Genomic DNA, 114030 nt, shown 5'->3' with positions numbered 1-114030 from the left:
CGATATCGAGCAGGCGCAGCGCGTCGCAGAACACCGACCCGGCAGCGACGCGGTCCCGGCGGGCGCCCGCGGCGTGATGACCTCGCGGGCGGCGGGACTGGTCGGCATCGGCGTTCGGTGGGGTGGGTTGTGGCCGTAGGGTCGTTTGCATGAGCGTCGAGGTTGAGGTGTTGCGGGACGTCACCGACGAGGTCGTCAAGGCGTTTGGGCGGTTGTTGCCGCAGCTCTCGCGGTCGGCACCGGCTCTGGACGCGGAGGCGCTGCGGAGGCTGGTCTCGCGGGAGGGGAATCGGGTGCTGGTCGCCCGGGTCGACGGGGAGATCGTGGGGACGCTCACGCTCGTGGCGATGCTGATTCCGACCGGGGTACGGATGTGGATCGAGGACGTGGTGGTCGACTCGGCGGCTCGGGGGCAGGGGGTTGGTGCGGAGCTGACCAACGAGGCGGTTCGGCTGGCGCGGGCCGACGGGGCTCGGACCATCGACCTGACGTCGCGGCCGTCGCGGGTGGCGGCCAACCGGCTCTATGAGCGGCTCGGTTTTCAGGTGCGCGACTCGAAGGTGTTTCGGCTGGCCACTCAGGAGGAGTGGAACAGCTGACGGTAGAAGTCCGATCCGCGGAACGGGCCGCCGTGGTGGGGGCCGCGCCAGGCCACACTGCCGTCGACGGCCAGCTCGTAGTCGGGGTGGATGCCGTCGTCGCTGGTGGTGCGGGCCAGCGTGATCGTGACGTGTTCGCCGGCGGTGACCGCGAGCGGCGAGGGCAGCGGAACGTAGACCGGCGCCCAGGCCCGGGTGTCGCCGTGCAGGGTGTCCACCTCTCGGCCGCCGCGCTGGGAGACCGCGACGCGGGCCCACAACAGCACGCCCGTCATGGTCGTGTCCGCCGCGATGCGCAACTCGGCCTCGCTCCGCCCGTCGGCCGGCGGGCCCGCGGGCCTCGGCTCGGCGTCGACCGGCGCCGGAGCGGGCGCTTGGTCCGGGTCGAAGAAGGCCGGAGCGGGCGCTTGGTCCGGGTCGAAGAAGGCCGGAGCGGGGGTTTCGAAGGTCACGGACTCCACCGCGGTGCAGGAGGAGATCAGGACCTCCTCGGCCGGGCCGGCCAGGCACAGCCGTGGGTCGAAGGGGCCGCCCGCCGAGTCGAAGATCGCGTGGAGGTAGCGGACGGCGGAGTCGGCCAGGGCCAGGTCGGCGTGGCCGGAGAGGTCGACCGCGGCGGCCCAGGTCTGCATGCGGAACGGGATCCAGATGCAGTCGGGGGTGCACAGCCGTAGACGGGCGTCGTTGAGGATCGGGATCGCGCCCTCGGCCGTGGCGATGTTGCCGACAATTTCCGAGACGCAGATTTCCGCCCGTACGGGAATGGTCAGCTCGCAAGAGTGACCAGGCAGGACCGTGACTCGGTCGGTCAGGCCGGCCGCGGCCACCGCCTCGTCGGCTCGCCCGGCCGTCGCGTCGTCGGACTCGATCGCGTAGACGTGCCGGGCGCCGGCGTGCGCGGCCTCGATCGCCCAGAGCGCGTCGCGGCCGGTGCCGATGTCGACGACGACGCGGCCGTGCGCGACGGCGCGGATCGCATCACGGTACGCGCGATGCCGGTCGTCGGCCGCGTCGAAGGCGTCGTAGACATGGTCGTCGTAGACCTGGTACTCGCCCATCGAGGGGAAGAGCGCGAATCGGGCCTCGGCCGCTTCCGCGGTCCGCACCGTCCATGCTGTCACCCCGCCATGATTTCGCCCGGGGCCCGCCGGGGGTTACTCCGACTCGCGCTCGCGGCGGCGGAGCTCTTCCTCGCGGCGGCGGAGGTCGGCCTCCCACTTGTTCATCATCGACTCGTCCTCGCGGAGGGACGTGGCGAGGTTGCGCAGGAACTCGGGGTCGTCATCGGGCGCCGTCGGTCCGCCTCGCCGCCCGGGGCGCTCGTTTTCCGGGAAGCCGTTGCCGGGCCGCCAGACCGTGCCGTTGCTCAGCCGGACCGGGGACGCGGGGCGGCCGGCCACGAACCAGGCGATCGCGCCGACCGGGGAGAACAGCAGGATGATGAACACCCACGCCACCCGCGGCAGGGCCCGGATCGCGAACTCCTCGGCGGAGAGGCAGTCGATCAGCGCGACCACCAGCAGCGCCAGGTCGAGGAGGACGAACAGCGAGTAGAGGCGAACCATGGGCGTAGATACTGCCAAAACTGGGAAGATCCTGTGGTCCCGGAAAAGGTGCAAATCGGTAGTGTTGGCCCGGCATTTGCGCGAGGGAAGGGGCCGGGCCAACACCGCTACCCGACGGCGCCGGAGAAGGCGGGCAGATACCCGTTCGTGTAACCGGACTTGTTCGGGTGGAAGGAGTTCTGCGGCGGGCTCAGCGTGAGGCCGTTGAGGTACGGCGTGGACGCGCAGATCCCGTGGCCGGTGAACTCGTCGCGTACGTCGGAGAAGGTGAACCCGGCGGTCTGCGCGCGCTGCTTGATCAGGTCGTCGAGCACCTGGGCGCCGCCGTTGAGCGACCGTCGCTTGGCCAGGCTCATGCCGGTCAGGCCGCAGGAGGACGACGACGTGTCGAACAGCAGCGGGTAGCCGAGGACGACGACCTGGGCCGACGGCGCCTTCGCCTTGATCGCCGCGTACGTGTTGTCGAGCTTGGCGCCCAGCGTGGAGCCGATGTCGGCCTCGGCGTCGGCGACCGTCCGGGCGCAGGCCGCGTCGCTGGAGACCTGGCAGCTCAGGACCGTCGACGCGAAGCCGGCGTCGTTGCCGCCGATGGTGATGCTGATCAGGTCGGTGCCGGCCGGGATGAGCGGGGCCTGGCCGGAGAGCACATCGCCGGTGACGGCGCCGCTGCAGGTGAGGTTGGTGAACGACTTCGGGGCGTTGCGGCCGGCCCACTGGGCGGGGTAGCCGTTCGGGCTCCGCAGGCAGAGTCCGGTCTGCCCGGGCGCGCCGACGCCCGAGGAGTACGAGTCGCCCAGCGCGACGTAGTCGACGCTGGAAGCCGCCTGCGCCGCGGTGGGCGCCGCGACGCCGACGACAAAAGCGGTGCCGACAAAAGCGGTGACGAGACAGCCGAGGACGAGGTGGGGTCTGCTCATCGGGTGGCCTCCGGTCCGTGGGGGAGGGAAGCCGAAGCGCTCCGGTTACCGGACGGTATGTCAAGGGTCCGGGAAAAGAAACGTCGTGTTTTTCCTGTTACGAAGTAGTAACATCCATCGATGTGACCTGCGTCTATGCCACGCGGTGATGTTTCGCGTACCGCCCGTGGTGATCTTTCATGATCAACACAGGCGGCACTCAGCGTGCACACAGTTGATCGCACTACCGTCTTCACATGGAAGAAGAACGGGCACGTCGGGTCGTCGACACGCTTCGGGCACGCAACGTCTTCGCCCATGTCAAGCTGCCGCAGGCCGGCATCACGCAGTACGGCATCCGCGTGGTGCTGCCGGACGGGCGCGAGGCGATCTGGGACAACGACGGCACCGCGGGCCTCGAGGCGCAGATCATGCTCAACGGGGTTCTGGTCGGCTTCGTCGCCTCGATCCCCGACTCGGAAAACTACGGCGACGGCCAGATCGTCGAGGCCATCGCCACCGCCGACTACGACCGCCCGGTCGGCCGCTCCCGCCCGGCGAAACCGCGCACCGCCCCCGTGGCCCCGCGCCCCCCGGCCTCACTGGCCCAACGCCTGCGCGGCGGCTTCCGGAGCTGACAGGCCTCAGGCCTCGGGGTTGATCAGCTGCTCGAGCCGGTTCATCGCGACCGGCCACAGCTCGGGCGTCAGCGTGCCCAGCAGCGTCTCGGCCAGCGACTGCACCACCATGTTGATGGTCTCCTGCGTGGCCGCGTCCAGCTCGACCTCCACGGGCGGCGCCGGCTCGGCCGAGACCTCCTCCACCAGCTCCCGGAAGACCGGCGGAGGCTGCTCGATCGGCAGGTCCTCCGGCGCCCCGATCAGGTGCAGATGGCTGGTCGAGCGGGTCAGCGCGATGTACAACAGCCGATGCCCGCGCGGGTCGTCGTCGAGGATGTGCCCCGGCTCGACCACCACGGCCGCGTCGAATTCCAGGCCCTTCGCCTCGTGCGGGGCGAGCAGCGCTATCCCCGGCCCCTCGCCGGCCGTGTGCCAGGTGAGCCCCTCCGCGTCCAGGCCAGCGATGATCTCGTCGCGGCAGCGGGCGGGGCAGATCACGGCCACCGTGCGGCCCTGCTCGGCGTGCCCGGCCGCCGCGGCGGCGACCAGCGAGCCCCGGTCGGCGGGCTCGGCCGGCACGATCACCGGGTCGGCGCTGCTGTCGCGTACGGTCGTGGGCGCCGGCACGCTCGGCGCGGCCATCGGCAGCAGCTCAGCGGCCAGGTCGAAGATCTGCCGAGGGATGCGGTATCCGAAGCGCAGCTCGCGATGCTCGTGCGGCTGCGCCGAGGGCAGCTGCGCCACCAGGTCGTTCCAGTCGTCGCGGGCCCACGGGCCGGTCGACTGCGCGATGTCGCCGATCACCGTCATCGAGCCGGTCGCCGAGCGCCGGCAGATCGCCCGCAACTGCATCGGCGAGAGGTCCTGCGCCTCGTCGAGGACCACGTGGCCGAAGCCCTTCGGGTCGCCGTCGATCAGGTGCGCGGCCTCGTCGAGCAGCGGCCGGTCGGCCTCGTCCCAGCCGTGGTCGTCGGCGGGCCGGTACAGCGACTCGATCTCGCGGTCGGTGAACTCGCCGCCCGCGGCCGACGCCAGCAGCTCCCGGGAGGCGAACAGCTCGCGCAGGAAGCCCTGAGGATCGAGCGACGGCCACAGCCGCTCGGCGAGCCGGTCGGCCGCCTCCAGCACCAGGCGCGGGTCGCGACTGCCGGCGGCGAGCGTCGCGCGCAGCAGGATCCGCCGGTCGCCGGGGGACGCCTCGCTGGCCCGGGCCGTGTCGATCACCCGCTTGAGCGCGACCGGGTCGAGGTTGACCGTGCGGCCGCCGATGTCGATCGAGGAGGACAGCTCGCCGGACGGCAGGCCGGGCCGCTCCTCGAACGCGCGCGCCAGCAGCCGGGCCATCCGCGCCTCGCCCTTGAGCCGGGTGACGTGCGGCGGCTGCTCGACCACCGTCGCCACCCGCGGCAGCAGCGCCGTGACCGGCCGGTGCTCGACCCGGTCGTAACCCCACCCGGTCAGGATGTCGTCGGTGTACCGGGCGAACGCCACCGACGGGCCCACCACCAGCGTCTCGGCGTCGTCGAGCAGGCCCTCGTCGAGCAGCCACGCCACCCGGCGCAGCGCGGTCATCGTCTTACCGGTCCCCGGGCCGCCCTGGATGATCAGCAGGCGGTCGAGCGGGGCACGGACCAGATCGTCCTGCGCGGCCCGGATCGTCGCGGCCTGCTCCCGGCCGAGGTCGGCCAGCAGGTCGTCGTCGGCGGGAGCACCCGGGTCGGCTTGGCGAAACACGGGCGGCCGGCCGGTTCAGACGCCCGCGAGGGGCAATTCGAGGCGGACCGCGCCGCGCAGGTCAAGATAGACGCGGTCGGGCCCGTGCACGAGGCGCATCACCACGTCCTCGCAGTGCGGGCAGCGGGCCACGTGGCCCATCTCCTGCCCCCACAGCATCAGCTGGGCGATCGCCCCGCCGTCACCGCAGCCCGCGCACGTGTAGCGCGCCACGGTCACGTCGAACGCGAAGATCTCGCGCAGGTCGCCCGCCATCGCATTGCCGTCCAGCTCTCTCACGAGGTGCCTCCGAAGCGTTCCGTCCGGATGCGCTTGGGGTCGTGGCCGAGCGCGACCAAGATGTCGGCGGCGGTCTCGACAAAAGTCGTCGGGCCGCAGACGTAGCAGTCGGGCGTGAAGTCCGGCGGCCACCCATGCGTGTTGATGGTAGGTACGTCGATGCGCTTCGGAGGGTTCGGCGAACCCTCGGGCGCCTTGCGCGTGAAGTTCAAAAACAGATCAAAACCGAGATCATCCCGTACGTGCCGGGGCAGCTCTTCCCGGTACAGGACATCCTCGGGCGTACGTGCCGAGTAGATCATGCGGAACGGCTGCTTGGCGCGGGCGATGCCGCGGGCGCGAACCATCGCCATCAGCGGCACCACGCCCGACCCGCCGGCGAGGAGCAGCACGGGGTGCTGTTGCGCCTCCCGCCAGACGAACCAGCCGCCGACCGGGCCGCGCAACTCGATCTGATCGCCCACCTCGAGCACGTCGGTAAGGTACGGCGAGACCTCGCCGTCGTCGAGTCTTTGAATCGTCAACTCGACCTTTCCGCCCTCTTGCCAGGCGGAGGCGATCGAGTAGCTGCGCTGGGCGCGGTACCCGTCAGGCGCGGTCAGGCGCACGTCGACGTGCTGGCCGGGAAGGTGGCCCGGCCAGTCGGGCACGTCGAGCACCAGGGTGCGCGCCGTCGGCGTCTCCGGACGGGCCTCGACCAGGGTGCCTGCCCGCCAGGTCAGTCGCCCTGATAACGCTGCTCGAGCCATGGGTCTCCGTATATGTGGTAGCCGGCCGCCTCCCAGAAGCCGGGCTCGTCCTCGTTGATCATCTCGAGGCCGTTGACCCACTTAGCCGACTTCCAGAAGTACAGGTGGGGGACGAGCATACGGGCCGGACCTCCGTGTTCCGGCTCAAGATCCTCGCCGTCGAACTTGTAAGCGATCCACGCCTTCCCGTCCAGAAGATCCTCGAGCGGTACGTTCGTCGTGTACCCGCCGAAGCTGTGCACCATCGTGTAGTCGGCAGCAGTCTCGACGTCCGCGAGCAGCGTGTCCAGAGAGACGCCGCGCCAGGTCGTGCCGAGCTTCGACCATTTCGTGACACAGTGGATGTCCACGGTCACGTCATCGTGCGGCAGGGCGGTGAACTCGCTCCAGTTCCAGCTTTTCTTCCCGCCCGTCTCGGTGGTGATCGTGAAGCTCCACCGGTCGAGCGGGATGCGCGGCGTCGGTCCGGCCGAGAGCACCGGGAAGTCGTGGGTCAGGTATTGACCGGGTGGCAGGCCGGGGACCGACTCACGTCGCCGACCGCCGAACCCTCGCGAAATGATGCCCATGAAACACGAGTAAACCGCATGATCAATAGAGTTGGTACAGGTTGCGGGCGGTTTTCGGGTGCCAGCCCTCACAACCCCTCACAGCCGGAGGGGCCCTTTGACCGCGCCGGCGTACCGCGTACCGGCGGGGACGACCACCCGGTAGGTGGCGCCGGGCGTCAGGCCGGAGAGTCGGGCGACCCGGGTGGCCGGGTAGGTCAGCACCGATGTCCAGCCCGACTCGGTCTGCTGCTGCAGCTCGACGGTCTGCCCGTCGACGCCGTCCAGGGCGATCAGCAGCCGGCCGGGACCGGTGCGAACGGCCCTGATACCGACGATCCGGTCGGGCGTGGGATCTACCGACGGCGTCGGCTCGGTGGTGGGTTCCCGCGACGGCGTGGCCTCGGTGGTGGGTTCCCGCGCCGGTACGGGCTCGGTGGTGGGTTCCCGCGTCGGTACGGGCTCGGTGGTCGGCTGCTCGGACGGCGTCGGCTCGGCGGACGGGGTCGGCTCGGCGGACGGGGTCGGCTCGTCGGCGGGCGGCGTGGGAGCCGCGGTCGTCGGAGCGACGGTCGTGGGCTCGGTGGTCGTCGGCTCGGTGGCGGGGGGAGCGGTCGTGGAGGCCGGGGCGAGGGACGCCAGGGCCGCGGTCGCGTCGACGTGGCCGTGGCCGTAGTCGTCGTCGCGGCCCGGGGCGCCCAGGTCGACGGCCGAGGACTCGATCGCCTGCTCGACCCGGTCGGGCGTCAGGGCGTGGTCGGCGGCGCGGATCAGGGCGGCCAGGGCGGCGACGTGCGGGGACGCCATGGACGTGCCGCTCATCGCGCGATATCCGGTCGGGTACGTGCTGAGGATCGCGCTGCCGGGAGCGGCCACGTCGACGTAGCCGCCCGCGTTCGAGTAGGAGGCGATCGCGTCGGAGCCGTCGGTGGCGGCCACCGCGATCACGCCCGGGTCGGCCGCCGGGTAGGAGACCGGGCTCCCGGAACCGCGCATGTTCCCGGCGGCGGCCACGACCACGACGCCCTTGCCGCGGGCGTACGAGATCGCGTTGGTCACCGCCGCCTCCTCGCCGGTCGAGCTCAGCGACAGGTTGATCACGTCGGCGCCGTGGTCGGCGGCGTAGACGATGCCGTTGGCGGTGTCGGAGAGGTAACCGCTGCCGTTCGCGCCGAGCACCCGTACCGGCAGGATCCGGGCGTCGGGCGCGAAGCCGGCGATGCCCTGGCCGTTACCGGTCGCGGCGGCGATGATGCCGGCCACGTGGGTGCCGTGGCCGTTCGGGTCGGTGGACGGGCCCTCGGTGCCCGCGATGAAGTCGGCGCCGGGCAGGATCTGACCGGCCAGGTCGGGGTGGTCGGCGGCGACCCCGGTGTCGATCACGGCGACCGTGACCCCGGCGCCGGTCGAGACCGGCCAGGCGCCGGGGACCCGTGCGGCGTCCAGGTCCCACTGCTGGTCGCGGTAGGTGTCGCCGGCCGCCGTCACGACGTGGTCCAGCTCGACGGCGACCGCGCGGCGGGCGCTCTGGCCGTCCCGGACCAGCCGCGTGGCGGACTCGCGGTCGGTGGCGGTGCGGGCGACGGTGACGGGCCGGCCCGTGTCGTCGAGGGCCGTGCTCACCACTCGTACGGGATGGGAATCGGAAATGGTCGTCGGCAGCAACGCGCCCGGGGCCTGATGGAGGCCGGTCGTGACCGGAGGGAAGGGTGTTTCGTGGTGCGCGACCGCCGCGCCGGACGCGCCCGTCACGGCGCCGATCAGAGCCGCACCGAGCAGCAACTTGTTCCTCATCGAGACCTCCCCTGGTCGTGGACGGTCTGACGATTCGGCCGCCGTACGCGTGGGCGAAGTGCGAAATGGGTGCTTTGCGGTTTTCGAGCGGTATGTGGGGCTGGATGCGATCATCGAGGCGTGGCCCACGACGACGGGATCTATGTCTCGGCGCGGCAGCGTCGCCGGCGGCGGCGAAAGATCGGAACGGTCGTGGCCGGCCTGGCGGTGCTGCTGGGCGTGGGGGCGTACGCGGGGACCAGCTGGTATCTCGGGCGTGATTCGACCGTGTCGGGAATCGCGCCGATCGTCACGCCGTCGGTGACTCCCTCCGCCGTCACGCCGTGGGTGGTGCCGCAGAGCGCGCCCACCGCGGGTCCGCCGCCGGGGACGATCTCGGCGGCCCGGCGGTCGTGGCTGCCGTCGCCGGTGCCGTCACCGAGTGGGCTCACCGACGACGACATGGCGGCGGCGCAGGTCAGCCGTTTGCTGCAGCCGCGGCCGGGCGGGGTGGCCGCGGCCGACACCGGCGCCATGGTGCGCAACGAGATCACGCCGGACGGGGCGCAGGTGCGGATCGTGTCGGCCCATTACGACCTCACCGAGCGCTGGAAGCTGCTGGGCGCGGCCGATGCGGGCGAGCCGGTCGGCGCGGCCCGGTGCACGCAGAACTTCAAAGTCGACGGGATGCCGCTGCCGCAGAACCGGCCGGGGCTGCTGCTGTGCTGGCGGACCTCGCCCGGCAAAAGCATCATCTTGGTCGCCACCCGGGCCGGGGGATCGCCGTCACCGGCGGTGGGGGCGACGGTCATCGCGCGGGAGTGGGAGCGACTGGGCTGAAAGCGGAAAGACCCCGGAACCGTCCTGGTTCCGGGGTCTTTCGCCCGATCAGAGGACCTTGACGGCCGGGCTGGTGGCGCCGGTGACGGTCGTGGTGTTGGGGACGATCACGCGGTACTGGGTGCCCGAGGTCAGGCTGGAGTAGTTCTGCTCGGGGTTCGCGGCGGTGTAGGTCTTCGCGGTGATCCAGCGACCCTTCTCGAGGCGCTGCACCTGGACCGACTGGCCGGTCGCGCCGGTGAGCACGATCTTGAGGGTGCCCTTGGCCGGGGAGGTCACGGCGAGCTGCGACTTGACCGTGAAGCTGGAGACCGTGGAGGTCGCCTCGAGGGTGGCGTCGGAGGCGGGGACCAGGAGCTTCACCTGGAGGGGCTTGGTGACCTTCTGGGTGAAGGTCACGACGCCGGAGGAACTGGTCGTCGCGTCGGTGAAGGTGAAGGCGCCCTTCGGCTCGGCGGTGCCGATCCGCACGGTCTTGCCGGCGTAGGCCTTGCCCGAGGCCGTGACCGTGTAGGTGACGGTGACATTGCTGCCGTAGACGACCGCTGCGCTGGGGGCGGCCACCTTGATGGCCGGGCGGACCTTGGGCGTGGTCTTGGTCGGAGTCGGCGTGGGGGTGGTGGTCTTGGAGGGGGTCGGGGTCGGCGCCTTGGTGGTGGGTGCCGTCGTCGGCGCGGTCGTCGGAGCCGTCGTGGGGGCGGTGGTGACCGGCGCCGAGGTCGGGGCGCTCGTGACCGGGGTGACGGCGTTCAGGGCGGCGACGGCGTCGATCCGGCCGTACCCGAAGTCGGTGTCCTTGCCGGCCGTGCCCAGGTCGACGGCCGAGCTCTCCAGCGCCGACTCGATCGCGTCCGGGGTGAGCGACGGCCGGTAGGCCTTCAGCAGCGCGGCGACCGCGGCCACGTGCGGCGTCGCCATCGACGTGCCGTTGTAGCTGGCGTAGCTGCCGTTGGCGACCGGAACCGTGCTCCAGATGTTGCTGCCGGGAGCGGCCACGTCGACGTAACTGCCCTGGTTGGAGTAGCCGGCGACCTTGTCGGCCGAGTCGGTCGCGGCCACCGCGATCACGCCGGTGTCGGCGGCCGGGTAGCTGACCGGGCTGCCGGCCTGGCGCTCGTTGCCGGCCGCCGCGATGACCGTGACGCCCTTGCCGCGGGCGTACGCGATCGCGTTGCTCATCGCCGTGTCCTTGCCCGAGCCGCCGAGCGACATGTTGATGATGTTCGCGCCGTGGTCGGCCGCGTAGACGATGCCGCTCGCGATGTCCGAGGTCCAGCCCGATCCGTTGGCGCCGAGCACGCGTACGGGAAGAATCTTGGCACCGGGCGCGACGGCCGACACGCCGGTGGCGTTCCCGGTGAGCGCGGCGATCGTGCCGGCGACGTGGGTGCCGTGGCCGTTCGGGTCGGTGCTGGTGCCCTCGGTGCCGGCCACGAAGTCCTTGCCCGGCAGCACCTGCCCGGCCAGGTCGGGGTGGCTCGCGTCCACGCCGGTGTCGACCACCGCGACGGTGACGCCGGAGCCGGTCGACTTCGCCCAGGCGTCGGCCACGTGGATCTTGGAGAAGTCCCACTGCTGGGCGCGGTAGGGGTCGGTGCCGGTCGGCGCGTCCAGCGCGTGCACCTGCGAGTCCAGGCTCACGCTGACCGCGCCCGTGGCGCTCTGCCCCGCCCGGACCAGCGCGGCCGCGGTCGTCCTGTCGGTCGCCGTCCTCGCGGTGACCACCGGCCGGCCCTTGCTGTCCACGGTCGTGGTGACCACCCGCACCGGGTGCGTCGTGGAGACGTTCGCCGGAAGCAGCTGCGCCGGGCTCACGGTCAGGCCGTACGTGGTGGGCTGCCAGGTGGGCGCGGCGATCGGCGCGGCCGCCGAGGCGGCACCGGCTCCCGCTCCCGCGAAGCCGAGGGCGGACGCCCCGGCCACAGCTCCGACGGCCAGCGCGCCGATCGCGTAACGACGCAGGTGGTTCCTCATGTGTGCTACCTCCGGTTGGGGACGAGCTCAACAGTCGGCCGGATTGAGGGCCACTTGGTGATCGGCCGGGTGCGGACGCGTTGCGGCGGCCATGCTCTCGGGAAACTCACAGCGACGGCTTGCTGGTTTCAGCCCGTTTTGTCCCACCCGTTGCGACCATGAAGGTTCGGGGGCGATCCGCAATCGCGACCAAGGGAATGGGGACATGACTGATCACGACGGCGACCGGCACGAGGGTGTCCAGCCGGCGGGAAAGCGGCCGGCCGGACGGCGCCGGGCCATCGTGGTCGGGGGCGTCGCCGGGCTGGCCGCGGTCCTCGGCGGAGGCGCCTATCTGGTCACCTCCGTGCTGCCCGGCCCGGACGCGACCGTGGCGCAGGACATCCGCCCGATCGTCCCGGCCGAGCAGTCGGTGTCGGCGCAGCCCACGGCCGGCGCATCAGAGTCGGCAACCGCATCCGGATCCGCCGCTGCCGCCTCGCCGAGCTCGGCGACGACCGCGCGGAGCGGCAAGCCCTCGACCAGCCCGTCGCCCACGGCCGAGGACGAGGCGGCGGTCCGGAAGAAGGTCATGGCGGCGCGGGAGGCCGCGGCCGAGGACGGCGTCCCCCTGCAACGGCCGCTGACGCCGTCGCCGGGGACGATGCGTGCTCTCGCCGACGTCAAGGAGACGAGCAGGTCGCTCCCGGGCGGCGGCATCATGCGGGTGATTTCGACGAAGGGTGACCTCAGTGGGCAGCGCGAGATGCTCTGGGCCGCCGACGACGGCCGGCCGGTCGACGGCGCCCGCTGTACCCAGAGATTCCACTTCAGCCCGAACGGACCGGCGGTGGTACGGCCCACGATGCTCCTGTGCTGGCGTATCTCCGCGGGCCGGAGCGTGGTGGTTCTCACGATCGACCGGCAGAACCGGCCGTCGTCGGCGGAGAGCACCGCCGAGATCGACCGGCAGTGGCAGAAGCTCGGGTAGGGCGACCGTCCCCCGGGGCGAGCCCCCGGGGGACGAGCCGGCGTCACGCCAGGACGGCCGGGCTGGTCATGCCCACCACGTCCGCCGTGTCGGGTACGACGACCCGGTAACGGCTGCCGGCCGTCAGCCTGGACACCGTGTGGTCCGCCTCGGCTCGGTACGCGGTGGCCAGCACCCAGCCCTTCTTGTCGAACCGCTGGATCTGCACGGCCTGACCGGGCACCCCGGCGAGCACGACGTGGAGCGTGCCGGCCGCCGTGCGCGTAACGGTGACCTTTGAGCCCACCGTGTACGACACGACCGGCGAGGCTGCCGCCTCCGAGGCGTCCGTCGCGATGACATTCAGCAGGACCTGGAAGGAGCCGGTGGCGGGCCGGGTGACGACGATCGTGCCGAGGCCCGTCGTGGTCGCGTCCGTGCAGTCGAACGCCGTGGCGGCCGAGGCGATACACACCTGCACCGGCCTCGAGGCCCAGGCCCGGCCGCTGACGGTCACCGAGAAGACCGTGGTGGTGGTCGTGCCGTAGACCGCGGAGCGGGAGGCGACGGCCGAGATGGACGGCCTGGGCTTGGCGACCGTGCGGATGGCGCTCGGGCTGGCCGTGGCCGGCGCCGCCGTGCCGGCGATCAGATCGGCTCCGGCCAGCGCGGCGGCCGCGTCGACCCGGCCGTTCCCGAAGTCCCGGTCCCGGCCCCGGGGTCCCAGGTCGACGGCGTATCCCGCGATCGCCGCGTCCACCTCGTCCGGGGTGAGGCCGGGCTGGTGGCTGATGACCAGCGCGGCGATCCCGGCGACGTGGGCGGCGGCCATCGACGTGCCGAACATGGTGGCATAGCCGGTTCCGCCCGGGTACGTGCTGACGATGTCACTGCCGGGCGCGGCCACGTCGATGTAACTGCCCATGCTCGAGTAGCCGGCGATCTTGTCGGACGAGTCGGTGGCGGCGACGGCGATGACGCCCGGGTCGGCGGCCGGATAGGTGACCGGACTGCCCTTGGCGCGGCCGTTGCCGGCGGCCGCGACGACCACCACGCCCTGGTCGCGTGCGTAGTCGATGGCGGCGCTGAGCGTGCCGGACCTCGTGGCGGAGCCGAACGACAGGTTGATGACGTCGGCGCCGTGGTCGGCGGCGTAGACGACGCCGGCCGCGGCGTCGGACGCGTAGCCGTTGCCGGCGGCGTCCAGGACCCGGATCGGCAGGATCTTGGCGTCCGGCGCGACCCCGGCGACGCCGAGGCTGTTGTCTGTCAGGGCGGCGATGATGCCGGCCACGTGGGTGCCGTGCCCGTTGGGGTCGGTGCTGACGCCCTGGGTGTCGGTGACGAAGTCGATGCCCGGCAGTACCTGCCCCGCGAGGTCAGGGTGGCCGGCGTCCACTCCCGTGTCGATCACCGCGACCGTGACGCCGGCGCCGGTCGACTGCGGCCAGGCGTCCGTGGTGCGGGTTATCGGGAGAGCCCACTGCTGGTCGGCGTAGGTGTCCGCGCCGAGCGCGGACAGTGGCGTATCCACCTCGACGCCGACCGCGTTCTTCGCTCGCTGGGCGCTCGCGACGTACGTTCCGGCGGTTGCCTTGTCGGTGGCGGTGCGGACGCTCACCTGAGGCCGGCCGCTCGGGTCGACCGTGGTGCTCACGACGCGTACCGGGCGGGCGGCCGAGACGGTCGCGGGAAGCAGCTGCTCCGGCGTCTGGGACAGGCCGTACGGCGCCGGGTGCCAGCTCACGGTCCGGGCCGGCAACGCGACGGCGGTCCCGCCGGCGATGAGGCCGGCCGCCATGGCAACTATGGCGTAGCGGCGCAGGTGTCGCCTCATTCGTTGTCCTACCTTTGCTCGGGGAGTCGGGGACAACAGTCGGCAGGACGGCACGCCGGTTGGTGAGGCGCAGGGTGCAGGTTCGTTGCACCGCCTGTGGGTTGGCTGGGGGATCGTGGGTATTTACCCGTTTTGTCGGAGCTCGATGGGAGCATCAGGGTTCCGGGGCCGGCCCCGCGCGGGCCGGCCATCAGCCGAAACTCGCAAAGGACAGACCACATGACCAACGCTGAACAGGGAGACGGCGGCCTCCCATCGGTGATCGGAAGTCGCGTCCGCCGGAACAAGCGTGCGGCGATTGGAGCGGCCGGGCTCGCGGCCGTCCTGAGCGTGGGCGCGCTCCTGCTCATCGACCAGGCGACGGAGAAGTCCGGCACGACGGCCCGGCTCGCGGACGATACCGGCCCGGCCGCCCGGACGTCGGCGCCGCCGAGCCACTCGGCCGTCGCCGGCAAGGCCACCGCGGCGCCGATCGGCCCGGTGGCCCCGGCCGCACCGGGCGCCAAGACCGTCGGCGAGCGACTGAGCGAGGCCCGGTCCGCGAACAAACGTCTCGGCACGGAAGTACGCCGCCCGGCGCCGCGCACGGCGTCGACCGTGGACGCCTCGAAGGTCAAGGTCGTGCAGACCGGCACCAACCAGTCCGGCCACATGATCCGGGTGTCGTCGGCGCCCTTGGACCTGACCGGTTACCGGGAGCTCGCCTGGGTCCGCGGCGGCGTGCGATACGGCGACGCCACCTGCACGCAGAAGATAACGGTGAGCGAGAACGTGCCACCGAAGGAACGCTCGACGCTGCTGATCTGCTGGCGCACGACCGCCAAGAAGAGCGCCTACACCGTTGCGGTCGACTTCAAGAAGCGGCCGTCCATGGCGGACAGTGTCGCGGCGCTCGACGAGGCGTGGGCGGCGATGCGCTGAGGACTTACCGCCCGCGACAAGCAACAGCGGCTCGAAAGCATGCTTTCGAGCCGCTGTCGTCTTGCCGTGTTGGATCAGTCGGGTGTTGCCACCTGGATCACGCGATCAGTACTGCGCGACGGTGAACGTCGATCCACTGGAGACGATCGACTGGGAGTACGCGGTGCCGGCAGTGACGTGCGTGTCCAGGGCGTCGATGGCTCCGTCACTGACCACGCTCACGGTGTAGGTGCCGTCGGAGACCGATACGGACGGGGTCAGGACCAGGTCCGCGGCCGCGCCGGCCGTGCCCGCGTCGCTCACGGTCACGGTCGTCCCGCTCACGCCGACGACCGTGGTGTTCGCGGGGAACGCCGCGGTGGTGCTGGAGATGGCGCGGCCGATGTCGGCCGAGGTGAAACCGGTCGTGCCGGTGATGGTCTTCCCGTCGGCGGCGACCGTGCCGGCGCCCCACGCGGTCAGGCCGGCCGCGTTGCGCAGGCCACCGACAGTGACGTCGGCGAGCGATCCGTCAGCGGCGGCCGCCACCGACAAGGTCGCGCTGGTCGAGCTGGCGACCGCAGCGATCGTAGCCCCGGCCGGGATGACCGTGGTGCCGGCTGTGGAAACGATCGGCAGTCCGACGTCATTCTGCGTGAAGGCCGCGTCGGAGCTGGTGATGACGGTCGAACCGCTCGTCGCGACGGCATGCAGTGCCCCTGCTCCTCGGGCCGCCGATGCGGAGAGGGCAGGAGCGGCCGCGTTGCTGAAGGTGTGGTTGAGCGGAAGGCTGCACAGAAGCTCCGTGTCGGCGATGACCAGCACGTTGACGCACTCGGTGAGCTCCGGGACCGCCTTGGTGGTGGTTCCCTCCTCGTCGTACCCGCCGGAGCTGAGGTAGACGTGGGCGTTCGCCGAGTTGGGCGTCGAGCCGGTGGTCGCGACGAAGGAGAGGTTCGCGAAGCCGACGCCGAGGACGTCGAGGTCCACCGCGCCGTTGTTGCCGGCGGCCGTGTTCGGCGAGACGACGATGCCGTTCGAGTAGCTGAACAGATTCGCCTTGTTGGTGGTGGTCCCGAGCGTGTTCGCGGTGCCGCCCGGGGTCGTCACGCTCAGCAGGTACGGGCCGCCGGCGACGTGCGGCGGCGTGGTGGCGCTGAAGCTGGTGCCGCCTCCGTTGACGACGATGTTGGTCAGCGGTTCGCCGTCCAGCGTCGCGGTCGTGTTGTTCGGGGCGGCCGTGGTGTTGGCCACGAAGCCAGTGCCCGTCACGGTGACCGTGGTGCCGCCGAGCGCCGGGCCGCTGACCGGGGCGATGCTGCTGACCGCGGCGATCCGCGGCGCCGTGCCGACCGTGTACTGGGCGCTGGCGATCAGGCTGGCGCCGGAGGTGTTGCTCGCGAAGGCGCACATCGCGTACTTGAAGATGCTGCTCGACACGGCGACGCCGGTCGGCACGAGCACGGCGATCTTGTTGGGCGCCAGGAGCTTCACGTTGGGGTAGCCCGTGGCGACCACCGTGGCCGAGGGAGCGGTCGTGGGGTAGGCGGTCGGGCAGGCCGGCGTGGCCGTCGCCGACGTGGCGACGACGAAGTACACCGCGGTCGAGGACGTGAACGCCGTCGGGTTCGGTGACGTGGGCGCCGTCGCCATGGTCGCCACGACCGTATTGCCGCCGCCGGTGGGGCCGCCCGTGGCGCTCAGCGACATCGTGCCGGCCGTCGCGTAGGCGGGCGCGGCGGTCATCCCGGTGAGGAGCGCGGCCGCTGCGCCCGTCGCGAGCCCAGCGCGGCCGAGCCGTCGCCGGGTGGTACTGGACTTGGTCTTGCTCATGCGAGGTCCTCCTACGGTCGTGAATAGGACCGCTGGTCGGGTGTGGTTGGGCCCGCGCATGAATTCTGTTCACGGGCCATCTCGCCGGAAGCGTAACCAAACGTAGTGGCACAGTTGCCTAGAGTGATGAAGATGATTGGACAGCTGCGAGCGGAACCGGTCTGACCTCCATGCGCTCCGGCCGGTTCCGTCACTCTGCGATGCGCGCGCCTACGCGGAGCTACGCTGCCCGGTGGCTCGGGCGGCACCTTCCGCGGGTCGTCCATTCCGACGCTCCACGCCTGCCGCCGCCGGCTCGCCACGGCGAGCATCCAGCAATTGTCACGCCTTTGCGGTATTAAGCGGTGGCGCATTTCGGGGAGGCGTTGCCCAAATTCACCATCCATTCATGGCGTCCTATGGCCGAAGCGGATACCGGCCGGTCGCCGGAGGCGAACATGCGGCACGAAAGATCAGACAATGCGGCTCGATCGCGGAATGGTTTTGCGGCGCGGTGTTGTCGGCGAATCGCTTCACGATCATGGTTCTCATGCAAGACTCGTCCCGGACCCAGGCGAATCTCGGTTTTCTGATCGGGCCGAGGCGCGGGGTCGTCGGAGACGTGCACGGCTTCGGGCTCTCCTGGAAACCAACGGCCAACCTGGCGGGCCGGCCAGTTCGGCTATCGGCGGCGCGCTCCAGCACGCCTGTATTGACATCGACGGATCAATTCCCGATGCGGGGCCATTGCCCTGCCGGCAATGTGGAGGGTATTTGATGTTTGCGAAACCTGGTGCTCTGGCGCGGCATGCCGCCAGCGCATTGACGGCGTCGGTCGTAATTGCCGGCGGAGCGTTGTTCGCCGCGCCCGCTCAGGCGGTGTTGCCGTTGCCCACGATCACCAGCGTCTACGTTGCTGGATCCACCACGAACAAGGTGGTGACCACCGGAAGTACCGTTGTCATTACTGGCACCGGCTTTTCCGGCATGATCGACAACGCCGCCGCCAGCGCGTGCACCTCCAACACACCGGTGGCTTATCCGACGACGAACTCCGGATGCTCGCAGGTCCGATTCCTCGGAGTCGGTGCGACCAGCACCCAGTACTTCACGCTCGCCACCCGTTACAACGTCGTGTCCGACACCACGATCTACGCCACGGTGCCGACGATCAGCGCCGCCGACGGGGCCAACGGCGGCCCCGTCGCGGGCACGGGCTCCATCAAGGTGCAGGTCCTCAATACGGTGGGAGGCGGAACGTCGAGCCTGCTCAGCGCGTCGACGGCCAGTGAGCTCTTCTACCGCAAGCCGCTGACCGCCGTGATCGCCACGACGAGCGCGAACCCGACCGGGGGAGGGGTGGTGACCGTTGCGGTCACCGGTGGCATCGCGAACCTGACCACCACCACCTTCCCGCAGGAGAAGCTCAGCGCCTACGTGTACAGCACGGTGGGGACCGGATCGAACGCGGCACCGCAGGTCGCCTCGGCCGCGGTCGCCTTCAAGGACACCACGAACGTCTCCGTGACGCTGCCGCCCGGAAGCCCGGACGGGAGCCCGGTCGGCTTGATGCTGGTCCACGACGGAATCCCGGGCACCGCCGACGCCACCCACCTGACGTACCCGGCCGTGATCAACAGCATCAACACCTGCACCGTGGACCTCACGGCCACGGCCACGCTTCCGTCGACGCTTCCCGCCTGCACGGGACCGGCGAACGCGGCGGCGAGCGGCACCGTCGGCGTCAAGTTGACCGGAAAGGGCTTCAACGGCGTCACCGTGTGGGACTGGGACGGCGGCCTCACCACCAGCAGCTCGGTCGGCGTGGAGTACGCGTGCACGGTCGTCTCCGACAGCGTGGCGTACTGCGTCCTGACGATCCACACCCTTCCGAGCCCGCCCGTCGTCTCGGTCTCGTTCACGACGGTCGATCCGGATGGCGGTGGCTCACCTCTGACCGCGCCGACTCTGGCTCCCACGGCCGGCGGGATCATCCTCTTCAGCCCGCTCGTGTAGCTCAACAATCGCCGAGTGCCCGGGTCCGGTCGGACCCGGGCATTCGCGTCACCGGTCCGAGCCGACCGGCCGCGCGGTCCGCGCGGCCGGCCGGGTATTGAGCGGCGACGAATTTAGGGGTGCCTCGCCTAATTTAAATTAATCGTGGCGTCGTTCTGCGCGGTCCGATATTGGTTTATCGTCGAGACCTATACGAGCTCGAAACCAGGAGGCCGACATGACGCAGATGCTGGAAATGCCGCGGGTGCAGACCTGCACGGTGAGTGAGTGTGGCTACAACCACGACGGCTGTACGGCGTTCGCGATCACCATCGGGACCAGGCTGTCCGCCGAGTGCGACACGTACGTCGACTCGGCCGACAAGGGTGGCATGGGCAAGGCGTTGGCGCAGGTGGGGGCCTGCAAGCGGGCCGACTGCACGCACAACACCGACCTCGAGTGCCACGCACCGGCGATCGTCGTCGGTCAGTCGGGGGACAAGGCCGACTGCCTCACGTACGAGAAGCGATAAGACACTTCACCTTTTCACCGCGCCCGTCGTCTCCGGCCGAGACGGCGGGCGTTCGCGTATTTAGGCAAGGCATGCCTTCGCCATTCCCGGGCGCGTCCGGATACGCGAGACAAATGGACGGCGCATCCTCCGTACGGAATGAAAAACGCCGGGTCTTGGGTCGGACTTATTCGGCGAAGCCGATGAAGTGTTTGCTTCCGGCAAATCACCCCAAGACGGTCGGCTACGCTCCGCCGTGACGGCCCGGCGCGACCGAATGTCGACGCGGGCACCTCATACCTCGCCCTAGCGGTTTCGAACCGTAGGAGGACCTCGCATGCCCAGATCCAGAGTTCGGATGATCATGACAGTGGGTGCGGTCGGCGCCGCCCTGCTCGTCGCGCCCCAGGCCGCCTACGCGGTCCCGACCACGGTCGGGCCGCTGATCGTCGTGCCCGGCGGCACCGTGACCCTGAACGATCCCACCGCGAACTTCAACACGACCACGACCTCGGTGCTGCTCACCCAGCCGACCGCGGCGCTGCCGGGGTGCCCGGGCACGTTCGCCCTCGCCGGCGGCAACGGCCTGTGGAACGGCACGGTCAACACCCGCACCGCCGGCTCGATCAACTTCACCGTGCCCTCGGTCAACGGGCCGGCGGCCGGGACGAACGGCACGGTCAAGGCGTACAACGTCTGCGTCTTCGACGGCACCACGCAGAACGCCAGCCCGCTGAAGGCCAGCACCACGATCTACGTCGGTTACCCCGCCGCGGTGAATCCCACCAGCGGCGTCACCGGTGGCGGCAACCAGCTCACGGTCACCGCTCCGACCAGCGCGCCGCTGTTCACCGGCCTCACCGCGGTGGCCGGGGTCTTCTCGACCGGATCCTGCGCCGCGGCGCTCGGCTCGACGAACCCGGCGAACATGGTCGCGACCAACGTCGTGCGGCAGCCCAACAACACCACCGTCACGCTCGCCGTGCCCCCCGGCGTCACGTCGGGCACGGGCGGTTCGCCGATGACCTACAACCTTTGCCTGTACGACGGGTCCAGCGCGACGGGTGGCCTGCTGACGTTCCTGCAGTACACGGCGACGAGCGCGACGGTCAACCCGGCCAGCGGGTCCTACCTGTCCGGCGCGGGTGTCACGCTGACCTCGCCGACCGCGTTCCTCTCCGGTGTCACGGCGCCGGGCGCGCTGCTCGTCGGCCCCGGCGGCGGCTGCCCCGGCACCTACTCGACGGCGCCGATGGGCACGGTGACCCCGATCGCGATCACCAGCGCCGGTGGCGTGCGGCGGCTCAGCAACAACCGGGCCGTGGTCAACATCCCGCCGCTGCCGCTGATGAACAACCAGCCGACCACGTACCAGGTCTGCATCTACACGGGGGCCGCGGCCGGCGCCACGCTGGTCGGCTCGGGCGCCTACACGGCCTCGGTCGTCGCCAACCCGACCGCGATCATGCCCGCCGCCGGCCCGGCCAGCGGCGGCAACATGGTCACGGTGGTCGGCACCGACTTCCCGACCGACCCGGGCCGCATCACCGCCACGCTCGGCGGTGCGCCGCTTACCAACATCCAGCCGATAAGCGACAAGGCGTTCACGGCCACGGTGCCGGCGCACGCCGTCGAGGAGAACGTCCCGCTCGTGGTGAGCACGATCGCGGGCACGAAGGCGCTCCCGGGCGCCTACTCCTACCGCAACCCGATCAAGGTCAGCCCGAACACCGCACCCAGCACGTCCCCGAGCGTGGACGTCTCGGTCGTCGGCCAGGGCTTCATGTCGATCAACTTCGGCGCCACCGGTACGGCCGGGCGGGTGTTCCTGGTCAACGGCGTCTACAACGGCGCCGACGCGGGCGGCGGCGTGCGGGCGAACGGCCCGGTCGCCGAGTGCATGAACGTGCTGCCGATCAGCGACGAGGAGCTGATCTGCACGCTCCAGCTCAACCGGCGCCTCAACGCCCTCGGCACCGCGCCCTTCGACAGCGTCACCTACTCGAACTCACTCAACGACGTCTCCACGACCGCGGGCAGCCGGACCATCGTCACCACGAGCGGGAAGTTCGGCCCCGGCGACGTCGGCCAGCCGATCGTCCAGGGCTCGGCCGCGGCCATCCCGGCCGGCACCATCATCACCTCGGTGCTGAGCACGCAGAGGGCGACGATCTCGGTGCCGGCGCTGACGACCTCCGGCGGGATCACGGCCATGGTCGGCGCCATGCCGGTGCACAACCTGAACGGCCTGACCACCACGACCGGCAGCACCACGGTCGGCCTCATGTCGGGCGCGTTCACCCGGGACGACGTGGGCCGGGTGCTCATGGGCGCCGGCACCGTTCCCGGCGGTGTCACGATCACCGCGGTCGCGCCGGGCGGAGCCAGCGCCACGATCTCGGCGCCGGCCACCGGGAGCACGTCGGGCACCCTCGCCAACGTCACGATCGCCGACAACAGCACCATTCTGAACGGGTCGTCGCTCGCGACCACCGACCTCGGCGCCATCATCGGCCCCAACTCGATCGGCATCCCGCCCGGCACGACGATCACCTCGGTGGCAGCGGGCACGAGCGCGACCCTCTCCGCACCGGCACCCGGCGGCGGCACGGCGGCCAGCCTGCCGGTCGTCCGCCCGATCACCGGCAACCTCTTCGCGGCGGCTCCGGTTCCGGACGGCTCGTACAACCTGGTCGTCGTCAGTGACGGGGCGCCGGACGCTCCGCTGACCGATCCGGACTACTTCCAGACCGACGTCACCAGCAGTTCGGCGTTCACGGTCGCTTCCTTCTGACCCGTTCGTTCCTTCGGTGGCCCGGCGCTCCTCGCGCCGGGCCACTGCTCTGTGCCGTGCGCGTGCTCCGGGCGTACGCGCGCAAGGTTTTTGTCTGGTCTTGCTTTTGGTGAGGCGAAAGTAAGTACTTACTTGCGCTCTCGAGGTCTCGCGCCTAGCGTCGTAAGTAGTTACTTACTCGACCGATCACGAGCGCGGGAGTACGAGATGAGCAAGCTGAAGGAGCTGGGGAAAGAGCGCTACCTGCTGCTGGAGACGCGCAAGCGCGACGGCACGTGGGTCGGCACCCCGGTCAACCTGGTGATCGACAACGGGCGCGGGTTCTTCAAGTCCTACGACGCGTCCGGCAAGGCCAAGCGGCTGCGCAACTTCCCCGAGGTCCGGGTGACTCCGTGCAACTACCGCGGGAGGGTCAAGGGGGAGGCGGTGGCGGGACGGGCTACCTTGCTTGGCGGGGAGAGTGCCGAGGCTCGACGCGCCGAGGCGCTGCTGGCGCGCAAGCACCCGCTGCTGCAGGGGCGGCTGGTGCCGGCCTTCCACAAGCGCAAGGGATTCACGACCCTGTTCTACGAGCTGACGCTGGAGCAGAGCTGACCACCAAGGACCAGATCGTGACGGCCGCCATGGATCTGTTCGGGCGGCAGGGCTACCACGCCACGACGATCGCGCAGATCGAGGCGGCGGCCGGGCTGTCGGCCGGGGCCGGTGGGCTCTATCGGCACTTCAGGAGCAAGCGGGCGGTGCTCGAGGAGGGTCTCGACCGGCAGGCGACCGCGGGCCGGCAGCTGCTGAGCTATCTCGCGGTCGAGCCAGCGCCGGCCGGGCGTCGCGAGCGCTTCCTGGCGGTGGCCCGGGCCGGGCTGGCCCGCCTGGAGGAAGAGCGAGACGTCAACCGGCTGCTGCTGCGCGATCTGGCCTCCTTCCCCGACCTGCTCGACCTGGTCCGCGAGCGGGAGCTGCGCCGCGTGCACCTGGCGGTGACCGAGTTCCTGCGCGCCGAGCTGCCGGGGGAGGAGGACCCGGAGGCGCTGGCGGCGGTGGTGATGGCCGCGGTCAGCCACTACTGGATCATGGCAGACGTGTTTGGGGGCAAGCACCCGCACGAGGTGGATACCGAGCGGTTCCTTCGGGCCCTCGTGCGGGTGGTCGTGCCCGAGGACCTATTCGCCGATGACGTCGTCGATGGTGGTGGCGTTGACGGCGCGACCTAGCCACGTTTCGAGCTGGCCGTTGTCGGTGCACGCCGTGACGCGGTCGCGGAAATCATCGGGCGCCGCCATGCCGCGTTTCTCGAGAGCGACCAGGATCGCGTGTGCCAAGGCCGTGGCTTGAAGGTTGCGCATGAATTCGCTCTGGTACTCGTATCTGGTCACGGTTTTCATGAATTCCTCCCAGCGGGTGCGGGTCGCCATGGGCAACCCGGCCAGCACAACGTCATAGTGCAAGGCCGCCTGCTCCGGGCTGAGCGACCGCAGGGCCGCCATCAGCGCTGGAAAGGCGGTTTCCGCCTCGGCGAGATCGCCGTGGCAGATGGCCGAGAACACGGCCAGCGCCGGGTTGGTCGTCGCGATGTCTTGGTCCACGACCAGGGGCACATCGTCCGGCGTGAAGATCAGCGGTCGTAGGGACAGGCACAACCCGTTCGCCTCGAACATGGTGTGGTAGCGGCGCGAGACGACCCGATCCGGGCAGTAGACCAGCAGGGCTGTATCGATCTCCGCGCTAGGCATGGGGCTAGGCTAGTCGTGTGACGGATCGATGTCGATAGGTTCCGACGTTGGAATGTCCTCAGATGGTGGATACTGAGCGTTTCCTGAGGGCCCTCGTGCGCCTTGTCGTACCGGAGGAGCAGGATGTGCCTACGGAAACGTAGGCCACTGGAGGGGGAGTGTCGTGCGCGCTGTGTATCGGGTTCTCGCCATGTTGATCGCGATCGGGGTCGTGGTGCAGGCGGCGGCGATCGCGTACGCCTTGTTCGACATCCTGCACAAGACCGACGACGGCCAGGTCTTCACCAAGGACTCCGACAACGCCGGCATCGCCGTGCACGCCGTGGTCGGTGAGATGATCGTTCCGCTGATCTGCCTGGCGCTGCTGATCGTGTCGTTCTTCGCGGGCATCCCGGGCGGGGTGAAGTGGGCGGCGATCACGTTCGGCGTGCTGGTGCTGCAGATCGTGCTGGCCTTCGTGGGCTTCCCGGTTCCGATCCTCGGCACGCTGCACGCGATCAACGCGTTCGCCCTGGCCGCCGTCGCCTCGATCGCGATGCGCCAGGCCCGCGTCGCCGGCACGCCACAATCGAGCGCGCCCGTCGCGGCCTGACCGGTGCGTAAGTCCTTCAAGATCGCCATCGCCTCGGGGGTGACGGTGGCGATCCTCGGACCCCTGGTCTTCTTCTGGCAGCAGAGCCTCGTCCCGTCGACGTACACGATGACCTCGATGGGCTATCCCGACTACGGCGGCGGCCAGCAGGCTGGCCATGCGCACGGCACGGGCGGCCTCAGCGTCGCCTCGCTGACCGGCCCCACCACCGGCGACCCCGACGTCGTCGTCACCCTGACCGCCCACGAGCAGAACGGGCGCTACACGCTCAACGGCGTCACGCCCGGCCCCGAGATCCGCGCCAAGAAGGGCCAGCTGGTCCAGGTGACGCTGGTCAACGACAACGTCCGGGACGGCGTCACCCTGCACTGGCACGGCGTCGACGTGCCGAACGCCGAGGACGGCGTCGCCGGCGTCACGCAGGACGCCGTGCTGCCCGGCCGCAGCTTCGTCTACCGCTTCGTCGCCCAGGACGCCGGCACCTACTGGTACCACTCCCACCAGCTGTCGCACGAGCAGGTGAAGGGCGGCCTGTTCGGCGCGTTCGTGGTCACCGAGCCGGTCTTCTCCGAGGGAATCGACCAGGTCGTCCAGGTACACACCTACGACGGCCGCATCACCATCAACGGCACCCCCGGCGAGTCACCCCTCACCGCCCGGCCGGGCCAGCTGGTGCGGGCGCGGGTGATCAACACGGACGCCCAGCCGCTGAAGGCCTGGGTCTCCGGCGTCCCCTACCGCGTGATGGCGATCGACGGCCGCGACGTGCACGGCCCCACCGACATCTCCGATAAGTCGGTCACGGTCACCGCGGGCGGCCGGATCGATCTCGCCTTCACGATGCCGGCGTCGGGCGCGGCCCGAGTCGACGTCGGCGCCGGCGTGGCGCTGGTCGCCGGCGGCGCGCCCGCGACCGCCGAGCCGTCGTCCACGGTCGACCTGCTCACCTACGGCACCCGGGCCGATCTAGGCTTCGACCCCGCCAAGGCGACCCGGAACTTCGACTACCGCATCGGCCGCCGCGTCGGCTTCCTGGACGGCAAGCCCGGCTTCTGGTGGTCGATCAACGGCCACCTCTACCCCGACGTCCCGATGTTCATGGTCTCCACCGGCGACATAGTCCGCATGACCATCGCCAACACCAGCGGCGAGGTCCACCCCATGCACCTGCACGGCCACCACGCCGTAGTCCTGAGCCGCAACGGCGTCCCCGCCTCCGGCAGCCCCTGGTGGTTCGACTCTCTGGACGTGGCCGACGGCGACACCTACGAGATCGCCTTCGTGGCCGACAACCCCGGCATCTGGGTAGACCACTGCCACAACCTCAAACACGCCGCCGACGGCCTCCTGGCCCACCTCGCTTACACGAACGTCACCACCCCCTACGAGGTAGGCGGCGTAGCCGGCAACAACCCCGAGTGACCCGCAACCGCCCACCGGCTCGTCGGCGCGCGGATCGCGACCCGCACAGCCACGAGCGAAGTGTCCTGTCTCGACACTCCCGGCGGTCCCGTGGGTCTGGCGGCGGTCCGCCGGAAGCGCGACGAGCACCGGCCAGCCGGGTGCCTTGACGGCGGGCGGCTCGCGCAGATATCGGGGTAAGACCGATTTTGTCGGTTGTCGTAATCGTCTCGACGCGCCCGCGAGCGGCGACTTTAACGGCACGTGTTTGCCGCCGAATTAAAGCCCGTAGAGCCTGGTGAATGTGATCGATGTGCCTGTTTCGATAATGGCGTCGCCTGCAGGCTGAGCAGCCATTATGCAAGATTCTGGGGGCCTGGTGGACGTCATTCGAGAGCACCGCCTGCGCATATTCCGGTTTGCGCTGGTGGGTGCGTTCTGTTTTGCGGTGCAGTACGCCATCATGATGGCGCTCGCCCAGCTCGGGGTTGATCTGTCCCTGGCGAACGCCGCCGGTTTTGTCCTCTCCGCACAGGTCAACTTCGCGCTGAGCACGGCATTCACCTGGGGCGGCAGCGGGCTGTCCTGGCTGCGCTGGGCGTCCTACAACTCGACCGCCCTGCTCGGCCTGGCCGTGAACACGGCGGTGTTCAGCCTCGTCCACCCCGTGCTCGGCGTGCCGCTGGGCACCGCCGCCGGGACCGGGGCCGGCGCCGTCTTCACGTACCTGGTCTGCAATTTCCTGATATTCCGGCAAGCGCGCCGCGTGTCCACAGTGGAAGTGGAGATCTCGGCATGACGGCGACGGCCGTTCCGGTCCGGCTGGCGGTGCGCACCTACACCGACGGCGTCGCGGTGGTGATGCCGGCGTACTTGGAACAAGAGAACCTCGCCGCCACCGTGACCGACTTCCTGGGCACTCTGGACGAGGCCGGGCTTCCGCACGCCGTGGTCGTGGTCGACGACGGCAGCTCGGACCGGACCGGCGACGTGCTCGACGGGCTCGCCGCCGCATACCCGGACCGGGTCGTCGCGGTCCACCACGAAGTCAACCAGGGATACGGCGCCGCCGTGCGCACCGGCATCGCGGCCGCGCTGGAGCGGACCGACCTGCGCTGGGTGCTGCTCACCGACTCGGACGGCCAGTTCCGCGGCGCCGATCTGGTCGACTTTCTCGACGTGCGCCGCCGGGAGCGGGCCGACGCCGTGATCGGCTACCGCGAGCACCGGGCGGATCCGTGGCGGCGCCGGCTGAACGCGCGGATCTGGACCGGCCTGTGCCGGCTCGTGCTGCGGGTGCCCAGCCGGGACGTGGACTGCGCGTTCAAGCTGATCGACCGGCGGCTGCTGGACGGCGTCCGGCTGACCGGGGAGGCGGCGGCGATCTCCCCCGAGCTGCTGGCCAAGATCACCGTACGGAACGTGCGGCTGGTCCAGCACCCGGTGAGCCATCATCCCCGCCTGCACGGGGAGCAGACCGGCGCGAAGCTGTCGGTCATCGCCCGGTCGCTGGCGAGCCTCGCCAGCGTCTACGGGCAACTGGTGTGGGCCTCGGACAAGCAGCCCTGGGTGCGGCGGCTGCTGCGCCCGAAGGACCCGGTGCTCGCCCTGGTGACCGTGGCCGCCATCCTGCTGTCGGTCGGCGGGTACCTCTATTTCCGGCACCAGGGCGCGGTGCTCGCGTACAAGGATGCGAACTCGCACCTCCTGATCGCGCGCCGCGTGCTGGAGAGCCCCACGGCCGGCGCCGCTCAGCTCGGCGGGGTGTGGTTACCCCTGCCGCACCTGCTGGCGCTGCCTCTGGTGTGGAACGACAAGCTTTACCAGACCGGGCTGGCCGGGGCGGTCGTCTCGATGGTCGCCTTCGTCGTCACCGTGCGCTACCTGTACCTGCTGGGCGCCTCGCTGGCGCGCAGCCGGTTCGCCGGGATCGCCACCGCGCTGTTGTTCGCGGTCAACGCCAACGCCCTCTACCTGCAGTCCACGGCGATGACCGAGAGCCTGCTGTTCGCCTGCATCGTGGCGACCATCCACTACCTGCACGAGTGGTGCCGCTTCGGCCGTTACAAGGATCTCATCGCCACCTCGGTCGCGATCCTGCTGGCCACGCTGACCCGGTACGAGGGCTGGGTGCTGTGCCTGGCGGCGCTGGCCGTGGTGACGTACACCGAGCTGCGCCGGCACCGCAGCTACATCCGGTTCGAGGCGTCGTTCATCTTCTTCGGGTTCATCGCCTTCGCCGGCATCGCGGGCTGGCTGGTGTGGAACACCGCCATCTTCCACAACCCGCTGTACTGGAAGTTCGGCGAGTACGCCGACTCGTCGCTCTGGGTCAAGCAGGGCGAGGCGGCCGTCGGTCACCTGGGTGTCGCCACGCGCACGTACTGGCTGGCCGCCGAGCACAACATCGGCCTGGCCACGCTGGTGCTGGGCGGGCTCGGTGTCATCGCGTACGTGGCCCGCAACCGGCTGCGGCAGGAGGCGGTCGCGGTCTATCCGCTGCTGTTCTTCGGTGTCTTCTTCGTCTACGCGCTCTACGCCGGCGAGCGTCCGCTGCACGTCAAGGAGGTCAACGGCGAGCTGTACAACGTCCGGTTCGGACTGATCATGCTGATCCCGGCGTCGATCTTCGCCGGATACCTGATCAGCCTGGTGCCGTCGGTCGTGGAGCGGCTCGGCCGGCCCGGCCTGGCCCGGCTGGCGAAGGGCGCCGCCGCGGCCGGGGTGCTGGCCACCGCGCTCGCCGTGCCCGGCGTGGTGACGCTGGACGAGGCACGCGAGTTCCGGGCCAGCCAGTGGGAGTCGGCGAACGCCGCCGCCTCGGCCTGGCTGCGCGTGCACCACGACGGCGGCCTCACGCTGATGATGTCGTACGAGAACGAGTCGGTGACCTTCGATTCGAAGATCCCGACCCAGCGGATCGTCTACGAGGGCAGCTACCAGATGTGGGAGCCCGCGCTGCGGGACCCGGCGGCGCACCACATCGAGTGGATCTACATGCGCGGGCTGCCCGGCCAGGAGGACCTGGTCTTCGACCGACTGAACGGAACTCCCCAGCTCACCCGGGCGTACGACCTGGTCTACAGCGCGGGTGACCGGATGATCTACCACCGGAAGGAGCAACCGCGGTGACCGTCACTCGTGCCGAGACCCCCGTGACGCTGAGCCCCGAGCTGAGCGCGAGCAAGCTGCTCAGCCGTGGCCAGGCGATCGGCGGAGCGGCGGTCGTCCTGGCCGTCGCGGTGCTGCTGACCCTGTCGGCCACCGTCGGGTTCGGACCGTCCCCGCTGTGGTGGGGCCAGTTCGCGGTGGCCGCGGTCACCGTGGTGTACGTCGCGGTCATCGCCTTCAAGCTGGCCATGGTGTTCCGGGCCGGGGGCGCGCCGGTGCTGCGGTTCGAGCCCGACGACCTGCGCGCGATCCCGGACACGGACCTGGCCACGTACACCATCCTGGTTCCCCTCTACCGCGAGGCCTCGGTCCTGCCGTACCTGGTGGGGCGGCTGTCCGCCCTGGACTATCCGCCGGACAAGGTGCAGATCCTGCTGCTCATCGAGGAGGACGACACCGAGACCCGCTCCGCGCTCGAGGCGATGGAGCTGGCCGCGCAGTTCGAGGTGGTGCTGATCCCGGACTCGGCGCCCAAGACCAAGCCGAAGGCCTGCAACGTGGGGCTGACCCGGGCCGTCGGCGAGTTCTGCGTCATCTACGACGCCGAGGACCGGCCCGAGCCCGACCAGTTGCGCAAGGCGGCGCTCGCCTTCCGGCTGCTGCCCGAACGGGTGGTCTGCGTCCAGGCCGAGCTGCACTACTGGAACCCGTGGACGAACTGGCTCACCCGCTGCTTCGCCGCCGAGTACGCCACCAACTTCAGCCTCTCCCTGCGCGGGCTGGACCGGCACCGGCTGGCCATCCCGCTGGGCGGCACCTCCAACCACTTCCGCGTGGACGCGCTGCGGGAGCTGGGCGGCTGGGATCCGTACAACGTCACCGAGGACGCCGATCTCGGCATCCGGATCGCCCGTCGGGGCTGGGACGTGCGGATGATGGTCTCGGTGACCGAGGAGGAGGCCAACAGCCGCCTCGGCAACTGGGTCCGCCAGCGCAGCCGATGGATCAAGGGGTACATCCAGACCTGGCTCGTCCACTCCCGGCATCCGCTGCGGGTCTGGCGGGAACTGGGCACCAAGCGCGCCGTGGCGATGCACCTGACGCTGGGGTTCTCCACGTTCACCACGCTGGTCAACCCGTTCTTCTGGGCGCTGTTCGTCAGCTACCTGATCACCGGGCCGCGGTACCTGGAGCCGTTCTTCCCCCGCCTGAGCCTGTACGCCGGCCTGGCCACGATGATCCTGGGCAACGTCCTGATGTGCTACTGCCTGATGAACGGCTGCATGGAGCGGGGCCTGCACCGCGCGGTCCGGGCGATGCTGACCGTCCCGCTCTACTGGGGACTGATGAGCGTGGCCGCGTACAAGGCGGTCTTCCAGCTCCTGCGGCCGAGCAAGCGGCACTTCTGGGAGCTGACCGAGCACGGTCTGGTCTCCCATGAGAGCTAAGGCGGTCCTCGCCGCGCTGCTGCTGGCGCTGTCCGTCGCGGTCGCGCCGCGGGCCGCGTACGCGGGACCACCGTCCGACTTCGACAAGACCCTGCTCGCCGACGGGCTGGACGCGCCGACCGCGTTCCGGTTCGCGCCGGACGGGCGCGTCTTCATCGCCGAGAAGAACGGCGCGGTGCGGCTGATCAAGAACGGCGTGCTCCAGGCCGCCCCGATGATCACGCTGTCGACCGCGAACGCCGACGAGCGCGGGCTGCTCGGCCTCGAGCTCGACCCGGACTTCGCGACCAACCATCACGTCTACCTGGCGTACACCCATGCGGAGAACTTGGACCGGCTCAGCCGCTTCACCGTCACCGGCGACACCATCGACCCCGCCTCCGAGCTCGTGCTGCTCAAGTCGAACCAGCAGGCCAACGTCTTCCACCACGGCGGCGAGGTGCGGTTCGGGCCGGACGGCAAGCTGTACTGGTCGCTGGGCATCAACGTCTACCACCCGAACGCCCCCAACCTGGGCACGATCCACGGCAAGGTCCTGCGGATCAACCCCGACGGCACCATCCCGCCGGACAACCCGTTCGTCGGCGTCCCGGGGGCGGAGCCGGCGATCTGGGCGTACGGGCTGCGCAACACGTTCCGCTTCGACATGATCCCCAACGGGCCGAACGCCGGTAAGCCGCTCGGCGGTGACGTGGGCGGCTCGCAGTTCGAGGAGCTCAACCTCATCGAGAAGGGAGCCAACTACGGCTGGCCGTACGCGGAGGGGGTCTGCTCCGGCTGCGGCTTCGCGCAACCGGTCTACACCTACCCGCACACCGCGCCGCCGGCCAGCGCCGGCTCGATCACCTCGGTGGCCGTCTACACGGGGAACACGTTCCCGGGCGAGTACACCAACGCGGTCTTCATCGCCGACTACACGCTCGGTTTCATCAAGTACCTGACGATGGACGAGACCTACACCAGCGTCGTGGCCGTGCACGACTTCGACCTGGACGCCGGGACACCCGTGCAGTTGTCGGTCGGCCCGGACGGCAACCTCTACCAGCTCGACATCTATCCCGGCGCCTTCTACCGGATCGCGCCCTCGGGCGGCAACCGCGCGCCGGTCGCCAGGGCCGCCGCCTCGCCGGACAACGGACTCGGCCCGCTCGACGTCACGTTCTCCTCGGCCGGATCGGCCGATCCCGACGGCACCGCGTTGTCCTACGCCTGGAGCTTCGGCGACGGCGCCACTTCAACCCAACCCAACCCCACGCACACGTACGCCGGCAACGGCGCTTACCGTCCGACGCTGACCGTGAGCGACGGCGACAAGACCAGCACGGCGACCGTCGAGGTTCAGGTCGGCAACCGAAGACCGACCGCGACCATTACCGCACCGGTCACCGAGTCGCACTACGACGCGGGCGACACGATCAGCTACGCCGGAACGGCCACCGACCCGGACGAGGGTGCGCTGCCCGCCGGGGCGTACTCCTGGTCGGTGGTCTTCCATCACGCCGATCATGTGCATCCGTTCCTGGGCCCGATCACCGGGGTCACCGGCGGCACGTTCACGATCCCGCGGATCTCCGACAACGTCGCCACCACCTGGTACGAGATCAGGCTCACCGTGACCGACAATGGCGGCCTGACGCACACCTCCTCCGTCGCGATCAAGCCGAACCTGGTGCGGCTCACCTTCAAGGCCAACATCGAGGGCCTGCAGTACGCGGTGGACGGCATCCCGGCCACCGCGACCACCACGGAGAGCGCGGTCGTCGGCGTGCAGCGGACGCTCAGCGCGGCCTCACCGCAATTCCTGGGCGGCCGACAGTACCTCTACCACGGCTGGTCGGACGGCCAGGCGCAGACGCACACCATCACCACGCCCGCGACCGACGCCACGTACACGGTGAACTTCGACCAGATCAACCCGCCGCCGGCGCCGTGGTCCAGCGACGACATCGGCATCCGGACCATCGCCGGGCTTTCCTCGTACGACGACGGCGTGTACACGGTCAAGGGCGGCGGCAACGACATCTGGGACGCCACCGACGAGTTCCGGTACGTGCACCAGCCGCTCATCGGCGACGGCGAGATCGTGGCCCGGGTGACCGCGCAGAGCGACACGTACGAATGGGCGAAGGCCGGGATCATGATCAAGGAGTCGGCCACGGCCGGCGCCCCGTACGCGCTGATCGGGGTGACGCCCGGGCACGGGATGCACTTCCAGGCCAAGTTCGGCGAGGATGGCGGCGAGTTCCCGTACGCGTTCCCGGACGCCTGGATGAAGCTGACCCGGGTGGGCGACACCGTCACCGCGTACCGGTCGGCCGACGGCGCCACCTGGTCGGCGATCGGGTCGACGACGCTGGCGATGTCCAGCACCGCCACGATCGGGCTGTTCGCCACCTCGCACGACAACAACGTGCTGTCCACGGCGGTCTTCGACAATGTCAGCGTCGTCGGCGACGTGGACCCGGCGCTGCCGGCGCCCTGGGTCCACCAGGACGTGGGCGGGCCGACGGTGGCCGGCAACGCCACGGAGATCGCCGGCACCTTCGCGGTGACCGGTGCGGGCGGCGACATCTGGGGCGGCGCGGACCAGTTCCACTTCGTCCACCAGCCGCTCACCGGCGACGGCACGGTCGTCGCCCAGGTCGCGTCCCAGTCGGGCGCCGAGGAATGGGCCAAGGCCGGCATCATGCTCAAGGCGTCGGCCACGGCCGGTTCCCCGTACGCGGCGATGATGGTCACCCCCGGGCACGGCACGAGGCTGCAGGCCAACTTCGCCACCGACCTGGCCGGCGGAGCGGGCACCGCACCGCGCTGGCTCAAGCTGACCCGCGCCGGCGACGTCGTCACCGGGTACGAGTCGGCCGACGGCGCCGGCTGGACCCTGGTCGGCACGGTCGGCCTCGGCGCCCTGCCCGCGACCGTCGAGGTGGGGCTGTTCGTCACCTCGCACGACGCCGGCACGGCGGCCACGGCCACGTTCGACCATGTCAGCGTGGGCGCCGCGGCGCCGGGCCTGCCCACCGGCTGGAACCAGGCCGACGTCGGGGCGCCGGCCCTGCTCGGCTCGGCGTCGGTCAGCGGCAGCACCTGGACCGTGGCCGGCGGCGGCAACGACATCTGGAACGACACCGACCAGTTCCACTACGCCTACCGGGAGCTGGCCGGCGACGGCACCATCGTGGCCCGCCCGCTGACCCAGGGCGGGACCAGCGACTGGGCCAAGTCCGGCATCATGATCAAACAGGCGGCGTCGCCGCTGACGCCGTACGTGGCGCTGTTCCTCAGCCCGGGGCACGGCATCCACCTGCAGACCGGATTCAACACCGACCTCGACGGCGGAGCGGGCAGCGTGCGCACCTGGCTGAAACTGACCAGGGTGGGCGACGCGGTCACCGCCTACCGCTCGGCCGACGGCGTGAACTGGACGACCATCGGCACGGCCACGCTGGCCGGCGCGGCGACGATCGGCCTGTTCGTCACCGCGCACAGCGGTGGCGCGCTGAACACCAGCACCTTCGACCAGGTGACCGTGTCGTGACCCGGATCTTTCGTGAACCGGATCTTTCGTGAACCGGATCTTTCGTGACCCGGATCTTTCGTGAACCGGATCAGAGGTACATGCCCGTGGCGGGAGCGGTCGTCGGGACCGTCACGGGCTGCGCGCCGGTCTTCTGGGCGTACAGCTCGGCCAGAGTGGCGCCGTCGGGGCCGACGCCGCGCGCCGTGCCCAGCCACGCGGTCGCCTCGGCGTACGGGAGCCGGCCGACCTCGATGCTGGCCAGGCAGCGCCCGGGCCGGATCACGGCGGGGTGCAGCGTGGCGAGGTCCTCGTTGGTCGTGATCGCGATGAGTGCGTTCCGCCCCTGCCCCAGCAGGCCGTCGGTCAGGTTGAGCAGCCGCGACAGAGACTGGCCGGCGCTCGCCTTGGCCTCCCCGCTGATCAGCTCGTCGCAGTCCTCGAGCATGAGCAGCCGCCACCGCGGCTCCTCCTCGTCGCCGCTGCCCAGGGCCACACTCATCAGATAGGCCGGGTCGCTGAAGAGCCGTTCCGGGTCGAGCACGCAATCCACCTGGCACCACGAGCGCCACTGCTGCGCCAGCGCCCGCAGGGCCGTGGTCTTCCCGGTGCCGGGTTCGCCGTGCAGCAGCAGGAGCCGGCCGTTGACCACGGTCCCGTCCAGCTCCATCAGGCGCTCGAGGGTCTGCGCGACCGGACGCGCGTAGTTCTCGCGGATCTTTTCCCAGGGGGCCGCGTCGATCTCTCGCTGCACCCGTCGCGGTCCGTGCGGACCAAAATGCCAGAAGCCGATGGGTACGGAGTCGTCAGCCGGCGCCGGTTCCTCGACGGCGTTGGCCGTGGCCGTCTCGAGGATCTGCTCGGCGAGCTCGGCCGTCACTGCGGTCACCGTGACCCGCGCGCGGCGGCTCTGCTTCCAGCGGGTGACGTGCAGCGTCCAGCCCTCACCGACGGCCAGGCGGCCCTGGCCGTCGTCCTCGACCGCGTCGCGGACCAGGCGGGCGCCGTCGGTGGTGAGCGGCGCGTCGGCGCGTACGTTCTCCAGGTATTTGCTTCGCCCGAAGGGCTCCCGCCCGGTGACGAACGCGTCGAGCGCGAGGAGGTCGACCACGTCCACCAGCCGGTCGGCGTCGTCGACGGACCCGGACAGCGGCAGCGCGGCAGAGACCGGCGAGCTGACCGCCGTTTCCGCGGCGCGCCCGGCATGCCGGTCGACGGACTGGTGGGGTGTACGCATGATGCCATGATCGACCATCGATGCCCCTGGGGCAGCCGATTTTCCCGAGGTTGGCCCGATCGGTCTTACTGGTCGCCGCTCCGCGTAAGCACAAAGACCGGGATCAGCCGGCTGGTCTTCCGCTGGTAGTTCGCGTAGTCGGGGTACGCCTCGACGGCGCGCTTCCACCACAGGTCGCGCTCCTCGCCGGCCGTCTCGCGGGCGAGGTAGTCGTGCTTCTCGGGCCCGTCCTGCAGTTCGACGCGGGGCTCCTTGCGGACGTTGTACACCCAGACCGGGTGGTTGGGGGCGCCGCCCAGCGAGCCCACCACCGCATACTGGCCGTCGTGCTCGACCCGCATGAGCGCCGTCTTGCGCAGCTTGCCGGTCTTGGCCCCGACGGACGTCAGCACGATCACCGGCATCCCGCGTATGAGGGTGCCTTCCGCGCCCCCGGTCGACTCGATCTTCTCGGCCTGCCTGCGCGCCCACCCGGTCGTGCTGGGCGCATATTCACCGCTCAATGGCATGGCCCCAGCCTATTGCTTGCGTGTGCATGGACCGCCGTGTCGCTGGTCATGCCTCAGCGGGCCGCCTGCGCTTCCGGGCGGCCTGCGCTTCCGGGCGGCCCGTGCCTCGGCCTCGGCCGGCTCAGTCGAGGCGGAGGCCGGCCACCGCAGCGTCCGTGCCGCCGCGCCACACCACGCCCGCCTCCGCGAAGCCGGCCGCCCGCAGCGCGTCGACGTGCCAGACCGCGGGCGGCGTCCACTCCTGGTTGTGTTCCGCCGAGGGGTAGATGCGTTCCCGCTCGACCACCTTCGGCCCCAGGAACGGGTCGGCCGCCGCCCGCTGCCACCAGTCGCCCCACGAGGTGGACGCGCCCGTCGCGTACCGGGCGTCGCGCAGTTCCCGGGCCCGATCCCGCAGCCGCTCGGAGAGCGTGGGCAGCGACTCCTCGGGCATGTGGTCGGCGTTCACGAAGACGCCGCCCGGCCGCAGCACCTCGCGGATCTCGCCGTAGAGCGCGGCGACCCGCTCGGCCGGCAGCCAGTGCAGCGCGGTGGCCGTGAGCACCGCGTCGAAGCCGTCGCCGGGCAGTTTCGCCCGCCACGACGGGTCGCCCAGGTCGGCGTCGACGATCGTGGCCCGCCCGGCCAGGGTCGCGCCGGCGATCGCTAGCAGTACCGGGTCCTGGTCGAGGACCGTGACCTCGGCCGCCGGGAACCGGGCCAGCGTGCGCAGCGCGATCGTGCCGGTGCCGCCGGCCAGGTCGAGCAGCCGCGGCGGCCGGCCGCCGGTGACGGCGTCGACCGCGGTGAGCATGGCCGCGAAGCGCTCCTCGCGGTCGGGCATGAACGTCTGCTGTTGCCGGTCCCAGCTCTCCTGCCAGGTCGAGGGGCTCTCCAGGTAAGCAGTCATACCTCCTACGCTAGTTACCTTTCGGCGCGGTCTCAAGGCGCTCGGCGAACGCCCGGAGGTCGCGCCGCTCGATCGCGGCGGCCATCAGGTCGGGGAACGCGTCGGGCGTGCAGGCGAAGGCGGGCACCCCGAGCGCGGCCAGCGCCGCCGCGTTCTCGTGGTCGTAGGCGGGCGCTCCCTCGTCGGAGAGCGCGAGCAGCACCACCACCTGCACCCCGGCCGCGGTCATCTCGGCGACCCGGCGCAGCATCTGTTCCCGCACCCCGCCCTCGTACAGGTCGCTGATCAGCACGAAGATGCTGTCCCGGGGCCGGGTGATCAGCTGCTGGCTGTAGGCGATCGCCCGGTTGATGTCGGTGCCCCCGCCCAGCTGCGTGCCGAACAGCACCTCCACCGGATCGCTGAGCTGGTCGGTCAGGTCGACCACGGCCGTGTCGAAGACGACCAGCGACGTGCGCAGCGACCGCATCGAGGCGAGGACCGCCGCGAACACTCCCGAGAACACCACCGACGCCGCCATCGAGCCGGACTGGTCGACGCAGAGCACGACGTCCCGCTGGACGGCCGTGGAGCGCCGGCCGTAACCGATCAGCCGCTCGGGGATCACCGTCCGCAGGTCGGCCTGGTAGTGCTTGAGGTTGGCCCGGATCGTCCGGTTCCAGTCGATGTCGGCGTGCCTCGGCCGGTTGATCCGCGAGGCCCGATTGAGCGCGCCGCTGACCGCCGCCCGCGTCTTCTGCGCGATCCGCTTCTCGAGCTGGTCGACCACCGTCCGCACGACCGTCCGCGCGGCCTCCTTGGTCTGGGCCGGCATGACCCGGTTGAGCGAGAGCAGGGTCCCGACCAGGTGGACGTCGGGCTCCACCGCCGCGAGCATCTCGGGCTCGAGCAACAGGCGGGTCAGGTCGAGCCGCTCGATCGCGTCGGACTGCATGACCTGCACGACCGTGCTCGGGAAGTACTCCCGGATGTCGCCGAGCCAGCGCGCCACCTTGGGCGCCGAGCCGCCGAGACCGGCCGAGCGCTTGGTGCCCGTGCTCTCGCCTTCGCCGGCCGACCCGGAGTCGTAGAGCGCGGCCATCGCGGCGTCCATCTGCCCGTCGCGGCCCTCGGCCTTGCCCAGCGCCTCGTCGGCCGGGCCGCCGAGCACCATGCGCCAGCGCCGCGATCGTTCGTTCGAAACCTCGCTCACAGTTCCCTCCCCAGCAGGGCGCTCAGCGTCGGCAGGACGAGGTCGGCGCGGGAACCGTCGAACCCGAGCCCGCCCGTCTCCGGCCCGGCGGCCCGGCCGCCGGCGATCTTCTCGCCGATGGCCCGCCGCTCCCCGGCCTCGAAGGCGCCGAACGTCCGGCGCAGCAGCGGCAGGATCTCGTCGAACGAGCCGGCCGGAATGTCGGCCAGCCACCCGTCGAGCAGGTCGAGCAGCGCGTCGTCGTGCACCAGCAGCAGCCCGCCGCCGGCCAGGAACCCCTCCACCCAGGCGGCGCCGTGAGCCGGCGGTGTGCCCACCGTCAGCGGCAGCCGCATCCGTCGGCGTGCCTCGCCCGCGTCGAGCCGTCCCGCGTCGAGCAGCAGCCGGGTGAGCCGCCCGGCGAGCAGCCCGTGCAGATCGTCGCGCCCGGCCAGCGAGACCAGCGTCGCGAGCCAGCGCTCCCGCAGGTCGTCGCCGGCCTCGTCGGCGAGCAGGCCGACCGCCGCGTGCACCCCGTCGATGCGGTCGCGCAGCACCTTGGCCGCCTCGTCGGAGATCGATCCCACCGCCGACGGCAGGCCCGCGCACACCCTGAACAGCAGGCTCGCGGTCACCGCGGCGAGCCCGGCCATGTCGGTCTTGCGCACGTCGCCGTAGCGCAGCGTCCGCGCCAGCGCCGGGATCGCCGCCATGAGGTGCCCGACGTCGGCGTCCAGCGCGGCCCGTACGTCCAGCGCGGCCAGCACCGGCCCGTACGCGTCGGTGAGATCGGCGAGCAGGCACGTCTCCACCAGGCCGGTCACGTCGGCGAGGGTCTCCGCGTCGTCGGCCGCCCGGGTGAGTTTCGCCGTCGCCGCCGCTGCCACCGTGGTGCCGAGCATGCTCCCCTCGACCAGCCGCACCGCGAACTCGGGCTGCCAGCGCAGTTTCCACTCCTCGCGGAACGTCCCCGCGCCCCGCCCGGACGCCACCGGCTCGCCCCACGGCACGTCGATCGTGCGCAGCCGATGCAGCAGCCGGCTGCGCTTGAGATCGGTCTCCTTCCGCAGGTCGAGGTCGAGCGCCCGTTCCAGGGCCTCGGGCTTGAGCCGCACCGCCCGCTGCTGGGCCGCCAGGTCCTTCGCGAGCGGCAGGGCCGGCATCTCGTCGGGCACCCCGCCCAGCCGCTCGCCGACCACGAGCCTTTTGTTGATCAGCTCGACCCGCAGCGGCTCGGCGTCGCACATCACGGCCTCGGCCGCCTCGGTCACCTCGGCCAGCCCTGCGAGCGGCCGCCCGCGCAGGGTGGCGAGCGTCTCGGCCAGCCGGGTCGCCTCGATGATGTGCGCCGACGAGGTCGGTACCCCCTCGGCCCGCAGCACTCCCGCCGCGTCGACCAGCCATCGCGGCACCACCTCGTCGGCCGAGGTGAACAGGTGGTGGTACCACCCCGGCGAGCGCACCCCGGCGCCGTAGCCGGACCACGACGCGAGCCGCCCGTACGTCCACGGCACCCAGGTGAACGCGACCTTGGCCTTCTTCCGGCCCTTGAGCAGCTCGGCGTCGTCCTTCTGGGTCACCTTGCGGGTCAGAGCCGGCACGTGCCAGGCCCCGCAGACGACGGCGATCTCGTCGTGCGTCTTGCGCACCTCGCGCAGCACCGTCCGCATGTACGCCTCGCGAACCAGGTCGTCGGGATCCTCCGGCGAGTCCTCCCGGATCGCGGTCATCGCCTCGCCGATCGCCTCGAACGCCGGCATCCCGCGGTGCTCGACGACGTCCTCCCACCAGCGCTCGGGGTCGTCGTACCCGGCCGCGGCGGCGAGCTCGCCGATGGGGTCGACCGGCCGCCGGGGTTCGTCCGGGATATCCGAGTGGTCCCCCGACAGGCGGTAGGCGAACGGCAGGTCGAAGAACCGCACGGGAACCCCCGCCGACACCGCCCATTTGAGCGCCTGCCACTCGGGGGAGAAGACGGCAAAGGGCCAGAAGGCAGCTTGCCGTGGATCGTCGGGCGCGTACCCGAGGAGCGCGACGGGCGGTTCCAGGGAGGACGAGGCAACCCACCGCACGAGATCGTCCGCCTCCGGCGGCCCCTCGATCAGCAGGACGGTCGGCTGCTGGCGCGACAGTTCCTCCACCACCGCCCGGGCCGACCCCGGGCCGTGATGGCGAATCCCGTAGAGCCGCTCAGGCATCGCGGGCGGCCCGATAGAAGTCGATCCAGTCGGGACGCTCGCGCACGACCGTCTCGAGGTATTCCCGCCAGACGACACCGTCGGAGACCGGGTCTTTCACCACGGCGCCGACGATGCCGGCGGCCACGTCACTGGCATGCAGCGTGCCGTCGCCGAAGTGCGCGGCCAGCGCCATCCCGTTGGTGATCACCGAGATCGCCTCGGCCGTGGAGAGCGTGCCGGTCGGTGATTTCAGCTTGGTGCGCCCGTCCTCGGTGAGCCCGCCGCGCAGCTCGCGGAAGACCGTCACCACCCGCCGGATCTCCTCGATCGCGGTCGGCACCGCCGGGAGCTCGAGCGAGGACCCGAGCTGCGCCACCCGACGCGCCACGATCTCGACCTCTTCGTCGGCCGAGGCCGGCACCGGCAGGACGACCGTGTTGAACCGGCGCCGCAGCGCGCTGGACAGTTCGTTGACCCCGCGGTCGCGGTCGTTGGCCGTGGCGATCAGGTTGAACCCGCGCTGGGCCTGCACCTCGGTGTTCAGCTCGGGCACCGGCAGCGTCTTTTCCGAGAGGATGGTGATCAGCGCGTCCTGCACGTCGGACGGCACCCGGGTGAGCTCCTCGAGGCGCGCGATCGTGCCGGTCCGCATCGCCCGCATGATCGGGCTCTCCACCAGCGCCGCCTCGGACGGGCCCTCGGCGAGCAGGCGGGCGTAGTTCCACCCGTACCGGATCGCTTCCTCGGCGGTGCCGGCGGTGCCCTGCACCAGCAGCGTCGAGTCGCCGGAGATCGCGGCCGCGAGATGCTCCGACACCCACGTCTTCGCCGTTCCCGGCACGCCGAGCAGCAGCAGCGCCCGGTCGGTGGCGAGCGTCGCGACCGCGACCTCCACCAGCCGGCGCGGTCCCACGTATTTCGGGGTGACCTTCGCGCCGTCGCCGAGCAGGTAGGTCACCACGGCCTGCGGCGAGAGCCGCCAGCCCGGCGGCCGCGGTCGGTCGTCGTCGCGGGCGAGCTGGGCCAGCTCCTCGGAGTACTGGTTCTCGGCGTGCGGGCGCAGAGCGGTCACTCGAACTCCTGAAACATCTCGTGGCGGAAGGTGAGCGTGCGGGCTAGGTCGGCGACCGGCCGCACCCGCGACTGGTCGGACGGCTCCTGATCGAGCTGGAGGGCGAGGCGGCCGACGAGGTCGGCCCACGCCGGCGGCATGGCCAGCGCCGCCGCCCGGCACAGCTCGCCGAGCTGCCAGGTGTGCCGGTCGGTGCGGGCCCGGTGGGCGATGGTCTCGAGCACGGCGGCCGACAGCTCGTCGGGCCACCGGCCGGGGTGCAGGGAGAGCAGCCGGTGGGCCATGCCGTCCTCGCGGCGCAGCGCGTCGGCCGCGAGCCGGCCCAGCTCGTCGGGCGGGAGGATGAGATGCAGGTCCCACCGGACCGACTCGCGCAGCGCGCCGGCCGCCTGGTCGATCAGCGCGGTGGCCCAGGCCGCGCTCTCCTGGGCGATGGCGGCCTTGGCCCAGCCGTGCAGCAGCGCCGGCTCCCAGTCGGTGCCGCGGGCGAGCCGCAGCATGGTGGCCGGGTCGGACCAGGTGCCGAGCGGCGCGCCGGCCAGCGTCTCCTCCAGCAGCCAGGCGCTCACGCCGAGCCCGCGGGCCGGGGTGGCGGCGATGCCGTCGCGACGCATGTCGAGGTCCAGGTCTTCGGGCGGGGTGACGACAAGCCGGCCGCGGGGGTCGAGGCGCACCGCCGCGGTGGCGCGCGAGGCCATCCGCCGGCCCAGAGCAGAGCCGGGCAGGCCGCGCAGCAGGTCCAGCGCGGCCTCGCGCACCTCCTTGCGACGGTCGTCGAGCGCTTCCTCGAGGAAGGCGTCGTCGGCGAGACTCAGCCCGGTGGCGAGCGCCGTCACGAAGCGGGCGCGGTCGTCGGACGACTCCTGCGGGAAGGTGGCGGCCAGCAGCTCACGGCCGCGCGCGGGATCGGAGCGGCGTAGCTCGGTGAGGTAACCCAGGCGCTCGCCGATCGTGCCCGTCTCCCACACCTGCGACGACGCCGGGACGGAGACCGTCTCGTCGCGCAGCCAGCGCCAGTCGCCGCGCATGCCGGCCAGCCAGGCGCCGCGCCGGCCGGCGACCTGGGCCAGGGCCGGGCGGATCAGCGAGTTACGCCGGCCGGCCTCGAGCAGCGCGGGCAGCGCGACCGGCGGGACGTGCCCGCCCTTGGCCGCGGCCGCCTCGAGCCACTGGGACAGCAGCTCGTGCGCGGTCTGGGCGCCGCCGGGCACCCCCTCGCCGAGGATGCGGATCAGCCGGGCGCCGGCGGCCGACGGCAGTGGGGGAGTCGTCTCGGCCGGCGCGGCCGGCACGGGGGCGTGCCCGGAGCCCGGGGTCACCCCGGCCCGGCGCCGGGCGAGCGCGACCGCCGCCGACTCCAGCAGCGAGCCGCCGGGCCACGGGCGGCGGTTGGTGCCGACCAGGGCCGCGGCGAGCAGGTCGGGTGGCAGCTCGGGGTGGCGCGGGGCGCCGGGGTCGGGCACCGGCGGCCCGGCCGGGACGAAGCCGCCCTCCACCCAGCCGGCGAGCGGCCGCAGGCCGGCGGGCGACCACTCGGCGGCCACCGTCGCGGGCGTGGCGCCGGCCGCGGCGAGCAGCCACCACGGCTCGCGATGCCCCGGCGCCAGCGGCAGGGCGGCGCCGGCCTCGTCGACCAGCCAGCCCTCCTCGCTCGGGGTGACCCCGGCCAGCAGCACGGGCGCGTCGAACCGCCACGGCTCGGCGGCGATCGTCGTGGCCCAGCCGTCGAGCGCCTCGCCGAGGGGACGCGCGCCGTCGGGCGAGGCGAACGGCTCGGCGGCGCTGGCCCGCTCGGCGACCAGGGCGCGCAGCGGCGCGGTGCCGGGATAGAACGTGAGGGCGCCGCGGAACTCGGTGCCGGGCACGAGCTCGGAGACCAGCGGCTGGCCGGGCGCGGCGAACGCGAGCACCAGCGCGAACCGGCCCGTGGCCGCGCCGCGCAGCCAGGTGCGGCGGGTGGTCAGCGCGCCGTCGTCGGTGTCGACCTGGCCGAGCACCTGCCAGCGGTCGGTGACCCGCGGACCGGCCAGCACCTCCTCGGTGCCGACCGGGAAACCGATGCGGGAGCGCACGGTGGCGGCGAGGCCGGCGGGCAGGTCGTCGAGACGCTCGTAGCCCGCGACCAGCAGGCGCAGCATCGCGAGCTCACCGAGCAGGCGGTCGGCCCAGTGCGGGCCGATGCCGACCACCCCGCCGAGCCGGCGCACCGCCCCGGCCGCGGCCGGAGCCTGCGCGTCGACCAGCCGGGCGGCCATCGTGTCGAACGGGCGCGGGCCGCCGCGCTGGGCGCCGGCCAGGCCCTGTCGCACCTGGTCGTCGAGCCACCGGTTCAGCTCGGCCATGCCGCCGGCCACCCGCTCGGCCCGCTGCTCGACGCGTTTCGCCGCGGCCACCGGATCGGGCGTCGTCGAGGGGGAGCGTTTCCGGGTCGCCGCGGCGGACCGGGCCGCCTGCCATTCCCGTACGAAATCGGGGGTTGAATTTGAATTCGACGACACATCGGACTCGGACCAGCGCATCAGCAGGCCCAGGGCGTGCTTGCAGGGGATCTTGCGGCTCGGGCAGGAGCAGCGGAACGCCGGCCCGGCCAGGTCGACACAGACCTGGTAGCTGCGGCACAGTCCCCAGAGGATGTCGTCGAGCCGGCCGGACTCCGAGAACGACAGGGCGCGCGCGGCTCGCACCGACGCGGGGTCGGGCGCCAGGGCCTCGACCTGGGAAATGGACCATCGCTCAACGGGCACGGGCAAACCCTAGACGCGCGGTACGACAATTTCCGGTCGCGGGGACCGATGATGATCACGAGCGAACAAGGGGGAGACGGGATGAAGGTGGTCATCTTCGGCGCGACCGGGATGGTCGGCCAGGGCATGCTGCGCGAGAGCCTGCTGGCATCCGACGTCGAGGAGGTGCTGGCGATCATCAGGACACCGACCGGCGTACGCCATCCGAAGCTGCGCGAGGAACATCTCGACGACTTCACCGACCTCTCGCCGGTCGACCTGTCGGGTTACGACGCCTGCTTCTACTGCCTCGGCGTCAGCTCGGTGGGCCTGGACGAGGCAACCTACACCAAGATTTCGTACGACTACCCGATGGCCGCGGCGAGGGCGGTGGACCACGAAGCCTGCTTCATCTATGTCTCCGGCGCCGGCACCAGCGAGCACAGCCGTCAGATGTGGGCCCGGGTCAAGGCCAGGACCGAGCGCGAGGTCATCGAGCTCCTGCCGCACGGGTACGCCGCCCGCCCCGGCATCATCCAGCCCACCCACGGCGTACGGTCGAAAACGCGCTTCGTCAATGCGATCTACACGGTCCTGGGCCCGGTCTTCCCCTTGATCGACAAGGCGGCGCCCAAGTACTTCACGACCTCCGACCGGCTGAGCCGCGCGATGCTGCAGGTGGCCCGGGTCGGCCACCCGCGGCACATCCTGGAGAACGCCGACCTCAGATGACCCCGTGCCCGGCCGGCACCGGCTCGCGTGGCGGCGGCGGGGGAGTACCGTCGCCGAACGGCCGCCCGCCCAGGCTCTCCCGTCCGTGTGGGTCGAGCCAGTTCCGCAGGTCGGGCCCGGCCGGCACGATCTGCGTCGGGTTGATGTCCTTGTGCACCACGTAGTAGTGCTTCTTGATGTCGACGAAGTCGATCGTGTCGCCGAAACCGGGCGTCTGGAACAGATCACGCGCGTACGCCCAGAGCACCGGCATCTCGGAGAGCTTGCTGCGATTGCACTTGAAGTGGCCGTGGTACACGGCATCGAACCGCGCCAGCGTGGTGAACAGCCGCACGTCCGCCTCGGTGATCGTGTCCCCGACCAGGTACCGATGCGACGTCAGGTGGTCCGAGAGCTTGTCGAGACGAGCGAACAATCGCTCGTACGCCTGCTCGTACGCCTCCTGGCTGCCGGCGAACCCGGCCCGGTAGACGCCGTTGTTCACGTCCGCGAAGACGAACCGGTTGACCTTGTCGATCTGCTCCCGGAGCTCGGCCGGGTAGAGCGCCGGCGCACCGGCCCGGTGGTATTTCGCCCACTCCAGCGACAGGTCGATGGTGATCTGCGCGAAGTCGTTGGTCACCACCTGCCCGGTCGGGATGTCCACGATCGCCGGCACCGTGATGCCCTTGTCGTAGTCCGGGAACCGGGCGAGGAACGCTTCCTGCAGCCGCTCGTAGCCGAGCACGGGGTCGCGCCCGCCCGGGTCGAGATCGAAGGTCCAGCTGCGCTTGTCGTGCGTCGGCCCCGCGATGCCCATCGACAACACGTCCTCGAGACCGAGCAACCGCCGTACGATTATGGCCCGATTTGCCCAAGGGCAGGCACGGGCCACGATCAGTCGGTAGCGCCCCGGCTCGACGGGATAACCGTCGCGGCCGTCCTCGGTGATGCGCGTGGAAATGTAACGCTGGTCCCGGTTGTACTCACCTGATGGGTTCACGTAAGCCATGCCTCCATCCTGCTCCTGCCGACTAAGGTTGCTCGATGAGAGCCACGATCGCACCCGTCCTCGCCGTCGCCGCCCTGATCCTGACGTGGGGCCGCGACCTGCCGCCGCCCCTGATCGTGCTGGTCGCCCTGCTGCTCGCCGCCGCGGTCCTGTCCGCCGTCCACCACGCCGAGGTCGTCGCCCACAAGGTGGGTGAGCCGTTCGGCTCCCTGGTCCTCGCGGTGGCGGTCACCATCATCGAGGTCGCCCTCATCGTCACCCTGATGATCAGCGGCGGCGCGAAGACCCAGTCCCTGGCCCGCGACACCGTCTTCGCCGCCGTGATGATCACCTGCAACGGCCTGCTCGGCCTCTCCCTGCTGGTCGGCGCCGCCCGCCGCCGCATCGCCGTCTTCAACCCCGAGGGTTCCGGCGGCGCGTTCGCGACCGTCATCACGATTGCCACGCTCAGCCTGGTGCTGCCGAACTTCACCACCAGCCGCCCCGGCCCGCAGTTCTCACCCGCACAGCTGGCCTTCGCGGCCGTCACCTCGCTCGCGCTCTATGCCCTGTTCGTGACCGTCCAGACCCGGCGCCACCGCGACTACTTCCTGCCGATCACCACGGCCGGCGAGGTCATCGACAGCGAGGAGCACGTCGACCCACCCACTGAACGGGCCGCCCTGACCAGCCTGGGCCTGCTGCTTCTGGCCCTGGTCGGCGTGGTCGGCCTGGCGAAGGGCGTCTCGCCCGCGATCGAGAAGGCCGTCGGCGACCTCGGCATGCCGCAGGCCGTCGTCGGCGTCGTGATCGCCCTGCTGGTGCTGCTGCCCGAGACAATCGCGGCGGTACGAGCGGCCGCCCGCGACCGGGTTCAGACCAGCCTCAACCTCGCGATCGGCTCGGCCATGGCCAGCATCGGCTTGACCATCCCGGCGATCGCCATCGCGATGATCTGGCTGCCCGGCCCGCTGCTGCTCGGCCTCGGCGGCACCCAGATGGTCCTGCTCGCGCTGACCGTCGTCGTCGGCACGCTGACGATCGTCCCCGGCCGCGCCAACGTCCTGCAGGGCGGCATCCATCTGAGCCTGCTGGCGGTCTTCCTGTTCCTGGCCGCGAGCCCGTAGCCCAAGACGGACTCCCCGGCGGCGGACGCCGTGCTGACCGCCCCCGACCTGACTTGGCGGCGACGCCCCCGGTCGCCGCTTGCCGCGAGGGTCACTGTTGAGGCTGTCGACTTGATGCTCGCGGCCGGACCTCTCACGTGAGGCAAAGGCAGGCCGTCGGCGTCCACCGCTCTCGACGACGCAGACCGTGGAGGCGTCTTGACCGGAACGCTGAATGCAGCGACGCTTGTCTATCGGATGCCGTGGTGAGGCCGACGAACGACAGTTCACGGGGTGCGGGGCGGCGGTGGCCTTTCGGCCCACGCGAACAGGGAGAGCCCATGTACAGATTGGTCCGGATCGTCGCGCTGTTCGCCTTGATCGGCGGCGGCGCTGCCGTGGTGATGTCCAGCCCGGCCCAGGCGGCCTGCTCGGGGACGGGCACCGCCGAGATCCTCTCGCTGACGTTCGACCCACCCGCCATCGCGGCCGGCGACACCGTCCAGGCCACCGTGACCGCGCAGAACTGCACCACCACCGCTCAGACCGCCACGGTCCAGTGGTACGGCCGGTTCGTCGGGCCGGGCGATGGGATTCCCGCCGGCTGCATCGCCACGGATCCGCTCATCGTGCCGCTGGCCCTGCCGGCGGGCGGGACGAACAGCGCCGCGCTGACCTTCCGCACGTTCGCCTCGTGCGCCGCCACCGGTCTGCAGGTGAACGTCCAGCTGAGGGCAGACTCAGGGGCCGTTGCCGACACCCGCACGGCGACCGTGCCGATCGCAGCGACCACCACGCCGCCGGGATGCAAGGTCGTCTACACGCGAGTGTCCGAATGGCCGGGCGGCTTCGTCGCCGACGTCACGGTCACCAACACCGGGACCGCGCCCATCAGCGGATGGTCCATCGGTTTCACCTTCCCGGGCGACCAGACCGTCACCTCCGCCTGGAACGCCGCGATCACTCAGTCCGGCTCGACGGTGACCGCCGCCAACCTCGGGTACAACCGGGTCCTGAATCCCGCTGCGGCCACGTCGTTCGGGCTGCTGGGCACCTGGCACACCAGCGATGCTCCGCCCACCAGCTTCACACTGAACGGTCGCCGTTGCTGATCCCGGCCGACCGTGACGCCGCGCGCTCGCCGAGCACGTCGATGCGGTCGTCACCCAGCCAGACCTCGCCGGAGTCGGCGTCCCTCCTCGGTGCCGACGAGCTGCAGCGCGAGTTGCACGCAGGTCTGCCGCAACACGCTCATGAGCCCGCCGACGACCCGGCCGAAACAGGGGTCGGCGAAGAACCGGCTCATGAACGGATCGTCGTTGCCGGCGCGGGCGACCACCGGCTCACGCGAGAGGCGCGTTACGGCCTCGAGTGGCACGTGGTCGCGGCGAGCGGCATGGACTGGGTTGTTTGGTGGGGAGATGTCGCCTCGTACGGGCAAAAGGAGAGAGGGGTGACGGCGAGCGCGAGAGAATCCCGGGCTAAAGGTCGATGACGACCTTTCCGTGTACGTGCCGGCCGGCTTGAAGCTCGACCGCGGCGCGGATCTGGTCGACCGGGAAGCTCGCCGCGATGGGCACCCGAAGCCGGCCCGCCGCGACCAGGCGAGCGATCTCCTCGATGGCGCCCGGGGCGGCGTTGGCGCCGTTTGCCGGTGTGATTCCGTCGACCTGTGCGGCGATGGTGGTGATGCGCTCGTCCGGGACGCCGAGGTGTCGTGCCGCCTGCGCCGTCTCCGTCCCGTACAGGTCGATGGCCGCGGTGACGCCGGCGGGAGCCATGGCACGGAGCCGGTCGACCAGGCCGTGGCCGTAGGCGACCGGCTCGGCCCCGAGGGCACGCAGGGCGTCGGCCGACGTTTCCGATCCTGTCCCGATCACGCGCGCGCCCGCGAGGCGAGCGAGCTGCACGGCGAACACGCCGACTCCGCCTCCCGCACCGCCGATAAGCAGCGTGTCGCCCGGGCCGGGTTTGACAACGGCGAGCGCGGCGGCGGCTGTGCACCCGGCTATGGCCAGGGTGGCGGCTGTGCGGTCGTCGACGCCGTCGGGGGTGTGGTGCGCGTCGCCGCCTGCCGCGATTTTCCCGGCCACGTCTATCACGACGTGGTCGGCGACAGCGCGGGAGACTGCGCCGCCGAACACCCGGTCGCCGGCCGCGAACTCGGTCACGCCGTCACCGACCTGGTCCACGATCCCGGCATAGTCGGTTCCGAACCCGGACGGCAGGCTCAAGCCGAATCGGGTGGCGGTCTCCGGGTCGGAGGTCATGAACCAGTCCATCGGGTTCAGTCCGGCCGCGGTGACTCGCACGCGGATCTGCCCCGAGCCGGCCCGTGGTGCGGGTACCTCGCGGAGTTTCAGAACCTCGGGGCCGCCGAAGGACTCGAGCCGGACCGCTCGGCTCGTGGTCGCCGACGTGTTGGCGCTCGATGGTTGCATGCTCATTTGGCTCCTCGGCTCCTTGGCTTCTCGGCGGCGACGAGAAACGGACTATGCTCCGTTTGCAAGAGCACCGTAGCATAATCGGAGCGTGATCCGTTTTGGCCGAGTCAGAAGCCCGCGTGCTGCGAGCGGATGCGACTCGCAACCGCAACCAACTCCTCGAAGTCGCGACCCGCGTGTTCGCCTCCGCCGACACCGAACCGTCGATGCGCACGATCGCCCGCGAAGCCGGCGTCGGCATCGCCACGCTCTACCGGCACTTCCCCACCCGAGAGTCCCTCGTCGACGCGGTCTACCGCGATCAGGTCGCGCGGCTGACCGACGGCGCCCGCGAGCTGCTCGCCCAGCTCCCTCCGCCCGCGGCGCTGCGACGCTGGATGGAGCTGTTCGGAAACTGGATCGCCACCAAGAACGGCATGCTCGACACGCTGCTCGCGATGATCGAGTCCGGCGAGATCGCCCATGCCCAGACCCGGACCGAACTGCTGGCCGCCATCGACGAAATCCTCAACGCCGGCCGCGCGACGGGCGAACTACGCGCCGACGTCACCGCCGAAGACATTGCCGCCGGCCTCATCGGCATCTTCACCGTGGCCCCCACGCCCGAACACGACGCCCGGGCCGGCCGCCTGCTGAACCTCCTGATGGACGGCCTCCGACACCCTGAACCACCCCGGCCGTGACCGGCTTCTGGGCTCCTCCGGCGGCGAGAGCCGCTCTCCGTATTGTGTGCCAATGGCGGAAGTGATAGCTCTACGTATATAGCGACATGGACACACAGCGAGGCCGCTGGTACTAGTTAGGCGTGCTGAGGGCCATCGAATGGGCTGTGCTGGGAATTGGCAGCGCGGCCGCCATCGTCTACGGGGTCCGTCGTCACCGACCTGCCCGGATCGGACCCTGGCTGCTGCTCGCCGGTGCCATCGTGGCGAGCGCCGCCGGCGATGTGCTGACCGCGTTGAACCAGCCTGGTGCAGCCGACATCTGCTTCTACGCCATGTTCGTGTTGGTCGCCTGTTGTCTGCTGCAGCTGACCCGCGTCGGTGCGATTCTCGTCGATCGGGCGCGGCTCATCGATCTGCTCGCACTCGCGTGCTCGACGCTGCTGGTGGTCTGGGTGTTCGTCATCGGCGATGCGGGCCAGATCGGAAACGTCTCCGGGGCGTACGTCATCGGAGCCCTGCTGCTTCTCGCGGTTGTCGTCCGCCTGCTGGTCGCCGTGGGCCGGAACCTCTCGGCCACGCTGCTGGTCATCGGTGCGGTGGGTGTGCTGGTCAGTGACATCGTGCAGCCACTGTGGCCGGGCCGGCTGAGCGAGTCCGGGTTCGTGGTGCTCTACCTGGCCTGGGGCGCCGCCGCGCTGCACCCGTCGATGGTGAGGCTCACCGAGCCCGCGACGCCGCGTCCGAGCCCGTGGCGCGGGCGTTGGGCGGCGTTGCTGGGCATCTCGGTCGCCACCCCGCTGGTCGTTCTGCTGTTCGAGGCGGTCCACGGCACGGTCGGCGATGGCGTCGTGATTGCCGTGGCCGGTGCCATCACGCTCCTGCTGACCATCACGCGGCTGGCCGACTCGGTGACCCTGAACGGCCAGGCCCTGACGCGTGAGCGCGGCTTGCGCCAGGCGAGCGCCGCGCTGGTCGCCGCCTCCGACACAGAGGCCGTGGACAAGGCCGTGCGAGCCGCGATCGCCGAGCTCATGCCGCCGGACGCCATCCGCAGCACCGACTTCGCCGTCGACGACCGCCAGCTCGCGCTCGAAGCGGTGCCCGGCCTCGGTGCTGACCCACCGCCCCGCAGCTGGTGGATCGAGGACGCGGACCACGACTACGCCACGCTGGTCTGTCCGCTCTGGCTGGAGCCGCTCGCCTTCGCACGGCCCGGCGGCGGCGCCCTGATCCTGGTGGGTCGCCGGGACACCCTCACCGCCACTCGCGACAGCCTCGAGGTGCTGGCCGGTCAGGCGGCACTCGCGCTGGATCGCATCTCCCTGGTGGAGGCGGTCGGCCGCCGCGACAGTGACCTCTATCTGCGCGCAGTGATCCGGAACAGCGCGGACATCATGGTGGTGATCGACGAGGACCAGCGCATCCGATACGCCAGCCCTTCGCTGCGCGAGCTGCTCGGCGTCGACGACCTTCCGCCGCTGGCCACACTCGACGATCTGGTGCATCCGGACGATCGCAACCAGCTGCGCCAGGCCTTCCGCGGCTCTGGCGACGGTGTGGTGTTCTGCTCGCTGTTGCGAGCGGACAAAAGCCAGGTGCTGGTCGAAGCCACGTACCGCGACCTGCGCGAGGACCGCCTGGTGCAAGGCTTTGTAGTGACCATGCGGGATTTCACCCAGGGCCATGAGCCGAACGAGCAGCTGCGCCATGGCGACAACCTGGACGAGTTACCGGCTCGGGTGAACCGGCGCAGCTCTCGACACAAGTTCCTCTACTAGCGCCGACCATCATCCGGAACCCGGCGAGTCGCCGGATACCTGATGAAGGGGCTGCGGCTGGGCTGAGGCAGGCCTGGGCCGCACCGCCGAGCGAGCAGCTGGACTGATGGTCGCGGTGAGTGATCCGAGGCCACCGCGTGCAATAGCAGGCGGGAGCGGCGAGGCCTTAGAGACTCGGCCCGGTGAGTCAGGTAACGGTGGGTGACCACCTCGCTGGCCGCCGTGGCAGTGGCGCACGCGTATACCGAATTTGGGGTGTGACCGCTCGACTGCGCCTTGAAGAAATGAGGATGGCCACGAGGTCACCACTGAAGAGCAGCCAAAACGATGCCCCTGTTCCAGGGCTAGACTCGGTGCCGGTCAGCGACGCCACCCCGGAAGTCCAGAATTCGGTCGATGGGAGCACACGATGAGCGAACAGCTCGAGGACATTTATCGCGACTATATCGCAGCGTTGAATGGCCGACGTGTCGAGGACCTCGATCGGTTTGTACATGATCGACTCACCTACAACGGCGAGGAGTGGACGCGCGATCAGTACCAGGCGCTACTCGCTGACGATCTGCAGAAGATCCCTGACCTGCACTATGAAATTCGGCTACTCGTCGTTCGCTCAGACCACGTCGCCTGCCGCCTGTGGTTCGATTGCACACCACAGCAGGAGTTTCTCGGCATCGATGCGGGTGGTCGCAGAGTTTCGTTCGCCGAGCACGTGTTTTACCGCTTTCGCGCGAACCGGATCGAAAACGTGTGGTCTTTGATAGATACCGACGGCATACGGCGTCAGTTGTCGATGCCGGAGAAACAGTGAAGGCGGGAATTGGTGACAGCGGCAACGTCGCGGCTTCCGCCAAAGCCGGTGTGAAGTGGACAGCTGGCTTCGCGGATCTGGACCCTGTGGAGTTCCCGATGCTCTGGGCACTGACGCCGTATGGGGATGCGGTATTCAACCAGAGGCAGGTACCGCTCCTGCTGGCGGAACTCGACCGGCTCCCTGCCGATTTGGGCGGTGACTGGGTCGCTCAGGCCCGTGAGCTGTGCCAGATCGTGGAACGCGGGCTGCACCTGTACCTGTGGTTCATCGGCGATTGACTCAGGTCGGTCTGCCCTCGGCTGCCCAGCCGGAATCTGCTGCGGGCCCAGAACTTGGCAGGCGATGGTGCCGTTGTTGACAGAGTGGGTCCGTCGGCGCGGGCGCTCGCAACGGCGGCGCACAATGGCGCGGTTCTCATTTGAAGTGCCTACTTACCTGTGCGCTACTCGAACGCATTGTTCTGCCGCCGACCGCGCTTCGGCACCCGGTCGGCCGTCACGCTCCGTCCGCCGCACCCGGGCGCGGCGGACGCGCGGTAGCCGATGAGCGGACGCGCGGCCGAGTTTCGTTCGCGCGTCCTTTGCTTTGCGTACCTATACGCACGACCCCGCTGACCTGCGCGGTGCGTCGGGGTACGCAGAGCTGTGCGTATAGGTGCGCAAAGCAAAGCTTGCCGTCGCGGCATCCGGAACTGCCGCCGTATTCGCGCGTCCCGGCTGTCACCGGCACAGCCTCCCGCCGATGGCGGATCATCCGAGAAACCGCGTGAACGCCGATAGCTGGACGATCAACGCGGCTACCGTGTCGACATGGCCGCGTTTGATCCCGAGGTCGAGTTGACTCATCCGGCTGACTACCGCCTGATGATGAACACGTTCGTGACTCTGTTCTGGCGGTCAGAGCTCCTGCAGCGGAGCCTGGACGAGCTCGTTGCCCTGGGCTATGACCTAGTGCACGTCGACGCGACGGCATGGACCACCGAGCAGGACCTACATCGGGACATCGCGGCAGCGCTGCGCTTTCCCTCCTACTACGGACACAATCTGGCCGCGTTGAATGACTGCCTCAGCGATGTCGGATCCATGGAATACGGCACCTCGCCGGCGGTCACCGGCCTCGCCTTGGTGATCAGCGGCTACGACAAGTTCTACGCGATCGAGCCGGACCTCGCTCACAGCCTGCTGGACATCTTCGCCCGCCAAGCCCGCCACGCGGCGCTTATCGGCCACCGCATGATGTGCCTGGTGCAGACGGACGACCCACAGATCGCCATTGCCCCAGTCGGCGCTATGCCCGTCGAATGGAACCAATCCGAATGGCTCACCTCGAACAGGCGACCCGAGTAGACCAGGCGACCAGGCAAAGGCGACGACTGGCGCATTGATCCGCCGCCGATAGGGCGCGTTGCGTAGCGTTGCTCGTCGCCGTGGCCGGGTGGTTCGGGCTCGCACTGATCTGGTTGCGCAGTCGATCGGGTGGTGGGTCGGCGTGCTCGGCCGGGAGATGGGCTGTCGCCGCCAGGTGGTTGCAAGCTGTCAGCAGATCACGGACCTGTCGGACGGTGGGGGTGACGTCGGTGATCGCGACGGTCCACTCGTCGACGTACTGTTCGACCGCCTCGCGCAAATAGGACTATCAAGCAGGCCGTCCAGTCGCCGGGAGCGAGACGCTGAGCAAGTTATCGGTTCGCTGAGAAGAGCGGGTCAGGGACATCGGCGAGCGCCTGGCCGCGGTGAGAACGGGCGGGACGTCGCCCCGTGATCGACGCCCCGCTCGGAGATCAGGCGGACTGGCGCAGGACCAGGGTCGGCTCGTAGATGACTGAGGAGACTCGCATCTCGGGGTCGTCGATCCTGGCCAGTAGCAGCCGGGCTGCCTCGGCGGCCATGTCTTCCAGGGGATGACGGACGGTGGTCAGGGCGGGCGCGGCGGCGATCGCGGCGCTGCTGTCGTCGAAGCCTACGATCGCCACCTGGCTGGGTACCGCGCGGCCGGCCTCGCGCAGCGCCAGCAACGCGCCGACTGCCATCAGGTCGTTCGCTACGAAGACGCCGTCCAGATCGGGATGGTCGGCCAGCAGCGACCGCATGGCTACCTCCCCGCTCTCCTGGGTGAAGTTTCCGGCTGCGATCGGCACCCAGCCGTGGCCGTGTTTGGCCATGGTCCGGCGGAAGCCTGAGATGCGGTCGTGGCTGGCCGGGACCTCGGCCGGACCGGAGATCATGCCGATCCGCTGGCAGCCGCGGGCTAGAAGGTGCTCCGCCGCCAGCGTGGCGCCGGTGTCGTTGGCCAGGTCGACATAGTTGATCGGTACGGGCTCGCCGGGGCGGCCGATCATCACGGCGGGGACGCCGCCGTCGGTCAGCATGCGGGGCAACGGGTCCACGGCGGGCAGCGACAGCACCACGGCGCCGTCGGCCTGGCCGTTTCGCAGGTCGCCGACCAGCCGGCGGCGGCCGTCCTCGGTCCCCACGATCTGCAGCGCCAGTTGCACGCCGGTCTGCCGCAGGACGCTCATGAGGCCGCCGACGACCCGCCCGAAGTACGGGTCGGCGAAGAAGCGGCCCATGAACGGGTCGTCGTCGTGCGACTCGGAGTCGGACACCACCAGCGCCACGGTCCCGGTGCGCCGCGTGACCAGCGACCGGGCCAGCCGGTTGGGCACGTAACCCGTTTGCCCTACGGCCTCCCAGACGACTTCGTGCAGCTGAGGGTCGACATTTCTAACCCCGTTGATCACCCGCGACACGGTCGCGCGCGAAACGCCGGCCACCCGGGCCACGTCTTCCAACGTCGGCAGGCGATCACCAACCGAGGCGCGTTCGCGTTGCATGCGGTCTTTATAGCACACAGGGAAAGCGCTCTCCGATCCCCGCTCGCCGCCGGGAGGGCGACCACCGGTACACGCGAAAGACGCGCTATGGCCTGGAGTGGCAGATGGTCGCGCTGAGCGGCGGGGACTGGGCTATTTGACGGGAGATGCGGCCGCGTACCTGTGAAGGAAGAGGGATGGGCGGCGAGCGCGAGAGACTTCCGGGTTTGGTTCCGGAACCACGGAGGCGGCCTCGGGCATTGACGGGCATGACACAAAGGCGTAACACTCGGAAAGCGCTCTCCAAGTCGCCGTCCGAGTTCCCCGTTACGGGCGGCCGCATACCCCCATCCCCGTGGAGAACTGTGGAGATCCGAGTGAAGACTCTAGCGACAACCCGGCCAGGGGCCGGCAGATCCACAAGACGCGTCCGCGGATCGCGGACGATCATCGCCTCGGCGGCCGTGGCCGCGCTCGCCGGCACCCTCACGATCGTCGGCGTCGGGACCGCGCACGCCGCCGACTCGCTGCTCTCGCAGGGCAAACCCGCGCTCGCGTCGTCGACCGAGAACGGCGGAGCCCCGGCCGCCGGGGCCGTCGACGGCAACGCGTCGACCCGGTGGGGCAGTGCCTGGAGCGACCCGCAGTGGCTGCGCGTCGACCTGGGCGGCTCGGCGAACATCACCTCGGTTCAACTGCAGTGGGAGGCCGCGTACGCCAAGGCGTACCAGATCCAGACCTCGGCCGACGGCAGCACCTGGACCACGATCTTCTCGAAGACCAACGGCGCCGGCGGCAACGAGACGGTCACCGCGAGTGGCACCGGCCGGTACGTGCGGATGTACGGCACCCAGCGTGGCACCGGCTACGGCTACTCGCTGTACGAATTCAAGGTCTACGGCAGCCTGGTCAACCCGCCCGCCTCGGACGGACCCGGCTACATCATGGCCAACCCGCCGGTCACCGGCGTGGTGCCGTCGACCGCGGTCCCGCCGGACACGAACCCGCCGACCACGCACCACGAGTTCCAGGCCAACTGCTCGGTGAGCCGCTCGAACCTGAACGACGACCCGATCGTCTTCCCGAACATGCCGGGCGCCTCGCACTCGCACACGTTCATGGGCAACGTGACGACGTACGCGGGCACCACCCTGAGCAGCCTGCAATCGGGCGGCACCTCCTGCATCACTCCCGGTGACAAGACCGGTTACTGGATGCCGACCCTCCTCAACGGCACGGCCGCCGTCCAGCCGGTCGGCCGCCAGGTCATCTACTACAAGAGCGGCGTGATCGACTACCGCAGCGTGCGCCCGTTCCCGCCCGGCCTGCGCTACGTGGTCGGCAGCCCGGCCGCCACGATCGACGACTTCCGGAACTCCCCGGGCGCCGTCGAGGGCTTCGAGTGCGGCAACAGCTCGTTCAACTGGGACATCCCGGCGAACTGCGCGGCCGGCACCCAGCTCAACGTGCGCATGCAGGCCCCGAGCTGCTGGGACGGCCTGCACCTGGACACCCCCGACCACAAGAGCCACATGGCGTACCCGGTCCTCGGCGTCTGCCCGAACGACCACCCGGTCGCGGTCCCGATGATCGAGTTCAAGATGGCGTGGCCGGTGAGCGGCGACATGTCGCAGGTTCATTTCTCGAGCGGTCGCGGATACAGCTTCCACTACGACGTCTTCAACGCCTGGGACGTCCCGACATTGGCGGCCCTCAGTTCGCATTGCATCAACGGCGGCCTCCAGTGCGACCCGCGCGGCTTCGACCTCTACAAGCCGGACCGCGGCGCCGCCCTCAACGAGAACTACGAGCTCCCGTAACCGCATAACCCCGATCAAGAGGGCGTCGTCCGGCGGGACGGCGCCCTCTTCCCGTGTCCGTACGTTTCGGCTACGGTGTAGCCAGAATGTTTCGACTACACCGTATTCGTAAAAGGGGGCGTGGGATGGAAGACGTGTTGATCGTGGGGGCGGGCGCGACCGGCCGGGCCGGCCGGGTCTTCCTCGCCGGGGACGCCGCGCACGTGCACCCGCCGACCGGCGGTCAGGGCATGAACACCGGCATCCAGGACGGCTACAACCTCGGCTGGAAGCTCGGGCAGGTGCTGGCCGGTGCGCCCGACGCCCTGCTCGACACGTACGAGACCGAGCGCCGGCCGATCGCGGCGCGCGTGCTCGGCCTCTCGGCCGGCCTCTACGAGGACACCAAGAAGCTGCGCTGGAAGTCCCTCAAGCGCGGCGACGAGGAGCGGCAGCTGTCGATCACCTACCGCGACGGGCCGCTGGCCCCGGGCCCCGGCGGGACGACCGAGGTCCGGAGCGGCGACCGCGCCCCGGACTCGCCGATCGTGCGGGCGGACGACCGGGCGGGGACCCTCTTCGACGCCTTCCGTGGACCGCATTTCACGACCATCGCGATCGGCGCCCCGGCGGTGGAGGCCGTGCGGCGCATCGAGTGGCCCGCGGGGGGCGCCCGCGTCGAGGTCGTCGAGCTCGACGGCGAGCGGAACGAGCAGTTCCGGCGCATCTACGGCATCCGCGGGGACGCCACGATCCTCGTACGCCCCGACGGCCACGTCGCCCCGATGACGAGTCAGCTGCTGTTCCCGCACCGCGAGGGTGTAAAAAGCAGGCAATGACCAGCCCCGAACGACGCAAGCCCGGCCGGCCCCCGATCCCGCGGGAGCGGATCGTCGACACCGCCCTCGCGATCGTCGACGAGCACGGCGCGGACGCGTTGACGCTGCGCGCGCTGGCCGACCGGCTCGGCGCGAGCACGGCCACGCTGTACCGGCACGTCAGCGGCCGCGCCGAGTTGATCGGCCTGGTCATCGACCGGATGCTCGGCGGCGCGCGCCTTCCCGACGAAGGCGGGGAGTGGCAGGTTGTGCTCCGGGACGGCTTCACCGCTGTGTTCACCACGCTGACCGAGCACCGGCGGGTGGCCGGCCTGCTCGTCGAGCAGTTCCCGGCCGGGCCGAACGCCATCGCGTTCCGCGAGCGGATTCTCGGGGTGCTGCTGCGCGACGGCTTCTCGCCCGACGAGGCGGCGCTCACCGTGGCGACCCTCGGGCGGTTCACGCTCGGGTTCGCCATGCAGTCGGCGGCGCACGAGCTCACGCGCGAGGAGGCGAACAGTGCGATCGACCGGGGCCGCTACCCGGACGTGGCGCGGGTCCTCGCGACCGTGGGACAGCGTCCGCTCGGCGACGAGTTCGGCTTCGGACTGACCCATTTACTGGGCGGGCTGGCCGCTTCCCGCGCCGAGAACGCGGTGAATGGGAACGGCGCGACTATTTGAGGACGACGCTCATTGCGTACGCAATCTAGGAAAGGCTTTTGATGGTCGACAATGCGGCGTCCCGCGTGCGCAACACCTGAAGGGCCAATGCGCGCGTCTGCGGCTCGACCCCCGATTTGTCCTCGCTGCCGGCCAGGTTCTGACTCTGCTCGAGGTGTGCCTGGATCGCCTTGAGGACGGTGCTGTCGAAGTTCTTTCCGGTCAGCGCCTGCGCGTCGGTGACCTGCTGCGGCGTCACCATGCCGGGCATCTCCATGCCCTCGTGCGGGTTGACCGCGGGGAGGCCGGCCTGGTCGTGCAGCGCGCGCAGGGTGCTGAGCTCGGCCTCGGTGAATGCCTTGACCTGCAGCGCCACCGCCTGCACGTCGGGGCTGCCGCTGCGCTGGGGCACGAGGTCGAGCAGGGGAAGGAGCTGCTCGTCCATCGCGATGTTGATCTCGATCCAGGCGAGGTCGGTGCCGCCGAACTGGCTCGCCGCGGTCGCGACCGGCGAGGGGATCTGCTCCGGCGGCGCGTTGTTGCAGCCCGCGAGGCCCAGGAGGAGGCCGACAAGCAGGACGCGGGCAAACAGTTTCACGCGCAGAGTCTGACTTTTCCGGTCATGCCCTGTCAACGATTCGATATTGGTGAATGGCAACACTCTCGTAACGATGGTAGAGCGCTCTCCCGCCGGCCTTTCCCGGCGATGGTGGCGGCGGGCACAAATGCGTGGCGGGGCCGACACGGATTGCTAGCATGGGCACCGATGCCGCAGTGGCGGACATCCCGGACGAGTGCGCGTCGTACCCGGCTCTGACAAGACGACCGCCGAAGAGGTGACTCGTCATGGCATGGGCCGTGCTCATCGTGTCCGGGCTCATGGAGACCGTCTGGGCCATCGCCCTCGATCGCAGCGCCGGCTTCAGCCGCCCGATCCCGAGCATCACGTTCCTGGTGTCGCTGGCGCTCAGCATGGCCGGCCTCGCCTATGCGCTCCGCAGCGTCCCGGTCGGCACCGGTTACGTGGTGTGGGTCGGCATCGGCGCGGTCGGCACGGCGCTGGTCGGGATGGCCGCGCTCGGTGAGCCGGCCACCCTCCCCCGCCTGATCTGCCTGCTCCTCGTGGTCGCCGGCGTCGTCGGCCTCAAGGTTTTCCATTGAGACTCGCGCGAGGAAAGACCGTCAGACCGTCAGGTCGAAGACGGTTCCCTTCGCGGAGCGGCTCTGCAGCTCGCGCCGGGCGGCCTGCTGCGCCTTGGCCACCGCCAGGGCGTCCTGGTCGACCGCGCGAGCCGCGGAGTCCCGCGCTGAGACGTCCGCGTCGAGCCGCGCTTGGCACCGCAGGAGCTGCGAGCGGGCACCGGTGCTGATTCCGCTGATCGCCATCAGTCGTCCCCCTTTGCTGGGTTGCGAATACGTTGCCGCGTCTATCGGCCGGGTTGCATCGCAGTTGCGGAGACTCGGCGTGCGAAAAAGTCACGGCTCCAGGTCGACGCCCACCGCGTAATGGTCGGAGGGATAGACCCCGCCGAACGGGCGGTCGCCGGCCAGGAAGGCGCCGTGCACGGGCAGGTGCAGGCCGGCCCGGCCGGGGCGGGCGAAGACGTGGTCGATCCGCCGGTCGTCCAGGTGCGGCGACTTGTGGTCGGCGTAGGGGAGGCTCGAGTCGAACGTGACCGCGCCGGGATCCGCGCCGGCCGCCGACCAGGTGTCGACCATCGCCTCCAGCAGGGGAGCGAGCGGAGGCTGATCGGTGCTCGCGTTCAGATCGGCCAGCAGCAGTACGGGCAGCGGCCCGTCCAGGCGCCGATCGGTGGCGATCGCGGCCAGTGTCCGGCATTGGGCGAGACGGTCCTCGGGGTACCGATCGTCCGGTTCCGAGCCGGACACGATGACGTGCAGCGGTCCGCGGGGATGGTCGAGGGTGGCCAGCAGCGCCGTGGGGACGGGCCCGCCGTGCTGCTCGTTCGGGAGTTCGTGGGCCTCGATGACGAGGATGGGCCAGCGACTGAGCAGCCCGATGCCGCACGCGACGCCGGGTTGCTCGCCGTACGAGATCGGGGGATCGGAGGACGGCGCCCAAGCGGCGAACATGCCGCCGGGGGCCGCCAGGCGGTGCGGTTGGTCGGTGCCCTCGCCCGACCAGCTCTCGATCAGGCCGAGGACGTCAGGACGGTACGCCTCGAGGGTGGCGTGAATGCTTTCCTCGCGTTCACGCCAGTTCCCGCCGAAGCGCCACCATACGTTCCAGACCATCACGCGCATCGATGTAACATACTCACGCGTTTTGCCAGAGGCCGATGAGGTTCCCCTCGGTGTCGTGGAAATAGGCGCTGAATCCCATCGTGCCGACCGGCTGCCGGCCGATCGCGACCTTCCCGCCGAGCTTCTCGATCCGGGCGAGCGACTCGTCGAGGTCGTCGACGCCGATCGTGATGACCGGCGCGGTGATCGGACCCTGCCGGTGAAGCATGCCGCCGTTGATCGCGCCGGGCTCGCTGGGCCGGCCCTGCTCGTCGGTCTCGGTGGTGCCGACCATCGTGTACTGGTACTGCGGCATCGAGTCGAGCCGCCAGCCGAACGCCTCGCGGTAGAACGTCGTGGCCCGCTCGCCGTCGTCGAACGGCACCTCGAAGTGGACGACCTTGTCCATGCTGACCTCCTCATTCTGCTGTCTCTGCGCAGACTAGGCCGCCAGGTACGGCGGCAGAAGGCGTCGCAGCGCCGGATCGCCCGCCTCGGTGATCGCGCGTACCGTTCCGGCGAGAATGTCCGCGATCTGAATTTCGGGGTGGCCGGTCGCGTCGAGGAACCGGATGCCCTGCAGCGGGCAGCGCTCCCGCAGGATCTCGATGCGGCGCGGCGGCAACTGGGTCTGCCGGTCGTGGGCGATGTCGACCGGGCCCCAATGCTTCACGGCCGCGACGATCGCGGGAACGAGCGGGTCGAGAACGGATCGGCCGACCGGGTCCTCGGCGAGCCAGGCGCGGAAGCGCGCGACGCGGTCGTGCGGTTTCCCCGGCTCGGTGGGCGGGCTTTTGACCCGCAGCAGGTCGTTGGCCCGCTGCTCGCCGGGGAACGGCAGACCGATGTGCTCGGCGAAAACGTCTCGGACGAATGCCGCCTTGTCCAGCAGGAACACATGGCCGCGGCCGTGCACCGGGCCATTTTCGCCGAGGAACCACACCAGCGTCGCCCGGTGCTTCTCGCGCAGGAGGTGATTGGCCTTGTACTGGGTGGCGGGGGAGCGGACGCGGTCGCGCAGCTCGGTCAGGATCGCCCGCGGATCGGGCACCAGGACGGAGGCGTGCGCGAAATACCGGGTGGTCGAGCCGATGAGTTTCTCGCCCTCGTACCCGGATTCGTCGCACGCTATTTCCCGCACGCTTCATTTCTAGTGTGGGGGCGCCCCTTCCCCACGAGGGGCGCCCCCATTTCGGAGATCAGCTGCGGTAGACGCCGAACTCCCAGAGCGAATACCCGTAGGCAGTCGCCCGACTTGTCCCATTTACTCGGACATACCGGCCGGTGCCGGAGACGTTGAGCTCGTCGAAGCCGCCGTCCCCGCTGGTCGTCGAGTAGATGGTCGTCCAGTTCGACCCGTCGGTGGAGGTCTGCACCTGGTAGCCCGTCGCGTACGCCGCCTCCCACGCCAGCTGCACGTGGTTGAACGACTGCGACGAGCCGAGGTCGACCTGCAGCCACGCCGTGTCGACCCACTCGCTCGCCCAGCGGGTGCCGTAGTCGCCGTCGGTCGCGTACTGCGGCAGCTGCGGGCCGTTCGTGCCGGTCGGCTGGTAGGTCGACGCCGTGGTGGTCCTACCCTTCGACAGGTTGGTCCCCGGAACGGTCGGTGGGACCACCCTGATCGACTTCTGCTCGATGCCGACGTTGCCCTGCCCGTCGTACGCGTAGACGTAGACCTTCCAGACACCGAGTTGGTCGGGCGCCTTGGCGGTGAACGACCCGTTCCCGTTGTCGGTGAAGGTGACGTTGGTCAGACCAGTCCCGCCGGTGATGTATTTGTTGGAATACATCAGGTTGTAGCGGATGAGATCGCCGTTCGGGTCGCTCGCGCCCACGTTGACCGTGAACGTGCCGCCGGCCGGGACCGCCGTCTGGTTCGACACCGACATCGAGGAGATGACCGGCGGCGTATTGGCCGGCGCCTGTCCCGAATAGGCCTGGGACAGGGCGTAGTAGCCGAGTCGCCGCCAGCCGCCGGTGAAGGTGTTCAGCCAGACGCCTCCGAAGTCGTTCTCGAGTCCGTAGTGGAACTCGGTCACGCCCAGAGCCACCCCCGGGTGCGCGTTGATGGTGCTGACGCTGTTCGCGTACCCGTCGCGCTTCTGCACGTCGGTCGGCTCGGTCGGGACCCCGTTCACGTCGTTGGGCACCTCCCACTCGCCGGACGGCCCGGCCTCGGTGACGATGTACGGCTTGGTGTAGCCGCCGGCCACCCAGTCGTTGTAGACGTTGCCGATCGCGCCGTACGAGTTGACGGCGAGCAGGTCCAGGTCGGGCGCGTACTGCTTGTAGTACGGCCAGGCGCCGGTATAGGCGTCCGTCGACGTGACCGGGTGGTTCGGGTCGGCCGCGTGGATCGCCTGCGCGAGCTGGTTCACGAACTTCGCGTACCCGACCCGCCGCGCCTCGACGTCCGCCGCGGACAGCCCGTGGTCCTGCATCGTGAGGATGACCTCGTTGCCGACGTCCCACATCAGCACGCCCGGGTTGTTCTTCAGGGTATTGACCCGGTTCACGATCTCGGTCTTCACCGAGTTCATGTACGCGGTGTCGTTCACGTAGTCGGCGCCCTGGTTGAGCCAGTGTCCGACGACCACCTTGATGCCCTGCTGAGCGGCCCGGTTCAGCAGTGTCGGCGTGTTGGCGTCGTCCACTCCCCAGATCCGGATCGTGTTGACGCCCATGTTCTTCAGGTCGCGCATGTAGCCGTCGGCCGCCGCCTGCGGCGGACCATAGGTCAAACCCTTCAGCCGGTACGCGGCGCCGTTGACCTGGAGCTGCCAGTTGCCCTGCGTGCCGGTCACCTTCACCACGCTGGGCCCGCCCGGAGTGGCCGGGTCGGTCATCGCGGCCGGGGTGCTGCCAGGTGAACGCGACACGGTGACCGAGTCGACGCTGAGGATCCCGCCCGAGGTGGTGTCGGCGGTCGGGGTGGTGCGCCCGGCGATCGCGTTCGGCAGCGAGCCGCCGATCCCCAGGTCGAAGCGGAGGAAGAAGCCGTGGTGCACGGCCGCGTTCCAGGCCGTGACCCCGACCTGCGACTCCCGCACGACCCAGGTCTGCCGGCCGTCCAGGTAGAACCGGATCTCCTCGTCGGTCTTGGTCCGGTCGATCACCTGCGAGTACTCGTGGAAGCCGGTCTGGCAGCCGGCACAGCTGGCCAGCCCCGACTGGCGGCCGTTGTACTCCGCGCACGGTCCGTCCGGCGCGGTGCCGCAGTGCAGGGTCTGCGACAGCTGGCTGCGTCCGTTGACGTCGGTCATGATGTCGGTCTCGCCGACGCCCGGCCAGTTGTTGTAGTTGCCGCGGTACGCCGCGCCGGTCGCCCGGAATCCCGGCCAGTACCCGAGCCCGTTCGCCACGTCCGGCTGCTTGAGGACCGCACTGAACTTCGTCATCGTGCCGGCGAGCGGCTCGAAGTCGGTGCGCTGCGTCTCGAGCCGGCCGGAGGTCCAGTTGCCGGCTCCGTCGCGGATCGCCCTGACGTTCAGCTTGCCGCCGCCGTCGAGGTAGACGTTCGCCGTGCTCGCCGACGCGGTCTCGACCTCACCGGTGCCCCAGTTCGCGGCGCCGCCCGGGTAGGACGTGCCGGTCCGCAGCAGCCAGTTGGCGCCCGACGGCGACGTGTTGGCCGCGCCGTCGAAGGTGTCCGACCAGATCGTCGTGTAGTTGCCCGGATCCTGGGTCGGCGTCGTGGTCGGCGGCGTCGTGGGCGTCGTGGTCGGCCCGCCGGTCCCGCCCGTGAAGATCTTGAACTCGTACAGCGAGTAGCCGTACCCGCCCGGACGCTGCGTGCCGTACATCCGCACATACCGCCCGGTGCCACTCACGGTGAGGGTCTCGGTTCCGCCCGCGCCGGTCGTGGTCGAGTAGATGCTGGTCCAGGCGTTGCCGTCCGGCGAGGTCTGGATCTGGTACGCCTTGCCGTATGCGCTCTCCCACTGCAGGACGACCTGGCAGATCGACTGGCTCGAGCCGAGGTCCACGGCGATCCACTGCGGGTCGCTGAACTGGCTGGACCAGCGCGTGCCGGCGTTCCCGTCGGTAGCGTTGGCCGCCGCGACGTCCGCACCCTCCTGCGACGAGGCCGTGGTGGTCCGCCCCTGCGCGGCGTTGGTGGTGCCGCAGGCCGTAGGAGTGGACCCGATCGATCCGTACACCTTGAACTCGAACAGCGAGTAGCCATACCCGCCCGGACGCTGCGTGCCGTACATCCGCACGTACCGCCCCGAGCCACTCACGGTGAGGGTCTCGGTGCCGCCCGCCCCGGTGGTGGTCGAGTAGATGCTGGTCCAGGTGTTCCCGTCCGGCGAGGTCTGGATCTGGTACGCCTTGCCGTAAGCGCTCTCCCACTGCAGGACCACGGAGGTGACGGTCGCGGTGGCACCCAGGTCGACCCGGATCCACTGCGGATCGCTGAACTGGCTCGACCACCGGGTCCCGGCGTTGCCGTCGGTAGCGTTGGCCGCCCCGACGTCAGCGCCCTCCTGAGACGAGGCCGTGGTGGGCTTACCCTGCGAGAGCAGGGTGTCCGCGGCGTGCGCGCCCAGCTGCACGACCGCGACGTAGGCGACAACGATCGCCATGACGACGAGGGGGATGAGCCGCCGCCAGACATGGCGCGGCAACGAGGAAGCCGTCTTCACTTGTAACTCCCGGGGATAGATCGGCGGCGCTCGGGGAAAGCGCTCTCCGTCATTGCGCGAAGTGTTACGCCCGCCTTTCCGCCATGTCAATACTTTCCCGCTCTCCCTGCCCGCCCCACCGCCGCAACCCACGCAAACCCGACACTCCTATTGACACCTGCAGTCTTCCCAGCCATCGTGACGATTGGTTTGGAGAGCGCTCTCCAACCAGCATGGCCGGCGGCCAGCACCCTCGCCGCCGGCCATGCCCACCCACCCAGGGCCCGCGCGCCCGCCGCACCCAGCGCGCCCACCAAGCCCGGGCCCCTCCCCACCGCTCAGCGTGCCCACCACGCAACGGTGAAGACTTTCTGTCCGTGGCGAACACGTACTCCACAAGATCGAGCAATGCGCACGAAAGCCCGTCGACTTCCTGTTAGCCACGAACAGAAGCTCCACAAGATCTGTGAGCCGAGCCGGCGGAAGCCAGGTTCTGATGTGGCGGCGAATGCCGCCCAGGCCGACCCGGGGGTGATCTCGCGTCGGCAGCCCAGCCAAATCGCAAGAGTGGGTGGGACGCAAACGGGTTTTGTTTGCAGCCCACCCACTCTTGCGATCCCCTGAAGGCAGCCGTCGCGAGGAGATCACCCCACCCACCGCAAGCAAACCGCCAGGCTTGATCTCCGAGCCGAGGCCGGGGTGTGGGGCGGAGCCCCGCGGTCTTAAAACGCACGCAGACACCATGATGGCCAAGCGCACCCCCGAATGGATCCAAGACATGATGACCTTCATGACCCAGTTCAACGCCGACCTGAAAAAACCGGAGAGCTACTAGAAGCCCGAGGCCTGGACTTCCCCAGCAAAGCCAAAACCATCAGCCTGACAGAAGGTCAGGTCGTGATCTGGGCCGAACGAGTAGAACTCCGCGAAACCCCCGACGAACCCCCCGAGCTCTGACCCCTTACGTTGCCCGAACACTGACAACGACCGCTGCCCGGCATGATGGACCCGTGACCGACGTCCCCGCCAAGGGCCTAGTCCTAGTCGTAGAGGACGAGCGCCCTATAGCCGACCTGGTGCGGCTCTATCTGACCAGGGACGGCTTCGGCGTACACGTAGAGCACGACGGCACCGCCGGCCTGGCGGCCGCCAGACGGCTGCGCCCCGTGGCCTGCATCCTGGACATCGCGCTCCCGGGATTGGAGGGCACCGAGATCGTCCGACGGATGCGCGCCGACGGTGATTGGACGCCGGTCATCTTCCTCACCGCCCGCGACGACGAGGTCGACCGCATCCTGGGCCTCGAGATGGGCGGCGACGACTACGTCACCAAGCCGTTCAGCCCCCGCGAGCTGGTCACCCGCGTCAAGACCCTGCTGCGCCGCGCCGCCGGCCCGCCCGGCGACGGCCAGCGGGTACGCACCCTGGGCCCGGTCACGCTGGATCCCGGCCGCCGCCAGGTCCACGTGCACGGCGAGCTCCTGAGCCTCACCCCGACCGAGTTCGACCTGCTCGGGCATCTCCTCGGTCGCCCGGGCCGGGTGTTCACGCGGGAAGAGTTGCTCGCGAGCGTCTGGGGCTACGCTTCCGCGGCCGGGACGCGTACGGTCGATGTCCATGTCGCCCAGGTGCGCGCGAAACTCGGCGGGGCGGCGTCGTTGATCCGTACCGTGCGCGGCGTCGGTTACACCGCCGATGCGTGACTTCTTCCGCACCCTGACCGGCCGCGTCGTGCTGGTCACGGCCGCGACCGCGGTGGTCGCCGTGATCGTGACGGCGCTGGTCGCGGTGCCGGTCGCGATCCGCTCGGTGAACACCCAGATCCGCGCCGAGCTCGTCGAGCAGAGCAAGATCGCCGTGGAGCTGCTGACCACCGAGAAGCAGGCCGCCCGCGAGCGGATCGTCATGGACCTGCGCGGCGAGGACGTCGAGGTCTATCTCGTACGCCGGGGCCAGGTCGACCGGTCCGGCCTGCCGCCGCGGGTGGTGCAGCAGGTCGCCGCCGGCCTGCAGGTCAACACCCGGTCCCCGGTCGACGGCCGCCCCTCGTTCATCGTCGGCCAGCCGCTGAGCGGGCAGCGCAGCGGCGTCATCCTCACCCGCCCGGTCGCCACCGGGACGGCCGGGCGCGTACTCGGCAGCATCTGGATCGCGATGCTCGCCGGTCTCGCCGGCGGCATCCTGGCCGGCGCACTGCTGGCGCGCTTCATCGCGCGCCCGATCCGGCTGGCCGCCGGCGCGGCCGCCCATCTCACCGCCGGCGACAGGTCGGTGCGCATCCCGCGGCGCGGTCCGGCCGAGGCCGCCGACCTCGCCGACGCGATCAACCAGCTCGCTACCGCATTGCAGATCAGCGAGGGACGTGAGCGGGACTTCCTCTTGTCGGTCTCGCATGAGCTCCGCACGCCATTGGCCACCATTCGGGGGTACGCGGAGGCCTTGGCGGACGGCGTCGTGGCCGAGGACGGCGCCGTCAAGGCCGGAGCGACGATGCTGGCCGAGGCCGACCGCCTGGACCGCCTCATCTCCGACCTGCTGGTGCTGTCCCGACTGGAGGCCGCCGACCTGCCGCTCGACGTGGTCCCGGTCGACGTCGTCGAGCTGGTGCGCGCGGCGGCGGACGCGTGGGCGGCCCGCTGCGCCCCCGACGGGCCGCTCTTGCGGGTGCAGTTGCCCACGACGCCGCTCGTGGTCGAGACCGATCCCGGCCGGATCCGGCAGGTGATCGACGGCCTGTGCGAGAACGCGCTGCGGGTCGTGCCGGCCGGCGCGCCGCTGGTGCTGGCCGTGCACGCCGCCGAGCACGCCGCGGTCATCGAGGTGCGCGACGGCGGACCGGGCTTCACCGACGACGACCTGCGGGTGGCGTTCGAGCGCGGCGCGCTGAACCGCCGTTACCGGGGCATCCGCAAGGTCGGCAGCGGGCTCGGCCTGGCTCTGGCCGCCCGGCTGGTGGCCCGGCTCGGCGGCCGGATCAGCGCCGGGCACGCGCCCGAGGGCGGCGCGATGTTCACGGTGGAACTTCCTTACCCTTCCCGAACATTGCCCTGACCCGAGCTTTGTGTGCAGGCGGCAGCATTCCCGCCATGAGACGAACCCTTCTGGCCCTCGGCATCACCGGCTTGGTCTCCGTCGCTCTCGCCGGTTGCGGGGCATCCTCTCCGGCCGTCTCCGCCGACGTCGCGGACGAGGCGATCGCGCTGCAGCAGGTCGGCTTCGACACCGGCCTGGCCGACAACCCGTCGCCGAGCGCCTCCGACGGCACCGGCGACGCCCCGCGCAAGCAGCTGCGCAAGTACCTGCGCCGGAACACCCTGCACGGCGAGGTCACGATCCAGACCAAGAAGCAGGGCGCGAAGACGATCGTCGTCCAGCGTGGGCAGGTCACGGCCGTCGCCGGCGACAGGCTCACCGTCAAGTCGACCGACGGCTTCACCCTGACCTGGGCGTACGGCGACAAGCTGCGCATCGTGCAGGACAAGAAGACGGTCGAGAAGTCGGCGCTGAAGACCGGCGAGGAGATCGGCGTCGCCGGCACCAGGGACGGCGACGTGACCAGCGCCCGCCTGATCGCCGTCAAGTAGGGGGCACGGCCGAGGCCCGTCTCCCCCGGGACGGGCCTCGGCGTACCAGTAATGCCTACTGCAGGAACTCGCCCAGCGGGCTGAGCAGCAACTTGCCCAGGTCGGACGCGATCCGGTCGAGGTGGGCGCGCTCCTTGTCGGTGGCCGACATGTCATGCCGCATGCCCCACAGTTTCTGGGCGTTGCGCCAGGCGACGTTGCGCGTGTAATCCACCGCCTCGCCCTGCCACCAGTCGTCGAGGCGGCCGTTCATCGTGTCGATGAGCAGCTGCCACTTGTCGAGGTAGCCCCGGCGCAGGCCCGGGATGGCCTCCGCGAAGATCTCGTTGATCTGCAGGTAGTCGTGGTGCTGGTCGCTGTCGTCTATCGGGTCGGAGCCCAGGTGGTCGAACGTGGTCACCAGCGCGAACGGCAGGTCGAAGTTGATGTGCGCGTTCACCCCGGCGCAGGCGGCCGGCAGCGGGCGGCAGTCGGGGCCGGGTATTCGCTGGAACAGCCCGGCCCAGACGCGCGGGCAGCGCGGACTCTCGTCCGGCCCGGCCCAGGCGCGCAGGGCGTCGAAGTATCGGGCCGCGAACTCGACGTCCAGCCGGGAGAGGAACGCGGGGTCGGCGAACTTACCGCCGTACAGGCGTTCCAGCACGCTCTCGGTGATCGTCAAGTACAGCTTGTTGAAGTCGCAGAGCGGGTTCTCCTGCAGCAGCGGTGGTACGCGGCCGAGGATGTCCTGCAGCTTCGTCAGCTGATCGACCACGGCGGGCACGTCGTCGGGGTGCGACTGCAGCAGGTCGGACATCTCCTGCCGCACCGGGCCCCAGACCGACTGAGTCATCGGTTCCTCCAGGCGCATCTTCACTCGGAGGGCCCCCAGCACCGCCCGGCGACGGTAGCCGCCGGGCGGTGCTCCCCCGTACGGGAAGCCTTGCACCGGTGGCCTACGTAGGGATCGGTAGAACGACGTATTCCGCGTACGCAGATAACGAAAAGGTCACGCCGCGGTCAGGTAGACCCGGCTCGCCTGCACCCGCGTACGTACCTGGAGCTTGTCGAAGATGTGTCCGACGTGCACGCCGACCGTGCGCTCGCTGATGAACAGCCGCTCGCCGATCTCCCGGTTGGTCAGACCCTCGGCGACCGCGGCCAGCACCTCGCGCTCGCGCTGGGTCAGCACGGACAGGCCGTCGTCCTCGCCGGGCACGGTCATCTCGACCGTGTCGATGTCGTCGGCGAGCTGGACGCGGAACCGCTGCGCGGTCGAGACGATCTCGGCGGTGAGGGGCCGGGCGCCCATCGCGGTCGTGGTCGCGTACGCCTCCCGGAGCGCGAGCACCGCGGCGGGCTTGCGGGACTTGCGGGTGAGCGCGGCCTCGGCCCGGCGCAGGCGGGCGTACGCGGCGGGATAGGGCTGGTTGCGGCGGTCCCAGGCGGTCGCGGCACGCTGCCAGGGGTCGGGGTCGTGCCGCTCCTCGACCCGGCTGATCTCGGCGTTGCAGAGGTCGATGTACCCGTCGATGACCGCGCGCACCGGGGTCGCGGCGCGGCCCACGCCCTCGGCCATCCGGCCGACGACCGTCTTGAGCCGGCGGATGGCGCCCGGGTCGACCGGCTCGCCGGCCGCGCGCGCCTCGGCCTCGGCCCGCAGGCCGTGCCAGGCCAGCACGCCGAGCAGCACGAGGTCGTCGGAGCGGGTCTCGGTGAGTCCACGCTGGACCGCGGCGCGGGCCTGGGCGTGCCGGCCCTGCCACATCGCGAGGCCGGCGCGCAGGGTCAGCATCGGCAGCACGTGCCGCGCGCCGCCGCCGGCCAGCAGCGTGGCCACGGCGTCGAGGTCGCGCTGGGCGGCGTCGACGTCGCCGAAACCCACCCAGAGGCGGCAGCGGGCCAGCAGCAGCTCGACCGCGTCGGCGCCGGACGGCCGGTGCCGCATGGCCGTCTCGAGCACGGCGTCGGCCTCGGCCCACTGGCCGATCCGGAACAGGCCGTTGCCGGCGATCGCGAGCAGCCGGGTCTGATACGTACGTCCGGCGCCCAGCGAGGCCAGCCGTTCCGCGCCCCGGCGGGCGACCAGAACGCCCTCCTCGGGGCTGTTGAGCGGCCCGGCCAGCAGCTCGGCGAGGTGCAGATAGGCCACCCCGAGGTCGTCCGGGTGACCGGAGCGCTCGGCGATCTCGACCGCGTGCCGGATCACGGCGAGCCCGGCGTCGGGGTCCTCGCGGAACGCCGAGCTGAAGCCGAGCGCGGCGCTGGCGCGTACGAGATCTCGGGTGGAGCCGTTGCCGGCGGCCTGGTCGAGCGCCTCGGTCGCCCGCGCGTACGCGTCCGCGTAGCGGCCCAGATGCAGCAGCAGCTCGGCGAGGTTGGCCGCCGCCGAGACCCGCTGCTGCGGCGTGCAGTCGGGGGAGCGCAGGGCCAGTTCGTACTCCACCTCGGCGGTCGCCGACCGGCCCGCGGCGGCCAGGTACCGGGCGCGGAGCAGGTGCAGGGCGCACTCCGACGGCGCGTCGGGCCGCCGGGCCAGCTCGGAAAGCCGGTCGAGGGCACGCTGGTGCTCGCCGCACTGGTGCGCCGTCTCGGCCGCGTGCGCCAGCAGCTCGGTGCGTTCCGGTGCGCTTTCCGTCGTCAGGTCGAGGGCCAGGGACCAGTAGCGATGCGCCTCGGTGAACCCGTACAACTTCTCGGCGCTTCTCGCCGCCGCGACCACCGACGGCAGTGCGCGAGCCGGCTCGCCCGCCTTCTGCCAGTGATGGGCGAGACGGGCGTGATCGACAGTGCCGGCCGCCTCCATCGCCTCCGCGTAGCGGCGGTGCAGCGCCGCGGCCTCGGCCGGCAGCACCTCGGTCTCGAGGATCTCGGCGACCAGGCGGTGGCGCAGGCGGTAGCCGTCGGCGGCGCTGGCCACGAACCGGTGGGCCACGGCGGCCCGGATCGCCTCGAGCAGCTCGTCCTCGGCCAGCTTGGTGACCTTGGCCAGGATCGTGTGGTCGACCGGCTCGACACCGGCCGCGATCGCGTGGACCACGGCGTGCGCGTGCGGCGGCAGCTCGTCCACCCGGGACAGGAAGATCTCGCGCAGCGTGTCGGACAGCTCCACCCGGCCGTCGCGCAGGTCGCGGGCCAGCTCCTCGACCACGAACGGGTTACCGCCGGAGCGCTTGTAGACGCGGTCGGAGTCCTCCGGCTCGATGCCGTCGCCGGCGATCGCGTTGACCAGCTCGGACGTCTGCTCGCGGTCGAGCGGGGCGAGGTCGACGACCTTCACCGAGCGCAGCCGGCGCAGCTCGGCCAGCACGCGGCGCAGCGGGTGGGCGCCGTGCAGCGCCTCGGCACGCACCGCGGCCAGCACCGACAGGCGGATGCCGCCGAGACCGGCGAGCAGGTAGAGCAGCAGCTGGCGGGTGCTACGGTCGGCCCACTGCAGGTCGTCGAGGACCAGTAGGAGGTGCTTGTCGCCGGCCACGGTGCGCAGCTCGCGGGAGACGCGGTCGAGCAGCGCGTCGGCGCCGGCCGTCTGGTCCCACTGCTGAAGATCCGGCTCATACTGCCGCAAGGCCTGAAGAACGGGGTGCAAAGGGGACGCATCGCCGATGTCGAGGCAGGTCCCGGACAGCACGGAGTAACCCGCGTCACCCATCGCGCGGGCGGTCTCGCGCAGCAGTCGGCTCTTGCCGACGCCGCTCTCGCCGGTGACGAACACCGCGGACGTGCCACCCGGGCCGACGTTGCGCAGGTCGGACTGGACATCGGCAAGCGTGTCGGTGCGCCCGACAAGCGGACCGTCGTCCCCCTCGTCGCTGGCCATGCTGGGCAGCCTAATGCGAATCGACCTAGCACGTTGTCGTCGGTTCGGTCTGTTCTGCGTCACAAAAATGACGGGAGCCCCGGCTGTCAGAGATACGTCGTTCTGACGATCCAGAAGTGGACGGCGGCTGGCACCGTTCTCCCCGGGGCAAGTGATCTGGGGGAGTGAAGACATGACCGCAATCGCTATGGCGGAGCAGGAGCGGCGTCAGACCGTCACGGTTTTGTTCATCGACATCGTGGGCTACACCTCGCTCACGGATGATCTTGACTGTGCGGTGGTCCGCGCGTTGCAGCGGGACTACTTCTCGACGGTGTGCGATGTGGTGCGCACCGCGGGCGGGGTTGTCGAGAAGTACGTGGGGGACGCGGTCATGGCGGTGTTCGGCACCGGGCCCGGGGGATTCGGGCCGGAGGCGGCCGCTTCGGCGGTACGGGCGGGCCTGTCGGTCCAGGAGGCGTTGAGGGGGCAGCTCCTGGCCGGCAGGTTCGCGGTACGTACCCGGGTCGGGCTCGCGACCGGCGATGTGATCGTCGATGTCGTGGCCGCCCGGGAGTTCGGGCACGGGATGGTCAGCGGCAGCGTGGTGTCGACCGCCGCGCGGCTGCAGGCGTACGCGCCGCACGACACCGTCGTGGTGTGCGCGTCGACCCAGGCGGTCACCGATGAGCTGATCGCCTACCAGGAGCTGCCGCCGGTGCGGGTGGCCGGCAAGCCGTACCCGCTCGATCTGTGGCGCGCGCTGCAGCCGCAGCGGGTCCCGGCCGGGGGACAGCTCTGCGGGGTGGGCGCCGAGTAGGGGCACTCGGCGTCCACCCTTCAGAAGGGTGTCGTGGCTCACCACCTGGGGTATACGCGGCTATTATCCGGGATCTTCGTGACGGCCCCTCGGCTCGGTGCCGAAGAACTGTCGGAGGGTCCCGGTAGGCTCGCCGCGAATTGACCACACCTAGGGCCGATGGGAAGTGCCACCTCGTGACCGCGGAAATCCTGTACGGGGCTGACGACCTCACGCACCTCGAGGGGCTTGACGCCGTCCGGAAACGCCCGGGCATGTACATCGGCTCCACCGACAGCCGCGGCGTCAACCACCTGGCCAACGAGATCATCGACAACTCCACCGACGAGGGCGTCGCCGGCCACGCCACCAAGGTGGCCGTGATCCTGCACGCCGATGGCTCGGTCCAGGTCGACGACGACGGCCGTGGCATCCCCACCGACATCAACGCCAAGTCCGGCCTCAACGGCGTCGAGCTCGTGCTCACCCGCCTGCACGCCGGCGGCAAGTTCGGCGGCTCCGGCTACAAGACCTCCGGCGGCCTGCACGGCGTCGGCGCCTCCGCGGTCAACGCGCTGTCGCTGCGCTTCGACGTGACCATCAAGCGCGACGGCAAGGTCCACGAGATCTCCTTCCACCGCGGCGCTCCCGGTGCCTTCGACGGCCCCGGCCCGGCGGCACGCTTTCATCCCGAGTCGGGCCTGCGCGTCGTCCGCAAGATGAAACGCGGCGAGCCCGGCGGCACGTCCATCCGGTACTGGTACGACGCCCGCTACTTCGAGACCGGCGCCCGGCTCGACGCCGAGTCCGTCCGGGCCAAGCTGCGCAACACGGCGTTCCTGGTCCCCGGCGTGATGTACACACTGCGCGACGAGACGGCCGAGGAACCGGTCACCGAGACCTTCCACTTCCCGCGCGGCCTCACCGACATGGTCGAGTTCCTCACCCACGCGGGCGACAAGCCCGTCTCCGGCATCCTCATGGTCACCGGCGAGGGGACGTACAAGGAGAACGCCGCCGACGCCAACGGCGTCATGCAGTCGAACGTCGAGCGCCGCGCCGAGATCGAGATCGCGTTCCGCTGGGGCACCGGGTACGACCGCACGATCGAGTGCTTCACCAACACGATCCGCAACATGCACGGCGGCACCCACCGCAAGGGCTTCGAGCGGGCCCTGGTGCGGTCGCTCACCGAGGCGATCCGCAACACGCGCGGCCTGCTGCGCCCCAAGGAAGACCCGCCGGTCCTCGACGACCTGCTCGAGGGCATGACCGCGGTCATCCACGTCCGGGTGCCCGAGCCGCAGTTCACCTCGCAGACGAAAGACGAGCTGTCCACGGCCGGCATCACCCGGGTGGTCCAGGCGCTGGTCGAGGCCTACGTCAAGGAGTGGGTCGACGGCCGCCGCACCAAGACCGAGGCCCGCACCGTCCTGCAAAAGGTGGTCGACGCCGCCCGCGTGCGCCTGACGCAGAAGCAGCAGAAAGACGCCGCCCGCCGCAAGACCGCGCTCGAGGGCGCCTCGATGCCGCCCAAGCTGGTCGACTGCCGCGCCACCGGCATCGCCCGCTCCGAGCTCTACATCGTCGAGGGCGACAGCGCGCTCGGCACGGCCCGCATGGCCCGCAGCTCGGAATATCAAGCGCTGCTGCCCATCCGCGGCAAGATCCTCAACGTGCAGAAGGCGTCCCTCCAGCAGGTGCTCGACAACGCCGAGTGCTCGGCGATCGTGCAGGTGCTCGGCGCCGGCTCCGGCCGCACCTTCGAGCTGAGCGCGCTGCGCTACGGCCGCATCATGATCATGGCGGACGCCGACGTCGACGGCTCGCACATCCGCACCCTGCTGATCACCCTCTTCGCGAAATACATGCGACCGGTGATCGAGGAGGGCCGGCTCTTCGCCGCCATGCCGCCGCTGCACAAGGTGGTGACCAAGGGGCGCAACTCCGAGACCATCTATACGTATACGCAGCAGGAGATGGAAACCACCGTCGCCCGCTTCGAGCGCGGCGGCAGATCGGTGCAGAAACCGGTGCCCCGGTTCAAGGGCCTCGGCGAGATGGACGCCGACGAGCTGTGGGAAACCACGATGAACCCGGCCACCCGCACCGTCCGGCGCATCACGCTCGACGACGCCGAACGCGCCGAGGCCACCCTCGAGCTGCTGATGGGCGAGCGGGTCGAGCCGCGGAAGAACTGGCTGATCGAGGCGGCGGGCCGCATCGACCAAGAGACGATCGACGCCTGAGAGGTCGCAGCTTCATGGCACGCCGTAAGAACACCGAAAGCCGCGTCGACCTGTCCGCGTTCGACCAGGCCGGCGCCCGCGTCATCGACAACCCGCTGACGACGGAGGTCGAGGACTCGTACCTCGAGTACGCGTACTCGGTCATCCACTCCCGCGCGTTGCCCGACGCCCGCGACGGCCTCAAGCCCGTCCACCGCCGCATCCTCTGGTCGATGTCCGAGCAGGGCCACCGCCCCGAACGGGCATATGTGAAATCTGCCCGAGTTGTCGGCGACGTCATGGGCAAATACCATCCTCACGGCGATGTCGCCATTTATGACGCTCTAGTCCGTTTGGCCCAGGATTTCTCGCTGAATGCCCCTTTAATTGACGGGCACGGCAATTTTGGTAGCCCGGACGATGGACCGGCAGCGGCGCGTTACACCGAAGCAAGGATGTCGCGCGAGGCGATGTTGCTGGTCGGGGAGCTCGGCGAGGGCACGGTCGACTTCAAGCCGACCTACGACGGCGACGACGTCGAGCCCAAGGTGTTGCCGGCCGCCTTCCCCAACCTGCTGGTCAACGGCACGTCCGGCATCGCGGTCGGCATGGCGACGAACATGATCCCGCACAACCTCGGCGAGGTCGTGGCGGCCGCCCGGCACCTGATCACCAAGCCGGAGGCCGACCTCGACGAGATCATGCGGTTCGTGCCCGGGCCCGACCTGCCCACCGGCGGCCAGTTGCTCGGGCTCGACGAGGTGCGCCGCGCCTATGAGACCGGTCGTGGCGTGGTGCGCATGCGGGCGCGGGCGCAGACCGGGCCGCTCGAGGGCGGTCGCGGCCGGCAGGCGATCACGGTGACCGAGCTGCCCTACGGCGTCGGCACCGAGAAGATCATCGAGGCGATCACCGACGAGGTGAAGGGCAAGCCGATCACCACCGGCCCCAAGCGCGGGCAGCGGCAGGCGGCCCGGCTGCAGGGCATCGCCGACGTGAAGGACCTCACCGACCGTGAGCACGGCATCCGCCTGGTGATCGAGTGCAAGGTCGGCGTCAACCCGCAGGCCCTGCTGGCCGACCTCTACCGGCTGACCCCGCTGGAGTCGTCGTTCGGCATCAACAACCTGGTGCTGGTCGACGGGCAGCCGCAGACGCTCGGGCTCAAGGCGCTGCTGGAGGTGTTCGTCCAGCACCGGTACGACGTCGTCACCCGGCGCACGCAGTTCCGCCGCACCAAGCGCGCGGACCGCCTGCATCTGGTCGACGGCCTGCTCATCGCTCTGATCGACATCGACCGGGTGGTCGCGATCATCCGGGGCAGCGACGACGCGGCCGCCGCCAAGGCGTCGCTGATGAGCGAGTTCAGCCTGTCCGACATCCAGGCGACGTACATTCTGGACACCCCGCTGCGGCGGCTCACGCGTTTCGATCGCATCGAGCTCGAGACCGAGCAGGAACGCCTGCGCGAGGAGATCGCCGAGCTCTCCCGCATCCTCGACAACGAGGACGTGCTCAAGCAGGTCGTCTCCGACGAGCTGGCCGAGGTGGCGCGCGATTTCGGCGCGGCCCGCCGCACCACGCTGATCGACGGCGACCTCAAGGAGGTGCTCGCCGCCTCGGCTCCGGCCGGCCCGCTCGAGGTGGCCGACGACCCCTGCCAGGTGATCCTCTCCGCGACGGGCCTGATCGCCCGCACCGCCGCCGAGAGCGAGGAGGCCACCGAGGCCCGCCGCCGCTCCGGCCGCGTCAAGCACGACGCGGTCCGCGCCGTCATCCACTCCACGGCCCGAGGCCGCATCCTGCTGGTCACCAGCCGCGGCCGCGCGTTCAAGACCGACGTGCTCCCGCTGCCGGTCCTCCCCGAGCAGTCCGGCACGGTGTCGGTGCGCGGCGGCATGTCCGCCTCCGAGCTTGTGCCGCTCGAGCCCGGTGAGCGCGTCGTCGGCCTGGCCCCGCTGACCGACGGCACGCCCGGCATCGCCATGGGCACCCGCCAGGGCATCGTCAAGGTCTGCGCTCCCGAGTGGCCGGTGCGCTCCGACGAGTTCGAGGTCATCACGCTCAAGGACGGCGACGAGGTCCTTCAGGCGACCTGGCTGGCCGACGGCAACGAGTCCCTGGTCTTCGTCACCTCGGACGCCTCGCTGCTCCGCTTCCCGGCCAAGCTCGTCCGCCCGCAGGGCCTCAAGGGCGGCGGCATGGCCGGCGTCAGCCTGGCCGCCGACGCCGAGGTCATCTCCTTCAACGTCGTGGTCACCGCCGACACCGAGCACGGCGAGCCCATGGTCGTCACCTCCACCGGCACCCAGGTGAAGGTCACCCCGTTCGCGCAGTACCCGGCGAAGGGCCGTGCCACCGGCGGCGTCCGGGCCCAGCGCTTCCTCAAGGGCGAGTCCCGCCTGGCCGTCGCCTGGGTCGGCCCTCGCCCTGTGGGCGCCAGCAACACCGGCGACCCGGTCGACCTCCCCGACACCGACACCAGGCGGGACGGCTCCGGCGCCGCGGTCATCATGGGCCCCCAGATCGTGGGACACCTCATCGAGCGCGGCTGACCATTCCCTTCAGCGGTACGCGACGAGGGGCCCCCAGCCGCAGAAAACGCGAACCCCGCCTCCGGCGGCTGCCGCACGCGAGCCGAGCGGCCCTCCAGGCCGTAGCGCGCCCCTCGCGTGAGGCGGTGGCTAGGTGCTGGGGACGTCGACCTCGATCTCGTCGCCCAGTGTGAAGCCGGCGCACAGCTCCAGCTCGTCGCCGCTCCAGAAGCGGCCGGGGTCATACCAGTTGGGCTGGCGGCCGCGGGGGAGCAGGCCCATGTCCTCGTAGGTGACCGCTACGACCTCGGCGCAGTAGGCCGTTTCGAGGCTGGCGTCGTCTTGGTCAGGCGAGGGGGTGCGCTGCCATTTGCGGGGGCGGATCTGGGGGACTCGGCCGCGCACCCAGCGCCAGGCCAGCTGGGCCGAGGACGGGAAGGGGGTGCCGTCCAGGCGGGCCACCGTTTTCAGGGCCTTGTCCTCCATCGGCCTCGTCACGCCGGGGTCCAGCTGGCGCAGCCAGCCTCGCTGGCCGTAACGGTGGGCCCAGACCGTGACCGCGTCGCGGAGGTCGTGCAGCTGGACGCCGCGCTGGAAGGTGCCGGACCAGAGGTCGGGCAGGGACTTGCCCAGTTCGGCGTGCCACATCAGGGGTGGCATGTCCTCGATGACCAGGGACATGCCGACGTGGTTCACCGGGCTGTTGGTCAGGGTCTGGATGGCACGGTCGGGGCCGGAGCGGCCGCGGAAGATCCAGATGTCACCCGTGCGCGTCAGGTCTAGGGCCTGATCGAGACTGATAGCGGCGTCCACGTGTCTATCCTCGGATGATGCGTTGGTGGAAAGTAGTGGGCTTGGCCGGATTGGCGGGAGTCGCGGCCACCGGGGTGGTCGTGGCGCGGGCGGAGCGCAAGCGTAGGGCGTACACGCCGGACGAGGTGCGTAACCGGCTGCACCAGCGGCTCAGCGAGGCGGCCGCCGACCCGGAGGCGGACGTCAGAGCCGGCTCAGACGACATCAGTGTCGCGGAGTAGGGACCAGAGGCCGGCGCCGTCGGGCGCGGAGAACCAGGTCTTGCCCCCGGAGCCGACCGCTTCGGGGCTGCCGGCCGGGCCGGGGACCGCGCCGGCCAGCACCGCCTGGGTGGGCGACAGGCGGCGGATCGCCACGGCCGCCACATTTTCCGGGTGGGCGTGCGCGAACTCGGAGTAGATCTCCTGGTCGTGCTGGCCGTCGTCGCCGATGAGCAGCCACTTGATCTGCGGGAACTCGCTGGCCAGGCGGCGCAGCGTGGTGCGTTTGTGTTCCTGGCCGCTGCGGAACCAGCGGTCGGGCGTGGGACCCCAGTCGGTGAGCAGCAGGGGACCGGCGGGGTACAGGTGGCGGGAGAGGAACCGGGTGAGCGTGGGAGCGACGTTCCACGCGCCGGTCGACAGGTAGAACACCGGGGCGCCCGAGTTGGCCGTGACCAGCCGCTCGTAGAGGACCGCCATGCCGGGGACGGCCATCCGGGCGTGCTCGTCGAGGACGAACGTGTTCCACGCGGCGAGCAGCGGGCGGGGCAGCGCGGTCACCATGACCGTGTCGTCGATGTCGGAGATGAGGCCGAACCGGCAACTCGGGTCAACGACCCGGATCGGGGCCTCGGCCGGATCGGCGCCGTCGGTGGACAGCCGAGCCTTGGCCCAGCCGGGCTCGAGGTCGCCCTTGACCCGGCAGTCGACGTACCCGCTGCGGTCGGTGCGGGTCTCGGTGACGGTGTCGCCGATCTGGATGCGGACGACCGTGTTGTTGACCGGGGAGGTCATGAAGCTGCGCCAGCCGCGCACCTTTTCGATCCGCCGGTTTTTGTCGTGACCGCGGGTGAGCACGACGCGGGCCATCACGCGCGCCCAGCCGGGGGCGCCATAGCCCGTGTACGCCGTGATGACCGGGCGCCAGCCACGGTTGCGCAACCGGCGCTCGACGATCTCATGGAGGGCATCCTCCACCACCGCGGCACGGTGCATCCGGACCGCGGGCGGGGAGGCACCCGCCGGAGTCTGCGTCACGCTGGCCCCCTAACCGTCGAAGGTGCGGCGGTCATCCCGTGCGGTTACCGTACCCGCCCGGTACGACACTCGTTGAGTAATGGGAGGTCAGTCCATTCAGGACTTTCACGCCGCCGCCGGTAGCTCGGCCGTGGTCCACTGGTCGGCCCACCATTGTTCATCGACGGCCGGTTGCCCGGCGCCCGCGCGCGTGATGGCGGCCGCCGCCTCGGCCCGCAGGCAGCGCAGCGCCTCGGCCGCCGATTCGGCCTCCTGCCAGGCCGTCCGCTCCTTCGCGAGGGCCTTCTGGTACTCGCCGGAACGGTGGTCGCGGATCGCTCGCTTCAGCGCCGACTCCTGCACCACCGGGTGCAGTCGCGGGTTCCAGCCGCGGTGCGCGAAGACGTCGTTCAGCTGAGCGATGGAGATCTCCCGATTGCGGCAGGCCGCGCTCGCAGCGTGATGAAGGTAACGCTGACGCTCCGCATTCTCGCCCGGCTTGCGGCGCCGGCTCATCAGCGGATAGGCGCACGCCTTCGCGGCCTGCCGGGCGATCGTGTCGGCGGCGTCGAAGGCGAGCCAGGCCGCGTCGAGCTCCTGCTGCGCGGCGACCCAGTCGGCACGACGGCGCGCGGCGGTGGCGGCGGCCCGGTTGGCCGCGACGGAGACCTCGCCGGCGTAGCGGCGGGCGTCCGCGTCGGCCTCGGGGTCGGCCGGAGCGGCCGCGGCCGAGCTGGTGCGGCGAGCGAGCAGGCCACCGAGCAGGAACACACCGAGCAGCATGAGAACCCAGATCGCGGCGGCTTGCGGGACGGAGACGAAAAAGCTTTGCAGGGCGGTTTCCACGGAACACCTCACTGGGAGACGCGGCCTTTGCGGGGTTTGCGCTTCAGTGACGCGCCTTGCGGCACGCGGCGGAGACCCATTTGCCCGTACGCGTCGACGGGGTCGAAGCCTTCCGCAGCCGCGCGAGGAGCCTCCTCATCCGGCTCATCCGGCGGAGGTGACTCCCGCTTGCGGCGGGCAGCCGGGGATCGTCAGGCCGGCGGCGGTGCGCGCTCCCCGCGGACGCCGGGCCAGAGCCCGATCAGAACCGCAGCGAGCGACCCGGCGACCAGAAGCGGCGCTTCCTGGGAAACGACGGTCGCGGTCTCGGCGCGTACGGGAAAAGTGGCGGAAGGGGAATCGCTCAGAGTGACCGGCGGGGTTTGGGCCTCACCCACCGTGATCGAACTGCTTACCGCGATCGGGGCCGGCGGCGGGGGATCGGCGGCGAACGCCGGGGCCGTGAAGGCCAGCGCGAGCATCGCCAGGCCGGCGAGAAAACGCAGCAGGCGGCGGCCGTCCCAGTCCCGGGGGAGCACGCGCGCCACAGCAGTCACGGGATCAACCTACCGTTTCCGCCCGCAACGCGCAGGGAACGACCCGGTTGTGGTGATGTGAGAGAGTCCACCGGACGAGGGACCATTGTGGGGTGGACCTTCAGGTGGTGGAGCAGGTGGCGACCCTCGGCGAGTGGATCTCCGAGGGCGGCGTGGTGGTGCTGAGCGGCGCGGGACTGTCGACCGACTCGGGAATTCCGGACTATCGCGGGCCTTCCGGCTCGGCGCGGCGCAGCACGCCGATGACCTACCAGGCCTTCACCCGTGATCCGATCGCGCGGCGCCGGTACTGGGCGCGCAGCCATCTCGGCTGGCGCACAATCGGGCAGGCTCGCCCGAACGAGGGTCACCAGGCCGTGGCGCGGCTGCAGGAGCAGGGCGCGCTCGACGGAATAGTCACGCAGAACGTGGACGGGCTGCACCAGGCGGCCGGCGCCCGCGACGTGGTGGAGCTGCACGGCAACCTGGCCCGGATCACCTGCCTGGCCTGCGGCGCACTGACCCCCCGCGAGGAGCTCGGCGACCGGCTCGACGCGGCCAATCCGGCCTTCGCGGGGGTGGCGGTCGCGTTCAACGCCGACGGCGACGCCGAGCTGGCGGAAGAGTCGCTGGACGGATTTACCCTGGTGGATTGCCTGGACTGCGGCGGGATGCTCAAGCCGGACGTCGTCTACTTCGGTGAGACGGTGCCGCCGGAACGGGTCGCGCGCAGCTTCGAGCTGGTGGAAAGTGCCCGCACGCTGCTGGTTCTCGGCTCGTCCCTGACCGTGATGTCGGGCCGGCGGTTCGTGCTGCGGGCCGCGAAGCACGGGATTCGAGTGGCGATCGTCAATCGCGGGGTCACGCGCGGGGAGCCGTACGCAAGCCTCGTCATCGATGCCCCATTGGGCATCGTGCTTCCCCATCTGGCCTCCGTGCCGACCGGATAAATCCGGCTTTGTCGGGTCGGTTTCGGGGAGGTTACCGTCTCGATACACAAATAAAGTTTGTTTCTCATTGACGTGACCGGGGCCACTGTCGTTAACTGCCGGAACCGGTACCGAAACCGGTTCCGAAACGAGCGAGCAACATCGCCAGCGCGCGTCGGAAACGCGCCGCGCGTGGGCGAGAATTGCCTGCATGCAGACAGGAGGACCGGGACCAGTGCCGATCACCATCGCCGACGTGGCCGCCCGGGCGAAGGTCAGCAAGACGACCGTGTCTCGCGTGCTCAACGGCAAGGGTGAGCTCGACGAGTCGACCGCCGCGCGGGTCCGGGCGGTGATCGACGAGCTCGGGTACGTCCCGAGCTCCCGCGCCGTCGGGCTGGCCCGGGGCCGCACCCGGGTGGTGGCCATGCTCGTGCCGTCGCTGACCTGGCCGTGGATCGGCGAGGTGATCCAGGGCGCGGTCGACGTGCTGGAGACCGAGCGGTACGGCCTGCTGCTGTTCACCTGCAACCGCGGCGAGGAGTCGATGCGCCAGTTCGGCGCCCAGGTCTCCGCGAAGTCGTTCGACGGCCTGCTGGTCATCGAGCCCGAGGGCACCCTCGACTACATCGCCACGCTGCACCGCCGCGGCCTGCCCGTGGTACTCATCGACGACCGCGACCAGAGCACGGGCGAGATCCCGAGCGTCACCACCACCAACCACGACGGCGCCGGATCGGCCGCCCGCCACCTGCTCGAGATCGGCCGGCGCGCCCCGCTGGTGATCACCGGTCCCGAGCGGTTCGGCTGCACCGTCCAGCGCTCGGCCGGCTTCGCCTCGGTCTTCGCCGACGCCGGTCTCGCCATCCCGCCCGGGCGGGTCTCACTCGGCGACTTCACGGTGGACTGCGGCGCCGACGCCGTGCACACCGCGTTCGCCGCGGGGATCGAGTTCGACTCGGTCTTCGCCCACAACGACCTCTCCGCGCTCGGCGCGATGCAGGCGCTGCTCGACAGTGGGCGCCGCACCCCGCAGGACGTGGCGGTGGTCGGCTTCGACGACATCCCGACCGCGGCGCACACCCAGCCGCCGCTCTCCACAGTGCACCAACCGCTGAGAGAGATGGGCGAGGCCGCGGCACGCACGCTGCTCGCCCACTTCGAGGGCACACCCCTGCCCACGGAACCGACCGTCATTCCCACGTCGTTCGTGACCCGCGGCTCCACAGTCGCCTGACCCCATAGCCAAAAATCCGTCGTCGCGCCCCGACGACTGGCACCGCACCACCACACCGCGAGATCGGGACGCCGGCCCGCCAGGCCGGCGCCGCGATCCCGTACGCCCTCGGGCACCCCTCTTCACCCATTTCAGAGGAGCATTTGCGATGCAGAGAAGGAAACTGTTCGCGGTCGCCCTGGCGGGCGCGCTCGCCACGGGCGGTCTCGCCGCGTGCGGTGACTCGCCGAACGCCAACAAGGACAGCGCGAACAAGACGTCGGTCGACTACCTGAAAATCGGCATGCCGAACGGCACGCAGACCGAGAACCACAACCCCTTCGCGGGTACGTCGTCGGCGAACGCTCTGGGCTACAAGTGGATGATCTACGAGCCGCTGACCCAGTGGAACCCGGTCAAGCCGGCCGACCCGGCCAAGCCGTGGCTCGCCAGCGACGTGAAGTGGGCGGCGGACTACAAGTCGGCGGACGTGACGGTGCGGGACAACGCCACCTGGTCGGACGGGCAGAAGCTGACCGCCGACGACGTCGCGTACACCTTCACGCTGATCAAGGGCAACGAGGCGCTCAACCAGTTCGCGATCCCGTACGACGGGATCACGGTCAACGGCAACGTCGTGCACGTGACCTTCAAGTCGCCGCAGTTCGTGAACCAGAACAAGATCATGGCGAACACCCCGATCGTGCCGAAGCACATCTGGGAGAAGATCGCCGACCCGGCCACCGACATCAACAAGAACCCGATCGGCTCGGGCCCGTACACGCTGAAGTCGTTCACCCAGGCCGGCGTCGTGCTGACCGTGCGGGACAGCGGCTACTGGCAGGACCTGCCCAAGGTCAAGGAGCTGCGGTACACGTCCTACGCCGACAACAGCGCGCAGACCACCGCGCTGGCCAACGGCGAGGCGGAGTGGAGCTTCGTCTTCATCCCGAACTACCAGGCCACCTTCGTCTCGAAGGACCCGGCGAACCACAAGATCTGGGCGCCCGGCGTGCTCGGCATCCACGGCCTGTACATCAACACCACGATCAAGCCGTTCGACGACCCGAAGCTGCGCCAGGCGATGAACATGGTCATCAACCGGGCGGACATCTTCAACCAGGCCGAGGCCGGCTACTTCCACCCGCAGATCGACAGCGTGACCGGCCTGCCCGCGGGCGCCGGTGACGCGTTCGTCGCGCCGGAGTACAAGGGCAAGACCCTGACGCCGGACGTGAACGGCGCCAAGGCCCTGCTGCAGGGCGCGGGTTACAAGCTGAACGGCAGCACGCTGACCGACCCGGCCGGCAAGCCGGTCAAGATCACCCTGACCGACCCGGCGCCGTGGTCCGACTACCAGACCACGCTGGAGATCATCAAGACGAACCTGGCCGAGATCGGCATCCAGGCCACCGTCGACAAGGCCAACCAGGACAAGTGGGACCAGAACGTCCAGAAGGGCGACTTCCAGGCCACGATGCGGTGGACGAACGGCGGGGCCACCCCGTACGACATCTACCAGACCGTCATGGACGGCGACATGCTCAAGCCGATCGGCACCGCGGCCCAGCAGGGCAACTTCGGGCGGTTCAAGTCGCCCGAGGCCACCGACGCGCTCAAGGCGTACGCGAACGCCACCAGTGATGCCGACCGCACCACCGCGATGAACAAGATCCAGAAGATCTTCGTGGATCAGGCGCCGATGCTGCCGGTCGGCTCCGACAACGTCGGTGGCGCCTTCAGTACGAAGAACTGGATCGGCTGGCCGAGCGACGCCGACCCGTACGCGGGCATGCAGCCCACCCAGCCGTACGCGCTCGACGTCGTCCTGCACCTCAAGCCCGCCAACTCCTGATCGCCTTACGCCGCTCCCCGCCGGCCGGCGGGGAGCGGCACACCCTCGCAAAGGACGTGGCATGACGTCTCTCCAGGACGCCAAGGCCCCGGCCGACGAGGTGGTGCTGGAAGCGATCGGGCTTACCAAGCACTTCCCCGTCCGCCGGAAAGTGCGTGACCTCTTCACGCGCAAGCACGACGCGGTGCACGCCGTCGACGATGTGCACCTGACCCTCCGGCGCGGCAAGGTGGTCGCGCTCGTCGGCGAGTCCGGCTCGGGCAAGTCCACAGTGGCCCGCGTGCTGGCTCAGCTCTACCCGCGCACCGGCGGCGACATCCAGCTGCACGGGGAATCGACCCGGGTCAAGGCCGGCCGGCAGTTCCGCGGCTACGCCAGCCGGGTCCAGATGATCTTCCAGGATCCGTTCGCCTCGCTGAACCCGGTCCACACGGTCCGCTACCACCTCGCCCGGGCGCTGCGGATCCACCACAACGACGGCGGCGACCTCGAGGCGGCGCTGGCCGAACTGCTCACCCGGGTGAGCCTCACGCCGCCCGAGCGGTACCTCGACAAGTTCCCGCACGAGCTCTCCGGCGGCCAGCGGCAGCGGGTCGCGATCGCCCGCGCCCTCGGCGCCCGGCCCGAGGCGCTGCTCGCCGACGAGCCGGTGTCCATGTTGGACGTCTCGATCCGGCTCGGCGTGCTGAACCTGCTCCGCGACCTCAAGGAACGGCTCAATCTCGCGATCCTCTACATCACCCACGACATCGCGTCGGCCCGCTACTTCGCCGACGAGACCCTGGTCATGTACGCGGGCCGGATGGTCGAGGGCGGCGACAGCGAGTCCGTCACGCAGACGCCCGCGCACCCGTACACCCGGCTGCTGATCGACTCGGCGCCGGACCCGGACCGGCTCACCGGCGACACCGACCCGCTCGAGGAGGACCGGGGCAACGGCGAGCCGCCGAGCCTCATCCACCCGCCGACCGGCTGCCGCTTCCACCCGCGCTGCCCGGCCGTGATGCCGCGCTGCTCGACCGATCTGCCCGTCCGGCTGGAGATCGGCGACAAGCCCGGCCACTGGGCGGCGTGCTGGCTCTACGACACTGCGGGGGCCGAGAAGTGAGGTACTTCCTCCAACGCATCGCGTTCTACCTGTTCACGGCCTGGGCCGCGGTCACCCTGAACTTCTTCATCCCCCGGCTCGTGCCCGGCGACCCGGTGCAGGCGCTGATCTCGAAGTACCAGGGCCAGCTGAGCACCAAGTCGATCCAGTCGCTGTACGTCCTGTTCGGACTGGACAAGCACCAGAGCCTCTGGCAGCAGTACATCGACTACTGGAAGCAGATCTTCCACGGCGACCTCGGGCTGTCGTTCACGTTCTTCCCGGCGCCGGTCTCGCAGGTCATCGGCCAGGCGCTGCCGTGGACGGTGCTGCTGGTCGGCATCACCACGATCATCAGCTTCACGCTCGGCACCGGGCTCGGCGTGCTCGCCGGCTGGCGGCGCGGCTCGTGGGCCGACGGCCTGCTGCCGGTCACCACGTTCTTCTCGTCGATCCCGTACTTCTGGCTCGGGATCATCGCGATCTACCTGCTCGCCGGGCCGGACAGCTTCTTCCCGTCGTCCGGCGGGTTCGACTCGGAGCTGGTGCCGGCCTGGGACCAGTACTTCATCCCGAGCGCGATCCAGCACAGTCTGCTGCCGGCGCTGACCATCCTGGTCTCCTCGGTCAGCGGCTGGATCCTGGGCATGCGCAACATGATGGTGACGGTGTCCTCCGAGGACTACATCACCGTCGCGCACGCCAAGGGGCTGCCCGAGCGGCGGGTGGCGCTCTCCTACGCGGCGCGCAACGCGCTGCTGCCGAGCGTCTCCGGCTTCGCGCTGGCGCTCGGCTTCATCGTCGGCGGCACGCTGCTCGTGGAGATCGTCTTCTCGTACCCGGGGCTCGGCTTCACGCTGCTGCAGGCGGTGGGGGCCAAGGACTACCCGCTCATGCAGGGCATCTTCCTGATCATCACGATCGCGGTGCTGGTGGCGAACCTGCTGGCCGACGTCGCGTACCTGCTGCTCGACCCGCGTACCCGCAAGGAGGGCTGAGCGATGTCGATTCCCACCTCGAGCATCGAGCAGGTCATTCCCGGCCAGGGCTCGATGGCCCAGCCCGAGGTCGCGAGGCCCGGCCGGGCGCGGCGGCAGCGGTTCCGCTTCCTGCGCAGTGCCAAGGCCACGACCGGCCTGGTCATCCTCGGCATCTACGTGCTCCTGGCGATCATCGGGCCGTGGATCGCGCCGTACGACCCCAGCGCGCGCAGCAACGATCTGGTGCAGGGCCCGTCGGCCGACCACTGGCTCGGCACCACCCACCTCGGGCAGGACGTCTTCAGCCAGTTGCTGGTCGGCACCCGCAGCGTCATCTACGTCGGCTTCCTGGCCGCCATCATCGCGACCACGCTGAGCGTGCTGGTCGGCATCGCGGCCGGTTACATCGGGGGGAAGACCGACGACACGCTGTCGGTGTTCACCAACGTCGTCCTGGTCATCCCGGCCGTGCCGCTGATGATCATCATCACCTCGACGCTGAACAACGTCAGCGACACCCTGATCGCGGTGATCATCGGCCTCACCGCCTGGTCGTGGAACGCCCGGGTGCTGCGCGCGCAGACACTGTCGCTACGCCGGCGGGACTTCGTCGAGGCGTCCCGGGCCAGCGGCGAGAGCACCTGGCGGATCATCGGCTTCGAGCTGATGCCCAACCTGACCGCCGTGATCGCGTCCGGCTTCGTCGGCACGGTGATCTTCGCGGTGCTCTCCGAGATCACCCTGGCCTTCATCGGCGTCGTCAACAACGGCTGGAACTGGGGCACGATCCTGTTCTGGGCGCAGGGCCAGCAGGCGCTCGGCCAGGACGCCTGGTGGTGGTTCGTGCCGGCCGGCCTCGCGATCGCCCTGCTCGGCACGTCGCTCTCGCTGATCAACTTCGGCATCGACGAGTTCGTCAGCCCCCGGCTGCGCAGCGCGGGCAAGACCAAGGTCAAGACGGCGCAGGGCCGGACGATCCGGATGCGGATCGGTTTCACGCCGGTGCTGGAGTCCCCGATGGTGCAGGCGACGCGCATGGTCCCGACGATCAACACGGACGGCGCGACGCCCGTCGCGCGAGAGGCGAAATGATGGAGCCGGTACTCGAGATCCGCAACCTGAATGTGGACTACGGCCTCGGCGACCGGGCCGTGCAGGCGGTCCGGGACGTCAGCCTCACCCTCCACAAGGGAGAGGTGCTCGGCCTGGCCGGCGAGAGCGGCTCCGGCAAGTCCACCCTCGCGTACGGCATGACCCGGCTGCTGGCCCCGCCCGGCGCGATCACCGGCGGCGAGGTCATCTACCACCCCGAGCAGGGTTCGCCGTACGACGTGCTCGCGCTGAGCGACCGCGCGCTGCGGCAGTTCCGCTGGGCCGAGACCGCGATCGTGTTCCAGGGGGCGATGAACTCGCTCAACCCGGTCCACAAGATCTCGACCCAGCTGACCGACGTGCTCAAGGCGCACGAGCCGAAGCTGAGCGAGCACAGCCGCAACGCCCGGGCCCGGGAGATGCTCAAGCTCGTCGGCATCTCGACCGACCGGATGGACGCCTTTCCGCACCAGCTGTCGGGCGGCATGCGGCAGCGCGTGATGATCGGCATGGCGCTGATCCTGCAGCCGCAGGTGGTCATCATGGACGAGCCGACCACGGCCCTCGACGTGGTGATGCAGCGGCAGATCCTCGGCCAGCTGATCGACCTGCGCGAGCGGCTCGGCTTCTCGGTCATCTTCATCACGCACGACCTGTCGCTGCTGGTCGAGTTCTCCAACCGGATCGCCATCATGTACGGCGGCCGGATCGTCGAGGAGGCGCCCGCCGCCACCCTCTACCGGGACGCTCTGCACCCGTACTCGAAAGGGTTGCTGGGCTCTTTCCCGGCCCTGCGCGGTCCCCGGCGGGAGCTCTCCGGCATTCCGGGTTCCCCACCGGACCTCGCGGGCATGCCCACCGGCTGCTCGTTCCACCCCCGCTGCCCCAAGGCCTTCGAGCCCTGCTCCACCGCCATCCCGGTGCTCGGCCGTCCGGACATCCCGGATGGTGCCGGCCGTTCCGTCGCGTGCTGGCTCCATCCGGCCGAGCAGCCCGTCGGATGACGCAGGGGCCGGTCTTCTACCGCTGAGGACCGGCCCCGTCCTTATCCCCACTCTGGAGAGACATGAACCCCACTACCACCGCCGCACCGCTTCTCGCCGCGCCCATCGCCGGCCTGCCGCCCACGTTCCAGTGGGGCGTCGCCACCTCCGCCTATCAGATCGAGGGCGCAGCGTCCGAGGACGGACGGACACCGTCCATCTGGGACACCTTCTGCCGCAAGCCGGGCGCCGTGCACGACGCCGACAACGGTGACGTCGCGTGCGACCACTACCACCGGATGCCGCAGGACGTCGCGCTGATCAAGTCGCTGGGCGTGGACGCCTACCGGTTCTCGGTGTCCTGGCCGCGGGTGCAGCCGGGCGGGCGCGGGCCGGTGAATCCGGCCGGGCTCGCGTTCTACGACCGGCTCGTGGACGAGCTGCTGACCAACGGGATCGACCCGTGGGTGACGCTGTACCACTGGGACCTGCCGCAGGAGCTCGAGGACGCCGGCGGGTGGCCCGTGCGCGACACGGCGTACCGGTTCGCCGACTACGCCACCCTGGTCTTCGAGAAGCTCCAGGACCGGGTCGCCACGTTCACGACGCTGAACGAGCCGTGGTGCTCGGCGTGGCTCGGATACCAGGTCGGGGTGCACGCTCCGGGGCGGCAGAACTTCGGCGACGCGATCGCGGCCGTGCATCACCTGCTGCTCGGGCACGGGCTGGCCACGCAGCGGATGCGGTCGCTGGAGACCCGGCCGCACACCTACGGGATCACGCTGAACATGGGCACGGCCGATCCGGTCTCGGACACCGCGGAGGACCGCGAGGCGACGCGCCGGGCCGACGGGATGGGGCTGCGGATCTATCTCGATCCGCTGCGGCACGGGCGTTACCCGGAGGACATCACGTCGGAGCTGACGACCCCCTTCCCGGTCCAGGACGGCGATCTCGAGATCATCTCCACGCCGTTCGACGTGCTCGGGGTCAACTTCTACTTCGGACAGAACTTCGCCGGGACCGACGAGGCGGGCAACACGCACGACGCGTCCGGGGAGCCGGTCGTGCGGGCGGTGCTGCCCGACACCCCGCGCACCGCGATGGACTGGCCGATCACGCCGGACCGCTTCACCCAGCTCCTGGTCCGGCTGCACCGGGACTACCCCGGCCTTCCCATGGTCATCACGGAGAACGGTGCCGCCTTCCCCGACAACCCCGACTCGACCGGATTTGTCGCTGACGAGGCTCGTACCGCTTATCTGGCGACACACCTCAAGGCGGTGGCCGACGCCCGGCTGCAGGGCGCCGATGTGCGCGGCTACTTCGCCTGGTCACTGATGGACAACTTCGAATGGGCCGAGGGGTACGCCAAGCGCTTCGGCATCGTCCACGTCGACTACGAGACCCAGGCGCGCACGCCCAAGCAGAGCGCCCTCTGGTACCGCGACACGATCACCCGGACCCGCGAGGGTCGATGATTCTTCCGCCGGCGGCTTCGTGGGGATCAACCCCGGGGCTGTCGGCGGACCTCACACTCCCCTTGCTTCCCCTTTCAGCGGCGCGTGCGCTCGGACGGGCGGCGGGACTTCGGCGGCAGGGCCATCATCGGCTCCTCCGGCTCGGGGAGGCCGCCGTCGGCCAGCAGTTGCGCTATCGGGAGGGTCGCGGCGCCCATGGCCACCGCGTCCTGGCCGAGCGTGCACAGGTCGATGCTGGTCTGGCTGTAGGGGCGGCGCAGGGCATGGCGGGCGGCCGCCTCGCGGATCTCCGGGAGGAAGCGCCGGGCCAGGTGTGCCCCGGCGACGCCGCCGAGGACGATGCGCTCGGGGCTGAACAGGTTGATCAGGTCGGCGATGCCCGCCCCCAGGTAACCGACCGTCTCGGCGAAGACCGCCGCGGCCTCGGGCGGGAGGTCGTGGCCCAGTGTTTCCGCCAGCATGTCGGCGGTGTAGGGCTCGCCGGTCGCGGTCGCCAGGCGCCGGGCGATGCCGTCGGCGCCGACGTAGGCCTCGAGGCAGCCGCGTGCGCCGCACCGGCACAGCTCCCCGTCGTACACCAATGTGGTGTGTCCCCACTCGCCGGCGTTGCTGTTCGCGCCGCGGTAGCCGCGCCCGTCCATCACGACGGCCGCGCCCACCCCCGTACCGATCATGATGATGACCGCGTGGCGTGCCCCGTGCGCGGCGCCGAACCACATCTCGGCCTGGCCGAAGGTCTTGGCGCCGTTCTCCACGAAGATCGGCACGTCGGTGCCGGCCCGCAGCATCTCGCCCAGCGGCACGGCGTCCCATCCGGTCGACTGCGAGTCGACGACGCCGTCCTGGTCGACCACGCCCGGCACGCCCACGCCGAAGCCGAGCACCTCCGCGTCGGCCACGCCGGCGGCGGTGGTCACCGCGGCCAGGCCCGCCAGCAGCTGAGCCGCCACCTGTTCCGGGTCGTCGTCGTGCTCGAACTCGGCCGCCGCGAGCCGCGCCATCGACAGGTCGTAGAGCTCCACGAGGATGCGGGTCTCGGCCACGTCGGCGCCCACCACGTACCGGAATCCGGGTCGCACCTGCAGCAACACCCGCGGGCGGCCGCCGTCGGAGCCGACCAGGCCGGCCTCCTCGACCAGGCCCTCCTCGAGCATCTCGCCGATCAGGTTGCTGACGCTCGCCTGGCTCAGCGCGGTCGTGCCCGCCAGTTGCTGCCGGCTCTGCAGCCCGCCGTGGAACAGATCGGTAAGCAGGCTGGACCGATTGGCCCGGCGCACGTCACGCACCGTCGTACGCCTGCTCTCCAACCTCGCGCCCCCTCTGCTCACCTTCGTCGCCGGCCCGACCCGGAAACTCTACGGCGCGCGGGTCCCGGGACGTCTATGGTGCCCCCGTGACCGACTATCGAGACGTCAACCTTGCCCATTGGAACGGCCGCGCCGCCGCTCACGCCGCGTCTCCTGACTATCCGGTCGCCAGGCTGGTTTCCGACCCGTCGGCGCTGAGCGAGGTCGTGGAGTTCGATCGCGAGCTGCTCGGCCCCCTCGACGGACAGCGCGGAATCCACCTGCAGTGTCACATCGGCACCGACACGGTCTCCCTGTCCCGCCTGGGCGCCACCATGACCGGCCTGGATTTCTCCGACAAATCCCTGGAGGAGGCCCGCACCATCGCCGCCCGGGCCAACGCCGACGTCCGCTACGTCCAGGCGGATGTCTACGACGCCCTCGCGGTGGCCGGCGACGGCTACGACTTCGTCTTCACCGGCGTGGGTGCCCTGCTCTGGCTGCCCGACATCGCCCGATGGGCCCGGGTGGTCGCCTCGCTGCTCCGCCCCGGCGGCCGCCTCTTCCTCCGCGAGGGTCACCCGATGCTCTGGGCTCTCGACGATGAGCGCACGGACGCCCTCGTCGTGAAATATCCGTATTTCGAGGTCAAAGAGCCGATGGTCTACACCGGCGACGGATCCTACGTGCGGACCGACGTCGAGCTGAAGGGCAGCACCTCCTACGAGTGGAACCACGGCCTCGGCGAGGTGATCACCGCCCTGCTCGACGCCGGGATGACCCTGACCGGCCTGATCGAACACCGCTCGGTCCCGTGGGACGCCCTTCCCGGCCAGATGTACAAAACCCCCGACGGCGAGTACCACCTGAACGAGAACCCCGACCGTCTCCCGCTGACCTACACCCTCCAGGCGATCCGCACCGCTTGAGAAGTCCCGTTTAGAGATCGACGCGCACGGGGTACTCCATGGTCATCCCCAAACCACAGGAGACCCCCGATGCGCACAGGATCGATCGGCGCCGTAATCCTTGTCATCTGGCTGGTGCTCGGCACCGTAGCCGCAGCCGAACGCGGCTACTTCAAGGACACCGGCGACACCAGCTGCGCCAAGGCCGGCACCATCGTGGTCACCATCGTGGCCGGCCCGCTGAACTGGCTGGGCATCAACCCCAAGATCAAGTGCGACATCCCCGCCCCCAGCAAGTAGTCCCCCACCCAAGCGGGCGGCGGCGCAGGACCCACCACCTCCGCCGTCGCCCCCCAGCCCAGGACCCGTCGCCGCCTCGCTGAACGGTCAGCGGCCGGCGGGTTCGCTCCAGGCCACGTCGGCGCCGAGTGCTCCGGCGAGCCGGGTGATCGTCTCGCGCGTGGCCCGGTCGCCGACGCGGTCGGGCCGCCAGGCGCAGGCGATGCCGGCGGCTGTCACATCGCCGGTGGCGCAGACGGCGGCCAGGCATTCCTCGATCCGGGCGACGGACGGTCCGGGGCCGGAGGGGAAGCGCAGGCCGGGCAGTTCCGCGCTGTCGATGACATCCACGTCGAGGTGCAGGTAGACCGGCATCCCGCCGATCTCGTCGAGGGCCGAGGTGATCGCGGCCGGGTCGGCGGGCACACGACGGACCTGGCTGACGGTCAGGGCGTCCCGCTCGGCGGGATCGAGGTCCCTGGCGTCAGCGAGCACGGCGTGCGCGTCGGCCACCGGCCGCAGCCCGAGTGCGTCGCCGAATAGCTCGGGTGCCCGGCCGGTCAGCATCGCCAGCGCCATGCCGCCGACGTAGCCGCTGATCGTTATGGCCGGGGTGTTGAAGTCGCCGTGCGCGTCCAGCCACACCACGGCCAGGTCCCGATGGCGGCGCTGCAGCCCGGCCACCGCTCCCAGGGCGGCCGGGCAGTCGCCGGACAGCAGGAGCGGTCGGGTTGCCCGTGCCGCCGCGTCGGCGACCGCCTGGTACCGCTGCGTCACGTGGGCGGGCGCAGGGCTGATCGTCTCGGTCACGTTGGCGGGGATCGGGAAGGCCGGGATGTGCTCGTCGAGGTGCCACGGTGTGACGATGAGATCCCAGTCGGCCCGCATGGTGCCAGCCGATCAGCCGCCTTCCCTCGACGCAACCGAGTTCGCGGCTGCCCCGGCGAGCCGGGCGGGTCCACCAACTGCTGAATCCAGGACGGTCGGTGGGTGGGTGGGACGGATTCCTGATGGACAATCGCCGTGTGCAGCGCCAGGTTGTCCCCATGGGTGCGGGGTTGGTCGGCCGGGTCGCCGAGGTGGTGGCGCTCGACGAGCTGCGCGCCGCGGCGGCGCACGGGTCGGGCGCGGTCGCCCTGCTGACCGGCGAGGCCGGCATCGGCAAGACGGCCGTCGTCGAGGAGTCCGTCTCCCGGGCCGCGGCGGCCGGCGTCGTCGTGCTCGCCGGGCGGGCGGACCCCGACGAGGGCGCGCCCGCCTTCTGGCCCTGGCTGCGGCTCCTCGATTCCGATGTGGACGGCCTCGACCCCTCGCTGCTCTCCCTGGCCGACGCGGGGGAGTCGGCCTCGGCGGCGCGGTTCCGGGCGATGCGCGACGTGGTGTCGGCGCTGGCCGCGGCGGCCGCGAGCGCGCCGCTCGTGCTGGTCCTGGAGGATCTCCACTGGGCCGACCCGGCCTCGATCGCGCTGCTCACCGCCCTGTCCCGCGAGGTCGCCACCACCCGCATCCTCGTGCTCGGCACCTCCCGCACCGAGCTGGACCTCCCCGACGCGACCGTGCTTCCCCTGCGGCCCTGGGACGTCCCGGCCGTCGCGGCCTACCTCGACCGACTCGGCGACACGCCCGCGCACGGGACCTGGGCGCCGGTCGTGCACGAGCTCGGCGGCGGCAATCCGCTCTACACCCGCGAGGTGGGCCGCCTGCTGGCGCGCGAGGGACGGCTGGCCCGCCCGGCCGGCGACATCGATCTGCCCGACGGCCTGCGCCGGCTGGTGGCCCGCCGCACGGCCCACCTGACCCCGGCCTGCCGGGAGCTGCTCGGTGTCGCGTCCGCCGTCGGGGCCGAGGTCGATGCCACCGTCCTGGATCTGGGCGACCTGGCGCCGGCCATCGAGGCGGGCGTGCTCGTCGACGATCCCTGGGCGCCGGCCCGGCTGCGCTTCGCCCACGAGCTGGTCCGGCAGGCCTGCTACGCCGGTATGACCCGGGACGCGCGGATCCGGGCACACGCGCTCATCGCCGACGCGCTGGCCGACGCCGGCGCCGGGCCGATCGAGATCGCCCGTCATCGCGTACGCGCGGCTGCTGATCCTGAATCGCGGCGGCTTGCCGCCGAAGCGTGCGTGGCCGCGGCCCGCCACGCGACCGGCGAGCTGGACCACGGCGAGGCCGTGCACTGGCTGACCCGGGCCCTCGAGAACGCGCCGTCCCACGACATCCGCCTGGAACGCGCCGGCGCCGCCTACCGCGACGGGCGGCTCGACCTGGCCGTGTCCGACTGCGAGGCGATTGTCGACGAGGTCGGCGCCCCGGCCGCGCTGGTGATCCGGGGGCTGGGCGGGCTCGGCAGCGTCCTCGCCCCGGCCCTGATCCGGCTGTGCGAGCGCGCCCTCGCCCTCGATCTCGGCGAGGCCGACCGGGCCCAGGTCCTCGCCCAGTACGCGTTCCTGATCGCCGAGATGCACGACGCCGGCCGGGCCGAGCCGATCAGCCGGGAGGCGATGGAACTGGCCTCCCGATCGGGGCATCCGGGGGCGCTGGTCGCCGCCATACACGCCCGCCATGAGCTGCTCGACCCGATGGACAGCGTCGACGAGGTGCTCGAGCTGGCCCGGCGCGGCGTCGAGCTGGCCGGACCGAGCGGCCGTCCCGACGCCGAGCTGTGGAGCCGCACCTGGCTCCTGGACGCCCGGCTCTGCCTCGGCGACCTGGCCGAGTTCGACGCGGAGTGCACCCGGCTCGCCGAGCTCGTCGACCGCCTCGGCTGGCCGGTCGCCCGCTGGCACCTGCTCCGGGCCCGGGCCGCCCGCGCGATGCTCGCCGGACGGTTCGCGGAGGCCGCCGCGACCGCGGTCGAGGCCCGGGATCTCGCGTTGCGCGCCCAGGACACGTCGGCCGGTCTGCTGCTGCAGGCGTTCCAGAGCGGGCTGGCCCTGCTCACCGGCGAGACCCTGCACTGGCCCGACGACCTGGCCGCGATGACCATGCGGTTCCCGGGCGTGCCGATCGGGGTCACGCAACTGGCCCGCATCGCCATGGAGATGGGGGAGCGGGAGATCGCCGCCGAGCACGTGGCCCAGATGCGGGGGATCCTGCCCCGGCTGCCGGTCGACGGTCGGCGGCCGTTCATCGTGCTCTCGGCCGGGGAGGTGGCGGCCTGGGTGGGCGATCTCGAGCTGGCCGCCGAGTGCTACCGGCTCGGCCTGCGCTACGCCGACCTCTACCTCAACTCGATGTCGGCCTGTTTCGGGTCCGCCTCCCGGCTGCTCGGCGTGATCGCCGCCGCGCTCGGGGAGCCCGCCGCCGGCGAGCATTTCTCGGCCGCGGTCGCCATGGAGGAGCGTCTCGGTTCCGCTCCGTTCGTGGCACTCAGCCAGATCACGTACGCGCGATTCCTGCGCCCCGACGATCACCGTGCGGCCCGCGTTCTGGCCGGCCGGGCCCTCGCCACCGCCCGCCGGCTCGGCATGCCCGCGATCGCCGCGGAGGCCGCCGCGCTGGCCGGGGACGACCAGCTCACCGCCCGCGAGCGGGAGATCGCCGCCCTGGTCGCCCAGGGGCTCTCCAACCGGGCCATCGCCGACCGGCTGGTCCTCTCGGAGCGTACGGTGGAGACCCACGTGCGCAGCATCCTGCGCAAGCTCGGGCTCACCGGCCGCGCCGACCTACGTGGCGAAACTCAGTACCAGCACTGACGTCCCCGGCGCCGCCAGGCCCGAGTCTCGGGTCATGACAACGAACCTGAGCAGCACCGACCTGCGGCCCGGCACCTACAGCATCGACCTGGCCCGCTCGACCTGCACGCTCCACGCCACGCACGCCTTCGGCCTCAAGCCCGTCACCGCCACCATGGCGATCCGCGGCGGCACGGTCACGATCGGCGGCGACCCGGCCCGCTCCAGCGCCTCGGCGCAGCTCGACGCGGCGTCGTTCCGCAGCGACGACGCCCGCCGCGACAAGGACATCCGCGGCAAGTTCCTGGCGGTGGCCGACCACCCGGTGATCGCGTTCCGCAGCACCGGCTGTGTTCGCTCGGCCGCCGGCTGGCAGCTGACCGGGGTGCTCTCCGTGCGCGGCACCGACAGCGAGGTGACCCTCGTGATCGACGGCATCGAGCCGGCCGGCGACGGCTACCGCTGCACGGCGAGCAGCACCGTCGACCGGGTGGCGGCCGGCGTGAAGGCGGGCCGGGGAATCGTCTCCCGGCCCGTCCACCTGAAATTCGAGATCTACGCCACGGCGTGAGAAACGCGGCGTGAGCGGCTGCGGCGTGCTGGGCCGCGGCGTGCTGGGCCGCGGGTCAGCGCCCGCCGCCCCGGCGACCACCGGCCCGGCTCGATGCCGAGAAGGCGGCGGCCCCACCACCGGTCCGAGCATGCCCGGGCCGGGCGGTGGCTGCCGCCGGCTCGGTGCCCCGGCCCCGCGAGCGCTCGACCCGCGGCGCCGCGGCCTTACCCGCGGCCGAACCGCGCTGCCCGGAAGCGCCCGGCTGGTTGCCGGCCTGCGACGAACGCGCGGACGAGGCCGAGCGCCCGGACGCGGACCCGATCGACGAAGCCGACGGCGCGGACGAGCGCCCGGCTCCCCGGCCCCGCGAGCGACCCGACGAACGCCCGGACGGACGGCCCGACGGCGTGGCCTGGGCCGGCACCGTGGGCGGCGCCACGAACCGGCGCTCCCCGGGCGCGAGCTGGGCCAGCAGCGGGTCGCCCGGCCGGGTGCGGCTCGTCGTCGGCCGCACTCCCGCCTTGCGGGTCAGATCCCGTACCTCGGCCTGCTGGTCGTCGGTCATCAGGGTGACGACCGTGCCCTGCGCGCCGGCCCGGGCGGTCCGGCCCGAGCGGTGCAGGTAGGCCTTGTGCTCGACCGGCGGGTCGGCGTGAATGACCAGCGCCACGTCGTCGACGTGGATGCCCCGGGCCGCGATGTCCGTGGCCACCAGCGTCTCGGCGCTGCCGTCCGAGAACGCCGCCAGGTTCCGGTTGCGCGCGTTCTGCGCGAGGTTGCCGTGCAGTTCGACCGCCGGCACCCCGGCCGCCACCAGCTGCTTGGTCAGCACCTTGGCCCGCCGCTTGGTGCGGGTGAAGACCATCGTGCGCCCGGGCGCCGACAGCAGGTCCACCAGCACGCCGAAGCGGTCGTCGGAGCGTACGTGCAGAACGTGGTGGGTCATCTCGATCGGCGTCTCGGCGGCCGAGTCGACCGCGTGCGTCACCGGACGCCGCAGGAAGCGCTTGACCAGCACGTCGACCCCGTTGTCGAGGGTCGCCGAGAACAGCAGCCGCTGCCCGTCGCGCGGGGTCTGCTCGAGCAGCCGCCGCACCACCGGCAGGAAGCCCAGGTCGGCCATGTGGTCGGCCTCGTCGAGCACGGTGATCTCGACGTTCTCCAGCGAGGCGTGACCCTGGCGCAGGTGGTCGTCGAGCCGGCCGGGGCAGGCCACGAGCACGTCGACGCCGGCCGCCAGCCCCTTGATCTGCGGGGTGGCGCCGACGCCGCCGAAGACGACGAGCGTGCGCAGCTTGAGCGCGGCCGCGAGCGGCGCCAGGGCGGCGTCGATCTGAGTGGCCAGCTCACGGGTGGGCGCGAGGATCAGCGCCCGCGGCCGGCCCGGGCGCCGAGGCGTGCCGGAGGCGGCCAGGCGGGTGAGCACCGGCAGGGCGAACGCGTACGTCTTGCCGGAGCCGGTGCGCCCGCGGCCGAGAACGTCCCGGCCGGCGAGGGAGTCCGGCAGGGTCGCGGCCTGGATGGGGAACGGGGTGGTGATGCCGAGATCGGCAAGTGCCGCGGTGAGGGCGGCCGGTACGCCGAACTCGGTGAATGTGGTCATGTAGCGGGAACTCCAAAAAGGGTCGAGGTTCGTCCCAAGCGATCAAGTCTATAAGCAACCGGGCTGCACCCGTGTGGGACCCGATCAGCACTCAACGCCCTTCAACGTTCTCCTCAGTGCCCGGGATTCCCCCGACCTGGGCGTTACCGCGAGGAGAGCCCCCCACCATGAGCGGTGCACCCCCACGTGAACGCCGTCGCGAGGACGTCGTCCAGGAGCATATGCCCTTGGTCGGGCACCTGGTCCGCGAGATGCTGGCCCGGGTGCCGCAGCACGTCAACCGCGACGACCTGATGTCGGCCGGCTACGCGGCCCTCGTGCACGCGGCCCGCGGGTTCGACGCCGAGCGCGGCGTCCCGTTCGCCCGATTTGCGGCGGCCCGGGTGCGCGGCGCCCTGCTCGACGAGCTGCGCGGCCTCGACTGGGCCAGCCGCTCGGTGCGGCAGCGGGCCCGGCGCACCGACTCGGCGCGCCAGGAGCTCACCGCCGAGCTGGGCCGCACGCCGACCGTGCAGGAGGTCGCCGAGAAGCTGGGCTGCTCGGTCGATGACATCGAGACCGCCGACGACGACGTGCACCGCGCGGTGGTGTTCAGCCTCCAGGGCTTCGCGACGGCCGCGGCGGACGACATGGTCACCGAGCCGAGCGCCGGTCCGGAGGAGATGCTGATCCGCCGGGAGCGGCTGGGCTACCTGCGGCACGCGGTCGACGCGCTGCCCGAGCGGCTTCGCGCGGTGGTGCAGGGCTACTTCTTCGACGAGCGGCCGATGGCCCGCATCGCCGAGGACCTGGGTGTCACCGAGTCGCGAGTATCACAGTTGCGGGCGGAGGCGCTGGGGCTGCTGCGGGACGGTCTCAACACCCACCTGGACCCGGCCCTCGCCACGCAGGGCCCGGCGAAGGAGGGCTGCGTCGCGAGGCGGCGGGCCGCGTACTACGACCAGATCGCGGTGCGGGGCGACCTGCGTACCCGTCTGGCGATGACGGGTCTCGACGGCCTGCCGATAGCGGCCTGAGGGAGGGTGCCCGCCGCGGTTCGCGGCGGGCACCGGTGTTTCTAGGAGGCGCAGGTGCCGGCCTTCTTCTGGGCGGCGATGGCCTTGGCCGCGCCGAGCTTGTAGAGCGCGAGGCCCTCCTTGGCCGGCTCCAGCTTCCAGGCGTTGCTCTCGTACACCATCGTGTACGACTGCGTCGCCACCAGCTGCTTCGCGATGACGATCGCGTGGTCCGGGCCGTCCATCCGGGCGCTGGTCAGCTGGATCGCCAGGCCCTTGCGGGAGCAGGCCTGGTTGAGCTTGACGTAGTCGTCCTTGCTGATCGCGGCCTTGCCGGCGGCGGTGTACATGTCCCAGGCGCCGGCGAAGTCGCCGCCCGCGAACCGGTCGAAGACGGTCTGCGCGGCGGCCCGGGCGCCGTCGATGGTCTTGGGCTCGGGCCCGTTGGCGGCGGCCTGCGCGGCGTTGCCGGCCGGCGCGTCGTCATCGCCGCCGCTGCACGCGGTGACGAGGGTGAGGGCGGCGGCCGCGGTGAGGGCGAGCGCGCCGAGACGTCGGATCGGGTGGTCGTGGTTCATGCCTGGGTTAAGTCTGATCGAGGCTCGTGCGTAACGGCTCGCCGGGAAAGTTGACGGATTGCTGACATTCCCGTCACCGGTTGGAGCATCGCTGTCGATGGGCTAATCTGGCCGATTGTCGAGCAACGAAAAAAGCGACCAAGAATGGTCGCTGCGGGCGAATGTTACCACAAAGGGGAGTGGCATTGTCAAGCTCCGCCACGGACGATCTCCGTTCCGAGCAGGCGTACCTCACCACCCTCTACGAACGTCTGGACAGCCTGCGTGAGCAGGCCGATCAGCGCCTCAAGGCGATTCTGCTCGAGGCCGGCGGCACCCCGCAGGGCCGCACCCAGCGGGAGGCCACCCGCGGCCACTACGCCGAACAACTCGCCCAGATGAATGCGGTCGAGAACGGTTTGTGTTTCGGCCGGCTGGATTTCGCCGAGGGTGAGCCGCGATACATCGGCCGGCTCGGACTTTCCGCCGCCGAACACGATCGTGACCCGCTGCTGGTCGACTGGCGCGCCCTCGCGGCCCGTCCGTTCTATCTCGCCACCGCCGTCTCGCCCGACGGGGTGACCCGCCGGCGTCACCTGCGCACCCGGGGCCGGCTGCTGACCGGCATCGACGACGAGGTGCTCGACCTCGAGGCCGCCGCCGGCACCGGCGGGCGGGAGGACGTGACCGGCGAGGCCGCGCTGCTGTCGGCGCTGACCGCGAGCCGCACCGGCCGCATGCGCGACATCGTCGAGACCATCCAGGCCGAGCAGGACGAGGTGATCCGGGCCGGCCTCAACGGGGTCATGGTGGTGCAGGGCGGTCCGGGCACCGGCAAGACCGCGGTGGCGCTGCACCGAGCGGCCTACCTGCTGTACACGTACCGCGCCCAGCTGACCAAGCAGGGCGTGCTGATCCTCGGGCCGAACACGACGTTCCTGCGGTACATCTCACAGGTTCTGCCGTCGCTGGCCGAGACCGGTGTGTTGCTGGCGACCCTCGGCGACATGTTCCCCGGCGTCCGCGCCCGGGCGGCCGAGTCGTCGGCGGCGGCCGCGGTCAAGGGCCGCCTCGGCATGCTCGACGTCCTGAAGAGGGCGGTCGACGACCGGCAGACCGTGCCCGGCGACTACGTCGAGGTCGACCACGACGGCTATCCGCTGCGCATCGAGCGGGCGGTGCTCGAGGACGCCCGGGCCGCGGCCCGCCGGTCCGGCCGGCCGCACAACGTGGCCCGGCAGATCTTCGTGACCGAGGCCATCCACGCTCTGTCCCTGCAGATCGCCGAGCGGATCGGCGCCGACCCGCTCGGCGGCGAAAACCTGCTCTCCGCGGCCGATCTCGCCGAGACCCGGCGCGAACTGCGCGAGGACATCGACGTACAGCAGGCTCTGTTTGATTTCTGGCCGGTTCTGACGCCGCGCCAGGTCCTGCGCGACCTGCTCTCCGACGCCGGCCGGCTGGAGTCGGCCGCCCGCGACCTGCCGGCCGAGGACCGCGCCCTGCTGCTGCGCGACCGGGAGGCCCGCTGGACCCCGGCCGACGTGCCGCTGCTCGACGAGCTGGCCGAGCTGCTCGGCGTCGACGAGACCCTCAAGAGACGGCAGGCGGCGCTGGAGAGGCGGGAGGCGATCGAGTACGCGGAGGGCGTGCTGGAGATCGTCGAGGGTTCCCGCTCGCTCGACTTCGAGGACGAGGGTCTCGAGAAGGACGAGGTGCTCTCCGCGGCCGACGTGGTCGACGCGAGCGCGTTCGTCGAGCGGCACGAGGTGATCGACACGCGTACCGCCGCCGAACGGGCCGCGGCCGACCGCACCTGGGTCTTCGGTCACGTGATCGTCGACGAGGCGCAGGAGCTGTCCCCGATGGCCTGGCGGCTGCTCATGCGCCGCTGCCCGAGCCGGTCGATGACCGTGGTCGGCGACGTCGCGCAGACCTCCGAGCTGGCCGGCACCACCGGCTGGGAGCAGGTCTTCGAGCCCTACGTGGCGCAGCGGTGGAACCTGGTCGAGCTGACCGTCAACTACCGCACGCCGGCCGAGGTGATGGCGGTGGCGGCCGACGTCCTCGCCGCGGTCGATCCGGCGCTGCAGCCGCCCCGGTCGGTGCGATCCGCCGGCGTGGACCCCTGGTCGCTCCGGGTGCCGCGCGCCGCGCTTCCGGCCGAGATCACAGCGGCCGTACGCCTGGAAGCTGGTGAAGTGGGTGAGGGAAGGGTCGGCGTCCTGGTGCCCGAGGCGCTGGAGGCCGAGCTGGGCCGGCACCTGGTCGAGTCCGTTCCGGGAGCGGCCGTCGGCGAGCAACCCGACCTGCTCAACCAGGTGGTGCTGATGACCGTGCGGCAGGCGAAGGGCCTCGAGTTCGACTCGGTGGTCGTCGTCGAGCCCGACGAGATCATCGCGGAGAGCCCGCGCGGCCTGTCCGACCTGTACGTGGCGGTCACCCGGGCCACCCGCCGGCTCGGCGTCCTGCACACCACGGATCTCCCGAAGGTGCTGACGGCGCTGGCCGCCTGACGGCTGGAGGCCCGGCGGTTTCCCGCCGGGCCTGTGGTCGCCTACGCCGCGGGTGCCGGCGTGCGGTCGCTGGAGCCGCGGCCGAACGTCGTGTGCCCGTGTGCGTTGGTCATCGCGAGGCGGCTGTGCAGCGAGGTGCTGTTCGCGATGCTCGCGTAGTAGGTGGCCCGGCGCCGGGCCGTGATGCTCTCCGGGTTGTCCGGCACGGGCGCGAGCTCCGGGTTGAGGTGGGTGTTCATCCCGTCCTTGAGCAGCGACAGCGCCTCGGCGCGCAGCTGGCTGATCCGGCTCTCGGTGACGCCGAGGTCGTCGGCGATGTCGGCCATCGGCCGCTCGCGCAGGAAGTACTCGGTGATCACGATCTGCAGCCGCTCCGGCAGCGAGCCGATCGCGTGGTGCAGGTAACCGATCTGCTCCCGGTGCAACAGCATGTCCTCCGGCCCCGGGTTCTTCTCGGTGACCAGGTCGTCGGCGCTGCTGGTGGTGAAGCCCTGCAGCGAGAGCACGGTGGCCCGCTGCACGTCGGTGTCGGTCTGCTGCAGGTCGGTCCGCGTGGTGCCCAGCGCCTGGGCGAGCTCGTCCGCGGTCGGCGTACGACCGAGCGTGGTGGTCAGCTGCTGCCGCGTGGTGTCGGTGGCGCGGGCCTTGGTGCGCACCGAGCGGGTCGCCCAGTCCAGCGAGCGCAGCTCGTCGAGGATGGCGCCGCGGATGCGGGTGCTCGCGAACCGGTTGAACGGGATGCCCCGGTCCGGGTCCCAGCCGCGGGCGGCCGTGACCAGCGCGTGCAGGCCGGCGCTGGTGAGGTCGTCGCGGTGGATGTGGTTCGGGATGCGGGTGAGCATGTCGCGCACCAGGTGGCCGACGAGCGGCATGTGGGTGCGGATCAGCTCCTCCTGCTCGGCGACGGAGAGCACCGTCGCGGCGGGCGCGGTGTCGCTGGCGTTCGTCACGGTGGTGGTCATGTCTTTCCCCCGGTTTCATGTCGGCGGCCCGAAACGGGCTCCCCGGCTGACGGGAAAGACATTGGGTGACCACGAGTACGACTTCTGGTCACACTGGGGTGCGCTGAAGTTGCGGGAGTTTAGGAATCTCCAGGGATCGGAACTTTGGTCACATGGACCTCACCGACACCGGTACGACGGTGAATGTGATCGCCGGGATCGCCATCGCGCTCGGCGTGGTGGGCGTCGTGATCCCCGTTGTCCCCGGGCTGTTGCTGAGCTGGGCCGGCGTGCTGTTCTGGGCACTGCTCGGGGACGCCTCGGGGGCGATCAAGTGGCTCGTGCTCGTGCTGGCGACGCTCGTCGCCGTGCTCGGCGCGCTGGTGAAATACCTCGTTCCCGGAAAGCGGCTCAAGGCGGCCGGCGTGCCGAACTCGGCGCTGCTGGCCGGGGGAGTGCTCGGGCTGATCGGGTTCTTCGTGGTGCCGGTGGTGGGGCTGATCCTCGGCTTCGTGCTCGGCGTATGGCTGGTCGAGCGGGCCCGGCTCGGCGCGGGTCAGGCCTGGCCGTCGACGAAGAGGGCCCTCGGCGCGGCCGGCCTGTCCATGCTTATCGAGTTCACGGCGGCGCTCGGCGTCGCCGTCGTCTGGATCTTCGGGCTGGTGGCTACCTGACCTTGCGCACCGGCCGTCGGCGCCGCCGCTGGGTCAGCAGCAACAGCAGGGGCGTGCCCGCCAGCACCAGCGCGACCACGCCCGCGACGGCCACGGTCGTGAGGGCCGGCCCGTCCGGCCGGGTGGACGGCGCGGCGGCGGTCCGGGGTGCGGTGGTCGACTCGGCCCGCGCCGCGGCGGTCGCGGTCTGCTGGGCGACGTCCTCCGGCGTGACCAGCTTGCCGACCGAAGCGTCCTTGGGCTGCGCGAAACCCCAGTCCAGCAGCGCGGCGCCCTGCTGCCAGCCGCGCAGCGGGCGCGCCTCGGCGCCGAGCAGCGTCACCACCAGCCGCCGGCCGTTGCGCTGGGCCGCGCCCACGTAGCTGTGCCGGGCCACCGTGGTGAAGCCGGTCTTGCCGCCCATCGCGCCCGGGTAGTTGAAGATCAGCTTGTTCTCGTTCTGGAACTGGAAGCCGCCCTTCTTCAACTGCGGCTGGGCGGGCATCTGCGCGGCCTTGGTGAGCACGTACCGGCGGAAGTCCGCGTTGGCGAAATCCTTGCGGGCGATCAGGGCCAGGTCGTACGCGCTGGTGAACTGCCCCTTGCCGTCCAGCCCGCTCGGGGTGACCGCGTGCGTCTGGTACGCGCCGAGCCGTTGCGCCTCCGCGTTCATGCCGGCGACCGTCTTGGCCACCCCGTCGGCGCCGCCGCCACCGGCCAGGCGGGCCAGCGCGTTCGCGGCGTCGTTGCCCGAGTTGAGCAGCAGGCCCAGCCAGAGCGTGGAGATCGGGTACCTCCCGCCGACCACCAGCCCCACGGCCGAGCTGTTGACCTCGATGTCCAGGTCGCTGCTCACCACGGTCATGGTCTGCTTCGGGTTGAGCTTGTCGATCACCGTCGCGGCCAGCAGCGTCTTCTGCACGCTCGCCGGGGTCTGGTAGACGTGCGGCCCGCACGCGCCGAGCACCTCGCCGGTGTCGAGATCGGCGACGATCCAGGTGGTGGCCGTGACCGCCGGCGGTTGTTTGGCCCCGGCCGGAATGACCAGGCCGTGCGTGGCGAGGGCGTCGCCGCCGACCGCGCTGTTCACCGGATCGTCCGGCGGCGGAACCGGCCGGGGCGGGATGCCGGTGGGCTTGGCAACTTTCGGCTTCGGGCAGGGGACATCGGCTTTTCGCGCCGCCGCGGCGGGGACCGCGGATATCGAGATCATCAAAACAGCAGCAGCTGATGCCGCCGCGATCCGGCTGAGGGGGATGCGGATCAAGGCCAGGAGACTCCCGAGTCGAGCCGCTGGTCGAGGAGTTGAGCCAGCGGAATGGTCTCGCCGTCACCGCCGCCCGCACCGACGATCAGCCGGGGGGTGCTGGGGGAGAGGTCGGCGCCGGTGAACCGGCTGCGCAACGATGACGGGACGGACAGGACGAAATACTCACCGTGCTCGCCGACGGCCACCGAGCGGTTCGACTTCAGATACCACCCACGGGCCTTGGTGCGGTACGTGGTGCGGCCGTCGAAGCTCTTCGCAACCAGCGGATGTGGCGGCAGGCCGCGCTCGGCGGCCCGCCGGACGAACGCGGCCAGCAGGTCAGCGGCCTTGCGGGCCTCCGCCTCACGGCCGGCGGCCAGCGCGGCGGCGTGGTCGTCGATCGCCCGCCGGCGCTGCTCGTTCCAGGCCGTGCGCTCGTCCATGTCTGCGACCCTAGGTGATCCACGCCGCCCGCGGCCACCCGTCTTTGCTTGAGGGATTCCTGTGAATGCCGGTGCCGCCATTTGAATAACGGACCGGCCACGGTGGGAAACAATTGCGAATTTCGGCCCGATGAGTTGCGCGGGAAGCCGGTTACGAGCAACACTGGGCGCGGTTGATCGGTTTGACTCGGGATCGCTTTTCTTCGGGAGCAGTTATGGCGCGGCAGGTCATCACAACGCTGATCGACGATCTGGACGGAAAGAAGGCCGACCGCACCGTCGAGTTCAGCCTGGATGGTATTAACTACACGATCGACCTTTCCGAGGCCAATGCGGGGAAGCTGCGTAAGGCTCTCGATCCGTACATCAGCGCGGGCACCCGTCTCGGCCGTGGCGGCCGCATCCCGGCCCGGCGCAGCGCGCCCAGCCGCACCGCCAGCTCCCGCGACGAGAACCGGTTGATCCGCGAGTGGGCCCAGGCCAACGGCCACCAGATTTCCGAGCGCGGCCGCATTCCGCAGTCGGTGACCGACGCTTACCGCGCCGCCAACTGAGGCAGCAGCCCGGCCACCCTTTCCAACACCTTTTCGTCGCCTGCGTACCAGCTTGTGGTACGGGGCCAATGGGTGATCGCGTCGGTGAAGCCGAGGCCGGCCGCCCGGCCCACCGCGTCGGTGAAGGCGTCCACGCTGGTCATCGAATAGACCGGTGACGAGTCGAGGTTGAGATAGCGCGGGATCGCGTCCAGGCTCCGGCCGGCCGCGGTCATCGTCTCCTCGAAGCGACTCACGATCTCGGCGATCGCCCGCCACCAGGACGCGGCGTCGTCGGCCTTCGGCCCGGTGGTGACCCAGCCGTCGCCGTGCTTGGCGGCCAGCCGCAGCGCCCGCGGGCCGTTGGCCGCGACGATGAACGGCGGCCGCGGCTGCTGCACCGGGCCGGGGATGCTGCGTGCGTCGACCGCCTGGTACCACTTCCCGTGCCAGGTCGTCGCCGGGTTCGCCAGGATCGTGCCGAGCAGCTCGAGGAACTCGCCGAACCGGTCGATCCGCCGGCCGGGGGTCAGCTCGGGCTCGCCGAGCACCGCCGAGTCGAATCCGATGCCGCCCGCGCCCAGCCCGAGCAGCAGGCGGCCGCCGGAGATGTCGTCGAGCGCGGTCACCTCGCGGGCGAAGTGCACCGGGTGCCGGAAGTTCGGCGATGCCACGTACGTGCCGAGGCGGATCCGGCTGGTCACCGTCGCCGCGGCGGTCAGCGTCAGCATCGCGTCGAACCAGGGGCCGTCGACGAGGTCGCGCCAGCCCAGGTGGTCGTACGTCCAGGCGTGGTCGAAGCCGTACTCCTCGGCGCGCCGCCAGCGGTCGGCCGAGACCTGCCAGCGCTGGTCAGGGAGGATCACGATGCCGATGCGCATGACGGGAACCTACCTCAGGCCGTACGCAGCCCCAGCGCGCCGTGCTCGCCCGGCTCGGCCGCCTCGGCGAACGACGTGAGCGCCCGCAGCAGCTCGTCCCGGTGCGCGGCGGGCATCCGGTCGAGCACCTGGGCGAGCGCGAGCCGGCGCCGCTCGCGGATCTGGTCGAGCAGCCGCCGGGCCGACGAGGTGAGCATGAGCCGCACCTCGCGGCGGTCGCGCGGGTCGGGCACCCGGCGCAGCAGGCCGGCCGCCTCGAGCCGGTCGCAGAGCCGGCTCGCCGAGGAGGGCACCACGTCGAGCGCCTCGGCCAGGCGGCTCATGTTGGTGTGCCGGTTGCTCGCGATGATCGTCAGCACCCGCAGCTGGGCGGGTGGCACGGTGGGGGTGTGCGCCGCCCGCGCCGAGTCGAGCACGGACACGAGGGACTCGACCGCCGATTCGACGGCCGCGGCGACATCGGTGACCCGGTCGTCCATGTCGGATGTGTCCCTGTTCTGCAGACGTCAGTGGCGCGATGCCGGGGTGACTACCCGGCCGGACCGCGAATCATGCCCTCCTACCGCAGCCAATCCAAGCAGACAATCACCGCATCGTCCTCCGCGTCCAGCCCGTCGTGATACTCGCGCAGCGAGCGGATCACCGTGCCGACCGCCTCGGACGGCGGCTGCAGCCTGGTCCGGCGCAGGGCCGTGAGCAGTGACGACGTGCCGTACGCGGGCCGCCCACCGGGTGCCGCCGCGTGCACGCCGTCGCTCGCCACCAGCAGCCGGTCGCCCGGCTCGAGCTGGAACTTCTGCGTCTCGTACCGGTTGTCGCCGAACATCCCGAGCGGCAGCTGCTGGTCGAGCGTGATCGGCCGGATGTCGCCGTCGTGGGCGACCATCGCCTTCGGCGAGCCGGCGTCCACCGCCTCGACGGCGCCGTCGGTCAGGCCGACCTCGAGCAGCAGCGTCGCCACGTACGCGTTCCCGCCGTGCCGCGAGTAGACGGCGTCCGAGGCGAGCTCGCCCTGCTCGACGATCCCGGCGCCGGAGCGGCGGGCGTTGCGCATGGCGTTGACCGCGACGGTCGTGAGCAGCGACGCCTCGATGCCGTCGCCGTGCCCGTTGAGGACCGTGATCGTGAGCCGGTCGCCGGTGATCGACCAGTCGTAGTGGTCGCCGTAGACCGCGTACGCCGGCTCCAGCGCGCCCGCGAGCCGGAACCGCTCGCCGTTCAGCGAGCGCCCGGGCAGCAGGTCCCACTGCAGCTCGGCGGCCATGGTCAGGCGCTGCCGGCGACGTACCTTGTGGTAGCGGTCGGTGTCCCGGTCGGCCGTGCGCAACGCCATGGCGAGCTCACCGGCGAGCGCGGCGAGATCCGCGGTCAGCTCGCGGGTGGCGGGCTGCTCGGTCTCCAGGCTCAGCACGCCGAGGCGGTCGCCCCAGACGGTGAGGGGCAGCAGCAGGCGGGCCGGGCCGTCCGGCCGCGGGTCGTTGATCGGGAGCTGGCTGCCGAAGCACCGCTGCTCCACCGGCCCGCCGACGGGTCCCTCCGGATCGAGGACCGGTACGAGGGCGTTCAGGCTCAGATCAGCGAGCAGCACCTCGACCCGGTCGGCGGCGTAGCGGGCACGCAGGTGCTCGGCGGTGACCTCGGGAAGACGATCGGGCGGGGCCGCGCGAAGCAGCGAGCCGACCGATGCCGGGCCGTCGAACACTCGATCTCCTTTCCCAGCCGACAATAATTGCCGGAGTGCAAGCATGATAGGCGCATGCCCCCGGAGCGGCTGACGAGCCCTAGGCGAACGACTTCTCGAAATGAATGAGGCTGCCGTGACGAGGCGCGGAGTGCATCCGTACGTTCTCGGCGAGAGCCCTGATCAGGAAAAGTCCTCGTCCGCGCTCGGTATCCACGCCGGGTGGGCCGACGGCCGCGAGGTCGAAACCGGCACCGTCGTCGCGGACATCGATCGCGCAGTGGTCCTCTCCCACCTCGAGGAGAACCTCGAAGCTTTCCGCGCCCGACGCGTGATTGACCACGTTGGCGCACGCCTCCGTGATCGCCAGTTCCAGATCGGCGCCGGACTCCGCGTCCACCTGCAGTACGGCCAGGGCGCTGCGCAGCAGTCGGCGAACGGCGGGAACGCTTCCCGCCTCACGCGGCAGATCGAGCCGGACTGTCAAACGCATGCCTCTTGTGTGCCCTGACCACCCCCCGGCTAATCACGGTCCCGCCCATCCGGGTGCCGGCTCATCCGGATGCCCGGCAAAAACGTGTTATCCATGGACGGCTCGCGCGTCCCCCTATGGTCGCCCGGAAATCCACGGCCGGGGACGCACGATGAGAGGTAGGCACATGGCGGACCAACCGGACATCGCGACGGTCATCGCGGCCCGCGCCGGGGACCCGGCCGCCGTCGATCGGCTCGTCGCGGGCTACCTGCCGCTGGTCTACACGATCGTCGGCCGCGCCCTCGAGGGCCACGCGGACGTCGACGACGTGGTGCAGGACGTCATGCTGCGGGTGCTGCGCAATCTCGGCGACCTGCGCGAGCCGGAGTCGTTCCGGTCCTGGCTCGTGGCGATCACCGTGCGCCAGGTGCGTGAGCGGTTCCGCACCCGGCGCGGCGCGCCCGAGGCGCTGGTTCACGAGGACGTACGGGACCCCGGGGCGGACTTCACGGATCTGGCCATCACGCGGCTGGAGCTCTCCGGGCAGCGCCGCGAGACGGCCGAGGCGACCCGGTGGCTCGACGAGGAGAACCGCGAGCTGCTGTCGCTGTGGTGGCTCGAGGCGTCCGGCGAGCTGACCCGCGACGAGATCGTGGAGGCCACCGAGGTCAGCCGGCAGCACGCGGCGGTCCGCATCCAGCGGATGAAGGGGCAGCTCGAGACCGCCCGCGTCGTGGTGCGGGCGCTCGCCGCCCAGCCGCCCTGCCCCGACCTGCGCCTGGTCACCGTGCACTGGGACGGCACGCCGGGCGCGCTGTGGCGCAAGCGCATAGCCCGCCACACGCGCGACTGCTCGTATTGCACGCCGGCCTGGCACAATCTCGTCGCCGCCGAGCGGCTGCTGGCCGGCATGGCCCTGGTGCCGCTCCCGGCCGGACTCGCCCATTTCGGCGGCTCCCTGGGCACGGCGGCGGGTACCGCGGCGGTCACCGGCAAGACGGCGGTCACCGGCGGCTCGCACCTCGCCGCCAAGATCGGGTTCGGCGTCTCGCAGAAGGTGCTCACCGCGGCCCTGGCCACCACCGCCGTCGCCGGTACCGCCACGGCCGTCGTCGTCTACCGGCACGACACCCCGCCGCAGACCCCGACCGCGGCCGTGCTCACCACCTCGGCCCCCGCGCCGCGGCCGACCACGGTTCGCCCGTCGCCGTCGTCGCCGAGCTCGCCCTCCCCGTCGCCGACGCCCTCGAAGACGACCAAGAAGCCGGTCGTCGTGATCACCGCGAAGGCGAGCAAGAAGAAGGGCGTCGGCGTCTGGAAGTTCACCGGTCTCAAGTCGGCGCTCTCCGACGTCGGCGCCGGCTGGTACTACAACTGGGCCTCCAACAACAACGACGTTCCCGGGCCGGCCGGCGTCGAGTTCGTCCCGATGATCCGGGCCAAGGGCGACGCCACCGACGCCACCATCGCGCAGGCCAAGAAGGAGAGCGGCGGCGAGCTGCTCGGCTTCAACGAGCCGGACATGGCCGGGCAGGCCGACATGAGCGTCGAGGACGCCCTGGCCGCGTGGCCCAAGCTCCAGGCGACCGGCTTGCGCCTGGGCAGTCCTTCCGTCGCGTACGGGGGAGACACCGCGGGCGGCTGGCTCGACCGGTTCATGAGCGGGGCGAAGGACAAGGGTTACCGGGTCGACTTCATCACCCTGCACTGGTACGGCTCGGACTTCAGCGCGGCGGCCGTCGGCCAGTTCCTCGGGTACGTCGACGCCGTGCACAAGCGGTACAACAAGCCGATCTGGGTCACCGAGTTCGGCCTCATGAACTTCAACGGCTCGCCGAAGTACCCGTCCGCCGCCCAGCTGGTCACCTTCATCAAGGGCACCACCAAGGGCCTGCAGAGCCGCTCGTACGTCGAGCGGTACGCGTGGTTCGGCCTGCCGGCGGTCGGCGACAGCGTCGACTTCGGCCTCTACAAGGACGGGGACTCCCCGACCGCGGCCGGGGAGGCGTACAAGGCGGCGGGCTAGGTTTTCCGGCCGGGGCCGCGCGTTAGGGTCGAGGCATGATTCGGTTCGGGTACAAGGCGTCGGCCGAGCAGTTCGCGCCGGCGGAGCTTCTTCGTTACGGGCAGTTGGCGGAGGAGCTCGGCTTCGACTCCGTCTTCACCTCCGACCACCTGCAGCCGTGGCGGCACGACGGCGGGCACGCCCCGGCCGCGCTCCCGTGGCTCGGCGCGCTGGCCGCCCGCACCGAGCGGGTGCTGATCGGCACCAGCGTGCTCACCCCGACGTTCCGGTACCACCCCGCCGTGGTCGCGCAGGCCTTCGCCACGCTCGGCTGCCTCGCGCCCGGCCGGGTGGTGCTCGGCGTCGGCTCGGGCGAGTCGCTGAACGAGGTGCCCCTCGGCATCGAGTGGCCCGACGGCAAGGAGCGCTTCGCCCGGCTCAAGGAGTCGGTCCAGCTGATCCAGAAACTCTGGAGCGAGGACAGGGTGACCTTCGCGGGCCAGTACTACCGCACCGAGAACGCCACCATCTACGACAAGCCCGAGACCCAGGTCCCCATCTACATCGGCGCCTCGGGCCCGGCCGCGACCCGCCTGGCCGGCCGCATCGCCGACGGGTTCATCACCACCAGCGGCAAGGGCCGCGAGCTGTACACCGACACACTGCTCCCGGCCGTCCGCGAGGGCGCCGAGAAGGCCGGCCGCAACCTCGACGACCTGGACCTGATGATCGAGGTCAAGGTCTCCTTCGACGAAGATATGGAAAGGGCGCGCAACGACACCCACTTCTGGGGCGCGCTGGCCCTCTCCCCCGAGGAGAAGACCGGCGTCGAGGACCCACTGGAGATGCAGCGCCGCGCCGACGCCCTGCCGGTCGAGCGCACGGTGACCCGCTGGATCTGCTCCTCCGACCCCGACGAGCACTGCGAGCGCGTCGAGGAGTACCTCGACATGGGCTTCAAGCACCTGGTTTTCCACGCGCCCGGCCCCGACCAGGAGCGCTTCCTTCGCCTGTACGCCGACCAGATCCTTCCCTCGCTCCGCAACCGAGGCTGAGACCGGCCGTCAGTTACCGAGGTTCTCGCGCGGAACCGGGCGCAGGCGACCGCTGCGGGTGCGCCCGGTCCCGTTCCCCTCACCGTTGATGACCCGCAGGTCGGGGCGCTGCCGGAAACCCTCGATGCGCCGCCGCTTGGTCCCGACCTCACGCCGACCCGACGGCTGCGGCGGAATCCCGCGCGAGTCCGCCCAGTCCGGTCGCCCGTCCTCGCCGGACCGCGGCTTGCTGTCCCCGCCACCGCCCCGCCCAAGCGGGAAAGAGCCGATGCCGGGGATGCCCCCGCCGCCGATGCCGGAGGTGCCCGCGCCGCCGATGCCGGAGGTGCCCGCGCCGCCGATGCCGGAGGTGCCCGCGCCGCCGATGCCGGAGGTGCCC

Annotated in this window: 102 protein-coding genes, 1 pseudogene and 1 riboswitch (1 of these 104 only partly in view); of the genes and pseudogenes, 54 read left to right on the top strand and 49 right to left on the bottom strand. The window is 70.7% G+C overall.

Annotated features, from left to right (window positions below; translation table 11 throughout):
• Positions 1-151 carry the 5' portion of a hypothetical protein gene (locus A3CQ_RS61155; RefSeq protein ID WP_157296544.1) on the bottom strand. Its footprint begins 206 nt before the window's first position, so only the first 151 of its 357 coding nucleotides appear in the window; it begins with the start codon at positions 149-151; its stop codon lies beyond the left edge, outside the window.
• On the opposite strand from A3CQ_RS61155, the gene A3CQ_RS0130485 reads away from it, so the two are divergent.
• A complete protein-coding gene (locus A3CQ_RS0130485; protein ID WP_020514747.1) occupies positions 150-599 on the top strand; it encodes a GNAT family N-acetyltransferase in 450 nt (149 codons plus the stop codon). The genes A3CQ_RS61155 and A3CQ_RS0130485 overlap by 2 nt on opposite strands.
• Here A3CQ_RS0130485 and A3CQ_RS57815 read toward each other — a convergent pair.
• The 3 genes from A3CQ_RS57815 to A3CQ_RS0130470 form a co-directional block, all read right to left on the bottom strand.
• The gene (locus A3CQ_RS57815; RefSeq protein WP_157296542.1) at positions 578-1720 is read right to left on the bottom strand and encodes an SAM-dependent methyltransferase; all 1143 of its coding nucleotides are present in this window, start codon (positions 1718-1720) and stop codon (positions 578-580) included. The genes A3CQ_RS0130485 and A3CQ_RS57815 overlap by 22 nt on opposite strands.
• Positions 1721-1753: 33 nt before the next feature.
• The gene (locus A3CQ_RS0130475; RefSeq protein WP_020514746.1) at positions 1754-2164 is read right to left on the bottom strand and encodes a PLD nuclease N-terminal domain-containing protein; all 411 of its coding nucleotides are present in this window, start codon (positions 2162-2164) and stop codon (positions 1754-1756) included.
• 107 nt (positions 2165-2271) lie between these two features.
• Positions 2272-3081 (bottom strand): SGNH/GDSL hydrolase family protein, encoded by an 810-nt coding sequence (locus A3CQ_RS0130470; protein WP_020514745.1) that lies wholly within the window; start codon positions 3079-3081, stop codon positions 2272-2274.
• A gap of 236 nt (positions 3082-3317) precedes the next feature.
• Here A3CQ_RS0130470 and A3CQ_RS0130465 point away from each other — a divergent pair, with 236 nt between their 5' ends.
• Positions 3318-3698 carry a hypothetical protein gene (locus A3CQ_RS0130465; RefSeq protein ID WP_020514744.1) on the top strand — a complete coding sequence of 127 codons (381 nt, stop codon included), beginning with the start codon at positions 3318-3320 and terminating at the stop codon, positions 3696-3698.
• Positions 3699-3704: 6 nt separating this feature from the next.
• Here A3CQ_RS0130465 and A3CQ_RS0130460 read toward each other — a convergent pair whose 3' ends face one another.
• The 5 genes from A3CQ_RS0130460 to A3CQ_RS54620 all read right to left on the bottom strand — a co-directional run bounded on the left by A3CQ_RS0130460 (position 3705) and on the right by A3CQ_RS54620 (position 8784).
• Positions 3705-5414 carry a HelD family protein gene (locus A3CQ_RS0130460; protein WP_020514743.1) on the bottom strand — a complete coding sequence of 570 codons (1710 nt, stop codon included), beginning with the start codon at positions 5412-5414 and terminating at the stop codon, positions 3705-3707.
• 15 nt (positions 5415-5429) lie between these two features.
• A complete protein-coding gene (locus tag A3CQ_RS0130455; RefSeq protein ID WP_020514742.1) occupies positions 5430-5693 on the bottom strand; it encodes a DUF6510 family protein in 264 nt (87 codons plus the stop codon).
• On the bottom strand, positions 5690-6442 hold the full coding sequence (locus A3CQ_RS0130450) for a ferredoxin reductase (protein ID WP_026206359.1): 753 nt from the start codon (positions 6440-6442) through the stop codon (positions 5690-5692). The genes A3CQ_RS0130455 and A3CQ_RS0130450 overlap by 4 nt, the downstream gene beginning before the upstream one ends.
• Positions 6412-7011 carry a sulfite oxidase-like oxidoreductase gene (locus A3CQ_RS0130445; protein WP_020514740.1) on the bottom strand — a complete coding sequence of 200 codons (600 nt, stop codon included), beginning with the start codon at positions 7009-7011 and terminating at the stop codon, positions 6412-6414. The genes A3CQ_RS0130450 and A3CQ_RS0130445 overlap by 31 nt, the downstream gene beginning before the upstream one ends.
• A 78-nt stretch (positions 7012-7089) precedes the next feature.
• Positions 7090-8784, bottom strand: coding sequence for a S8 family peptidase (locus tag A3CQ_RS54620; protein ID WP_020514739.1), 1695 nt, complete (start codon positions 8782-8784; stop codon positions 7090-7092).
• A 120-nt stretch (positions 8785-8904) separates the two neighbouring features.
• On the opposite strand from A3CQ_RS54620, the gene A3CQ_RS0130435 reads away from it, so the two are divergent.
• Entirely contained in the window at positions 8905-9603 is a 699-nt protein-coding gene (locus tag A3CQ_RS0130435) for a hypothetical protein (protein WP_020514738.1), read from the top strand.
• 48 nt (positions 9604-9651) lie between these two features.
• Here the strand turns inward: A3CQ_RS0130435 and A3CQ_RS0130430 are convergent, their stop codons facing one another.
• On the bottom strand, positions 9652-11577 hold the full coding sequence (locus tag A3CQ_RS0130430; RefSeq protein WP_020514737.1) for a S8 family peptidase: 1926 nt from the start codon (positions 11575-11577) through the stop codon (positions 9652-9654).
• Between the two features lie 205 nt (positions 11578-11782).
• On the opposite strand from A3CQ_RS0130430, the gene A3CQ_RS60245 reads away from it, so the two are divergent.
• Complete coding sequence (locus A3CQ_RS60245) at positions 11783-12547, top strand: hypothetical protein (RefSeq protein ID WP_020514736.1); 765 nt, start codon at positions 11783-11785, stop codon at positions 12545-12547.
• A gap of 43 nt (positions 12548-12590) precedes the next feature.
• Here A3CQ_RS60245 and A3CQ_RS0130420 read toward each other — a convergent pair whose 3' ends face one another.
• Positions 12591-14363, bottom strand: coding sequence for a S8 family serine peptidase (locus tag A3CQ_RS0130420; RefSeq protein WP_026206358.1), 1773 nt, complete (start codon positions 14361-14363; stop codon positions 12591-12593).
• Between the two features lie 219 nt (positions 14364-14582).
• Here A3CQ_RS0130420 and A3CQ_RS0130415 point away from each other — a divergent pair, with 219 nt between their 5' ends.
• Positions 14583-15284: a hypothetical protein gene (locus A3CQ_RS0130415; protein ID WP_026206357.1), complete on the top strand. Its 702-nt coding sequence runs from the start codon at positions 14583-14585 to the stop codon at positions 15282-15284.
• 105 nt (positions 15285-15389) lie between these two features.
• On the opposite strand, the gene A3CQ_RS0130410 is transcribed toward A3CQ_RS0130415, so the two are convergent.
• Positions 15390-17096, bottom strand: a complete 1707-nt coding sequence (locus A3CQ_RS0130410; protein ID WP_020514733.1) for an IPT/TIG domain-containing protein — start codon at positions 17094-17096, stop codon at positions 15390-15392.
• A 388-nt stretch (positions 17097-17484) separates the two neighbouring features.
• Between A3CQ_RS0130410 and A3CQ_RS61150 the strand changes: the two genes are divergently transcribed.
• The 6 genes from A3CQ_RS61150 to A3CQ_RS54610 all read left to right on the top strand — a co-directional run bounded on the left by A3CQ_RS61150 (position 17485) and on the right by A3CQ_RS54610 (position 23586).
• A complete protein-coding gene (locus A3CQ_RS61150) occupies positions 17485-17853 on the top strand; it encodes a hypothetical protein (RefSeq protein WP_157296538.1) in 369 nt (122 codons plus the stop codon).
• A complete protein-coding gene (locus A3CQ_RS0130405) occupies positions 17853-19091 on the top strand; it encodes a hypothetical protein (RefSeq protein ID WP_157296535.1) in 1239 nt (412 codons plus the stop codon). Before A3CQ_RS61150 ends, A3CQ_RS0130405 begins: the two co-directional genes overlap by 1 nt.
• A 217-nt stretch (positions 19092-19308) precedes the next feature.
• Positions 19309-19602: a DUF1540 domain-containing protein gene (locus tag A3CQ_RS0130400; RefSeq protein ID WP_020514731.1), complete on the top strand. Its 294-nt coding sequence runs from the start codon at positions 19309-19311 to the stop codon at positions 19600-19602.
• A 316-nt stretch (positions 19603-19918) separates the two neighbouring features.
• Positions 19919-22375, top strand: coding sequence for an IPT/TIG domain-containing protein (locus tag A3CQ_RS0130395; RefSeq protein WP_063713625.1), 2457 nt, complete (start codon positions 19919-19921; stop codon positions 22373-22375).
• A gap of 207 nt (positions 22376-22582) precedes the next feature.
• Positions 22583-22969 carry a PPOX class F420-dependent oxidoreductase gene (locus tag A3CQ_RS0130390; RefSeq protein WP_020514729.1) on the top strand — a complete coding sequence of 129 codons (387 nt, stop codon included), beginning with the start codon at positions 22583-22585 and terminating at the stop codon, positions 22967-22969.
• A 17-nt stretch (positions 22970-22986) separates the two neighbouring features.
• Positions 22987-23586, top strand: a complete 600-nt coding sequence (locus A3CQ_RS54610; RefSeq protein ID WP_020514728.1) for a TetR/AcrR family transcriptional regulator — start codon at positions 22987-22989, stop codon at positions 23584-23586.
• Here A3CQ_RS54610 and A3CQ_RS54605 read toward each other — a convergent pair.
• Positions 23536-24105 (bottom strand): hypothetical protein, encoded by a 570-nt coding sequence (locus tag A3CQ_RS54605; protein WP_020514727.1) that lies wholly within the window; start codon positions 24103-24105, stop codon positions 23536-23538. The genes A3CQ_RS54610 and A3CQ_RS54605 overlap by 51 nt on opposite strands.
• 163 nt (positions 24106-24268) lie before the next feature.
• On the opposite strand from A3CQ_RS54605, the gene A3CQ_RS0130370 reads away from it, so the two are divergent.
• The 6 genes from A3CQ_RS0130370 (at position 24269) to A3CQ_RS0130345 (ending at position 34195) form a co-directional block, all read left to right on the top strand.
• Positions 24269-24697 (top strand): hypothetical protein, encoded by a 429-nt coding sequence (locus A3CQ_RS0130370; protein ID WP_157296534.1) that lies wholly within the window; start codon positions 24269-24271, stop codon positions 24695-24697.
• Between the two features lie 3 nt (positions 24698-24700).
• Positions 24701-26119 (top strand): multicopper oxidase family protein, encoded by a 1419-nt coding sequence (locus tag A3CQ_RS0130365; protein WP_020514725.1) that lies wholly within the window; start codon positions 24701-24703, stop codon positions 26117-26119.
• A 358-nt stretch (positions 26120-26477) separates the two neighbouring features.
• The gene (locus A3CQ_RS0130360) at positions 26478-26897 is read left to right on the top strand and encodes a GtrA family protein (protein ID WP_157296532.1); all 420 of its coding nucleotides are present in this window, start codon (positions 26478-26480) and stop codon (positions 26895-26897) included.
• Positions 26894-29230, top strand: a complete 2337-nt coding sequence (locus tag A3CQ_RS0130355; protein WP_020514723.1) for a glycosyltransferase — start codon at positions 26894-26896, stop codon at positions 29228-29230. The genes A3CQ_RS0130360 and A3CQ_RS0130355 overlap by 4 nt, the downstream gene beginning before the upstream one ends.
• The gene (locus A3CQ_RS54600; protein WP_020514722.1) at positions 29227-30657 is read left to right on the top strand and encodes a glycosyltransferase; all 1431 of its coding nucleotides are present in this window, start codon (positions 29227-29229) and stop codon (positions 30655-30657) included. The genes A3CQ_RS0130355 and A3CQ_RS54600 overlap by 4 nt, the downstream gene beginning before the upstream one ends.
• Positions 30647-34195: a PQQ-dependent sugar dehydrogenase gene (locus A3CQ_RS0130345; protein WP_020514721.1), complete on the top strand. Its 3549-nt coding sequence runs from the start codon at positions 30647-30649 to the stop codon at positions 34193-34195. Before A3CQ_RS54600 ends, A3CQ_RS0130345 begins: the two co-directional genes overlap by 11 nt.
• Positions 34196-34265: 70 nt before the next feature.
• Here A3CQ_RS0130345 and A3CQ_RS0130340 read toward each other — a convergent pair whose 3' ends face one another.
• The 7 genes from A3CQ_RS0130340 to A3CQ_RS0130310 form a co-directional block, all read right to left on the bottom strand.
• Positions 34266-35411 (bottom strand): DUF5925 domain-containing protein, encoded by a 1146-nt coding sequence (locus A3CQ_RS0130340; RefSeq protein ID WP_157296530.1) that lies wholly within the window; start codon positions 35409-35411, stop codon positions 34266-34268.
• A gap of 65 nt (positions 35412-35476) precedes the next feature.
• Positions 35477-35920 carry a nitroreductase family deazaflavin-dependent oxidoreductase gene (locus tag A3CQ_RS0130335; RefSeq protein ID WP_026206354.1) on the bottom strand — a complete coding sequence of 148 codons (444 nt, stop codon included), beginning with the start codon at positions 35918-35920 and terminating at the stop codon, positions 35477-35479.
• Positions 35921-36041: 121 nt separating this feature from the next.
• Complete coding sequence (locus A3CQ_RS0130330; protein ID WP_020514718.1) at positions 36042-36809, bottom strand: class I SAM-dependent methyltransferase; 768 nt, start codon at positions 36807-36809, stop codon at positions 36042-36044.
• A 10-nt stretch (positions 36810-36819) separates the two neighbouring features.
• Complete coding sequence (locus A3CQ_RS54595; RefSeq protein ID WP_245577380.1) at positions 36820-38001, bottom strand: VWA domain-containing protein; 1182 nt, start codon at positions 37999-38001, stop codon at positions 36820-36822.
• Positions 37998-40178, bottom strand: a complete 2181-nt coding sequence (locus A3CQ_RS0130320; RefSeq protein ID WP_020514716.1) for a DUF5682 family protein — start codon at positions 40176-40178, stop codon at positions 37998-38000. The genes A3CQ_RS54595 and A3CQ_RS0130320 overlap by 4 nt, the downstream gene beginning before the upstream one ends.
• Positions 40171-41232, bottom strand: a complete 1062-nt coding sequence (locus tag A3CQ_RS0130315) for an ATP-binding protein (RefSeq protein WP_020514715.1) — start codon at positions 41230-41232, stop codon at positions 40171-40173. Before A3CQ_RS0130315 ends, A3CQ_RS0130320 begins: the two co-directional genes overlap by 8 nt.
• Complete coding sequence (locus A3CQ_RS0130310) at positions 41229-43976, bottom strand: SWIM zinc finger family protein (RefSeq protein ID WP_020514714.1); 2748 nt, start codon at positions 43974-43976, stop codon at positions 41229-41231. Before A3CQ_RS0130310 ends, A3CQ_RS0130315 begins: the two co-directional genes overlap by 4 nt.
• Before the next feature lie 81 nt (positions 43977-44057).
• On the opposite strand from A3CQ_RS0130310, the gene A3CQ_RS0130305 reads away from it, so the two are divergent.
• Entirely contained in the window at positions 44058-44687 is a 630-nt protein-coding gene (locus tag A3CQ_RS0130305; protein WP_020514713.1) for a Rossmann-fold NAD(P)-binding domain-containing protein, read from the top strand.
• Here the strand turns inward: A3CQ_RS0130305 and A3CQ_RS0130300 are convergent.
• Positions 44680-45678 (bottom strand): glutathione S-transferase family protein, encoded by a 999-nt coding sequence (locus A3CQ_RS0130300; RefSeq protein ID WP_020514712.1) that lies wholly within the window; start codon positions 45676-45678, stop codon positions 44680-44682. The genes A3CQ_RS0130305 and A3CQ_RS0130300 overlap by 8 nt on opposite strands.
• 35 nt (positions 45679-45713) lie before the next feature.
• Here A3CQ_RS0130300 and A3CQ_RS0130295 point away from each other — a divergent pair, with 35 nt between their 5' ends.
• Both A3CQ_RS0130295 and A3CQ_RS57805 read left to right on the top strand, forming a co-directional pair.
• Positions 45714-46784, top strand: coding sequence for a calcium:cation antiporter (locus A3CQ_RS0130295; protein ID WP_020514711.1), 1071 nt, complete (start codon positions 45714-45716; stop codon positions 46782-46784).
• A gap of 320 nt (positions 46785-47104) precedes the next feature.
• Complete coding sequence (locus tag A3CQ_RS57805; protein WP_020514710.1) at positions 47105-47875, top strand: cellulose-binding domain-containing protein; 771 nt, start codon at positions 47105-47107, stop codon at positions 47873-47875.
• Positions 47876-47925: 50 nt separating this feature from the next.
• Here A3CQ_RS57805 and A3CQ_RS61145 read toward each other — a convergent pair whose 3' ends face one another.
• Complete coding sequence (locus tag A3CQ_RS61145; protein ID WP_245577379.1) at positions 47926-48069, bottom strand: hypothetical protein; 144 nt, start codon at positions 48067-48069, stop codon at positions 47926-47928.
• A gap of 175 nt (positions 48070-48244) precedes the next feature.
• Entirely contained in the window at positions 48245-49210 is a 966-nt protein-coding gene (locus A3CQ_RS0130280) for an NADP-dependent oxidoreductase (protein ID WP_020514708.1), read from the bottom strand.
• A 116-nt stretch (positions 49211-49326) separates the two neighbouring features.
• Between A3CQ_RS0130280 and A3CQ_RS0130275 the strand changes: the two genes are divergently transcribed.
• From A3CQ_RS0130275 to A3CQ_RS0130255, 5 genes are all read left to right on the top strand, one after another.
• Entirely contained in the window at positions 49327-49890 is a 564-nt protein-coding gene (locus tag A3CQ_RS0130275; RefSeq protein ID WP_020514707.1) for a TetR/AcrR family transcriptional regulator, read from the top strand.
• A 122-nt stretch (positions 49891-50012) separates the two neighbouring features.
• Positions 50013-51650 (top strand): PAS domain S-box protein, encoded by a 1638-nt coding sequence (locus tag A3CQ_RS0130270; RefSeq protein ID WP_026206351.1) that lies wholly within the window; start codon positions 50013-50015, stop codon positions 51648-51650.
• Between the two features lie 409 nt (positions 51651-52059).
• Entirely contained in the window at positions 52060-52461 is a 402-nt protein-coding gene (locus A3CQ_RS0130265; RefSeq protein ID WP_020514705.1) for an ester cyclase, read from the top strand.
• Positions 52458-52742, top strand: coding sequence for a hypothetical protein (locus A3CQ_RS0130260; RefSeq protein WP_157296528.1), 285 nt, complete (start codon positions 52458-52460; stop codon positions 52740-52742). Before A3CQ_RS0130265 ends, A3CQ_RS0130260 begins: the two co-directional genes overlap by 4 nt.
• A gap of 531 nt (positions 52743-53273) precedes the next feature.
• Positions 53274-53810 carry a barstar family protein gene (locus A3CQ_RS0130255; protein ID WP_020514703.1) on the top strand — a complete coding sequence of 179 codons (537 nt, stop codon included), beginning with the start codon at positions 53274-53276 and terminating at the stop codon, positions 53808-53810.
• On the opposite strand, the gene A3CQ_RS64100 is transcribed toward A3CQ_RS0130255, so the two are convergent.
• Complete coding sequence (locus A3CQ_RS64100) at positions 53785-54090, bottom strand: DUF4291 family protein (RefSeq protein WP_369076494.1); 306 nt, start codon at positions 54088-54090, stop codon at positions 53785-53787. The two genes, A3CQ_RS0130255 and A3CQ_RS64100, sit on opposite strands and share 26 nt — an antisense overlap.
• A gap of 154 nt (positions 54091-54244) precedes the next feature.
• Complete coding sequence (locus tag A3CQ_RS0130250; RefSeq protein WP_051115393.1) at positions 54245-55297, bottom strand: LacI family DNA-binding transcriptional regulator; 1053 nt, start codon at positions 55295-55297, stop codon at positions 54245-54247.
• A gap of 443 nt (positions 55298-55740) precedes the next feature.
• On the opposite strand from A3CQ_RS0130250, the gene A3CQ_RS0130245 reads away from it, so the two are divergent.
• From A3CQ_RS0130245 to A3CQ_RS54575, 3 genes and pseudogenes are all read left to right on the top strand, one after another.
• Positions 55741-57096 carry a DUF1996 domain-containing protein gene (locus A3CQ_RS0130245; RefSeq protein WP_020514701.1) on the top strand — a complete coding sequence of 452 codons (1356 nt, stop codon included), beginning with the start codon at positions 55741-55743 and terminating at the stop codon, positions 57094-57096.
• 164 nt (positions 57097-57260) lie between these two features.
• A pseudogene (locus A3CQ_RS64360) lies at positions 57261-57470 on the top strand (FAD-dependent monooxygenase); the annotation flags it as partial.
• Between the two features lie 440 nt (positions 57471-57910).
• Positions 57911-58576: a TetR/AcrR family transcriptional regulator C-terminal domain-containing protein gene (locus A3CQ_RS54575; RefSeq protein WP_020514699.1), complete on the top strand. Its 666-nt coding sequence runs from the start codon at positions 57911-57913 to the stop codon at positions 58574-58576.
• A gap of 25 nt (positions 58577-58601) precedes the next feature.
• On the opposite strand, the gene A3CQ_RS57800 is transcribed toward A3CQ_RS54575, so the two are convergent.
• The gene (locus tag A3CQ_RS57800; protein ID WP_020514698.1) at positions 58602-59153 is read right to left on the bottom strand and encodes a DUF305 domain-containing protein; all 552 of its coding nucleotides are present in this window, start codon (positions 59151-59153) and stop codon (positions 58602-58604) included.
• A 165-nt stretch (positions 59154-59318) separates the two neighbouring features.
• Positions 59319-59387: riboswitch (guanidine-III (ykkC-III) riboswitch) on the top strand.
• A 14-nt stretch (positions 59388-59401) separates the two neighbouring features.
• Here A3CQ_RS57800 and A3CQ_RS0130225 point away from each other — a divergent pair.
• Positions 59402-59716 carry a DMT family transporter gene (locus A3CQ_RS0130225; RefSeq protein ID WP_020514697.1) on the top strand — a complete coding sequence of 105 codons (315 nt, stop codon included), beginning with the start codon at positions 59402-59404 and terminating at the stop codon, positions 59714-59716.
• Between the two features lie 21 nt (positions 59717-59737).
• On the opposite strand, the gene A3CQ_RS0130220 is transcribed toward A3CQ_RS0130225, so the two are convergent.
• The 5 genes from A3CQ_RS0130220 to A3CQ_RS0130200 form a co-directional block, all read right to left on the bottom strand.
• On the bottom strand, positions 59738-59941 hold the full coding sequence (locus A3CQ_RS0130220) for a hypothetical protein (protein WP_020514696.1): 204 nt from the start codon (positions 59939-59941) through the stop codon (positions 59738-59740).
• Between the two features lie 90 nt (positions 59942-60031).
• Complete coding sequence (locus tag A3CQ_RS57795) at positions 60032-60820, bottom strand: endonuclease/exonuclease/phosphatase family protein (RefSeq protein WP_084699292.1); 789 nt, start codon at positions 60818-60820, stop codon at positions 60032-60034.
• 13 nt (positions 60821-60833) lie between these two features.
• Positions 60834-61208 carry a VOC family protein gene (locus A3CQ_RS0130210; RefSeq protein WP_020514694.1) on the bottom strand — a complete coding sequence of 125 codons (375 nt, stop codon included), beginning with the start codon at positions 61206-61208 and terminating at the stop codon, positions 60834-60836.
• Positions 61209-61241: 33 nt separating this feature from the next.
• Positions 61242-61940 carry a DUF3800 domain-containing protein gene (locus A3CQ_RS54560; protein WP_020514693.1) on the bottom strand — a complete coding sequence of 233 codons (699 nt, stop codon included), beginning with the start codon at positions 61938-61940 and terminating at the stop codon, positions 61242-61244.
• Positions 61941-61998: 58 nt separating this feature from the next.
• Positions 61999-65388 carry a discoidin domain-containing protein gene (locus A3CQ_RS0130200; protein ID WP_157296587.1) on the bottom strand — a complete coding sequence of 1130 codons (3390 nt, stop codon included), beginning with the start codon at positions 65386-65388 and terminating at the stop codon, positions 61999-62001.
• A 1049-nt stretch (positions 65389-66437) separates the two neighbouring features.
• Here A3CQ_RS0130200 and A3CQ_RS0130185 point away from each other — a divergent pair.
• The 3 genes from A3CQ_RS0130185 to A3CQ_RS0130175 are packed head-to-tail and all read left to right on the top strand — an operon-like array spanning position 66438 to position 69011.
• Entirely contained in the window at positions 66438-67130 is a 693-nt protein-coding gene (locus tag A3CQ_RS0130185; protein WP_026206348.1) for a response regulator transcription factor, read from the top strand.
• Complete coding sequence (locus tag A3CQ_RS0130180; RefSeq protein WP_020514688.1) at positions 67123-68478, top strand: HAMP domain-containing sensor histidine kinase; 1356 nt, start codon at positions 67123-67125, stop codon at positions 68476-68478. The genes A3CQ_RS0130185 and A3CQ_RS0130180 overlap by 8 nt, the downstream gene beginning before the upstream one ends.
• A gap of 35 nt (positions 68479-68513) precedes the next feature.
• Positions 68514-69011, top strand: coding sequence for a hypothetical protein (locus A3CQ_RS0130175; protein WP_020514687.1), 498 nt, complete (start codon positions 68514-68516; stop codon positions 69009-69011).
• 55 nt (positions 69012-69066) lie between these two features.
• Here A3CQ_RS0130175 and A3CQ_RS0130170 read toward each other — a convergent pair whose 3' ends face one another.
• Positions 69067-69843, bottom strand: coding sequence for a DUF5995 family protein (locus A3CQ_RS0130170; RefSeq protein WP_026206347.1), 777 nt, complete (start codon positions 69841-69843; stop codon positions 69067-69069).
• 156 nt (positions 69844-69999) lie between these two features.
• Complete coding sequence (locus A3CQ_RS0130165) at positions 70000-72810, bottom strand: ATP-binding protein (protein ID WP_020514685.1); 2811 nt, start codon at positions 72808-72810, stop codon at positions 70000-70002.
• A gap of 172 nt (positions 72811-72982) precedes the next feature.
• Here A3CQ_RS0130165 and A3CQ_RS0130160 point away from each other — a divergent pair, with 172 nt between their 5' ends.
• The 3 genes from A3CQ_RS0130160 (at position 72983) to A3CQ_RS0130150 (ending at position 78371) form a co-directional block, all read left to right on the top strand.
• On the top strand, positions 72983-73609 hold the full coding sequence (locus tag A3CQ_RS0130160) for an adenylate/guanylate cyclase domain-containing protein (RefSeq protein ID WP_051115404.1): 627 nt from the start codon (positions 72983-72985) through the stop codon (positions 73607-73609).
• 176 nt (positions 73610-73785) lie between these two features.
• The gene (locus tag A3CQ_RS0130155; RefSeq protein WP_020514683.1) at positions 73786-75837 is read left to right on the top strand and encodes a DNA gyrase/topoisomerase IV subunit B; all 2052 of its coding nucleotides are present in this window, start codon (positions 73786-73788) and stop codon (positions 75835-75837) included.
• A gap of 14 nt (positions 75838-75851) precedes the next feature.
• Positions 75852-78371 carry a DNA gyrase/topoisomerase IV subunit A gene (locus tag A3CQ_RS0130150; protein WP_020514682.1) on the top strand — a complete coding sequence of 840 codons (2520 nt, stop codon included), beginning with the start codon at positions 75852-75854 and terminating at the stop codon, positions 78369-78371.
• Positions 78372-78500: 129 nt separating this feature from the next.
• On the opposite strand, the gene A3CQ_RS0130145 is transcribed toward A3CQ_RS0130150, so the two are convergent.
• Positions 78501-79163 carry a hypothetical protein gene (locus A3CQ_RS0130145; RefSeq protein WP_020514681.1) on the bottom strand — a complete coding sequence of 221 codons (663 nt, stop codon included), beginning with the start codon at positions 79161-79163 and terminating at the stop codon, positions 78501-78503.
• Positions 79164-79198: 35 nt separating this feature from the next.
• Between A3CQ_RS0130145 and A3CQ_RS0130140 the strand changes: the two genes are divergently transcribed.
• Positions 79199-79384, top strand: a complete 186-nt coding sequence (locus tag A3CQ_RS0130140) for a hypothetical protein (RefSeq protein WP_020514680.1) — start codon at positions 79199-79201, stop codon at positions 79382-79384.
• Here A3CQ_RS0130140 and A3CQ_RS0130135 read toward each other — a convergent pair.
• From A3CQ_RS0130135 to A3CQ_RS0130125, 3 genes are all read right to left on the bottom strand, one after another.
• A complete protein-coding gene (locus A3CQ_RS0130135) occupies positions 79358-80359 on the bottom strand; it encodes an App1 family protein phosphatidate phosphatase (RefSeq protein ID WP_020514679.1) in 1002 nt (333 codons plus the stop codon). The genes A3CQ_RS0130140 and A3CQ_RS0130135 overlap by 27 nt on opposite strands.
• Positions 80360-80506: 147 nt before the next feature.
• Positions 80507-81226, bottom strand: coding sequence for a hypothetical protein (locus A3CQ_RS0130130; RefSeq protein WP_020514678.1), 720 nt, complete (start codon positions 81224-81226; stop codon positions 80507-80509).
• Positions 81227-81417: 191 nt separating this feature from the next.
• Complete coding sequence (locus tag A3CQ_RS0130125) at positions 81418-81762, bottom strand: hypothetical protein (RefSeq protein ID WP_157296526.1); 345 nt, start codon at positions 81760-81762, stop codon at positions 81418-81420.
• Positions 81763-81854: 92 nt separating this feature from the next.
• Here A3CQ_RS0130125 and A3CQ_RS54555 point away from each other — a divergent pair, with 92 nt between their 5' ends.
• The 8 genes from A3CQ_RS54555 to A3CQ_RS0130085 all read left to right on the top strand — a co-directional run bounded on the left by A3CQ_RS54555 (position 81855) and on the right by A3CQ_RS0130085 (position 91364).
• Positions 81855-82691, top strand: a complete 837-nt coding sequence (locus A3CQ_RS54555) for an NAD-dependent protein deacetylase (protein ID WP_020514676.1) — start codon at positions 81855-81857, stop codon at positions 82689-82691.
• 214 nt (positions 82692-82905) lie between these two features.
• Positions 82906-83907 carry a LacI family DNA-binding transcriptional regulator gene (locus A3CQ_RS0130115; RefSeq protein ID WP_020514675.1) on the top strand — a complete coding sequence of 334 codons (1002 nt, stop codon included), beginning with the start codon at positions 82906-82908 and terminating at the stop codon, positions 83905-83907.
• Positions 83908-84055: 148 nt separating this feature from the next.
• Positions 84056-85741, top strand: coding sequence for an ABC transporter substrate-binding protein (locus A3CQ_RS0130110; protein WP_020514674.1), 1686 nt, complete (start codon positions 84056-84058; stop codon positions 85739-85741).
• A 61-nt stretch (positions 85742-85802) separates the two neighbouring features.
• The gene (locus A3CQ_RS0130105) at positions 85803-86849 is read left to right on the top strand and encodes an ABC transporter ATP-binding protein (protein WP_020514673.1); all 1047 of its coding nucleotides are present in this window, start codon (positions 85803-85805) and stop codon (positions 86847-86849) included.
• Positions 86846-87826 carry an ABC transporter permease gene (locus A3CQ_RS0130100; protein WP_020514672.1) on the top strand — a complete coding sequence of 327 codons (981 nt, stop codon included), beginning with the start codon at positions 86846-86848 and terminating at the stop codon, positions 87824-87826. The genes A3CQ_RS0130105 and A3CQ_RS0130100 overlap by 4 nt, the downstream gene beginning before the upstream one ends.
• 3 nt (positions 87827-87829) lie before the next feature.
• A complete protein-coding gene (locus A3CQ_RS0130095; protein WP_020514671.1) occupies positions 87830-88900 on the top strand; it encodes an ABC transporter permease in 1071 nt (356 codons plus the stop codon).
• Positions 88897-89904: an ABC transporter ATP-binding protein gene (locus A3CQ_RS0130090; protein ID WP_040433234.1), complete on the top strand. Its 1008-nt coding sequence runs from the start codon at positions 88897-88899 to the stop codon at positions 89902-89904. The genes A3CQ_RS0130095 and A3CQ_RS0130090 overlap by 4 nt, the downstream gene beginning before the upstream one ends.
• A 62-nt stretch (positions 89905-89966) precedes the next feature.
• Complete coding sequence (locus A3CQ_RS0130085; protein ID WP_020514669.1) at positions 89967-91364, top strand: GH1 family beta-glucosidase; 1398 nt, start codon at positions 89967-89969, stop codon at positions 91362-91364.
• Between the two features lie 74 nt (positions 91365-91438).
• On the opposite strand, the gene A3CQ_RS54550 is transcribed toward A3CQ_RS0130085, so the two are convergent.
• Positions 91439-92641 carry an ROK family protein gene (locus A3CQ_RS54550; RefSeq protein ID WP_020514668.1) on the bottom strand — a complete coding sequence of 401 codons (1203 nt, stop codon included), beginning with the start codon at positions 92639-92641 and terminating at the stop codon, positions 91439-91441.
• 116 nt (positions 92642-92757) lie between these two features.
• Between A3CQ_RS54550 and A3CQ_RS0130075 the strand changes: the two genes are divergently transcribed.
• Together A3CQ_RS0130075 and A3CQ_RS0130070 are read left to right on the top strand one after the other, a co-directional pair.
• The gene (locus A3CQ_RS0130075) at positions 92758-93579 is read left to right on the top strand and encodes a class I SAM-dependent methyltransferase (RefSeq protein WP_020514667.1); all 822 of its coding nucleotides are present in this window, start codon (positions 92758-92760) and stop codon (positions 93577-93579) included.
• A 69-nt stretch (positions 93580-93648) separates the two neighbouring features.
• Positions 93649-93858 (top strand): hypothetical protein, encoded by a 210-nt coding sequence (locus tag A3CQ_RS0130070; protein WP_020514666.1) that lies wholly within the window; start codon positions 93649-93651, stop codon positions 93856-93858.
• An 87-nt stretch (positions 93859-93945) separates the two neighbouring features.
• Here A3CQ_RS0130070 and A3CQ_RS0130065 read toward each other — a convergent pair whose 3' ends face one another.
• The gene (locus A3CQ_RS0130065; RefSeq protein ID WP_020514665.1) at positions 93946-94725 is read right to left on the bottom strand and encodes an arginase family protein; all 780 of its coding nucleotides are present in this window, start codon (positions 94723-94725) and stop codon (positions 93946-93948) included.
• Positions 94726-94883: 158 nt separating this feature from the next.
• Between A3CQ_RS0130065 and A3CQ_RS0130060 the strand changes: the two genes are divergently transcribed.
• Positions 94884-97532, top strand: a complete 2649-nt coding sequence (locus A3CQ_RS0130060; RefSeq protein ID WP_020514664.1) for an ATP-binding protein — start codon at positions 94884-94886, stop codon at positions 97530-97532.
• A gap of 34 nt (positions 97533-97566) precedes the next feature.
• A complete protein-coding gene (locus A3CQ_RS0130055) occupies positions 97567-98082 on the top strand; it encodes a YceI family protein (RefSeq protein WP_020514663.1) in 516 nt (171 codons plus the stop codon).
• A 55-nt stretch (positions 98083-98137) separates the two neighbouring features.
• Here A3CQ_RS0130055 and A3CQ_RS0130050 read toward each other — a convergent pair whose 3' ends face one another.
• Positions 98138-99667: a DEAD/DEAH box helicase gene (locus A3CQ_RS0130050; RefSeq protein ID WP_020514662.1), complete on the bottom strand. Its 1530-nt coding sequence runs from the start codon at positions 99665-99667 to the stop codon at positions 98138-98140.
• A gap of 167 nt (positions 99668-99834) precedes the next feature.
• On the opposite strand from A3CQ_RS0130050, the gene A3CQ_RS0130045 reads away from it, so the two are divergent.
• Entirely contained in the window at positions 99835-100683 is an 849-nt protein-coding gene (locus A3CQ_RS0130045) for a sigma-70 family RNA polymerase sigma factor (protein WP_026206346.1), read from the top strand.
• Between the two features lie 41 nt (positions 100684-100724).
• On the opposite strand, the gene A3CQ_RS0130040 is transcribed toward A3CQ_RS0130045, so the two are convergent.
• A complete protein-coding gene (locus A3CQ_RS0130040; RefSeq protein WP_020514660.1) occupies positions 100725-101240 on the bottom strand; it encodes a hypothetical protein in 516 nt (171 codons plus the stop codon).
• 161 nt (positions 101241-101401) lie between these two features.
• Here A3CQ_RS0130040 and A3CQ_RS0130035 point away from each other — a divergent pair, with 161 nt between their 5' ends.
• Complete coding sequence (locus tag A3CQ_RS0130035; protein ID WP_051115392.1) at positions 101402-103735, top strand: HelD family protein; 2334 nt, start codon at positions 101402-101404, stop codon at positions 103733-103735.
• A 41-nt stretch (positions 103736-103776) separates the two neighbouring features.
• Here A3CQ_RS0130035 and A3CQ_RS0130030 read toward each other — a convergent pair whose 3' ends face one another.
• Positions 103777-104697: a sigma-70 family RNA polymerase sigma factor gene (locus A3CQ_RS0130030; protein ID WP_020514658.1), complete on the bottom strand. Its 921-nt coding sequence runs from the start codon at positions 104695-104697 to the stop codon at positions 103777-103779.
• A gap of 152 nt (positions 104698-104849) precedes the next feature.
• Between A3CQ_RS0130030 and A3CQ_RS0130025 the strand changes: the two genes are divergently transcribed.
• Entirely contained in the window at positions 104850-105350 is a 501-nt protein-coding gene (locus A3CQ_RS0130025) for a DUF456 domain-containing protein (RefSeq protein ID WP_020514657.1), read from the top strand.
• On the opposite strand, the gene A3CQ_RS0130020 is transcribed toward A3CQ_RS0130025, so the two are convergent.
• A complete protein-coding gene (locus tag A3CQ_RS0130020) occupies positions 105343-106542 on the bottom strand; it encodes a D-alanyl-D-alanine carboxypeptidase family protein (RefSeq protein WP_084699289.1) in 1200 nt (399 codons plus the stop codon). The two genes, A3CQ_RS0130025 and A3CQ_RS0130020, sit on opposite strands and share 8 nt — an antisense overlap.
• A gap of 50 nt (positions 106543-106592) precedes the next feature.
• The gene (locus A3CQ_RS0130015; RefSeq protein WP_020514655.1) at positions 106593-107021 is read right to left on the bottom strand and encodes a hypothetical protein; all 429 of its coding nucleotides are present in this window, start codon (positions 107019-107021) and stop codon (positions 106593-106595) included.
• A 215-nt stretch (positions 107022-107236) separates the two neighbouring features.
• Here A3CQ_RS0130015 and A3CQ_RS0130010 point away from each other — a divergent pair, with 215 nt between their 5' ends.
• Complete coding sequence (locus A3CQ_RS0130010; protein WP_020514654.1) at positions 107237-107575, top strand: histone-like nucleoid-structuring protein Lsr2; 339 nt, start codon at positions 107237-107239, stop codon at positions 107573-107575.
• Here A3CQ_RS0130010 and A3CQ_RS0130005 read toward each other — a convergent pair.
• The 4 genes from A3CQ_RS0130005 to A3CQ_RS0129990 form a co-directional block, all read right to left on the bottom strand.
• Positions 107557-108435: an LLM class flavin-dependent oxidoreductase gene (locus A3CQ_RS0130005; RefSeq protein WP_020514653.1), complete on the bottom strand. Its 879-nt coding sequence runs from the start codon at positions 108433-108435 to the stop codon at positions 107557-107559. The two genes, A3CQ_RS0130010 and A3CQ_RS0130005, sit on opposite strands and share 19 nt — an antisense overlap.
• A 14-nt stretch (positions 108436-108449) precedes the next feature.
• Positions 108450-108914: a MarR family winged helix-turn-helix transcriptional regulator gene (locus A3CQ_RS0130000; protein ID WP_020514652.1), complete on the bottom strand. Its 465-nt coding sequence runs from the start codon at positions 108912-108914 to the stop codon at positions 108450-108452.
• A gap of 80 nt (positions 108915-108994) precedes the next feature.
• Positions 108995-110137: a PP2C family protein-serine/threonine phosphatase gene (locus A3CQ_RS0129995; protein WP_020514651.1), complete on the bottom strand. Its 1143-nt coding sequence runs from the start codon at positions 110135-110137 to the stop codon at positions 108995-108997.
• A gap of 79 nt (positions 110138-110216) precedes the next feature.
• Positions 110217-110609: an ATP-binding protein gene (locus A3CQ_RS0129990; protein WP_020514650.1), complete on the bottom strand. Its 393-nt coding sequence runs from the start codon at positions 110607-110609 to the stop codon at positions 110217-110219.
• A 166-nt stretch (positions 110610-110775) separates the two neighbouring features.
• On the opposite strand from A3CQ_RS0129990, the gene A3CQ_RS0129985 reads away from it, so the two are divergent.
• Both A3CQ_RS0129985 and fgd read left to right on the top strand, forming a co-directional pair.
• Positions 110776-112617 (top strand): sigma-70 family RNA polymerase sigma factor, encoded by a 1842-nt coding sequence (locus A3CQ_RS0129985; protein WP_020514649.1) that lies wholly within the window; start codon positions 110776-110778, stop codon positions 112615-112617.
• Positions 112618-112652: 35 nt separating this feature from the next.
• A complete protein-coding gene (fgd, locus tag A3CQ_RS0129980; protein WP_020514648.1) occupies positions 112653-113651 on the top strand; it encodes a glucose-6-phosphate dehydrogenase (coenzyme-F420) in 999 nt (332 codons plus the stop codon).
• A gap of 9 nt (positions 113652-113660) precedes the next feature.
• Here fgd and A3CQ_RS54545 read toward each other — a convergent pair.
• Positions 113661-114030 (bottom strand): hypothetical protein (locus A3CQ_RS54545; protein WP_040433232.1); only part of this gene is annotated, 370 nt, incomplete at its 5' end.

The sequence above is a fragment of the Paractinoplanes globisporus DSM 43857 genome (assembly GCF_000379645.1).
Lineage (GTDB): Bacteria > Actinomycetota > Actinomycetes > Mycobacteriales > Micromonosporaceae > Actinoplanes > Actinoplanes globisporus.
Note: the sequence above shows the minus strand (reverse complement) of the source record. Positions and strands in the feature narration are given on the sequence as shown.

Coding starts and splice junctions, on each gene's coding strand:
- A3CQ_RS0130485 (WP_020514747.1), top strand. CDS start 150: ATGAGCGTCGAGGTTGAGGTGTTGCGGGACGTCACCGACGAGGTCGTC.
- A3CQ_RS0130475 (WP_020514746.1), bottom strand. CDS start 2,164: ATGGTTCGCCTCTACTCGCTGTTCGTCCTCCTCGACCTGGCGCTGCTG.
- A3CQ_RS0130470 (WP_020514745.1), bottom strand. CDS start 3,081: ATGAGCAGACCCCACCTCGTCCTCGGCTGTCTCGTCACCGCTTTTGTC.
- A3CQ_RS0130465 (WP_020514744.1), top strand. CDS start 3,318: ATGGAAGAAGAACGGGCACGTCGGGTCGTCGACACGCTTCGGGCACGC.
- A3CQ_RS0130450 (WP_026206359.1), bottom strand. CDS start 6,442: ATGGCTCGAGCAGCGTTATCAGGGCGACTGACCTGGCGGGCAGGCACC.
- A3CQ_RS0130445 (WP_020514740.1), bottom strand. CDS start 7,011: ATGGGCATCATTTCGCGAGGGTTCGGCGGTCGGCGACGTGAGTCGGTC.
- A3CQ_RS54620 (WP_020514739.1), bottom strand. CDS start 8,784: ATGAGGAACAAGTTGCTGCTCGGTGCGGCTCTGATCGGCGCCGTGACG.
- A3CQ_RS0130430 (WP_020514737.1), bottom strand. CDS start 11,577: ATGAGGAACCACCTGCGTCGTTACGCGATCGGCGCGCTGGCCGTCGGA.
- A3CQ_RS60245 (WP_020514736.1), top strand. CDS start 11,783: ATGACTGATCACGACGGCGACCGGCACGAGGGTGTCCAGCCGGCGGGA.
- A3CQ_RS0130420 (WP_026206358.1), bottom strand. CDS start 14,363: ATGAGGCGACACCTGCGCCGCTACGCCATAGTTGCCATGGCGGCCGGC.
- A3CQ_RS0130415 (WP_026206357.1), top strand. CDS start 14,583: ATGACCAACGCTGAACAGGGAGACGGCGGCCTCCCATCGGTGATCGGA.
- A3CQ_RS0130410 (WP_020514733.1), bottom strand. CDS start 17,096: ATGAGCAAGACCAAGTCCAGTACCACCCGGCGACGGCTCGGCCGCGCT.
- A3CQ_RS61150 (WP_157296538.1), top strand. CDS start 17,485: ATGGCGTCCTATGGCCGAAGCGGATACCGGCCGGTCGCCGGAGGCGAA.
- A3CQ_RS0130405 (WP_157296535.1), top strand. CDS start 17,853: ATGTTTGCGAAACCTGGTGCTCTGGCGCGGCATGCCGCCAGCGCATTG.
- A3CQ_RS0130400 (WP_020514731.1), top strand. CDS start 19,309: ATGACGCAGATGCTGGAAATGCCGCGGGTGCAGACCTGCACGGTGAGT.
- A3CQ_RS0130395 (WP_063713625.1), top strand. CDS start 19,919: ATGCCCAGATCCAGAGTTCGGATGATCATGACAGTGGGTGCGGTCGGC.
- A3CQ_RS0130390 (WP_020514729.1), top strand. CDS start 22,583: ATGAGCAAGCTGAAGGAGCTGGGGAAAGAGCGCTACCTGCTGCTGGAG.
- A3CQ_RS54605 (WP_020514727.1), bottom strand. CDS start 24,105: ATGCCTAGCGCGGAGATCGATACAGCCCTGCTGGTCTACTGCCCGGAT.
- A3CQ_RS0130355 (WP_020514723.1), top strand. CDS start 26,894: ATGACGGCGACGGCCGTTCCGGTCCGGCTGGCGGTGCGCACCTACACC.
- A3CQ_RS0130345 (WP_020514721.1), top strand. CDS start 30,647: ATGAGAGCTAAGGCGGTCCTCGCCGCGCTGCTGCTGGCGCTGTCCGTC.
- A3CQ_RS0130340 (WP_157296530.1), bottom strand. CDS start 35,411: ATGCGTACACCCCACCAGTCCGTCGACCGGCATGCCGGGCGCGCCGCG.
- A3CQ_RS0130335 (WP_026206354.1), bottom strand. CDS start 35,920: ATGCCATTGAGCGGTGAATATGCGCCCAGCACGACCGGGTGGGCGCGC.
- A3CQ_RS0130330 (WP_020514718.1), bottom strand. CDS start 36,809: ATGACTGCTTACCTGGAGAGCCCCTCGACCTGGCAGGAGAGCTGGGAC.
- A3CQ_RS0130320 (WP_020514716.1), bottom strand. CDS start 40,178: ATGCCTGAGCGGCTCTACGGGATTCGCCATCACGGCCCGGGGTCGGCC.
- A3CQ_RS0130305 (WP_020514713.1), top strand. CDS start 44,058: ATGAAGGTGGTCATCTTCGGCGCGACCGGGATGGTCGGCCAGGGCATG.
- A3CQ_RS0130300 (WP_020514712.1), bottom strand. CDS start 45,678: ATGGCTTACGTGAACCCATCAGGTGAGTACAACCGGGACCAGCGTTAC.
- A3CQ_RS0130295 (WP_020514711.1), top strand. CDS start 45,714: ATGAGAGCCACGATCGCACCCGTCCTCGCCGTCGCCGCCCTGATCCTG.
- A3CQ_RS57805 (WP_020514710.1), top strand. CDS start 47,105: ATGTACAGATTGGTCCGGATCGTCGCGCTGTTCGCCTTGATCGGCGGC.
- A3CQ_RS61145 (WP_245577379.1), bottom strand. CDS start 48,069: ATGAGCCGGTTCTTCGCCGACCCCTGTTTCGGCCGGGTCGTCGGCGGG.
- A3CQ_RS0130280 (WP_020514708.1), bottom strand. CDS start 49,210: ATGAGCATGCAACCATCGAGCGCCAACACGTCGGCGACCACGAGCCGA.
- A3CQ_RS0130265 (WP_020514705.1), top strand. CDS start 52,060: ATGAGCGAACAGCTCGAGGACATTTATCGCGACTATATCGCAGCGTTG.
- A3CQ_RS0130255 (WP_020514703.1), top strand. CDS start 53,274: ATGGCCGCGTTTGATCCCGAGGTCGAGTTGACTCATCCGGCTGACTAC.
- A3CQ_RS0130250 (WP_051115393.1), bottom strand. CDS start 55,297: ATGCAACGCGAACGCGCCTCGGTTGGTGATCGCCTGCCGACGTTGGAA.
- A3CQ_RS54575 (WP_020514699.1), top strand. CDS start 57,911: ATGACCAGCCCCGAACGACGCAAGCCCGGCCGGCCCCCGATCCCGCGG.
- A3CQ_RS0130225 (WP_020514697.1), top strand. CDS start 59,402: ATGGCATGGGCCGTGCTCATCGTGTCCGGGCTCATGGAGACCGTCTGG.
- A3CQ_RS0130220 (WP_020514696.1), bottom strand. CDS start 59,941: ATGGCGATCAGCGGAATCAGCACCGGTGCCCGCTCGCAGCTCCTGCGG.
- A3CQ_RS57795 (WP_084699292.1), bottom strand. CDS start 60,820: ATGCGCGTGATGGTCTGGAACGTATGGTGGCGCTTCGGCGGGAACTGG.
- A3CQ_RS0130210 (WP_020514694.1), bottom strand. CDS start 61,208: ATGGACAAGGTCGTCCACTTCGAGGTGCCGTTCGACGACGGCGAGCGG.
- A3CQ_RS0130200 (WP_157296587.1), bottom strand. CDS start 65,388: ATGGCGATCGTTGTCGCCTACGTCGCGGTCGTGCAGCTGGGCGCGCAC.
- A3CQ_RS0130180 (WP_020514688.1), top strand. CDS start 67,123: ATGCGTGACTTCTTCCGCACCCTGACCGGCCGCGTCGTGCTGGTCACG.
- A3CQ_RS0130175 (WP_020514687.1), top strand. CDS start 68,514: ATGAGACGAACCCTTCTGGCCCTCGGCATCACCGGCTTGGTCTCCGTC.
- A3CQ_RS0130170 (WP_026206347.1), bottom strand. CDS start 69,843: ATGACTCAGTCGGTCTGGGGCCCGGTGCGGCAGGAGATGTCCGACCTG.
- A3CQ_RS0130165 (WP_020514685.1), bottom strand. CDS start 72,810: ATGGCCAGCGACGAGGGGGACGACGGTCCGCTTGTCGGGCGCACCGAC.
- A3CQ_RS0130160 (WP_051115404.1), top strand. CDS start 72,983: ATGACCGCAATCGCTATGGCGGAGCAGGAGCGGCGTCAGACCGTCACG.
- A3CQ_RS0130150 (WP_020514682.1), top strand. CDS start 75,852: ATGGCACGCCGTAAGAACACCGAAAGCCGCGTCGACCTGTCCGCGTTC.
- A3CQ_RS0130135 (WP_020514679.1), bottom strand. CDS start 80,359: ATGCACCGTGCCGCGGTGGTGGAGGATGCCCTCCATGAGATCGTCGAG.
- A3CQ_RS0130110 (WP_020514674.1), top strand. CDS start 84,056: ATGCAGAGAAGGAAACTGTTCGCGGTCGCCCTGGCGGGCGCGCTCGCC.
- A3CQ_RS0130105 (WP_020514673.1), top strand. CDS start 85,803: ATGACGTCTCTCCAGGACGCCAAGGCCCCGGCCGACGAGGTGGTGCTG.
- A3CQ_RS0130095 (WP_020514671.1), top strand. CDS start 87,830: ATGTCGATTCCCACCTCGAGCATCGAGCAGGTCATTCCCGGCCAGGGC.
- A3CQ_RS0130090 (WP_040433234.1), top strand. CDS start 88,897: ATGATGGAGCCGGTACTCGAGATCCGCAACCTGAATGTGGACTACGGC.
- A3CQ_RS0130085 (WP_020514669.1), top strand. CDS start 89,967: ATGAACCCCACTACCACCGCCGCACCGCTTCTCGCCGCGCCCATCGCC.
- A3CQ_RS0130070 (WP_020514666.1), top strand. CDS start 93,649: ATGCGCACAGGATCGATCGGCGCCGTAATCCTTGTCATCTGGCTGGTG.
- A3CQ_RS0130065 (WP_020514665.1), bottom strand. CDS start 94,725: ATGCGGGCCGACTGGGATCTCATCGTCACACCGTGGCACCTCGACGAG.
- A3CQ_RS0130060 (WP_020514664.1), top strand. CDS start 94,884: ATGGGTGCGGGGTTGGTCGGCCGGGTCGCCGAGGTGGTGGCGCTCGAC.
- A3CQ_RS0130055 (WP_020514663.1), top strand. CDS start 97,567: ATGACAACGAACCTGAGCAGCACCGACCTGCGGCCCGGCACCTACAGC.
- A3CQ_RS0130050 (WP_020514662.1), bottom strand. CDS start 99,667: ATGACCACATTCACCGAGTTCGGCGTACCGGCCGCCCTCACCGCGGCA.
- A3CQ_RS0130045 (WP_026206346.1), top strand. CDS start 99,835: ATGAGCGGTGCACCCCCACGTGAACGCCGTCGCGAGGACGTCGTCCAG.
- A3CQ_RS0130040 (WP_020514660.1), bottom strand. CDS start 101,240: ATGAACCACGACCACCCGATCCGACGTCTCGGCGCGCTCGCCCTCACC.
- A3CQ_RS0130035 (WP_051115392.1), top strand. CDS start 101,402: ATGTTACCACAAAGGGGAGTGGCATTGTCAAGCTCCGCCACGGACGAT.
- A3CQ_RS0130030 (WP_020514658.1), bottom strand. CDS start 104,697: ATGACCACCACCGTGACGAACGCCAGCGACACCGCGCCCGCCGCGACG.
- A3CQ_RS0130025 (WP_020514657.1), top strand. CDS start 104,850: ATGGACCTCACCGACACCGGTACGACGGTGAATGTGATCGCCGGGATC.
- A3CQ_RS0130020 (WP_084699289.1), bottom strand. CDS start 106,542: ATGATCTCGATATCCGCGGTCCCCGCCGCGGCGGCGCGAAAAGCCGAT.
- A3CQ_RS0130015 (WP_020514655.1), bottom strand. CDS start 107,021: ATGGACGAGCGCACGGCCTGGAACGAGCAGCGCCGGCGGGCGATCGAC.
- A3CQ_RS0130010 (WP_020514654.1), top strand. CDS start 107,237: ATGGCGCGGCAGGTCATCACAACGCTGATCGACGATCTGGACGGAAAG.
- A3CQ_RS0130005 (WP_020514653.1), bottom strand. CDS start 108,435: ATGCGCATCGGCATCGTGATCCTCCCTGACCAGCGCTGGCAGGTCTCG.
- A3CQ_RS0130000 (WP_020514652.1), bottom strand. CDS start 108,914: ATGGACGACCGGGTCACCGATGTCGCCGCGGCCGTCGAATCGGCGGTC.
- A3CQ_RS0129990 (WP_020514650.1), bottom strand. CDS start 110,609: ATGCGTTTGACAGTCCGGCTCGATCTGCCGCGTGAGGCGGGAAGCGTT.
- A3CQ_RS0129985 (WP_020514649.1), top strand. CDS start 110,776: ATGGCGGACCAACCGGACATCGCGACGGTCATCGCGGCCCGCGCCGGG.
- fgd (WP_020514648.1), top strand. CDS start 112,653: ATGATTCGGTTCGGGTACAAGGCGTCGGCCGAGCAGTTCGCGCCGGCG.